This is a genomic window from Candidatus Curculioniphilus buchneri endosymbiont of Curculio glandium (assembly GCF_964275155.1).
Lineage (GTDB): Bacteria > Pseudomonadota > Gammaproteobacteria > Enterobacterales > Enterobacteriaceae > Curculioniphilus > Curculioniphilus buchneri.
This window is the reverse complement of record NZ_OZ193413.1, coordinates 749,729-865,071: the sequence shown is the minus strand read 5'-3', so window position 1 is coordinate 865,071 and position 115,343 is coordinate 749,729. Positions and strand designations below refer to the sequence as shown.

The window sequence follows — 115,343 nt, the reverse complement described above, 5'->3', positions numbered from 1 at the left end:
AGAAGAAAAATTCTACATTAACAGCTCCTAATCTGTTATATTTCGCATTTAGCTAGCGGTCGAAATAGTTTCGTACGTAAAAAACTAATTGCATCATTATACTGCAGGATAACAGTAATGCATCATTATTATGATCATCATCGTTGGATGATTTGGATGTCTTTTTTTATTGCAGCAATACTGCACATTATGCCTTGGTGGCCCCAAAAACTTATGTTATTCTGTCCATCTTGGCTTAATTTGTTGCTTATTTATTGGATAATGACATTACCACATCACACTAATATAGGAACGGGTTTTTTTATCGGCTTGGTCATGGACCTTATTCTCGGCTCAACATTGGGCATACATGCATTAGCATTTAGTATATTGGCTTATTTAGTGGTATTTAAATTTCAATTATTGCGGAGTATATGCCTTTGGCAACAAACACTAATTGTAATCCTATTATCGTTAATTACTGAAAGCGTGGTTTTTTTAGCAGAATGTTTAGTTACTAATGTTGATTTTCAACCAGAAATATTTTGGACTTGTATAGCAAACGGTATATTATGGCCATGCATATTATTTTTAATGCGTAAAATACGTTGTCGATTTTATACTCAATTTTTATAAAATAAAATTAAATATACAATTTTAGGCAATCTATTAGTATCTAAAATTTTCATATCGGATAATAATTGTTTTATTAGATTATACGCATATGATTCATGATTTTAATAACCATATTATGGTATAATAACTAATGCTAATTATTGAGATAATAGCGCAATTTTAAAAAACAGTGATAAATTATATGTAGCGTAGTAGACATTGATAATGGAAAAACATTTTTATCAAGCCAATTTCTATTGATAACTGTTTAGTCATAGCAATATGAATATTGTTACTAATTGTAGAAAACAGGATATGAGTATTAATTTGACTACTACGATGCTCATAAATTAATAATACTTAAATTATAAAATAAAAATTTGAATATGTGTATGTCTAAAATATGGAGATTTTAGTACGTATGAAATTAATATGAATAGTCCCAACTGTATTCAAAACAAAATTATTTTATAGATAGAATAAATATTCTGATAAATTTTTTATTTTGGATAACAATACAAAAAGGTAGTAACTTACTAATAAATAATATATTAAATATAAACTTTAATCTAATATAATACATATCATGTGTAATTTCATGTTTAACAATTAATTTAATATAATATTTTAGTGAATTTGTATAAGTAAACTTTCAGTTTGAGAGTGTATGAATAATTTTTATTAAAAAAGTTATTTTGATATTAATATTAATAATCATTTTTAATCTGATAATAATTATATCGTTGTATAGACGAATAATAAATAAATATTCATCAATCCTGAAATTTTCTCGATTAGTATTTCTAATACTATAGTATACTTGAGACAAGTAGGAGAATTTTCTTAACTAAACTATGAGTTTGTATATTAAGTACCATGTATGTCATATGTTGTTTGTTCGTTATTTTAAACACAAAAGATAAAATCTCTACTTTATGTCAATATATGTTTCATCTAAATTAAAAATAAGATAGAATCTAATATTGAGTATAAGATAATAGAAATATCTAATATAAAATATTTACACTGTCAAAGTTATTTTTAATATGGCTGTAACGCACGATTACGGAACATTTTTTTCAAAATATTGAGTGATATAATCCAATATAATAGGTTAATAAAATATTAAAATTATGTGTTATATGATGATTGGAACAAGTTAGTCAATTCATGGCGTTCTTTTATCAATTCAGAGCTAATCTAGAAATTACAGTAAAAAAATCTAATAAGACTAATAGTCTGCAATAAATGATATTAATACTTCAACACTAAAATTAAAGTTCATAGTGCAATAATATTATTACTGGACTGATAGTTAGACTTAATCTAATGCACTCATTATCTTTAAATAGTAATATGATCTATTGAATGTTATCTATTAAGTATAAGTAAGTGTATGTAAAATCGCATGGAGTAAACATTACACCTATGGTATCTTATTAATTTTAGTTGATTAATGCATGGTATTGTCTTGATTATATTAAAAATATAATTTTATTTTATTATATAAAAAAACATTTTGCATGTTTTTGTTTCATAGTATACATAAAAACCTGAATATTAAACTATCATTTTAAAAAAAACACATTGAAAACATATATACCAATTAGTAATATATTAATTACACTATTCTTCATTAGCATTATTAGTTGTTAATATGATGAATACGTCATGCCGTAGTTTAAAATATTAGCAAAAAAATACATTAGAACCTAAAGAATATGTAAATAAACTAGTTTTAAATTTTAAAATTAGAAGAAAATGTTCTTTAACTAAAGAAGATAACTAAAAAATTATTTTTATATGTAATGCGTTCTCAAGATTGATTGCAAGGATTTTAATAATCTTTACTTGCTTAGTAAAAAGTAAAAAATAATTATTGATCATATCAATAATATAACTAATTATGTTACTATAAATTAATAAAAAAATGATATTTAAAAATTTATCTGAACGATTATCACGTGTATTATATAATATACGTGGTAAAGGTCGACTGACGGAAAATAATATTAATAATACTCTGCGGGAAATTCGAATAGCACTTTTAGAAGCAGATGTGGCATTATCAGTCGTGCACGATTTTATCAACCGAGTGAGACAAAATGCTTTAGGGCAAGAAATTAATAAGAATTTAACACCGGGCCAAACATTTATTAAGATCATACATATTGAATTAGTACATGCTATGGGCAATAAGGATAATACCTTAAATTTGGCAGTACAACCGCCTGCAGTTATATTGATGGTAGGTTTGCATGGGAGTGGAAAAACAACTAGTATTGGTAAACTTAGTAAACATTTATGTACAAAATATAATAAAAAAGTTTTAGTAGTATCAGCAGATACTTGTAGGCCGGCGGCCATAAAACAACTAGAAATATTGGCACAGACTGCGGGTGTAGATTTTTTTCCATCTGATATTACACAAAAACCGATTGATATCATCAATAATGCATTAATACAGGCAAAGCTAAAATTTTACGATGTACTATTAGTAGATACAGCTGGCCGTTTGCATTCAGATAAGATGATGATGTCCGAAATCGTTGCAGTGCATAATACTATTAGTCCAGTAGAAACTATATTTGTGGTTGATGTTATGATCGGACAAGATATTAGTAACATTGCTAATGCATTTTCTCAAGCGTTACCATTGACTGGTATTATATTGACTAAATTAGATAGCGATACACGAGGCGGCGCAGCATTATCTATTTGCCATCTTACTGGTAAACCTATTAAATTCATAGGAATTGGAGAAACAATTGACGCACTTGAGCCATTTTATCCCGACCGGCTAGCTAGCCGAATATTGGGTATGGGGGATGTGTTATCTTTTATTGAAGAGATGGAAAATAAAATTGATAGTGTTCAAGTAGAAAAACTAACCAGAAAGCTTAATCAAGGTATTGAATTTAATTTGAACGACTTTTTTCAACAATTACAACAGATGCGTAACATGGGTGGTATTGTCAATATCATGAGTAAGTTGCCAGTCAGTATCGGCGGTCAATTACCAGAAGATGTTAAATCTCGTGTAGATGACGGCATCTTGATGCATATGGAAGCTATGATTAATTCGATGACAACTAAAGAACTTTTAAATCCAAATATTATTAAAGGATCACGTATACGCCGTATTGCAGTCGGATCTGGCATGAAAATACAAGATGTGAACAAGTTTTTAAAACAATTCGATTACATGCAGAAAATGATGAAAAAAATAAAAAAAAATGGAATCATAAATTTTATGCGATGCATGAAGAATAGGATTCTTCCTGGTCTTTTTCTAACTGTTAGCTGTCTTATTGATATATAACAATAAAAAATTCTAGTAAATTTAAAAAAAGAATTTTTAAAACTGAGTTTAAAATTAAAGGGGTATTATGGTAAAAATTCGTTTGGCACGCGGAGGTGCTAAAAAACGTCCATTTTATCACATAGTGGTGACTGATAGCCGTAGTGCACGTAATGGCCGCTTTATTGAGCGTATTGGTTTTTTTAACCCGATCCGATCTTACCAAGAAAAAAGTTTTTTTCTAAATTCAGATCGTATTCGACATTGGATTGATCAAGGTGCAATAGTATCTAATCGCGTGGCTGTGTTGATAAAAAATGCTACAAAAAATAATAATGTTTTTAACGATGGCAACAATTAAGTGCAATAATAAAAAATCTATTAACGCTATTATTTTAGGCACAATAGGTGCAGCGTATGGAGTACGTGGTTGGTTAAAAATTCGTTCATCTACTGCAAAAGCTGAAAATATTTTTTCTTATCAACCTTGGTTTGTTAAACAATTTGATCAATGGAATTCAATTTGGTTAGAAAATTGGAAACAGATGAATCAAAATTGGATCGTGAAAATTAGAGAGATAAAAGATCGAGAAACAGCATTATTATTTAACAATCTCGAAATTTTTGTTAATATCTCGTCATTACCAAAGCTTAACGAAGACGAATATTACTGGAAAGATCTCATCGGATGCCAGGTTGTAACTGTTGATGGTTATCAACTAGGTGAAGTGGTTAATCTAATTGAGACAGGTTCTCATGATGTATTGGTAGTAAAAGCTCACTTACAGGATGTTTTTAGTACGAAAGAGCGATTAATTCCATTTCTAGATAATCAGGTAATTAAAAATGTTGATCTTGCTACCCGTTTTATTAAAATTGAATGGGATCCTAGTTTTTAATCTTTAATTTTCAACTAGTAATAACGTCTAGAGATAGAATGCATGTGGATTGGTATAATTAGCATATTTCCTGAGATGTTTCGTGCCATCACTGATTATGGAATCACTGGACGAGCCGTAAAAAATGGTTTGTTGAATATACAGTTCTGGAATCCACGTGATTTTGCCTATGATCGTCGACGTACTATCGACGATCGTCCATACGGTGGTGGACCCGGAATGGTGATGATGCTGAAACCCTTACAAAATGCTATTCATGATGCTAAAAATAGAGCAGGAAAAAATGTAAAAGTAATATATTTATCTCCTCAAGGACGACAACTTAATCAGCAAGGCGTCAGAGAACTTGCCAATAATATGAAAATGATTTTGGTCTGTGGCCGTTATGAAGGTATTGATGAACGTTTAGTCACTACTGAAATTAATGGCGAATGGTCAATAGGTGACTATGTTCTTAGCGGCGGTGAATTAGCAGCCATGGTGTTAATTGATTCAATATCTCGATTACTTCCAGGTATACTAGGACATAGAGCGTCAGCAATGGAGGATTCTTTTTTTAATGGATTATTAGATTATCCACATTATACTCGCCCTGTACTGAGCAACGATATGCAGGTACCGTCTATTTTATTATCAGGTAACCATGCTGGAATTCATAGTTGGCGTTTAAAACAGTCTTTAGGACGTACCTGGCTCAGAAGACCTGAACTTCTTGATAAAATTTTACTAACTAATGAGTATTTACGATTATTGAATGAATTTCAACAAGAAATTCAGAAAAATTAATTGAAATTATATGTCTTATGGTTAATGTTATTACATTTAAATATAAGAGATTTATATATTATGAGATGGATTATTGATAAAATAGAACAGGAACAAATAAAAAAAACTATACCACTTTTCCGACCAGGTGATTCAGTAGAAGTTAAAGTTTGGGTCGTTGAAGGAAGTAAAAAACGTCTCCAAGCCTTTGAAGGTGTGGTGATCGCTATTCGTAATCGTGGTTTACATTCTGCGTTTAGTGTTCGTAAAATTTCTAATGGTGAAGGTGTTGAACGCGTTTTTCAAACATATTCTCCAATAATAGATAGTATATTTGTAAAACGCCGTGGATCTGTGCGTAAAGCTAAATTGTACTATTTACGTGAACGTACTGGCAAAGCTGCACGTATCAGAGAACGACTTAATTAAACCAAAGTATAATAAAAAGTATAATAAAATGTTATATATATAAAAGAGAATAGTTCTAACACATTATTAAATGTTGTACGAAGGATTTGTCTGCGAATATCAATCTTTTAAAGTAATATATTATATATATCAAATAAAATTTTTATATATAATTTTTAAATTCAAATAAACAATAAACAGTTATATGTCTGTCATACATAGGTATTATGATTGATGAAGTGAGTTATTTTTTATGGTTATTATATGAATTTATGAATGCTTATTATAACTAATATAATTAATATAATTAATAAATAGACTTAATAATAATGTGGATTAGCATTATTTCTAAATAAATTTTACATTTAAATTGTATTGAAATAACGTTTAGTATGTTAAACACATGACAATACAATTAGTTATCTAGTATTATATCTTAATTTAGTTCTAAACTAGAAATTATACAATTTATAAACTTTAATTTATTATTAAATAAATATAAAAACTTCTATTTAATTAGATAAATTATTTAAGAATAATTTTATTAGAGTTTATTGTAATCATTTGTAATCATATATTTGAGATGACGTTTTGTATTTAATATATATCCATGTTTATGCCACTTATTGGATTTTAAGTGAATTAATAATGAAATGAATTAAAAATAACCTATTCTTACGAAGAATTTTCATAGGTTCCTATAAAACAATGTGCGTGTTTTCAATATATATTATAATATATATATTGCTCGACATTGAATCAAAAACGACACATAATAGAATAAAATGTATCCTTTCTTGTTTATCATACTTTAATTCACTACTAAACAAGCACAGTTTTCAAACTATTAATTGGGTTTAAAGCCGATCATATCTTATGAACGATATGTAGAAAAGTAGCATCTATTAGATATAAACGTGCAAAAATTTATTTTTTTATAATAGTAATCTACTTTACTACTGGTATACGTTAGGTACACATTTATTAATATGAATTAATAATAAAAAGTTAAGTAGCTTAACAAGATTTATAAAGTTTATAAAAATTAGAAACTTAATCAAATAATTTTCTTGAATGCTTTAAATAACCATATGAAATACTAGCTGTTTTTATTTTTGTTTTCAATCTACTATTGATGCAATGAATAGACGATAATATCTTTATAATAAAAAATAAATCAGAAAAATAATATTTGAAATTAATCTGATATATCACTCATCATTAGTAATGATGCATTACTATTCCTATGTATTAATATTCTTCTTGATAAAGAAAACTAATAAATGATTGTATTTTGTTCAAGTAGCTTTTAAGTATCGAGGTAAGCATGATTAAAAAAATTGCCGTATTAACAAGCGGAGGTGATTCCCCAGGAATGAATGCAGCTATTAGGAGTGTTGTTCGAACTGGACTATCAGAAGGTTTAGAAATTTATGGTATTTATGATGGTTACCTTGGACTATTTCAGGATCGGATGATAAAATTAGATCGCTATAGTGTCTCTGATGTAATTAATCGAGGTGGTACTTTTCTCGGTTCGGCACGGTTTCCTGAGTTTTATAAAAAAAGAATACGTTCTATTGCCATTGAAAACTTGAGTAAACGTAGTCTCGATGCATTAGTAGTAATTGGAGGTGACGGCTCTTATATGGGAGCTAAAAAATTAACTGAAATGGGATTTCCCTGCATTGGTTTACCAGGCACCATTGATAATGACGTAGCAGGTACTGACTATACTATTGGTTACTTTACTGCCTTAGAAACAGTGGTTGAAGCAATCGATCGACTACGTGATACCTCTACTTCTCATCAACGTATTTCAATTGTAGAAGTAATGGGACGCTACTGCGGCGATTTAACTATGGCAGCAGCTGTTGCTGGTGGATGCGAATTTATCGTTTTACCTGAAGTGGAGTTTAACAAAAAAGATTTACTTAATGAAATCAAAGCAGGCATTACTAAAGGTAAGAAACATGCGATTGTTGCCATTACCGAATATATTTGCAATATCACTGAATTGGCACAATATATCGAAAAAAATACAGGTCGTGAGACTCGCGCTACGGTACTGGGACATATTCAGAGAGGAGGTAATCCGGTAGCTTGTGATCGTATTATAGCTTCACGTATGGGTGCTTATTCTATTGAATTACTGTTACAAGGATGTGGTGGTCACTGTGTTGGTATTCAAAACGAATGTCTTGTGCATCATAATATTTCCGATGCCATTGAACATATGAAACGTCCTTTCCGTAGCGATACTTTGGAGATAGCAAAAAAATTATTTTGAATTTCTGATATGGTATTGTGTCATTTAATATGTTTTTAATTAATCTAATGTATTTAGGTTTAACTCTGTTAACCAGTAAATTTCATTCAATGTATCTTAAAATATTGGAATTTTAAAATCGTTACTTATACAATTCGTTATACCTGATTGCATTGTACTAATCAACATTCTTACTATCTTACTATTATAAAATAACATAAAAATATAATTATGCAGTAATATAACGTTATTAATATTATTTATATAAGAAAAATATAATTTTTTATAAAAGTATATAATATGCGAATAAATATATATTAGCTCAATAATAAATATCAAGTTTTATAGTAACAATCAATGAATAAAATTATTAAATAATTTTTAATTTTACTGCTGCATGACATAAAAAGATTAAAAAATGGTGTATATGTGATATATTTTTTATTAATATGATATATTGTTCTGTAAGGTAAAAGATATAGCCATCTTAAAAAATGATGTATTTTATAATTTTTTTAAAATATTATTTTTAATCAAAAAAGTTTAAGATGTTTTTATATGCATAGATTGTGCATGCAATATACAAACAATTATTTCCGTTTTCAGATAAACTAATGTTATGTAAAAATTATTTTAAGAAAAATTTCTTTTTTCTTAGAAAGTTATATTGTTATAATCGTTAGTGATCAAATTAAAAAGATGAATATCTTTTTGTAAGTTATGTAGATAAAAGAAGATTTCATTAAATTAATCAGAATTTTTTTACATAGAGTTGATGTGAAATTCTATTGTTAATCATTATTAACAGAATAGTAAAGTATATGATGCATCAAAATATGCTATGCCGACATATTGATCTTATAGATCTCGTATTTAATTATTGCCATTACATAAAAAATTAATAAATATTTTTTAAACAAATCTACGATAAAGCTTGTTACATTTATATATAATCAAGTAATTCTTACTTACTTAAATCTCGATCAGTAATTGTTATCACATTGATTGATGAATGTATTTTTATAGAATCTGATAAGTATAGCTAAATTAACCATGTCGTCTTCTATTCGTCTTCTATTATTTTCGCTCTACTCGGAGTAGTAGGTATGAAATGTCTAATTGTTGGCATTAGCGGCGCTAGTGGCATAATTTATGGAATCCGACTATTACAGGTACTTAACATTCTATCGGATATTGAAGTACATTTAGTAATGAGTTTAGCGGCTAAAAAAACATTAACGATAGAAACAAATTTTTCCTTACGTGAAGTTCAGGCTTTAGCAGATATAGTATATGATGTACGAGATATTGCTGCCAGTATTAGTTCCGGTTCATTTCATACTATAGGTATGGTAATTTTACCTTGTTCCATGAAAACTCTTTCTGGAATAGTTAATAGTTACAATGATACTTTACTGATACGTGCGGCTGATGTAGTTCTGAAAGAACGGCGGAAATTGGTACTAGGGGTACGAGAAACGCCATTACATCTAGGTCATTTACGTCTGATGACCGTTGCAGTAGAATTAGGTGCAATTATTATGCCACCCGTACCAGCCTTTTATCATAGACCAATAAAAATTGGCGATATTATAGACCAAACTGTTAATCGTATATTAGATCAATTCCAACTTCAACTACCTCAAGATCTATTTCAGCGTTGGCCAAGTAGTTAAATAAATAATGATCCATACAACACAACTTTTAACTTCATTTGTAAAATACTGTACACACTAAATAAGTAGTTAAAATAGATGAAATATTGATCTATATACACAGCCATCTTTTAACAATAAAATATTTTTATATTATCAAAAGTGTTTTCATTTTTAAAATGTTATCTAAATTCATCTACTTCAGTAGTTAATCTTAAAGATTTAACTAGTTTTTTGTTCTCACCATTTTGTCTTTAAGTACACCATCAAAGATGGCTTCTAGATTATATTGTATCGAATGATCATTAATAAATAATTTTAATTATACAAATGATATAATTCTATATAATAGTAAATTTATCCATTTTATGGACTCATACTGCTCTACTATATAAGTCAGTAAACATTAATATTGTTCTGAGAACGTACTGGTTAATAAAGAATTTAACAATATTATCTTGAGTCTGTACATTACTATATTGTATAATAATTTACTTTGATTATCATCATTCATATCTTTTCTCTTGGATTATCAGAATTTTAAAAAATTATATGAAGAGCAGAGTCCTCCTGTATGCCTGTGGCTGATCAAGCAACATATTACACCAATATCGTATAATATATGAGTTTAGTAAAAATTCTTTTTTGATGAAATTTTATCATATAATTATATTATTATAAGTACAATAATATATACATCATCAATAATAAGTATAAAAATTTTAATAAATAAATTGTTTATATATACAATTTAAAGCTTTCAAGCTTCTTATTATTATCGTCTTTATCATTTAAATAATCACAGTGCAACATTTATTTAAAAATTAAAATTTAATACATTAAAATACAAAAACTTCCACAAGTTGAGAAGTGTATTTCACTAAAATGTAGATATTACAACCACAAACATTTATTTTAAATAAATAGATATCAAAAAAAATTGTGTCAATTTAATTAAACTGCAAATTGGGTAATATTCTCTTAACTGTTTCAAGATATTTTATACGATCTATTCCAGTTAATTCATCTTTAAGTGATAATTGAACAGTCAGTGGATTCACTGCTTTTTGATTTATCCATACCTCAAAATGCAAGTGCGGGCCAGTAGAGCGACCGGTGTTGCCAGATAAAGCAATACGTTCACCACGTTTTACTTTTTGTCCTGGCTGGACTAATAATTTTTTTAAATGCATATATCGAGTTACATATTGACGATTATGACGAATTGTAACATAATTTCCTGCTACATTATCTGTTTTCCTAACTACCACTTCTCCATCACCTACCGCTAATACTGGTGTTCCTATTGGCACAGCAAGATCAATACCACGATGCGGAATAATTCGCTTAGTAATCGGATGAAGTCGATTGAGATTAAATTTAGAAGAAATGCGATATTTTTGCATAATAGGAAATCGCATAAAACTATGAGCCAAACTAAAAGCATCTTGATTATAAAATTTTCCATTATCTGCACGAAAAGCATAATAATTTTTAGAACCAGTATACAATCGAATTCCTAACAGCTGACTTTTCATTTTACTATCATTCCGAATATCACGTAACGCTAAGACAGAAAATTGATCTCCCTTACGTAATTTTCTAAAGTCTATTTGCCGTTGTAATACTGTAATTACTGCATTAATATCACTCATTGTTAATCCAGCAGCACGAGCACTATTAACAAAACTACCGTTTAGTTGACCGTGAAGAATTACTGTATTCTGCCATCTATTAATATTGGAAATGTTTTCTTTAAAACCACGATTAATTCGGTCATAAGTACGAATATCTTGATGGGATAATTTCCAAGTTAAATGTTTAAGGTTACCCGTTGAGGTTAATGTCCAGGAAAGAGATTGTCCAACTTGTAAATGCCGTAATGCTGGATATTGCCAAGATAGTGTCATAATATCCATTATGCTGATACCGTACTGGATTAAAATACTACTTAGGGTATCGCCTATAGAAATGATATGTTCATTCAAGTAAACCTTTCTATTTACATGTTCATTTAATTTATTTTTATTGAAAAGATCATTATTAGGTATTCGGAAAATATGATCCACAGGTATATCATTATTGTTAGGCATGAAGGCTAACAATTTTATATATTCTAACATGCTTGTGCAACTAGCTAATTGAACTACAATCGGAAAATAACTATAAGGTCTCCAGCTAACAATAATTAAAGTAAGCATTGTCAATGACCCTAATATCATTCGATATGACCGTGGCAGATAGCTTAAAGTCAAGAAGAAAGATTGGATGATCTTCTGCACTAATGATTATTTCTCTTCATGTGTTTTTTCTAGGCAACTTACATACTGTTTCGATAATGTTAATAAAAAGCGTATATAACTATCTTTATCTAAAACAATACCCATTCCAAGTGGATCTAATATGCCAACGTGTACAGACGTTCCACGAGCAACAGCATTTATAAAAGCTGGTCTAAATTGTGACTCAGCAAAAATACAAGTTATTTTTTTCTTAATCAATTGTGTTCTTATGTTATGTAATGCTTGAGCACCAGGCTGTATTTCAGGATTAATAGTAAAATAACCTAATGGGGTTAAACCATAATATTTTTCAAAATAACCATATGCATCATGAAATACGTAATATTCTTTACCGCGAATTGGTAGTAGAATTTTATTAAGATCTCGATCATTTTTTAATAAAATATTTTTAAACATTTGCAGATTATTATCTAGCATCTTTTTTTTTCCTGGTAGCAATTTTATTAATCGATTATAGATAATTTCTGCTGTTCGATATGCAATTGTTGGAGATAGCCATATATGCATATTGTACTCACTGTTATGGTAACTGCTATTCATAGAAATATAATTATTAGAATTATAATTATTTTGACAATAATTTTTATATTGTCCATCATTGTATTTTTTGTTTGTCATTAAGAGTGGAACAACAGATGGTACACATGCTAGAGTAATACATTTTTCAGTAGGCAGCGACATAACAAGATGGTCAAGAAATGCTTCTAACTCTGGTCCTACCCAAACTAAAAGATCTGCTTTTTTTATATGCATCATATCTGTTGGTCTCAAAGCATAATTATGTGGTGAAGCACCATCAGGTAAAATGACTTTTACCGGCATAATGCCATCAGCAATAGCAGCCGCAATAAAGCCTAATGGACGTACAGAAGTCACTATTTCAGCTTGTGTGTTAATAGATCCAAATAACCCTCCAAATATACTTATTAAAAAAGCAGAATGACTGCTTCGTAAAATAACATGAAAAATTAATGGAATATTTAATGTAGACATATCAATTTTTATCAGTAATAGTAAAATTTGTTATGTTATAATAACATAGAAATTTGACAATCAAAATCATCATGACTAATCTGCTAACACTCAAACATATCTCTGTTACCTTTGGACAAAAAGCTATCTTGCATGATATCTCGTTTGGGCTAAGATCAGAGCAGACATTAACATTGTTAGGACCGAACGGTGCTGGTAAATCTACATTGATACAGGTTATTCTTGGACTCATTATCCCTGATACCGGTACACTAATTCGACAGCCATCACTACGTATAGGCTATGTACCACAAAAAATTTATTTAGATCCCATGTTGCCATTAACGGTAGAACGTTTTATGCGACTTCGACCGGGTGTGACTAAAAAAGATATTTTTTCTTCACTTAGAGATGTCAAAGCAGAACATTTACAAGATCAACTCATTCAAAAGCTTTCAGGCGGGGAAATGCAACGGGTTATGTTAGCACGAGCTCTTCTCCATAACCCACTACTATTAGTGCTGGACGAACCAACTCAAGGCATCGATATCATCGGGCAAATGGCATTGTATGATTTAATTTACCAACTTCGACGAACATTAGGTTGCAGTATATTTATGGTTTCGCACGATTTGAATTTGGTTATGGCTAAAACTGATAAAGTTATGTGCTTAAATCACCATATTTGTTGTTTAGGTACACCAGAAATAGTTTCAACGCATCCAGATTTCATCGCCATGTTTGGTCAACAGTATCATGATTCAGAACAGTTTTTATGCAATGTATCATCATTATAGTGATTAATTTTTTCTATTTATAGAAAGATATCATGTTACTCCTACATAAAATTAGACAAATCAAATATGATTGAATTATTATTGCCTGGATGGTTTGCTGGTATTTTACTAACATTAGTGACCGGACCTCTTGGCGCTTTTGTAATTTGGCGTAAAATGTCTTATTTCGGCGATACCTTAGCTCATGCTTCACTTTTAGGTGTTGCCTTTGGTTTATTACTAAATATTCATCCATTATACGCAGTAATTGCTGTAATGTTAGTATTATCAATTGGGCTAGTATGGTTAGAACGGTCTCGGAAATTTGCTATTGATACCTTACTTGGCATTATGGCACATAGTTCGTTATCTCTTGGACTAGTGTTAGTTAGTTTAGTAAAAACAGTTCGTGTGGACTTAATGTCCTACCTATTTGGTGATTTATTAGCAATTACTCCTCAAGACGTTATATTAGTAGGCATAGGCGTGATGATAGTACTAGCATTTATAATTTGGAAATGGCACGCTTTATTGTCAGTAACCATTAGTCCCGAATTAGCCCATGTCGACGGTATTCATTTATCCCATATTAAACTACTACTGATGTTACTTATTGCCTTGACTATTGGGCTTGCAATAAAGTTTGTCGGTACATTAATTATCACATCTCTATTGATTATGCCAGCAGCAGCAGCTCGACATGTTACACGTAGCCCTGAACAGATGGCAGTCTGTTCTACTATAGCCGGCGTATTGGTAGTCACAGGAGGATTAGCGTTTTCTGCCACTTATGACACGCCAGCCGGTCCTTCAGTAGTACTATGTGCTTCGGTATTATTTTTTTTTAGTTTGGCATTAAAACTGCGGGAATAAATTAATTTATAAAATGAATTTATTTACAGTGAGCCATTTAGATTTTTTTAATCATTAAAAAATATTATTCAATATTTTCTGGATAATCTCGGCTAAAATACTGATAAGCATAAGCAGTTGCTATACGGCCACGTGGAGTACGTTGTATAAATCCTTGCTGGATTAGAAATGGTTCTAGTACATCTTCAATTGTTTCCTTTGATTCACCGATCGCTGTTGCTAAATTATCTAATCCCACTGGTCCACCGATAAATTTATCAATGATTGTTAGAAGAAGCTTACGATCCATGTGATCCAATCCTTCAGTGTCTATATCTAACATGTTTAATGTTTTTAAAACTATTACATCATTGATGTGATAGGTTCCTTGTACTTCGGCAAAGTCACGAACACGACGTAGAAGGCGATTAGCAATCCGTGGTGTTCCACGAGAGCATCGAGCAATTTGAAGAGCACCTTTCTTAGTAATATTCAAAGATAAAAATATAGCGCTACGATGGATGATATGTTGAAGATCTTTAATATGGTAAAATTCAAGTCGTTGTTTAATACCGAAACGATCACGCAGTGGAGCAGTTAACGATCCTACTCGAGTGGTTGCGCCGACTAGAGTAAAGGGAGGTAGTTTAATTTTAATAGAACGGGCACCTGGTCCTTCTCCTATCATAATATCTAATTGATAATCTTCCATTGCTGGATAAAGCACTTCTTCTACTACTGAGGATAACCGATGAATTTCATCTATAAATAGGATATCATGCGATTCAAGATTAGTTAATATTGCTGCAAGATCACCAGCTTTTTCTAAAACAGGACCTGAAGTATAGCGTAGATTTACTTTCATCTCATTAGCAATGATATATGCTAAAGTTGTTTTTCCTAATCCAGGAGGTCCTGAAATTAATAAATGATCAAGTGCGTCACCACGCATCTTTGCTGCTTGTATGCAAATCTTCATCTGTGCATGCACATGAGGCTGCCCTACGTAATCTTCTAAACTTGTTGGTCGAATAGCGTGATTAACAATTTCTTCTTTATTTATAACTACTCTAGAGACGAGTTTATCGACTTCTATCATATTTTATATCAGAGTGTGGCGCGTAACGCATTTCGAATTAGTAATTCGAAATTAGTACTAACGCTAGTACTTATCACTTTACCTATTAGCCGTTTAGCATCTTGTGGTTTATAACCTAATGATACTAATGCGCTTATTGCTAATGCTTCATTTTCTGAATCAGTTTTTAGATTTCTTTTTAATCCTGCAGATAAGCGAGAGTCTTCTAAGTGTTGTAAGGGATGTGAATCATCAAATGAATCATTGAACTTATCTTTCATTTCTATCATTAGCCTTTTTGCAATTTTTTTTCCAATGCCCGGTAATATTACCAAAGAATCAATTTCTTGATGCTTCACAGCAGTAATAAATTTTTTCACTGACATTTCAGATAAAATTGCTAATGCTAATTTTGGTCCTACGCCATGAACTTTAATAAGTTCGCGAAATAGCATCTGCTCTTGTTTGTGTATAAAGCCAAAGAGTAAATGGACACCTTCACGCGAAATGTAATGCGTTAGAATGACGGCTTCCTGGCCAATTTCTGGAAGAGAACCAAAACATGTTATTGGCATATATACTTCATATCCTACTCCATGGATTTCAAGTAGGACTTTCGGTGGCTGTTTTTCTATAATAGTGCCTCGAAGTCGTATAATCACTTTATTTGCCTTATTTTTGATTATTGTGTTACAGTTATATATATTGATAATAGTTTTTATTCATTTCAGTGAAAATGGATAAATATCAAAAGTAAAAATAATATTTTATTTCCAAAAATAAAAATTAATTGATTGCACCCATATGCACCATATTATGGTGCATGTGACAGTGTGTAATGGTAATAGCTAATGCATCTGCTGCATCTTCTTGCAAATTGATCGGTAATTTCAGCAAGGTACGAACCATGTATTGTACTTGGCATTTTTTAGCAGAACCTGTTCCCGTCACCATCTGTTTAATTTGACAAGCTGCATATTCAAATACTGATAAATCCATATTCATTGCTGCTACAATAGCAGCACCACGTGCTTGACCTAATTTTAATGCGGAATCAGAATTTTTTGCTACAAAAATTTTTTCAATAGCTAAGCAATCTGGATGAAACTGTGTAATTATTTGACTGATGCCAGAATAGATTAATTTTAAACGATTGGGTAGACCATTTACTTTAGTGCATATTATACAACCACTGTCAATATAATTTAGTTTATTTTCTGATTGACGTAGGATACCATAACCGGTAATACGTGAACCAGGATCTATGCCAAGAATAATTGTCATATCAAATATTTTTGATCAAAATGGCGATGAACAAGTTTAATTATCATAAAATTATCGCTATTCAAATTAAAATTTGACCGTTATATCGGTTGGATTACATGTGATTAAAGTTTTCTTATATACCAAGAAAAAACACTAATTTACATATATTGCCATATTTAGTATCAGTAAAAATTACTACTAATGAGCCTTCTTTGCAGTAAGAGTTCCTGATTTTTGGAAGTTATTTTTTTGATTTTTTCTATTATCATTGATTTAAAATATAATATATCTTCAATATGACTAAAGGCTTTCTTAAAAAAGAATAACTACGATGTTATACAGACCGTAATTCTGATATACATCATTAATAATGAGAAATAAAACACGTCTTTTAATTATATAAGAACAATAGTAATATTAGTTGTTAATATATATTTTTAATATATATTAAGGTTCATTGCAATATACAATATTGATCGAAACGATCCATGTTTTTATTTAATTTAGAAGAAAGCAATAAATTTGTGATTAATTTCGCATGACTTATTCAACTACCATGACTTGTTCATTATTTTTCTAAATAATTTTTAAACTCAGATAACACATTCATTGTAATTAATTTTTAATGATTTTAATTCCCTATTAGATTATCAATGATGTTTTCACTGCACTCTTAGCAATATAATATTGACGCTAGACAGAAAAAGTATTAAATAATATTGTTAATTTATGTCATCAATATTTTAATATATATTTTTTATTAAAAAATTGATATCTTTATATTCAATATAGTTGCTTTTAATTACTGTACATATTATGTGATCTAGATATTACCCCATTGTAAAAACGATCTAATGAATTAGATATTAATGTATTTTAATACTATGAAATCAATACTGATTAAGTATCAATGAGTATCATCAATATTCTATGTTAGAAAGATTGTTTACACAAATCGAGATTTAACATTTTTTATTATACTATCTATGATTTTACTTAATCAGCGAAATAAATAATTCAGATATTGTTTTCGGCATTGATAATACTTGGCGCTTGAATCATTAGATCTGTTGCTGCTGTTGTTTTTGGAAACGCAATAATATTGCGAATATTGTTCGTACCAGTTAAAAGCATTACCAAACGATCAAGACCAAATGCTAGCCCTGCATGTGGTGGAGTACCGTATTGCAATGCATCGAGTAAAAAACTGAACTTTTCATGCTGTTCATGCTCATCAATTCCTAATATGTTAAATATAGTTTTTTGCATGCTACTATGGTGAATACGGACTGAGCCACTACCGACTTCATAGCCATTAATTACCATATCATAGGAATTTGCAATTACTGATTCTGGATGACTTGAGAGGATTTGAATATCTTCGATATCTTTTGGTGCAGTAAAAGGATTATGCATTGCAATTAGTTTTCCATGTTCATTTTTTTTGAACATTGGAAAGTCTATTATCCATATTGGTGCCCAATAATCTGTTTTAGTTAAGTGTAGATCAAGCCCTATTTTGAGACGTAAAGCTCCTAGTGCATTATTTACTATAATAGCACAATCTGCACTAAAAAACAAAATATCACCATCATTAGCACCAGTGCGTAATAAAATATTCTCAATTACTTTAGGTTCTAAAACATTAGATATTGGACTCTTTATTCCTTCTATGCCCTTGATACGTTGATTTACTTTTAACCATATTAATTCTTTAATACCATATTGTTTAGTGTAGTCATTATATTCGTCGATTTTTTTACGACTAAGATCAGCCCCGTTGGGTACACGTAACACTGCCACACGTCCTTTACTATCGTTGGCTGGATCAGAAAATTTTTTAAACTCAACATTATGCACCAAATCGGCTACGTCAATTAGTTCCATTGGATTGCGTAAATCTGGTTTGTCAGAGCCGAAACGACGTATTGCTTCAGAATATGTTATTGTTGGAAAAACCCCAAGATTAATATTAAGCATTTCTTTCCAAAGATCATGCACTAGATGCTCCATAATTTTACGTATTTTCGGAGCAGTCATAAATGAAGTTTCTATATCAATTTGAGTAAATTCTGGTTGACGATCGGCACGTAGATCCTCGTCTCGAAAACATTTTACAATTTGGTAATAGCGATCATAGCCTGACATCATAAGCAATTGCTTAAATAATTGAGGGGACTGTGGAAGAGCATAGAATGCGCCTTTATGTATACGGCTAGGCACTAGATAATCGCGCGCACCTTCCGGCATAGCTTTAGTCAACATAGGCGTTTCGATATCAAGAAAACCTTTTTGTTCCATAAATTGACGAACAAAACTAGTGATACGCGCCCGTGTTTTTAGGCGCTGCATCATCACTGGACGACGTAAGTCAAGATATCGGAACTTTAAACGAAGTTCTTCAGAATTATGCTGATTAGAATCAAGCGGTAATGGTTTAGAACGGTTAATAATAGTAAGATCAGTAGCTAATACTTCAATGGAACCAGTAATTATGTTAATATTTATTTGTTTTTTTGGACGGATTTGCACGATACCTGTTAATTGCAAGCAAAATTCATTACGCAGTTCTGTAGCTTTCTTAAAAGAATATGAACTCTTGGGATCAAATAATACCTGTACCAGACCTTCTCGATCGCGCATATCGATAAAAATTAATCCCCCAAAATCACGACGACAGTTAACCCAACCGCATAGTGTAACTTTTTGGCCAACATATGACAAATTTAGGTGTCCGCAATATACAGTTCGCATTAGGATATCCTTAAAATATGTGGCCTATATTGAATATGTCTTTTTTGAATTAATAGGCTTGTATTAAGCTAAAAGTACTTATCGGTGCAGATAAAAATTTAATTTAACATTTGCCATTATAACGTTTGAATAAAACTAGCACTGAATTATTATTGAAAATAAAGATATTTTAAAAATATTTTTTTTGAAAATTTCAAAACTTTATGGAGCTATTTTTTCTATATCATTTAGTTTATTAAAACTGCTTAATAGTGTTCACTATAAGTGGTATATTTGTGATTGTTTAGTTGAAAACTATATTACCAACGAGCTATTATGAAATAGCTTTTATATTACATAGTATGTAGTTGGTTTTGCATTATAAGAGATACTTATCAATTGAATAATATTTTCTCTGAAACGTAAAAACTAGCCCATATTCTTTAATATCAACATGTTAAATAGCACTTACTATTTTAATATAAGAAAGACTATCTATAAATATTAAAGTGATGTAATTCTATTTTTATAGAAATATTGTGTGATATATTACATCATAAGGTAATCATATAAGATATGTTTAATTTTATTAAAACCTTTTTCAGATAATACTAAATATTATATCCTAGTGAATTAGTATAATTTAATTAGTCGATAGTATTCTTCGATTATCTTGACGAAAAGTATTACAGACCTCTAGAAAACCTTATTATACATTAAATAGAAATAGATGACATGATTTTATCAATGTATAAATTATTATCTAAATTTTAGATTTCCACTGTTTATAATGAATATTAAATAAATCTATTATCGCAATGATATACGATATCGACTGATCAAAAAATTAATTTTTATGTTGATAAAACTTTGCTTATTTATATTTTTTACACTTCAAACTTAAGAAATGTCGATTCTGATAATATGTTAAATTCAGTGCTAAACAAAATAAAATTTTGTGCCGAATAGAGCGCGATTTAAAATCGTACTCAGAAGATTATTCTGACGTTATTATTTATTTATAATTATAAAAAACATAGAGTTTTATATGGAGGATATTTATTTTTTTATTAATAAATATGTTTTGTTATATTGAAAGAATTATTTCAATATTGATCAGACAGATCAGCATAATAATGTATTAATAAAATAATAACTTCTATTTTAATTACCTTACTGCCTGTATGAGTTAATTATGTTAGATGATGCCTCTATGATAATATTATGGTAATATTATTAAACGATAATACATAGAGAAAAATAAGTAACGTATGATTAGTAATGAACATACATATAAAAGTTCTTTGTTGAAAATGTTATAAATGTTCGTTTTATCAAATTTATAATTTATATGACAGGCTTTTTATGTCTGTCTATTATATCTTATTTTAAAATCCATCAATATTTATTGAACTACGATACAAATCATGAACGTAGAATAACTGCTAATGTGTGATCTTGTTTCAGTACGATATAACCTTACTGGGTGCTGATAATGTCACGGAGTTCTTAATAACACACAAATAATAAAAACTATATGAGATATAGTTATTATTCTCATGATACTAAAAGTTATTTGAGAAATTTGGCTCCTCTGACTGGATTTGAACCAGTGACATACGGATTAACAGTCCGCCGTTCTACCAACTGAACTACAGAGGAAATCATTAACGGAAACGAACAATACTCTAATAAAGTATTGAGACAATGTCAATAGAATTTTTACGTGCAATACTATCAAAATAAAATATAATAATCTATTGATTAGACTGGGTAATAAAAATTAAAAAGAAAGCAATAATATTCAATTAAACAATAGATAAAGATAATAAAAACCTAATTAATTGCCTAGTATGACATAACTATATTATTTCTGCAATATGACTTACGTTATAATAGAATTTGGATGTAAGTGCAGAAGAGAGTAATACATTTGTCATACACAATGATCATATCTACAGTTTTATAACTGTGTATCAGTGCGTCACTAACGCAACTTTTATAGCTACCAAGCTATAAGCTTTTCATTTATTATTTGTTTGAAGTGAAGTTAAATTATCAACACATTGAACATATTCATAATATATAGTTTTCAAATGAACCAGTCATAATGAAATGATCCATGGATTCAATCACTGATAATTTTTATTATTATCTAAACATTTACACAATCGCAATTGTATTAATTTTCATATTATGACGTTCATTATTATTTCATTTAAAAAACATAGATTCAAATAATTATAAAAGTTTTTAGCATATTTCTTAATTGTATAAATATTTAATGAAATCAATTAAAATTTTGTTCTTCAGAATTTTAAACATGTTAAGACTAAAGTAATTATTTTCTTGGAAAACGCATTTAAAATTCTTAAAATTATATTTTTTCCTATATATAAAATATATAATATAGTTATAAGAATCATTACATTAATATTTTCTATTATGTCTGAACTAATGGCGTAATATTTAACATATTACTTAAATAATGTGTGCAAAGCCATTTGATTAACGTAGTTTTAATGCAATAGCAAGATTTTTTTGATTTTTTCATAAAAATAGAATTACATCATGACATAATGTATCATAGTTTTATTGACAACATAACTTAGTTTCGTCGAAATTAGAACGCACTGTCCTTAAACGGTCAATTCAACTTCTTCTCATGAAACAATCTAATATATTAAAAGTTAAGTTTTTATTACTCATTAATTTTATATTTATATATAACATAATCATGAGAGTAAAGGATTGAAAAATGACTAATTGTCACAATACACTTTTTACTTCAAATTTGCCGCATTGTATTTATAGTGCAGAGTGGCTTCGAACGTGGGAATTACAAGGAGCTAAATTAGCTGGCATATCTTTATATGAATTAATGCAACGCGCCGGTACAGCAGCTTTTAATTGCATTAATTGTGTATATCCATACGCCAATTATTGGCTAATCTTAGTAGGACACGGTAACAATGGTGCAGATGGTTATGTAGTAGCAAAATTAGCCGCAACTGCTGGAAAACAAGTTACTGTATTATCGTGCGGCGTACGAAACTTACTATCTGACGAAGCAATACAAGCACAAACAGCATGGCTAGCTATAGGAGGAAAAATACAATCGAAAGATACATTTTGGCCAAAAAAAATAGATATCATTGTTGATGCTTTATTAGGTACGGGACTCAAGTCAGCACCTCGAAATCCTTATGCTTCTTTGATTATTCAAGCTAATAAACATCTTGCGCCAATTTGTGCCTTAGATATTCCATCAGGTCTGCTTGCTGATACAGGTGCAACACCAGGAGAAGTAATTCATGCTGTACATACCATCACTTTTATAGCACTAAAACCAGGATTATTCACCGGACAAGCTCGCAGTGTCACAGGTCAAATCCATTATGATGATTTGGGATTAAATAAATGGCTTAATGATGAAACACCATTTATGACTAGACTTTCTACGGAGTTACTCCCATGGTGGCTACCACCATGTAATCCCTGTATTCATAAAGGCAACAACGGTCGGTTATTAATTATTGGAGGAGACCATGGTCTTTCTGGTGCAATTCGTATGACAGGCGAAGCTGCATTGCGAAGCGGTGTGGGGCTAGTACGTATTTTAACTCGTAAAGAAAATATTTCATCTTTGTTAACAGCTAGGCCAGAGATAATGGTATCTCCGTTAAATCATGAATCTTTGCAACATGCATTGCAATGGGCAGATGTCGTTGTAATCGGACCGGGACTAGGAAAGAAGACTTGGGGAACCAATGCATTAAATATAGTCAAAACATTTGATAAACCCATGTTATGGGATGCAGATGCGCTTAATTTATTAGCACTAAATCCAAATCAACGTCATAATCGAATTATGACTCCTCATTCTGCTGAAGCTGCCCGTTTATTACATATTGATGTCAGTGATATTGAAAGTAATCGTATTCTTGCTGTAAAAAAATTAGCAAATATTTATGGTGGTGTAGTAGTACTCAAGGGCGCTGGAACGTTGATTTCATCCTATGGTAGTGACGGTGTTACCAGTGTTGTAGATGTAGGCAATGCCGGTATGGCATCAGGAGGAATGGGAGATGTATTATCTGGAATAATAGGCAGTTTTCTTGCACAAAAGTTATCGATGTATAATGCAGCATGTGCTGGTTGTGTGGTACATGGTGCGGCTGCTGACTATTTAGCAATAAAAAAAGGAAAACGAGGCATGTTAGCAACAGATTTATTTCCAATATTGTCTCAATTTGTTAATCCTGAATTACATAGAAAGTAAAATGGAAAAACATATTATATCTTTATCAAATAAACAAGCAACGAGTACATTAGGTTCAGTATTAGCTACTACTTGTCAACAGTCTTGTGTTATTTATTTATACGGTGATCTTGGCGTTGGAAAAACCACTTTTTGCCGTGGATTTTTATATACTTTGGGATATATAGGTCATGTAAAAAGCCCGACTTACACCTTAATTGAATCCTATATATTATTAAATTGGACTGTTTATCATTTTGATTTATACCGTTTAGTCGATGCAATTGAACTAGAGCTGATAGGTATTCGTGATTATTTTAATAAAACGTCTCTATGTTTAATTGAATGGCCACAACACGGAATAGGCCTCTTGCCTACAGCGGATATTTCCTTAACTTTTCATTATCAAACTAATGGTCGAATAGCTGAAATAGAAGCATTTACTACTACTGGTGTAAATCTCTTAGCCCGATTATCATTATAGAAGGTAATCAATTTATAATGATAAACTTTAAAATGATGTTGATACCAGTTATATGCTTGTTTGCAAGTCAAGCAATATCAGAGATAATTAGCGATATTAATATTATTAACAATAGTCATCGATCTAAAATAGTTATTGGATTTAATAATAAGCCTGTATATGCTTTTTTATTATTACATAATCCAGAACGTATAGTAATCGATATTGCCCAAAAAGGCTTAGTGGTACCAAGATTACCGATCGTTTTTAGTGGAAATAATTTAATTAAACGTATTCGAGTTGGTATGCCAGAAGATAAACGGAGTTTACGACTAATATTTGAATTAAATAGTCGATCTTATGTACAGGCTATAACACGTTACTTTAACGGACGTTACAACATTATATTAACGGTGCATAATAGTCAATTATCTAATCTTTCTAAGAATAGAATCGTATTAGCACCGATTACATTTCCATCATCGAAACTAGTTAATACCAATAAATCAAGACAAGTAAAAAATAGACCAGTAAAAAACCTGGTTTCAACATCCGTACCAATACCATGTAAGAAGAAGTTACCAATTCTTACCAAACCAATTGTAGTCGCTATTGATGCAGGTCATGGCGGTCAAGATCTAGGAGCCATTGGTCCTAATGGCTTATATGAAAAAAATGTGACTATTGCTATAGCCAATAAACTAAAAATATTATTGGATTCTGATCCTATGTTCAAACCTGTATTGACTCGAGATGGTGATTATTTCATTTCTGTCATAGGTCGTTCTAACGTGGCAAGAAAAAAAGGTGCTAACGTATTGCTTTCAATTCATGCTGATGCCTCATCAAATCGACATAATGCTAGCGGTGCATCACTATGGATATTATCTAACCAACGTGCTAATAGTGAAATGCTGACTTGGTTAGAGCAACATGATAAGCAATCTGAATTGTTAGGTGGTATCGGTGATTTGCTTGCTAAAAACCAAACCGATCCCTATTTTAGTCGAGCTGTCTTAGACTTACAATTTAGATACTCTCAACGAGTCAGTTATGATATTGCAGTAAAAATACTGAATCAACTTCGTCAAGTTAGTACGTTACATAAGATTCATCCAGAACATGCAAGTTTTGGTGTTTTACGTTCTCCAGATATTCCATCATTATTAGTAGAAACAGGTTTTATTAGTAATATTTATGAAGAGCGATTACTGGGTAGTAGTGCATATCAGCAAAAAATTGCTAATGCTTTACATTTAGGCTTACGTTCTTATTTCGTATTGTGTCCAATACAGGTCATTAAGGCCAAAGTTTAATAAACAATCTATGAAATGAAATTTCATTCATGAATAAAATTCAGTAGAAGACATTAAGATAAATGATACATAGGACATTAGTCGTTTTAGATTAAATGTTTGTAAGTTAAGTTATTTATTATCTATCTCATGTCATAATACAACATGATGAAATTTCTTATTAACAGACATTATAGTCTCAGCATGAACAAATGCATTATCTGAATATATTAAGATATATAATGTCATATAATAGATGAGTTTACAATTGCCATTTAATAAATTGAAAAATATGGAGTTTTTATTTTTACATTTATATTTTGTATTGCATAATTATTAAAGTAATAATATAGGTTAACATGCTAGTTCCTGTGAAATGTACATTTCATATTTATATTAGTCAGTATATTGAAAATACTGCTGTAATAGAATATTAATAGGTTTTTATAAACAGCATCTATTTCATATCAAAGGATTTAAAATGCATGACCATTCAGGTACTACCATTACATGTCATTAACCAAATCGCTGCTGGCGAAGTGGTTGCCAGTCCAGCGTCGGTGATAAAAGAACTAATCGAAAACAGCCTGGATGCTAAATCAACCCATATTGATATCAACGTCGAGAACAGCGGTTCTAAACTTATTCGTATTCGAGATAATGGTCAAGGAATTGCAAAAAATGAGTTAGTGCTAGCGTTATCGAATCATGCTACCAGTAAGATTTCTAATCTAGATGATCTTGATTATATCACTAGTATGGGGTTTAGAGGTGAAGCATTAGCTAGTATTAATTCAGTTTCACGTTTAACTTTAACTTCACGTACTGTTACACAAAACATAGGATGGCAAATATATATTACAGGCCATGATTTAATGATAACATTAAAACCAGTTTCGCATCCAGTAGGAACCACAGTAGAAGTGCAAGATTTATTTTATAATACTCCTGCACGACGTAAATTTATGCGTACTGAAAAAACAGAATTTATTTATATTGATGAAATAATCCGTTGTATTGCATTAGCTCATTTCCATGTAACTTTTATTGTGCGTCATAATCGAAAAATTGTGAGACAATACAAGGCAATAACTCAACATAGCCAATATCTAAGTAGGCTAACTAAATTGTGTAGCACAGCGTTTATCAAACAAGCCGTTAGCATTTCCTGGCAGCAGGATGATCTTAATATCAGAGGTTGGATAGCATATCCTACGAATAATTACTTATCTAAGATACAATATATTTATGTAAATCATCGTATAGTATTAAAAAATAAATTAGTTTATCATGCTATTCGGCAGGCCTGCCAAGAAAAAATACAAGGTATACAAAACAAGCCAGCCTTTATCTTATTTCTCCATATAAATCCTAAACAACTAGACATAAATATACATCCTGCTAAAAACGAAGTACGATTCCATCAGGAACGTATAGTACATGATTTTATTTATCAAGCAGTGCAAACTGTTCTTAGTAAAGTTAACATTCAAAATTTACTGGATAGTGAAGAAGATCATGTGATAAAAAATAGGACGATATCTAGATCTAGATGTAACTATCGTCCTCTTGAATATATTAACTCTGGCTCAACATCTCGGAGAGATGTTGGTATCTCCTTATGTCATACTAGTTTATTTAAATCTCAAAAAAATCCAATGGAACAGAATAAAATAGAACATAAGAATATTGATTCTTATCGATATATTATATTAAGAACAATTCAAGGTATATTGCATCCATTTTCTGATAAAAAAAAACAATATCATTGTTCTTGCACGAACTTTCAGGTTATATACAAGGATATTTTTTTGCCTTTAATGAAAGTTCAAAAATTATCAAAGGAGGTAAAATTAGTACAAAATAATGTTTTTACACAGTATAAATTAGTCAAATATTATAATCAATTGCCTGCTATTAATCAATTAATTAAGCTCTCTCATAAAAATTTTAATAGGAATACTCTGAGACAAATAAAATTTGTCAAGCCATTATCTGCCATTACTCTACGCAATTTTGTCCATGTGCTAATGTTAGTAAAACCTTGCTATGCATTATTAGAAGCAGATAATGCCTTAAATTTACTTTCGCTACCGGCTGCAGAACGTTATTTATTTGAACGTCAATGGACCACTAAGAACAATGTTCCTTACACACATTCGTTGAACATTCCGTTATGTATGACTTTATGTGAAAAGAAAATCCAAGTATTGAATCAATATCAGACATTTTTTCAGAAAATGGGTATTATTTTGTGTAGGTCTGTCCATCAGGTAACATTGAATGCAGTACCTTTTTTAATTCCTCAAGAAAATTTAAAAAATTTTATTCAAGAATTATTCAATTATTTGCATAATAAAAAATTGATGACAGAGTATCAAATAGCATCTTGGATTGCTTATTGGCGTCAGAATAAACCAATTTCATGGAACTATTCTATTATGATGCAATTAGTTTCTAAATTAGATCAACTTTATCCACAATGGAAAAACAATCCTCCCGATGGACTTGTAGTAACATTAAATTTAAAAGCTGCTATTAAAGCATTGAGCTATGACTAATATGATATTACAGCGTCAACCCAAAGTTATCTTTTTAATGGGACCTACAGCTACTGGAAAAACTTCTTTTGCAATAGCGCTACATCAACTTCTACCGGTAGAAATTATAAGCGTTGATTCTGCTTTGATCTATCGTGGTATGGATATTGGTACAGCTAAGCCTAGTATTAATGAGTTACTTCAAGCACCTCATCATCTTATAGATATCTGCGATCCAATAGAGCCGTATTCAGCAATGAATTTTCGATATGATGCACTTAAAGCAATAAAAATGATCATTCAAGCTAACCGTATACCACTACTAGTCGGTGGGACTATGTTCTATTTTAAAATATTACTCAATGGATTAGCTGTATTACCTCCAGCAAATTCTAAGATACGCGAAGATATTAGAAATGAAGCAAAAATCATAGGTTGGGCAGCATTGTACCAGAGATTACAACAAATTGATCTAATTTCAGCAAATCGTATTCATCCTAATGATGTACAGAGATTAATTCGAGCATTAGAAGTATTTTTGATTACAGGTAAAACTGTAACAGAATTAACGCGAATCTCTAATGCGCCTTTAGAGTATGAAATATACCAATTTGCTATTATGCCATTGAATTATTTATTGTTGCATGAACGAATAAAACAACGTTTTTATCAGATGTTAGCAATAGGTTTCGAAAATGAAGTTTATAGATTATTTACTAGAGGTGATTTGAGTAGTGACATGCCCTCTATGCGATGTATCGGATATCGACAAATGTGGTCATATCTTTCTGGTGAAATTAATTATGAAGACATGATTTCTCGTGGAATTTATGCAACAAAACAACTTGCTAAAAATCAGATGACATGGTTGCATACGTGGCGCAATCTTCATTGGCTTGATAATGAAAAATTTTCTGTAGCTATTAATAAAGTATTACAGGTTGTTAGTACATAAGTTAAATGATCGTGTACAATTGATAGCACTGAACATATTTGTATGATGATCATTTCATTTAAAACACACAGTGTGTATTGCACACAACAACATAATGAAAATAAGGAAGAGATAGAATGGCCAAAGGACAATCTTTACAAGATCCGTTTTTAAATACTCTACGTCGAGAACACATTCCTGTGTCTATTTATTTAGTGAATGGTATCAAACTGCAGGGCCAAATTGAATCTTTCGATCAATTTGTTATTTTGTTAAAAAATACAATCAACCAGATGGTGTATAAGCACGCTATTTCTACTGTCGTTCCATCTCGTCCTATATCACACTATAATAATCATACGAGTGGTATTTCAAGCAATTATCATCACGGGACTATACCTGTATCGCAGCAGGTTAAACGAGAAAACGATGAAGAAAAGTAACCACATATCTTGTTGATATCTATTTTAAAATGTTAAAATATTCAAAATACATTAATATAAGAGTGCCTTAAGAAATATAAGTGAGTCTCATTAATTGTAAGAGGATTTACATTTGTTTGATCGTCATCATATCGGAAACCGTGCTATATTGGTTCATATATTTTTTTCAAAAAATAAAGAGATGGAAGATTTGCAGGAATTTCAATCTCTAGTGTCTGCTGCTGGTGTAATTTCTTTACATATTATTATAGGAAACCGACAAACACCTAATCCTAAATATTTTATTGGCAATGGAAAAGCACAAGAGATTGCAGAAGCAGTGAAAAGTTATCAAGCGTCTCTAATCTTATTTAATCATAACTTATCGCCTGCACAAGAACGCAATCTTGAACGACTGTGCCAATCTCGTGTAATTGACCGTATTGGCTTGATTCTTGACATTTTTTCTCAACGTGCTCGTACTCATGAAGGTCAATTACAAGTTGAGTTAGCCCAATTACGTCATTCTTCTACTCGATTAGTCAAAGGTTGGACACATCTTGAACGACAGAGAGGTGGTATTGGATTACGAGGAGTCGGAGAAACACAGCTTGAAAGTGACCGTCGCTTATTGCGCAATAGAATGAATAACGTACTTTCTCGTTTAAAAAAAATCGTAACACGCAGAGAGCAGAGTCGACGTAGTCGAAAAGATATACCTACTATTGCACTAGTAGGATATACCAATACAGGTAAGTCAACTTTATTTAATCATCTGACACAGGCTAGTGTCTATACAGCTGACAAGATGTTTGCTACATTGGACCCGATGTTCCGACGTATTAATCTTAGAGATGTAGGAAATACGATTATGGTAGATACAGTAGGTTTCATTCGCCATTTACCTTATAATCTTATAGCAGCATTCAAAGCAACACTACAAGAAACCACACAAGCTAACTTACTATTACACATAGTTGATGCTACTGATCAGTATTTTGAAAATAATATTAATGCAGTGAATCAGATATTAACTGAAATACAAGCTGATAATATCCCAAGATTATTAATCATGAACAAAATTGATAAACATAATCAGTTATCTCCACGTATTGATCGTGATGAACAGAATCGTCCAGTTAAAATTTGGATTTCTGCCATAAAAGGAGAAGGGATATCACTTTTAATACAGGCTGTTACCGAATGTTTATCAAAAAATATTGTACGTTATGAACTTCATCTACCGCCTCAATCTGGTCGGCTGCGCAGTTATTTTTATCAGATTAAAGCAATAGAAAATGAATGGGTTGAACAAGATGGCAGTATTAGAATATTCGTTAAATTACCTGTTTCTTATTGGAATAGTCTGTGTAAAAAAGAAAAAAATTTAAGAACTTACCTCATTTAAGGATTGTAAGAAAGTTAAAATTTGTTGAAATAAAATACTTTTAAATACTCATGGAGCTAAAACATGGCGTGGAATCAACCCGGTAATAATGGAAATAAACTTGATCCGTGGAAAAGCAGCGATAATAATCGCAGTAATTCCAATGGAAATCATAATGGAAAAGATACAAAAAGCTTGTTTGATCTTAATAAGATTGTATACAGTATAAATAATAAATTAGGTAAGTTTAATAACAAATTTAATTATAGTGCATCGGGAAAAAATAATAGTTATATTAGTGTAATAATTGCAATAGTAGCAACAGCAGTAGTTACTTGGGCAAGTAATGGTTTTTATACCATTAAAGAAGCGGAGCGTGGTGTTGTTCTTCGTTTTGGTAAATTTGATCATCTTGTACATCCTGGTTTAAATTGGAGACCAGTATTTATCGATACAGTTACGGCAGTGAATGTAGAATCTGTACGGGAATTAGCGGCATCTGGTATAATGTTGACTGCTGATGAAAATGTAGTACGTGTTGAAATGAACGTACAATACCGTGTTACTAATCCTGAACGCTACTTATTTAGTGTCATTAATGCTGACGATAGTTTACGTCAAGCTACAGACAGTGCATTACGCGGTGTGATTGGTAAATATAGCATGGACCGAATATTAACTGAAGGTCGCACTGTAGTACGCAGCGATACTCAACATGTTCTGGAAGATACTATCCATCCATACAACATGGGAATTACTTTGCTGGACGTTAACTTTCAAGCGGCACGACCTCCGGAAGAAGTGAAAGCTGCATTCGATGATGCTATTGCTGCACGGGAAAATGAACAGCAGTACATTCGCGAAGCTGAAGCTTATGCTAATGAAGTACAACCTCGTGCTAACGGTCAAGCACAACGTATTTTAGAAGAAGGGCGCGCGTATAAAGCACGTACTGTTTTAAAAGCACAAGGAGAAGTGCAGCGTTTTGCTAAAGTTCTGCCAGAATATAAAGCTGCACCAGAAATAACTCGAGAACGTCTATATATCGATGCTATGGAGCATGTATTTAAAAATACACGTAAAATTCTAGTTAATGAAAAAGGTAATCACAATTTAATGATTTTACCATTGCATCAAATGTGGCATAATTCACAAACTAATCAAACTAAACACGATCAAAATAACGATACAATTAATTTAATTCGTCCACCTGCTGTGCAAAAAAACACTGTCACTAATACCATTCATCCGCCTACATCTGCTAATAATGATCATGCCATAGGAACAATAACAGATCCTAGATATATCACACGGCGTAATGACATTGCTCGTCAAAGGAGAGAATAACTAATGCGAAAATCTTTAATGCTTATCATAGTAACAGTACTAATGATTCTTTATGTATCTTTATTTGTAGTACAAGAAGGTCATCGTGGTATTGTCTTACGATTTGGAAAAGTTTTACGCGATAATAATAATAATCCATTGATCTATAATCCAGGATTACATATAAAAATACCGTTTATAGAAACAGTTAAAAATCTTGATGCGCGTATTCAAACGATGGAAAATCAAGCGGATCGGTTTGTAACTATGGAAAAAAAAGATCTTATCGTTGACTCATATATTAAATGGATTATTAGTGACTTTAGTCGTTACTATTTAGCGACAGGTGGTGGCGATGTTTCTCAAGCAGAAGTTTTACTAAAACGAAAATTTTCTGATCGGTTGCGTTCTGAACTTGGTCGATTAGATGTCAAAGGTATTGTCACTGATTCTCGTAATCAGCTTATGACTGATGTACGTCATGCTTTAAATTACGGTACTTCTGGTGATAATGAAGAATATCAAGTAATACAAACCAACAATACTATTTCTCCAGCTATTACACACATTGAACATGATACAAATACTATACAGCCAGTAGTAAATCCTAATAGTATGGCAACGTTAGGAATAAAAGTGGTAGATGTACGCATCAAGCAAATTAATCTTCCAACAGAAGTATCAGATGCCATTTATCAACGTATGCGCGCAGAGCGCGAAGCTGTTGCTCGTCGTCATCGTTCTCAAGGTCAAGAAGAGGCAGAAAAACTGCGTGCTTCGTCAGACTATAAAGCTACTCGTACATTAGCAGAAGCTGAACGTCAAGCATTAATTATGCGTGGTGAAGCAGATTCTGAAACTGCCAAGTTATATGCTAATGCATTTAATAAAGATCCAGCATTTTATGCTTTTATTCGAAGTCTTCGTGCTTACGAAAATAGTTTTAATAATAACAATGATATGATGATATTAGATCCAGAAAGTAATTTCTTTCGTTTTATGAAACTTCCAGAAAATACTGTGGGTAATCGTTAACCATAATAATTATATTATTCGTTGATTCAATAATTAAGCATATTATTTATACTCTTGATTTATTAAATAGAACGTCCGATAATTCATATTGTAATAGTGATACCATAACTTTGCTTGTATCTTGAAGAAGATCAATACTAAAATGGATAGCATGATGTAAAAAATGGTTGCATTTTATTAATTTAATTATCAGTCAGATTAGTGGCTATCAATAATGTCAATAGATATCATGTGATATAATGAAATGAAATTTGTTTAAATACGAAAACTATGCAACCGAGACAACACTCTCTAACTAAACATTAAACATTTAAAATTTAAATGTAATAAAACTTTTTTTAATAAACTAATTAAGTTTACAAGATGAGAAAAAACATCGTCATACTCGGTACCCAATGGGGTGATGAAGGAAAAGGTAAAGTTGTTGATTTATTAACTGAAGGTGCTAAGTATGCTATTCGCTATCAAGGTGGACATAATGCGGGTCATACGCTAGTCATCGATGGTGAAAAAACCGTTTTACATTTAATACCCTCTTCTATTTTACGTCAAGATGTTATTAGCATCATTGCTAATGGCGTAGTGCTATCACCAAAAGCGCTAATGGAAGATATCAGTAAACTGGAAGCACGTGGTATTTCAGTACGTGAGCGTATGTTTATTTCTGAATCATGCCCACTCATACTTGATTATCATGTGACCATGGATTTAGCACGCGAACAAGAACGTTTTAATAGAGCCATTGGTACAACTGGTTGTGGGATTGGACCAGCATATGAAGATAAAGTAGCCAGACGTGCACTACGTGTTAAAGATCTTTTAAATAAAAATCTTTTTATCGCTAAATTAAAAGAGGTTATAAATTATTATAACTTTCAATTTATACATTATTATAAGGTAAAAGCGATAGATTATCAAAAATTATTAGATAATATTTTACCAATTGCTGATATACTTAAAAATATGGCTGTTAATGTGTCTGATTTGTTAAATAATGCTCATGAACGTGGCGATCGAATGATCTTTGAAGGTGCACAAGGCACATTGCTTGACATTGATCACGGCACTTATCCCTACGTAACTTCGTCCAACACTACGATTGGTGCTGTTTCTACTGGTTCTGGTTTTAGTATACGTTATGTAGATTATATATTAGGTATTGTTAAAGCTTATTCTAGTCGTGTCGGTGCCGGTCCTTTTCTAACCGAATTACATAATGATATAGGTACTTTTTTATGCAAAAAAGGAAACGAATTTGGTTCAACTACTGGCCGTCGTCGTCGTATTGGTTGGCTTGACTTGGTAGCAATACGTTATGCTGTACAAATTAATTCTATTTCCGGATTATGCTTAACTAAAATTGACGTATTTGATGGTTTACAGGAAATAAAACTGTGTACTTCCTATCTTCTTCCTGGAAATTATACCATTAAAACTTTTTCGAATATAATGGATCACTGGAAAGATATTGAACCTATTTATGAAATATTACCAGGTTGGAAAGAAAGTACTCGTGGCATAAAGGAATTTAATCAACTTCCTAAATCGGCACGTTTCTTCATCAAACGTATCGAAGAAGTAGTGGGCATTTCAATTGATATTATCTCCACCGGTCCTGATCGCAATGAAACCATAATTGTACGAAATCCATTTGATACTTAGTAATGTTTCAAGGAACGAAAAAACAACATGAGCAGATGTTAATTTTTTTAATTTTATTTCATAAAGTAATCTAAATCAATACCTCAAATAATTTTATTAACTAACTTCATTTATCAATAGGTTATTATAGGCCCGTTAGAATGTCGAAAAATTATCTTTAAGTTTTTATTCACGTAAATGGGTAATTTAATGATTATGATTATAAAAATTTAGTTAGATATTGCAAAAAATTGCAGATTGTAAGAAGAGATTCAAATTTTTATAATTATCTAAATTAGCTGTTGTCTACCATAGGTACTAATAATTATTGAAGATGGCATCCATCTATGTTTATAAAACTAATATCATTTATCATTTTCAGTTACCATTTTACAAATTACGATAGGTGTACCTATATTGGAACAGCAGTCTGCTTTGACATTAGGAGGTAACCAATGTCAAAAGATCCTTTTTTAGAAAGAGAGACAAAAAAATATGCGTTCCCAGTTCCTAGTCGTGAATGTATTTTAGCACTTTTGTCCAAAACAGAAAAACCTATAAGCCGAAAAGAATTGGCTAAAGCACTAGACATTAGTGACAATAATAAATTAGAAGGTTTTCACCGCCGTCTTCGTGCCATGGAACGTGATGGACAGTTAGTATTTACCCGGCGACAACGCTACATGTTACCAGAACGCCTCGATTTAGGTCGAGGGATAGTAATCGGTCATCGTGATGGATATGGATTTCTACGTGTTGAAGACAAAAAAGATGACTATTATCTATCCATTGAGCAAATGAAGATGGTAATTCATGGCGATGTAGTTATGGCACATCTACAAAGTGCTGATCGTAAAGGTCGTCGTGAAGCACGTATTATACGAATCTTAGTACCTAAAATTAGTTCAATTGTCGGACGTTTCTTTACTGATTCTGGCAATTTCTTTATTGTACCCGAAGATAATCGGCTTAATTTTAAAATTCTAATTCCACCGGAAGAAACACGTGGAGCAAAAAAAGGATATATAGTAGTTGTAGAGTTAATTAAACGACAAACTCGCGATACTAAGGCCATTGGTAAAGTGATTGAAGTGCTTGGCAATGAAATGAATATTAAAATGGCAGTAGATATCGCATTGCGCACTCATAATGTGCCCTACGTTTGGTCTCAAGAAATTGAACGTGAACTTAATGCATTCAAAGACGAAATACCGGAATCAGCTAAATTAGGACGTGTTGATTTGCGTTCTTTACCGCTAATAACTATCGATGATGAAGATGCTTGCGATTTTGATGATGCTGTATATTGCGAAAAAAAACATGGCGGTGGTTGGAGATTATGGGTAGCAATTGCTGATGTAAGTTATTATGTACGCCCATCTACATTTTTAGATCAAGAAGCCAGTCGGCGTTCTACTTCTGTATATTTTCCTTCTCAAGTCATTCCTATGCTACCTGAAATTCTATCTAATGTTTTATGTTCATTGAATGCTCAGACAGATAGGCTTTGTATGATTTGTGAAATGAATGTATCAAAACAAGGTCGGCTTTTATCCTATAAATTCTATGAAGCAATGATGCACTCTCACGCTAGATTAACTTATAAAAAAGTATGGCAGATTTTGAAAGGCGATCAAAAACTTCGTGATCAATATGTATTATTAATTAATCCAATTATGCAATTACATAAAATGTATCAATCTCTTGAGCAGGCTAGACTACAACGTGGTGGTCTTTTATTTGAAACTGAAGAGGCAAAGTTTATCTTAAATGAAGATAGTAGTCGTATTGAACGAATCGACTCCACAAAGCGTAATGATGCTCATAAACTGATTGAAGAATGTATGATTTTAGCTAATATTGCTGCTGCGCGTTTTGTTGAAAAAAATAGAGAACCGATATTGTATAGGGTACATGACAGGCCTAGTATTGATTATGTCACATCCCTACGTGCTGTTCTAGGGAAATTAGGACTATCACTGGGTGGGGGACAACAACCAACGCCAAGAGATTATGCTGATATAATTGACGTAATTTCTGATCGTCCAGATTATGAAATGTTACAAACAATGTTACTTCGTTCAATGAAACAAGCAAGTTACGACTCTGAAAACCGTGGACATTTTGGTTTAGCATTACAATCATATGTCCATTTTACTTCGCCTATACGCCGCTATCCAGATCTCGTATTACATCGTACAATTAAATATCTTCTTAATCGTCAAAGCTGTACAATTAAAGGTTATTCTGATTTGACCAGTGGTTGGTACCACTATGAACTCGAAGACATACTAAGGCTTGCTCAGCAATGTTCGACAAATGAACGCCGTGCAGATGAAGTGACACGAAATGTATCGGATTGGTTAAAATGCGATTTTATTCAAGACCATATTGGTACAATATTTAATGGGGTAATTACTAATGTAACTGGATTTGGTTTCTTTGTGCGTCTTAATAAATTATTTATTGATGGTTTAGTGCACATTTCTTCTTTAGATAATGATTACTATAGATATGACAATGCATGTCATCAGTTAGTTGGAGAATATAGTGGTAGATTATACCAGCTTGGAGACATAGTTACAATCCGAGTTGAAGCAGTACATATGGATCAACGTAAAATTGATTTTTCATTAGTGTCTGTTAACTGAATCCACTCTACTTATAGTGGAATTAGAAAGTTTTTCAAGAAAAATTTTTGTAAAAGTAGTTAAGGAATAAATCAATTACATTGTAACAAAAATAATAATTAAATTATTAGTATTAATTTTTCTAAATCTGACTCTATCAAAAGATAGTCAAGTCTTCTAATGGAAGAAAGGAATAATTAGCCATCACAATAAAAGATCTGAATTTTTTCAATGTAGTAAATAAAATGGTAGTGATCTACATTGGATAATTTTTTATTTTGAATAAAAATTAAGATTGAGATTTATCAATATTAAAATAGAATGATATGATGAGTGAAATTGTTTATGGTTTTCATGCGGTAAAAACCCTATTAGAACGTTATCCTCAACGGATACTTGTTTTGTATTTACTTAAAAGTCGTTATGATTATCGTTTAAAAAATCTGATACAACAAGTAAACAACACTAAAATTACTATCCATTTTGCTAGTCGAAAATGGTTAGATAATAAGGTTAGTGGGGCTGTTCACCAAGGCGTTATCGCTAAAATCCAGATGAGTGTGCAATATCAGGAAAAAGATTTGTCAGTATTATTAACTAAACAAGATAAACCATTATTATTGGTACTAGATGGTGTGACTGATCCACATAATCTTGGAGCATGTTTACGCTGTGCTGATGCGGCTGGTGTGAATGCAGTAATTGTGCCTCGAAACCATTCGGCACCTTTGAATGCTACTGCTAAAAAAGTAGCCAGTGGCGCAGCAGAAACTGTACCATTAATTCAAGTTACTAACTTAGTTCGTACATTAAAAGTTCTTAAAGAACATAATATTTGGATTATTGGTACTGTTAGCAAGGCAGATCATTGTCTTTATCAAAGTAAATTAACTGGGCCATTAGCGTTAGTCATGGGTTCAGAAAATAAGGGAATACGTCATTTAACTCGTGTACATTGCCATGATTTTGTTAGTATTCCCATGGCTAATTCAATTCCTTTTCTTAATATTTCAGTTGCAGCTGGAATATGTTTATTCGAAGCGGTTCGGCAAAGGAATTTTTAATAAAAATTAAATTTTTCGTTCTAATATTTACTAGATATCAGAATAAGTAAATACTATTGACTGTCATCAATAATAGCTGGTTTATATCAATTTTTTAAATGTTATCATTTTTTGATTTTTTAAATAAGCTGTAGTATTTTCCAAAACATATAACAATTAAGATATTGTAGTCAATTAGTATTAAGTTAAGTAATGATGAATATTAAATATCATATTGATAATAGTAAATATGATTTATAACAAAATATCAATAAAAGAAAAGTATTCTTTCTTATATTTTAAAAGATATTATCTTAATTATTTCATTAAAATATATAAAATAAAAAGTCATTAAAAAATTCTATATTAACAATATTTTCCTGTCAGGATTCTTGAATTATTATAATCAAATTATTGTATTAATTTAATAGTATTTATTACACTTCATTTTAAAATGGTCTATAATAAACATTATACCAATATAATAGTTAATAACTTTAGAAATAATTTATCGAATCCTTGTATTTTGCTTGTTAGATTAGTAGAATCTGCCCATTGGTTTGCAATTTGTTATTTCATCACGTTCCTTGCTTCAAAACGGGTTTATAATAATATCCTGATGAAGCTAAGTCGTCAGGAGCAATTCTATGCGTCACTACGAAATTGTTTTTATGGTTCATCCCGATCAAAGCGAACAAGTTACTGGTATGATTGAACGTTATACTACACTAATCACTGGTTCAGGGGGCCAAACTCATCGTCTTGAAAATTTGGGACGTCGTCAACTTGCTTATCCTATAAATAAATTACATAAAGCTCACTATGTTTTAATGAATGTTGAAGCAGAACAGAGAATCATGGATGAGTTAGAAATGACTCTGCGTTTCAATGATGTCGTTATACGCAGTATGATTATACGTGTTAAACATGCAGTGATTGAAGCATCTCCAATGGTGAAGATCAAAGATGATCATCGAGAACATCGTGAAAATTATTCATCTGAAGAAAATGGAGCTTTTATTATTAAGAAGGAACTTAAAGAAGTAATAAATAATAACAGTTAACCGTCTGGTGTTGTCTGGCATGTATATAAAACGCCTATCTTTTATAAGGTTAGCCCTCATAGATTCCGCATTATCAGTTTTGACTGAACATCGTTCTGTACAGTATGACACTAATTTCTTACACTAGATATGGTACTATTACTAATAGTCATTATTGGTAAAAAATTAGTTGATCTTATTCATAGTATCATGGTTGTTACACATTATGATGCAGGATTTTTTAGCTATGATAAAAGCTTGAATGACTTTTATAAAGTAATATTATATGCAAAATCAAATTGATTTAACAGATTTTGGAGATTAATCAAATGACACGTTATTTTCGTCGTCGTAAGTTTTGTCGTTTCACTGTAGAAGGAATTGTTGAGATTGATTATAAAGATATTATTACACTTAAAAACTATATTACTGAAAGTGGTAAAATTGTTCCAAGTCGTATCACCGGTACCTGTGCAAAGTACCAACGCCAACTAGCCCGTGCAATAAAACGAGCTCGTTATCTTTCTTTATTACCATATACTGATCGCCATCAGTAATTAATTAGTAAATTTTTATTTTTTCAAAGGAGAAGGTGATGCAAATTATTTTACTTGATAAAATAACTAATCTAGGAGGATTGGGGGAAAAAGTTAATGTAAAACCAGGTTATGCGCGTAATTTTTTAATACCGAAAGGAAAAGCTGTTTTAGCCACTAAAAAAAATATAGAATATTTTGACATACGCCGTACTTCACTAGAGTTAAAACTTAATAAGATTAAAACCGAAGCTGAAGATCGAGCAGAAAAAATCAATGCATTACATAGCATTATAATTTCATCAAAAGCAGGTGATGAAGGTAAATTATTTGGTTCTATTGGTACTCGCGACATCGCTAAAGCTATCATAGCTGCTGGTATTAACGTGGATAGAAGAGAAGTGTATTTGCCCAATGGTGTTCTTCGTACTATTGGTAGTCATGATGTTCATATCAAAGTGCACAGTGAAATTAGAATTAATTTAAATGTAATTATAGTAGAAAAAGTATAACTTAATATATTTAAAATACTTTTTTCTTATGATAAAAAATCATTGGTGAATTGAAAATAATGAGATGTGTAAATCTCATGTTATGATTTCTATAATATTCAGAAATATGAAAAAGTGTTTATAACTAAACGTTATAACATTATATTTTTATTGTTTGTAACGTCATAGTATTTTACTAGATCACTGACAATTATTGTCTATGTATTATAAATATATATACAATATAATTTTTACATTTAGATTTGTCTTCAATATTATGAATATACAGTAGATTCAACCATGGTACATGTTGATGTTATTTGTTTTATTTTTAAAATATTTTAAATATTAAAATATATTTGAATTATCTTTATACATAAAATTACATGTATTTATGTTAAATGAAATTCTTGTTACGGATATTTGAACATCAAAATGTAACTAATGAAAGATCATATCATTACATGATTAGCTTTTTTATTAAAATATTAATTTACTATTTTTTAAAAAATATACTGTTTTAATGGAAATTAAAAAAATATTTGAACATTATAAAAGTTATACCGAACAACATATTCTTTTACTCACTATTTAAAAATAATATATACCTAAGTTTTAGACGCTAAATTAATTTAGCTCGAAAAATTTCATTTTATAAAGTTTTTAAGGAATCATTTAATGTATATTTATGACTTATTTTTGTATATGAAAACAGTTTTCTTTAATATGAGAAGAATTTTCAAAGTATTAGTATTTTAGTTCAATTCGTTATTATGTCAGTTACTTGTGACATGGATATTAACACAGTGATTAGAAAAAACTTTTTTATAAATTTCTTGTTGTCATGCTATTTTAAACTATCCATTTTAAATCATCTTGTAATTATAAGATATTTATCTTTTATTTGAATTTGTGATTCATGAACAATATTGGTCAATCATTCAATCAACATAATATTAAGTTACGGCCACTAGAACGTGAAGATCTACATTTTATCCATCAGCTTAATAACAACGAAATAATGATGCGTTATTGGTTTGAAGAACCCTATGAGGCCTACGTTGAGCTAAAAGATCTTTATCAAAAAAATATTCATAATATGAATGAGCGGCGTTTTATTATTGACAAGAATGGTATTAATATTGGATTAGTCGAATTAATAGATATAGATCATATACATCGTCGCGCTGAATTCACTATTTTAATAGTTCCTGAGCATCAAGGTAAAGGCTATGCTACTATAGCTACTCATTTAGCTCTCAATTTTGGCTTCATGGTATTAAATCTCCATAAGTTATATCTAATTGTTGATGAAGAAAATACTAAAGCTATTCACATTTACACTAAATTAGGCTTCAAGCAAGAAGGTATATTGCTACAGGAATTTTTTGTAAATGGACAATATAGAAATACATTAAGAATGTATTTATTTCAAAATGAGTATCAAAAGAATCGTACAACATCTTTAGATGAACTTTTTTAAAGATAAAGTGCTCAATATAAGTATAAATACATTGAGATTCTTATCATTGTCAGATAACAATTTATGTTATGCTTATAAAATAGTGTATTAAAATATATATCCTTTTTTGATCTTGTAATTACAGCAAGCCTATAGAATGTCAAATACTGAATAATTTTTATTCGATATATGAATAAATAACAAACCAGGTAGTAAAAGGCTTGCTTTATCTAATTTTTTCGTTTTTAATCAACAAAATAAAATCATATGATGCTCATGGAGCATAACTTATTTAAGTTGATTAAAACGCTTAGTTTTGAATAAAGTCTGTAATTAATATAATTACATCTAATGCTATTATGCATTAGGTATTAATTTAATAATATTAATATAACTAATCTTAAACATTATAACTAAAAAATCAAATTTAAATTTAATTCAAAATGGAATATCGTCATCAAAATCTGTTGGCGATGAATGAGAAGAAGCAATTGTAGTATTATTCTGACTTGATTGCGCTTCTGTTACATTATGTTCGTCGCTGCTGAATTTTACATTATTTCCTTGTGAAGCTTGTTGTTGGCTCCAATTATTACCTATACTTTGACGATTACCTAACATTTGCATGCTACCATTTAAAGTGACTATGACTTCAGTAATGTAGCGATCTTGACCGTTTTGATCTTGCCATTTTCGAGTTTGTAAGGTTCCTTCAATGTAAACTTGAGATCCTTTTTTTAAATATTCCTTTGTAACTTCAGCTAATCTTCCAAAAAGCACTACGCGATGCCATTCCGTTTTTTCTTTCGTTTCACCTGTTTGTTTATCTCGCCAACTTTCTGACGTAGCTAATGTAATATTGGCTACTGCATTACCATTTGGCATATATCGAATTTCAGGATCTTGACCTAAATTTCCAATTAAAATAACTTTGTTAATACCTCTATAACTCATGAAAAATACTCCTGATTAAATAAATGTTTAGATTCTAAAATTATGTGACTTTTATTTAAAAATAACCTAATAATAATACATATAATAACTTATTACTTCACTGAAGCAGTGTGTGTAATATATCGATTACATGATATAAGTGAAGGTAGCAGATTATATCAGTGATATATGCCATTCTTTCTTGAATAAGAGATGTAAGTTATAGTTAAACTCAAAAATAAGTTTTTATGCATTATTTTAAAAATAAAAAAGTAAAATTTCTTAAAATTAATGTAAATAAGATCATTATAGATAATGCGAGTAAGATATTTAATCTTTTTAAAATATTTATAAATTAAATTTGATAAAGAACACCTAATCGAAAAATGATGTTTAATCATTCACTATTAAAAATAATTACGATTTTAAATTTATATGAAACTTTTAAACAACTATTTTAGTTATGATACATTTTACTAAAAACATAGAGGCTGACATGATTTTTAAATCTTGCATTACTCTGTGTATCAGGCGACATAGTGCAATATATATCTACATTAAATAAGATGAAATTTATCTTTTTCCAATTTGGATGTATAAACATAAGCTTTTTGATTAAAATTAATGTTATAATTTATCATGAAATACAATAGAGATGTTCTAACTATGTCGTATTATTGATATTTAATGGTTTCTTTAAAAATTATTGTACTTAGATGATACGTAACAACATTATTGAATGTAATATAACTTATTTGCTATTTTAAATACACTAATTGTATCTTTTAAAAAGTTTCTTAATTATATAATATTACTTTGTGGTATGCATTCCAAACTTAATGCAACTAATTTTGTATTCTAATGATTAGAAGAAAAATTCTAGACTGCATTAGTTGACATTTTAATTACTATGACTAGTAATAATAAAATTATATATTGAATATATCTATTAAAAATACTTAATAAATATTGCAAGCATAAAGTGATAATTAAGTTAATAATGTGGTTTTTTATCATTTAATACGACTATCTAACAATAGATCTATTGTATTATTTATAACCTATTCATTTCATTAACTATAATGTATTATTTAATAATCTATACATATTCATTATCGTAACCGTGTAATTCATGTTGAATGATAGATTTTAATATTGTAAAAGGACTCATTATGTATGCATTTTTACATGGTGTATTAAGATATACATTTTTGCTATAGTTGATATCATTTTTCATATTAATTTATTATTATATACTACACATTGTATGTAATGATATGTCTTAAGTATTAAGAATGATTAAAAATTTAAAAAATAAATAAAATATTAAATTATTATTTAATAATATTTTAATAATATTAAATATTATATTGATTGCTATATCACAGTAGTATCAAATCAACAAATATAATTAATTTAAATTTTATTTTTTAAAAATTTACATTATTTATTTATTTTATTAAATATAATTTTTTAAAAATATTTATTCAAATAAATAATAGTTTTTTAATAAATAATTAGTATCTAACTATCTACTATATCTGTCATGATAGAATCATGAGTATTCAAAAATGAATACTTAAATAATTAATATGATTTCCTTTAAGTCTAAAATAATATAATAATATATTTTGATTTAAACTAAAATATTTAACCTTATCGAATAATTATATATATAGACAGAATTAATTTTATATTAATGTTCATTAGTAAAAAATAATCAAGTAATATTATTACTTTAATACCTAAAATATAATGCTATTTCTAAAATATTTCTAATGTCTGATATGTTTAAATAAATGATAATTTAAGAAAAACTAATATATACTGAAACAATAGAAGTTTAAATACTTTAATTTTGAAAAAATTTTTATTTCAAAAATAATTTATGAAAAGAATTATGTATTCCTTATTTTTTTATTAGACGTTAAATAAGATTATATCTTATAATAAATATTTTCTTATTTAAAATCAATAAGATTTACAATATGTATAAAATATACTTTACTTTTAAAATTAAAAAATATTATGTAAAGATATTTTTTTAGAATCATGAATAATATAACGAATATAATAAAATTATATGTTTACTTAAAAATATTATATATCAATTTCATTGAAATTGAATGAAGTTCATTCTTCGAATTGCAATAAAAATTGCAATAATTTCAATAAAGAAATATTACTAAAATTAGTAATAAATAATGTAATTCTCATACAAATCTATATAGAATGTTTATTCTATATAGTTTATTACTATATAATAGTATTATTCAAAGTAATAATTACTTTTTATATAATAAATTTATTTTTTTAAAATAGTATTATTAGTTACTAGGTATAGTAACTGGAATAACATTTAGTATTACTTGTCTTAGTTATCAACTTGTAAAAATAATATTGAAACTAATAAGATATCAATAGATGTAAAAAAATCATATTAATAGATCATCATAGTATGATATTGAATGTAATAAATTAATACTATACTAATTATCATTTTATAATACTAGAAAATATCATCTTTTAATTATACTACTTGATAAAGTTATTTAACTTTATTATCTACAACAATAATTGATACATTACATTATTAAAATTAAATAAAAATTAGAAGCATAAAAATAATTATAGAATGAAGTTATAGGAATTTTTTCCAAAAAATAAGCAGCAATCATTAAAAAATGAAATACTAGAGCAATATAATTAATAGTATCAAAAAACACTATGTTAATACCATGTATTAAATTACACAATTTTATTGTGTAATTTAATAGCCTGTGGTAACTATTTTACACAGTACAAATAAAATAGAAAATGGAGTCACCTTAATTTAAGAAACTTGAATTATAAATTCATATATAAATTATAAAAGCTATTCCCATCACTAAACGTCTCGATTGAGAGATCTCAATTCGACCTTTTTTCATATTAATTCAATATAGTTAAAAACCACACTATTCATATCATAATAGTTATTATCTCATCTTATTACGCTGATACAGCACATCAAATCATACAGATTTTATCTGTAATCCATTATAAAATAATGTGGAATATAAACATGTTATTTGTTTTTGTAAGCAGAAATGCGTGTAAAGCCCGCAGCTAAATCCTTTACTAAATCATCAACATTCTCCAATCCAATATGTAATCTGACCAATGTACCAGTTAAATTAACGCTGCCAGCAGGACGAATTTTTGCCAGTTCCTCTGGTTGAGAGGTTAAAATAAGTGATTCATAACCGCCCCAAGAATAAGCAAGACTAAAATATGTAAAATGGTCTAAATATCTTGCTAACTGGATGTCATTTAATCGCCGCTTTAAAATAAATGAAAATAGACCGCTAGCACCAATAAAATCACGGACAAATAAATTATGGCCTTTAAAATTAGGCAGAGCAGGATGATTAACACTTTCCACTTCAGGACGTTTCTCCAACCATTTTGCAATTTGTAGTCCGTTTTTTCCATGTTGTTTGAGACGAACACTCAGTGTACGTAAACCTCTAATGGCCATATAAGCAGTATCAGCATCTACTACCTGTCCCATCAAATAGGATTGCTCACGTAGTTGATTCCAACAGCGTAAATTGGCTACTGCAATGCCAATCATTGCATCGGAATGGCCGATAAGGTATTTTGTACCTGATTGTAATGAAATATCGACTCCAAAATCGAACGCTTTCAACAAAATTCCGGCAGACCAAGTATTATCCAATATGATAACAATATTTTTATTTTTAATCCGTACGGCTTGTACAATTGCTGGAATATCTTGAATGTCCATGGTCATAGACCCTGGTGATTCCAGCATAATAATACGAGTATTATCCCTAATTAGATTACCGATATCTGCACCAATAAGTGGGTGAAACCAAGTGGTGGTAACATTCATTTTTTGAAGAATATAACGGCAAAATTTTTGAGTCGATTCATAGGCAGAATCGGTCATTAAAATATGGTCTCCAGCTGATAAGAAAGCGAGCATAGCAATGCTAATCGCCGCCATTCCACAAGGATAAAGAGCACAACCAACTCCACCTTCTAATTCTACCATTGCTTGTTGCAATGCAAAATGAGTAAGTGTGCCGCGACGGCCATAAAACAATTCTTGTTTAGCATGGTCGGAATCCAATTCTTTCTTTTTTTGTACGGAATCAAATACCAAAGAAGATGCTCGTTGGATCACTGGGTTGATCGATCCGTGGGTAAATGATTTTTTTCTTCCAGTGCTTACCAACAATGTTTCTATTTTTTTGGATCTCATGGTTTTGTTTTACCTTGTCTGAGATATAAAATATTACATTCAATAATGCAATCTTATGTATCTATCGTTATTAATATTACATTAATGGATGATAATTTTCGGCATATAGTGCTTGAAAAAATTATTATTAATACTAATCACCATGTGATAGTAACAAATATTTGTGTGTTGAATTTTAGGATTTAATTAATTATTGAATAAAATATAAATAATGTTTTGATATAAGTAGTAGATATCTACAATCATTAATCGTATTTATGTAATACAATAAATATTTTTAAGTAAATTGAGAATAAGCCATAGCAAACTTTTTATGTATTAAAGATGTCTATAGCGTATGAATTATATCATGTATACTATAATGAATAGACTAACTTAAAATAAATGAATGATTTTAACTAAATAAAATATGATTTATTACCCTTCTGTTCAAAAAGAAAATAATGAAATTTTAGATAATGTAATAGTCTTCTTGTTAATATATACAAGATATCTTGAGGCATATGATTTTGGTTGTTATATTGAATATCATAGCAGAGCTTGTATTTAAAATGTCTTTCAAAACTATTTCTTTTTAAATATTACATACTGTAATAGATTTTAATTTTTTACATTAAGCATATATGGCTTACATGCATTTATTAAATAAGTAATGACTATGACAAAGTCATATATCTCATTATATAGTATATAAGTGTATATGTTTTAATTTTTAATAGGATTTCTTTGAAGGTTAATAGACATACTAATAAAAAGGTATTGTATACAAAAATTGTATAATAATTTCATTATTCTCAAAGTCTTTAATATAATTTTTTATTTAAATAATTTAAACAAGGAACTATGATTCATAAAGAACTTCTTTTTTTAATTGATTTATTTAAATGATATAGATAATTCTATAACCGTGATTTTATGTTATGGTATCAAACCTATCATCTTTTAATTCTAGCTCAGTGAGCTGAACTATTAGGTTCATCAAGATAATATTTTATATCTTTAATTTTAAAAAACCGGATATTATCAATTATCACTTAATATGAATAATAAAACGAATAAGATGTTCTAAATATTAGATACATAATACCATATTATCTATATAATATTTTTATAATAAAGAAGGTATTATATTGATGTTTATATTTTATGTAATTTTACACTGAAATATTACCAGTAGTAATGGTAACTATTAGTTAAATCAATAAACTAAATTCAGATTAATCTTCTATGTAAGATTGTGGCGGTGAGGAAGGGATTCGAACCCTCGATACACTTTCGTATATACATGCTTTCCAGGCGTGCTCCTTTAGCCACTCGGACACCTCACCTTTATTGTGAAATTGATTGATATATTATGACTAAATATTATTAAAGATCACAATAAAATAAAAATAATGATTTATACTATCCTATTTTCAGATGCATTGACTTCAAATAGATTCTAATACTATTAATGTTCTTCGTGTTGAAGAAAGGAAAAAATTAGAAAAAGTGAATACTATCTGTTATTATACATCATAATGTAAACAATAATCAAGTTATTTGAAATAGTGATAATCAATACATCAAAATATATACTTAAGTTTTATATTTATAGCTAATTATCTACGATAAGATAATCGCATCTTTAGCAAAAAGATTCACGTCTAATAAAACTAACTTATGATCGTAATATAAAGAACTGTACTAAAAATTTATTTGTAATAAAAAATGAATAATTATATATCGTTGAGATTTTTATGAAAAATGTTTCTACAAATGCATTAGATAATGATAGCTAATTTTACAATTTACATAAATAAAAAAGTATTGATATTAGATTATGGATGAATAACAATGGTTTAATTTAAACTTTTTTCATCTGAAAAAAGTTTGTTAAAGTTTAACGTTAAATTATAATATTATGTAATAAAAACAAAGTTGAAATATTATGCTTTGAATGTAATTATCATATTAATAATAATCACCTATAAAATATAATTTTAGACATATATTTTATTAATATATATAGAAATATTATATAGATGATTTAGTCTAATATAAGTTATAAATAATTATTTCATATAACTACATTGATTAATTTTTTTAAAAGACTGCTATGAAATACTTTGAATGAATATGTCATAATATATTATATATGTGTATATAAAGAGAATAAATTTAAAAATTGATAAAAAAACATTAGTAAAAATAAAATAATAGTAAGCCAGATTCTATCTAAAGATATAAATCTAAAATAAATAATACATATTATATATTATAATAACATAATGATTCATTACATATAAATAATAAACCTTTAATTAATTTAATTATAATAGATAAAAAAGTGTTTTAACGTGTAATTATACACATACTTAAAATATTTTTTAAATATATAGTATTACCAATACTAATTGATATGAATCCGATTAATAGATAATTAGTGTTAAACTATATGATCATGTATATAATATAGATTATACTAAGATAGTGAAACGATAGATATAATATTTACAAAATTATTAAAAATAAAATAAATAACAGATTTTACAATCTCAATTTTCGAAAAGGCTAAAACTATATATTTTAAATAACATGATATCATATATAGTGTTACACAAATTAATAATCTCTTAAGAAGAGAATAATGCAGTGTAAGATATGTAATACAAATTTACTTTTAAAGTAGATAAAATAGATTAATGAAAAATGAAACTAAGGTGTTAGTTTATATGTGATACTACACGTTAGATCTTCTATTACTATTACCATAGTTTTTTCTAATTTCATTGTTTTTTAAACAATTATTGTTTTAGGTACGTATTTTTCTAGGTATTTAAGTATACTTTTATGCCATCTAATAGCATTTGAATGGAAAGCATAATCAGTAACAGTCCTATTAGCCGTTCTAATGCGCTCAATCCTTTATTACCTAATAAACGTAATACAACGTTAGACAACATTAAAACGATTACCGATAAGCTCCAAGCAATTATAAGAGCCCATGCCAGCTGATTAATTTGTTGAGGATATTGATGTGCTAATAGCATTAGCGTTCCTAAAATAGACGGTCCAGCGACTAATGGAATAGCTAAAGGCACTAAAAAAGGTTCTTCACTTGAAGATAAGATCTTTTCATAACTATTTGCTTCTTTAGGAGGAAAAAGCATTTTAATTGCGATTAAAAATAAAATAATACCACCTGAAATTGATACAGTTTCCATACGTATATTTAAGAATGATAAAATATGATCACCAATCAACAAAAAAATTAACATAATAAACAATGCGATTAACATTTCTCGTATTATAATGATTTTCCGATATTTTTGTTCTAGATGTTTCAATATTGATATAAAAATGGGTAAATTTCCAATGGAATCCATCAATAAAAAGAATAATATGGTAGTTGATGTTATTTTATTCATTATAACCTCAAAAATTTTTCGCCATCGGTGTATCAATGTGTAAAAATATAAATACTTTTTCTGAAAAGCAATACTCATTTAAAATGATTATATTTGATACTATATACCCCAAGTTTATACAATATAGATTTTATTTCTTGTTGGTGTTGTGAAGAAAGATTATATATCATTTTTTTGATTCTAAATCAGGATGTTAAAAATGAACAATGTAGGTTTTATCGGTTGGCGGGGAATGGTTGGTTCGGTATTGATGCAGCGCATGACCGAAGAACAAGATTTTAATACTATCCACCCCGTATTTTATTCTACTTCTCAGTATGGTAAGAATACATTAATAATTAATACTAACAAACATGTCCAACTACAGAACGCCTTTGATTTAGAATCTTTAAGAGACATGAACATTATTGTTACTTGCCAGGGTAATCATTATACCAATAATATATATCCAAAATTAAGAAACATAGGTTGGAAAGGTTACTGGATTGATTCATCATCATCTTTGCGTATGCTTGATGATGCTATTATCATCCTCGATCCTGTCAATCAAAAAATAATACAGAAAGGACTTGATCAAGGTATCAAAACTTTTATAGGAGGTAACTGTACTGTTAGTTTAATGCTAATGTCATTAGGTGGATTATTTTCCAAAGAATGGGTTGAATGGATTTCATTTTCTACATATCAGGCAGCATCGGGTGGTGGTGCACGTCATATGCGTGAATTATTGATTCAAATGGGTCAATTATACGGTATGGTTTCAGAGGAACTACAGGATTTAACATCTTCAATTTTGGATATTGAACATCGAATTACTCATCTAATGCGTAATGGCGTTTTGATGACGGACACTCTTGGAGTACCACTGGCTGGTAGTATTATTCCTTGGATAGATAAGGAATTAGACAATGGACAGAGTTATGAAGAATGGAAATTTCAAGCAGAAATTAACAAAATTCTTAATACTCATTCCATAATACCAATAGATGGAACATGTGTGCGTATTGGATCTCTACGTTGTCATAGCCAAGCACTTACACTGAAATTAAAAAAAGACATTCCATTATTAGAAATCGAACATGCAATTACGTCGCATAATGATTGGGTTACTATAGTACCTAATCACAGAGAAATATCGACATACGAATTGACACCAGTCGCAGTGACAAATACATTGAACATACCTATCGGCCGATTACGTAAACTTAATATGGGACCTAAGTATCTTTCGGCTTTTACTGTGGGTGATCAACTTCTTTGGGGTGCTGCTGAGCCCTTACGTTGCATGTTACGCTATCTAGTAAATCATTAATTTAATTTTTCAAGACACGTGTCAAATGTTTTTGATTGTCATCACACGATTGTGTCTCATGTTATCCATGTCATATTTTAAATAATCAGAAGAGTAATATTATTATAATATTCATTAATCAACCATTGATAATGAACCAATTAGTTTTCGAGAGTTATAATCTATACATTAATATAGTTTTTTATATTCAAACTTTTAATAGAACATAATTACTACATGGAGTAATTATTTAAAAATTAAATAGAATAAATTGAACTTCTTCAAATTGTTTTTCTATACTAGAATTGCACAATTTTTCTAATTTTTCATAATTTAGTATTGAAATTATATTTTTATTAAATTTAACAAGTTTATCGATTATATAATAAAATTAATTATAACAACAGAAAGTAAGGCTATTGTATATTTTAAAAACTCTAATAGTTAATCAATTTATGCTAAGAATAATCGTGATGATTCAAATAAATATAACCAAATAATTATTTGAATAAATAATACTTTACTATAATTCTTCATAAAGAAGAACATAATATTAAAGAAATGAAAAATTGAAATAATAATATTGAATTTAATTCATTTTCGAGAAATGAATTGGTTATTTCTCTAAAAAGTGGAAAAATAATCTTGTTAGATATGATAGAAATCATGTAATATTTTTCTATGACAATCGAATCCACGATCAAAATCAAAATTTAATAAATTACTAGTTGTGACATTTATATTTCATGTATTTTTGAATAATTGGTTCATTGAATATTAGTTGCTATGACATTATTTCGTACCAAATATTTTATCTCCTGCATCACCTAAACCTGGGATGATATAGCCTTTTTCGTTCAAACCGTTGTCGATAGCAGCAATATAAAGTTCCACATCAGGATGTGCTTTTTCTAAAGCTACTATTCCTTCAGGTGCTGCTACTAATACCAGTACTTTAATAGACGAACAACCAGATTTTTTTAATAAATCAATGGTAACGATCATTGAACCTCCAGTTGCCAACATAGGATCTACTACCAATGCCATACGTTTTTCAATGTGAGAAACTAATTTTTGGAAATAGGATACTGGTGTTAGAGTAATATTATCACGATATACCCCTACAATGCTTATACGAGCACTAGGTAAATTTTCTAATACCCCATCCATCATGCCTAATCCAGCACGTAAGATCGGTATCACCGTAATTTTTTTTCCTTTAATCTGATTAATTTTAACCGGACCACACCAACTTTCTATCGTGACTATTTCTGTTTCTAGATCAGATGTTGCTACATAGGTCAATAGACTACCCACTTCCGAAGATAATTCACGAAAACGCTTCGTACTGATATTATCAGCTCGCATCAATCCTAATTTATGTTGTACTAGTGGATGTTTTACCTCAACGATTTTCATATTGTATTTCTCATAGAGCACCAGACGATCAAAAATCGAGAAACTATTATAACGTTTTTAAATATGATATGCTAATTCTCTGACTAAGAATTACCAAGATTTTATTACTGTATTATAGTACATGGTATACCTAATATTAAATACTATTATTAATATAGCTTTATAATACAATAATGAAGATAAATTCTATTTTTTTTGATTCTGATCATATAAGAAATTATCAGTAGTTAGTAGCAATGAACATTGTAATTTATATCAGTTATATTTATATAATCTGTATTTGAAAATGGAATATCTTTTTTAAAATTATTTTTAGTTAAAAATATAAAATAAATTACACAGTTTAGTTTGCAAACTATATTGTCTATTGTCTGCATTTAGTTTACTAAGGATTTGTTAAGAGTTTATAATTTATTTCGATGTCAAAAAAATATTTAAAGCTATATGATATTGAATACCATTATAAAATAACTGACCATTCTACTAAATGAATCAAAACGAACATTAAATGACACTGATCATATCATTCATTATGTTACAAACTAAGAAATAAGGTTATATATTTTTGGTTTTTATATTTTTATACTGAATGGATAATACTGATATTTAGAAAGGTACTGTTCTATATTAACGATGTTATTTATTATACTCAAAATAGTTTATTAGATAGTAATTAATGTGTAGTATGTATTACGCTAAACCAATCTACAACATCACTGATGTTTATTAAATACAATATATTCTGATCCAGAAGATATCTTTGGATATGTACATCACATTGGAGAATACTCTTAATCCGTTATAAATGAACTATCAAAATATTACAAGTACGCTATGAAAATAGCATACATATCAAGTTTAAGAAAAAATTTCTCCATAAACAAAGCGTGAAAATTAATGTTTAAATTACATTGAGAAATAATATTATTATTTAATCAACATGCAATAAAAGTATTCTTATTAAAACTATTTTATGCTAAACATTACTTCGTAATGAAAGTGTGACTTCATATTTTAATGTTAAATAATGGTAATTCAATGAATAAAGAATTGTCACAATTTTCTAAATTAATATTAGATTGGTATCAATATTACGGTCGAAAAACTTTGCCTTGGCAGCTTGAAAAGACGCCATATACAGTATGGTTATCAGAAATTATGTTACAACAAACACAAGTTATAACTGTCATTCCTTATTTTCAGCGGTTCATAGCTACATTTCCTACTGTGATTCAATTAGCAACAGCTCCATTAAACAAAGTATTATATCTGTGGACAGGACTAGGTTATTACGCCAGAGCACGCAATCTGCATAATGCCGCTAAGATTATTATAAATAAATATCATGGGCAATTTCCTCAAGATTTTTCTTCAGTTTCTGCTTTACCAGGAATTGGACGTTCTACTGCAGGTGCTATATTATCTCTAGCGTTCAATCAACACTATCCTATTCTTGACGGTAATGTAAAACGAGTGTTAGCTCGTTATTATACTATTTCTGGTTGGCCAGGTAAAAAGGAAGTTGAACACATTCTATGGAAGTTAAGCGAACAAAGCATACCAATGCACAATGTTTCGGAATTTAATCAAGCAATGATGGATCTTGGTGCAATGATATGTACAAGATTACATCCAAAATGTGAAAGATGTCCGCTTAGATATAGTTGTAAATCTTATAGTACAAATAGTTGGAATGAATATCCAGGTAAAAGGCTAAAACGTATTTTACAAGAAAAAACCGCTTTGTTTCTTATTTTGCAAAGTAATAATGAGGTATGGTTAGAACAACGCCCAACATTAGGTATATGGGGTGGATTATTTTGTTTTCCACAATTTCCTGATTTGATAACGCTGAAAGCATGGTTACATAAGCATAGTCTTCAAGGTAAAAAAGTTAAAAAACTGTCAATATTTCGCCATAGTTTGAGTCATATTAATTTGAAAATTATGCCCATATTGTTATACATCAGAGAAAAAAAGTACATTCATGAAGAACAAGGATGTTGGTATGATTTAATTCAACCGATAGAAATCGGGCTTGCATTTCCAGCCAAACAATTGTTATTACAGTTGATCAAGTTATAGTAAATAATCTATATTCTACCAAAAAGTAATAATATTAAGAGATATAATGATGAATAGAATTATTTATTGTAAATTTCTAAAACGCAAAGCAAAAGGACAAAGTTTCCAAATTTATCCAGGTAAATTAGGAAAATTAATATATGATACTATATCTCAAGAAGCTTGGATACAATGGCAAAAGAAGCAAACTATTATCATTAATGAAAATAAACTGAGCATGTTAAATTTATCTGATCGTAAAAAACTCAATCAGGAAATGGTTAACTTTTTATTTAAAAATCAGGATATACATATCGATGATATATGCTGATCAAATAACGTCTGTCAAAAAGCTATCTTATCTAAACTATTTTTTTTGATATGGTCCTTTTACATGAAAAAGACGTTATTTTTATTGATCACTGTACTTTTACTGGTTTCTTGTTGTTTAAACAATCAAAAAAATATTAGTAATCAGTTACAAACAAAGGATACTAATAGTTTTAATATATTAGTAGCCCAGCTTGCCCATAATGTTGAAGATTTATGGGGATTAGGTAATGTTCTAATTGTTGGACCAAAAGATTATGTAAAGTATACTGATCGCTATACAATTAGAACTCATATTAATTTTGATGAAGGTATGATTACTATTGAAACTATATCTGATAAAAATCTAACTATTCGTTTACGTCAAGCAATCATTAATACATTATTAATGAATTGTAATCCAGCTACTATCGATTTTTATTCTGATTCAAACGACATTCCTATCAGTAAAAATCCATTTCTTTATGGACAAGTATTAGATGATATGGGTAAACCTATCCGTTGGATATGGAGAGCTTCTCGTTTTGCTGATCATTTACTAAGGACAAAGTTACAAACTTACATTAGTGATTATAAAAAAATTTGGTCAATTACTATTCCGCTAGTTCCTAACCATGTAGATAAGCGTGCCCATCAATACTTAGATCTTGTTCGGAAATATGCGCGACAATATGGTATAGATCAATCGCTAATCTTAACAATTATATATACTGAATCTCGTTTTAATCCTTACGCGATAAGCCGTGCAAACGCATTAGGATTAATGCAAATAGTTCAGCATAGTGCAGGACGAGATGTATTTAAAATGAAGGGTAAATGGGGACATCCAAGCAGAACTTATTTATTTAATCCCGAAAATAATATTGATACAGGCACCGCTTATTTAGCAATTTTACAAAATAAATATTTAGGGGGTATTATTAATTCAATATCACGTCGTTATGCAGTGATAACTGCTTACCATGGAGGTATCGGTAGCGTATTACGAGTGTTTTCGAATGATCGAAATCAAGCAATTCAAATTATTAATAAAATGACACCTGATGACGTCTATAAAGCACTGTATACTAAACATCCTTCATCAGAATCTCGTCGATATTTATACAAAGTAAATAAGTTGCATAAAAAATATTGGCGTTGACTTTGATTAAAGAGAGATCTTCTTCTATTTGATCTTTACTTTTATTAAATTACTTACATTTGAAATATTCAATGAAAGTAAATTATATTGATAAATTTATTGTTTTAAATGTTACTAGATTGAATCTAAGTTTCACAAATAATTTAGAGATAAAAACTTAGATCGATCATAGTGGTTAGTAAATTATGATGAATGATATATTAATATTATAATTTTCCTATATTTTTTTAAAAATTTTAATTTTAAAATATACTAAAAAAGCTATCTGTATTTTCGCTATGAAATAGTTCAGTTCAGACAATGATTTTTATATTTCATGCTGATAATATATTTCTTAAAATATAAAACTATGTCACTAATTTTTATCAAAAAGTGAAGTAGACAAAAATATAATTTTTTATATTAATAATGTATAAAGATTAATAATAGTTAATTTTTATATATTAAATAACGAAATTTATTTTGATTATGTAGGCATGTTTTAATTGAAAATAACCTAGTTCATTAAACTGATACTTAATCAAAATTTTAAATTAAACATCTACTATTAAAAATAGTAATATTGCATTTTCTATTGCATAATCTATTAAACGATGCATAGAAATACGATATGGAGACGATCTGGTAAATTATCATTGAGTGATATCATAATTGAAAATAAGAAAATAATTATTTTAAATAAACAGTGTAATAACGTGCATATTTGTTGTATTTTATATCTATAATTATTATTAATAATCATAAAGATATTCAATTATAAAAAATATATCTAATTTTATTAGATTATATTATATAGTCTATTGCATTTTAATTTTTTTAAACAAGCGATCAAATCGCTATGTAATTTAATTCTTATTAAGGAGCAACAGATATTATATCTGGTGATATATCAATTTTTAGATAAAAAAATACACTATTTTGATAGTAAAGTACAGGTATAAACTTAGATACACTATTATTCAATACTTTAAATTGCACTAATTAAAATGGAATTTTGCTCATATGTAGAATAAATATTAGTGATGATTCATGGTTAATTTGATTAATGATTAATATGTATTAAGTTTTTATTTTTTATATATTTAAAACATAATTTTTAGTAATATTTTGAATTAGATATAATGTATTTTTACATTTAATAATATTTTAATCATTTAAAATTTTTAAATGTTCATCAACGATGAACACTATTTTTACTATTATACACATATTAATAATATTATTGATTATATCCAGACAAAATCAATCAAGTACTAAGTTTCGGGATGAGTTAATATTTATGGTAGAAAATTATATTACAGACCATACTGTACTTCCAAAATTTATATGCGATATATAAATGGAAATAATCAGAGTAATATATTGATTTAATACAATAATCTACTAAAGTAAATTATTGTATTAAAATTATGTTTTATGAGTACTATCTAAAGTTTTTGACCACTCAACAATTACTGTAACGTAAATATATAATATTAGCCATAATCCTAGAATAGAAATAAACATTTTAAAAAAAGAATTATTTAATAAATATAACAATTTTATCTGTAGGTAGATCTAAATTTAAATAATGTAAATTATAAGTATAGTATATCTATTGAAAAATATAGAACTTATATATTACTCATATTAAATAACAGTTAATAATATATATCAAATTCATTGATAACACATATCAAACACGTTTTATTTAAAAGTAAATCTATAACAAATACTATTTGATAAAAATCAAAGAAATATTAAAAATAAAAATGCTATGCTTAATAGCTATTGTATTGAGTAGATTAATTTATAGATTTTATCTAAATTTTAGTATTTTATTAAAGCAATATAGTTTAATATTATTAAAAATAATATTGGTGTATTATTGTTCTGTTTTAATTATTTTGCATGCTTACCATATAAAATTCAGCTAAGTTAATACTTTTTAGTTTTAATCAAAAAAAGTAAAATCAAACAATGTCACGTTTTTTTCATTCACTTCAATGACTGAACCTTGCTGATTCCACGCACCTAAGACTACTCGGAGTCTGTTACCAGGCAAATAATGAATTGCTGGTTGATGTGTGTGTCCATGGATCATGACTGATGTATTGGTATGCATCATTAGAGACATAACTGTCTGTAGATTAACATCAAAATTTTTAGTGGTTTTAATGGAATGTCCATTGATGCTCTTTGCACGTATCATTCCTGTAATCTTTTTACGTATACAAAAAGGTAAGTCCAAAAATAATTTTTGTAGCCACCTTTGGTGTATCTTCCGACGAAAATTTTGATAACTAATATCATTAGTACATAAAGTATCTCCATGTAGAATTATAATTCTATGCCCATTAAATTGTAATATTCGTTGTGATGGTAATAAGATCATACCATAAGCTGCAGCATGATGTTTATCAATTAAAAAATCATGGTTACCGTGAATAAAATAACATGGAATACCGTATTGTCTTAATTCTTTGAGAGCTGAAGAAATAATATTATTCAATGGATTAGGATCATCATCTCCAATCCAAATATCAAATAAATCACCAAGAATATATAATGCGCTAGCATGAATAGCACGAGTGCGTAAAAAATAAAGAAAACCAGCAGTTATACTGTGTTTCTGATGACAGAGATGAACGTCTGAAATAAATAATATTGACATATTCGTAACAATAATGCATAATCTCGGTGAGCTCCTGCACATAATTTACCATGTAGTACACTTTATGTATATACCGTAAATATAAACTGCATTTTGTACTATTACCACTAAGTATGCTCTCAATCATATTATTACATATTCAATATCTATATATTTTTTTTTAAAAATATTTCAAAATTAATACAAGGTTACTTAATGCTTTTATTTCAGTATCATTAATTAAAAAAAATTATTAGTATTTTATAAATTTTTAATTTATTTTTATGTAGGTAAATTTGTTCCCATGATTCTATGCAATAAATTTGACCAATCAAGAAATAATTAAAATATTTTTAGAATATTATTTCTAATAAAATATCTGGTTATATTGTATATATATTTTAGCTCTGCTGACATTAAAAATGTCAATCTGTACCAGAAAAGGAAATTTAGAACTTTTTAAATAGATTCATAATTGATCTAATATTAGATTATTATAATGATATATATATGATATGAAGTGTAAGTTCAATCATGTCGTTATTATTTATTTTTTGTCATAAATTATATAGATAAAGTGAATAAAAGTAGTTTTTTAATTCATATATTTTCATAAAGCACTAGATATCTCTAGTGCGTACTAATATGAGGTTTTACAAACGTAACCAAAAAATTATAGATTTAAGATTATGAAACAATAGTACTTACTTGTCATATTTGCTATGGTATGTCACCAAAAAACGTGCGGAATGACTTAATGTTAAAGATTTTTAATACCCTGACGCGCCAGAAAGAGACATTTAAACCAATCTACGATAATAAAGTCGGGATATATGTATGTGGTGTTACCGTATATGATCTTTGCCATATTGGTCATGGACGTACTTTTGTTGTTTTTGACGTTGTTACACGTTATCTACGATATCTTGGCTATCAAGTCAATTATGTGCGTAATATTACCGATATTGAAGATAAAATAATTTGTCGAGCTGCTGAAATTGGTAAAGTTTTTCATCAATTAACTGAGTGCATGATTGATGAAATGCACTGTGATTTTAATCAACTTAATATTCTAAATCCTGATCACGAACCACGTGTAACAAAATTTATAGGCAGAATTATTGAATTAATTGATCATCTGATCCAGCGTCAGCATGCTTATATAGCTTCAAACGGAGATGTAATGTTTTCTATAAACAGTGACGATAATTATGGCGTATTATCACATCAAAATCTTAAACGACTTCAATTTAGTACTAGTACTAAATTAACTAATGCCAAAATAAATCCAATGGATTTTGTGCTATGGAAATTAGCTAAAAATAAGGAGCCAAGCTGGCCTTCACCATGGGGTAAAGGCCGTCCTGGCTGGCATATAGAATGTTCTTCTATAAATACTCATTATCTTGGCCATCATTTTGACATTCATGGTGGTGGATCAGATTTAATTTTTCCTCATCACGAAAATGAGATAGCACAATCTACTTGTGCATATGACAGTCCGTATGTTAACATCTGGATGCACTCTGGTATGGTAACGGTTGATCATGTAAAGATGTCTAAGTCATTAAATAACTTCTTTACTATACGCGATGTATTATCACATTATGATTCTGAATCAGTAAGATATTTTCTTATATCTAGTCATTACCGAAAGCTATTGCATTATAACGAAAAAAATCTTAGACAATCACGCGCCTCGCTTGAGCGTTTATACATTGCTTTACGCGATACTGATATTTTAGCTGAACCAAGTGATAAAAAAAACTTTTCTATACGATTTATAGCTGCAATGAACGATGACTTTAATACACCGGAAGCTTGTTCTATATTATTTGATATAGCTCATGAAATTAATCGATTAAAGACCGCAAATTCAGTGGAAGTGCATGGTGTTGCATCTACTTTACGACATTTAGCTCATGTTTTAGGATTACTTGAACAAGAACCAAATGCTTTTTTACACAAAGGTATTATAGTCAATAAGGATGATAATCCAAGAATTAGAAAATTAATTAAATTGCGAGATGATGCACGTAAATCTCGTCAGTGGAAAATAGCTGACGAGGCTAGAGATGAGCTGCATTCAATGGGAATCTTATTAGAAGATAGTCTTCACGGCACGAACTGGCGCCGTAATTAATTACGTAACAGTAAATTTATGAATATTATTAATATAATATTATAATATATTAAATATACATGTTAAGAGTTAACTTGTAATGAATGATAAAACATCGATTGTTATGTTAGTATGGACGGTGGTGACACAACAGTGTCATGGTAATTTTCACATGCTTGCAGAGTATTCTGAATGAGCATGGCAATTGTCATAGGACCTATCCCACCAGGTACTGGTGTAATATACGAAGCCCGCTGAATAGCTCCATCATAATCTACATCACCAACAATTTTTCCATTTTCTAAACGATTGATTCCCACGTCAATTACTACTGCACCAGGTTTAATCCACGCACCAGGAATGAATCTTGGTGTTCCGACTGCCACTATTAATAAATCAGCATTTTCTATATGTTGTTTTAAATTCCTAGTCAACCTATTGGTAATAATGACTGTACATCCGACCAAGAGTAATTCAAGACTCATTGGTCGTCCAACAATATTTGATGTTCCAACTACCACAGCATTCAAACTAACGGTATTAATATTATAATATTTCAGCAGCGTCATGATACCGTGCGGAGTGCACGGTCGCAGAAGAGGTGCACGTTGGCACAAACGACCGATGTTATAGGGATGAAAACCATCTATGTCTTTATCTGGTAAAATATGTTCCAGAATAGTAAGATTATCAATGTCCACTGGAAGTGGTAATTGTATTAGTATACCATCAATGTCACTATTGGCATTTAATACACTAATCAGTGTCACTAATTCTGTTGTTGTTACTGTACTAGGAAAAGTATAATACATGGAAATAAAACCAATGTCTTTACAGACTTTTTGTTTATTGGCAACATATATCTTTGAAGAAGAATCATTACCTACAAGTATTACCGCTAGTCCTGGAGCTCGTTTCCCTTTTCTCAAACGTTGTTGAACTTTAAAAGCAATTTTATTCTTAATTTTTTGGGCAACGGCCTTACCGTCCATTATTTTGGCTATCATATAATTCAAAAACCTACCAACATAATACTAAATAAATTAAAAGTGTCACATATCACTAATGGTGCAGCTTATGATTTTATAAAAGGTAATATAATATTATATCATTGTCTATAATTTTAAAAAATCATTTGACTCAAATATGTATACTTTTATACAATGATGTTGGTGTTTGATAACATAAATCTTATGCGCCCTTAGCTCAGATGGAGAGAGCAACGGCCTTCTAAGCCGTAGGGTACTGGTTCGAATCCAGTAGGGCGTGTTATTTTATAAGATGTATATTTATTATTGATAACTCTAATTATATGCTATCTTATGTTCTTTAAAAAAATTTCAGGTGATATCAATCAATTCATTTTCTTTTGCCTTTTATTTTAAAAAGAAAAGGGATTATATATATAATAATATTATATAGCATTTTTAAAATTAAGACATTATCGTAAACAACAATCAAATAACATAATCTTAGTTGAAAGAAAGTAGTAATTTCGCTGTACGTAAGATTACGTTTAATCAAGTCGTTAGTTTTATTTATTTAATGTAATATATTCCCATCATTATGGCACGTTCATTCTGCTTCATCTCTACATTTTGTAAATTATTTCTTATTATTAGAAAAGTAAAAAATAATTTACTTTTATCCGTTGTTGTCTAATGATTGCTACTATTCTATAGTAGAACCGTTAGTTAATAAAATATTTAAAGTTTTACATATTGATGTAAATACGATTTTATTTACTGATTGATATTTCATAAAACCAATGTACCTTCAACGAAGATAAAATAATTAGTTACCATGGAAATTTTTTCGTTTTTGATAACATTAACCCATTGGGAATATCATCAAGTAATATTTACTCGTAAACTATAAGTCGATGCTGGAGAAGAATATCTCTTTCAATAAATAAAGTGTTTTATGATCTATTTTTTAATAAAAAGAAAGCTAGATTCAATATCTTCTAATAAATATTCAATATATTTTATATATGGAACTTTATTATTATCAGGTAGATGTACACATAAAATTGAAATAAGGATATTTTTATATGACAAAGATATAGATATCTAGAATATAGACTGATTGGTAGTAAATTTTTCATTTTAAAAATAAAAATGTTTAAATATGATTAAATAATCGGCTATTGTTAAACCAATATACACTTAATGATTAAAAATCATAATCAGCTATCTGATTATTAATCTTTAATAAAATAGTTTATTCTTAAACGTGACACATGCAATACAATTAATCATGATATCAGTTATCTATTCTGTGTATTTCAAATTTCAACTTATCATGTTTTTGATATGTGGTTAAATTAACAGATTATTGAATTTTTTAAATGTATTTAAAACTAAATCTCTATCTAATATTCTATAATAATGTACAATGATTGATGAGAATATTTTAAAAATAAATAAGAATAGAATATTGAAAAACGTTTCTTTAATGTATTTAATATATTGAGAATATATCGTAGATAATATAAAATAAGTTTATATTTTCTAGTAAAATCTTTCTTGTTTTTAGATATCAAGTAATTATTTGAATATTTCAAATTTGAAATATTCAAATTCATACTTTTCCTTTTGTTAAAAGAGGCTTTGAGCTGAAATTAATTTTTTATTTATAACAAGAAACATTCTTTCTTATTGTAAATTTTAATTATAAACGATTCCAAATAGTTGGAAAAAGATTCATACCGAAGTAATTCAATGCATAGATAATTAAAATTATGAGCATTACCGAAAAGTCAATACCACCTACAGTGGGTAATATGCAACGAATTTTTTGAATTAATGGTTCGCTTAATTGATAAAATATTACATCCATTGGACTTCGTCCTGGACTGGTCCAACTGAGTAAAGAACGGACAATCAATACCCAAAACACTAATTTTCCCGCTGCTTTTAATAAAGCTAATAAACCTATTAAAAAATACATAGGCTCAAAGAGTAGAGATTTCATTTCAATTAACGTTAATAATGGAAATTTAATCATTGCTAGCGTAAGTACTAAAAGTAAAGAAACACTATCTAATGATTCACAATTAGGAATAATGCGTCGAAGAAAAGGTTCGATCATTGTTTGTGTAACTTTAACAATTAATCGAGCAAAAGGATTATAAAAATCGCAACGTGACCACTTCATCCAAATTCGTAACAGCAATATGCTGATATAAAAATCAATTAGCATTTTAACTAAAAACGCCAGTGTTAGCATAAGAGATTAATGTCCTTTACAACGTAAATCGATATTGTATGAGCCGTAATTATTAGGATAACTTTCTATTTTTTAATACTTTGAGTTGATATTATCATGATACATAAAATAAAATATTTAAATATGGATTAGTTAAATTTTATTTAAAAGGTACATGGTAATATACCATGGTATATGAAGTAAAAGTATCAATAAAATTATAAAAAATATAAGGTTAAGTTTTTTAAAGCGATATACACCCAAAAATATAATCCCTAGAAATTTTCTAGTTTAAAACTCTTCAATACTCTATAAATATAAAAGTCAATAATAAAAAATTTTTTATTATTGTTTCATTTATCTCAAATCGAAATAGTATAACCTTTTTTGACTTCCTACCAATTTATCACATGCATTATAATACATGGTTTTATTAATTACTATGTATACATTATTCCAACAACGTATATATTTTATATAAATTTTTTAAAAAACATAAAAACTATGGATAAAAACTGATTATCAGACATATTCCTATATAATATATAGTGGACACTTATACTTCAATGTTGTATATTATAATAATATTAAGTACTGTACTGCATTTTAGTTTTAAAAAATCTGATCTTATCATTGATAAGATCCTGTAAATTTAAAATTTATAATTTATAGTACGTTAATATTATATAGATATATGTTCTTATTTTATTAAATAAAATTTATGCGAATTAATTATAATTGATTTTTAAAGTTCATTCAAAAATAATTTAATGCTATATAGTTAGTACATCTTAATTTTGTTAGATAATGTTTTATCTTAGATGATTGAATGTGTCTTAATAAATTATTTAATTAAGATTCGATATAATATTCAGAGTTTATATTTTTTAAAAAAATAAAAATTTTATATCATTAAGTTATAATTGATCCAGATTACATTTTAATGCAAAACGCACCTTGCTATAACATTATATAGTAATTATCAGATCTGATCTCCTGATAATCAGAAAATTTACTTTTATTAAAAACTGCGGTGATATAAGTATCATTATCATTAGTATAAACATGATTGTTTTAATTAAAATATGTTAATTTTAATACATTTTTTTATTATGTATAACATACGTTCGATGTCAAAAAAATTATATATTTCTATGTGATTTTTCGTTACTTAATATTAAAAATTAAGAGATAATATTCAAGCATGTAACCCTTACAATGCTAAAATTTATTTTTTTAGCCACGTTCGATTTTAACAATAACCATATTACATCATATTTTCTAATATAATATAGTTGAAAATAATGGTGTTTTAGATTGGTGTGACTTTAGCACACAATGTGTACATTAATACATGAATTCTTGACATATTAGATTACTTTTCATTATCCATAGACGTATGTTAATGAATGATGTATAACTTTTTTATATACAGAAAATATCTATAAAATTAGACATACTTTATATATATTTATACTAATTACTAATTATGATAAGTATATACTATCTCCTACAATAGGACGCTAATATATTAAATATATTTTGTAACAGTGATTGCATCATAATGATTATGAAAGGAAAAGAGGACTCAGCATACATAAAAAATTATGTTTTTTTATATTCATAACTATATGAACATTTCGATATAATATACATTATATTTAATATTTTTTAATATAAGTTCATTTTGAATAATTAGTATTATATGCTTATTATTTATTTCAAAAATAAACTACTACTTAATTTATTAGTTAAAAATCAAAAAAAATATTTATATTCTCTATTATTAAATTATTTGAATTTATTATCCTAAAATTGTAATATGTTCACATATAAGATCAAATTACATCACATTTGTTAATGAAAGATATTCAAATTAACTATGTCAAAAAATGGCTTTCTAAAAAGAAAATAACACTCTTTTTAATTATTTCTAATGTTATGCTATAAAAACAGTAATAAAATTTAACTTAATATAAATCGTAGAACACATATTGAAATATGATACTCTAAAAGTCTGTTTTTACACTGTTATAAAGAATGTAAAAATAATTTAATAAGATATTATTGTGTTACAAATTTTGAGTACCTGTATGACGTTCAATTATTATGCAATATTTTCATCTATTCTTATGTTTCTTTGATTCAAATATTTTAATTTAATATATAAAAATAAAATTTAAGATACGTGTCACCAATGGAATTGTGATTTGTTTGATTCCTTAAAGTTAAAAATATACTATAATTTATATATCAGTAAAGTACTCATCCTATCATATTATCAATATAGATAAATATTGATGCTGATTTCGAATATAATAGCTACTAGAATAATATTCTATATAATAATAGAAGTATTTCATTTTAATAAAACTTAGTTTTTAAATACTAACCAATATGATCAATAAATCATAATAATGAATTGTCTTAAATTATATAAATTAATAGAATTAGCAACTATCTTAATTTTATATTTTCATTATAACTAATCTGACTTCAATTTTTATTTTTACAACCAGAAAAAATTTTTGTTTCATAGAAATTTTAGAATAGAAAAAAATCTATTGATAATATTATGATATAACAAGCTAAATTAAAATAATACTAAATGTATTCAATAATACTTTATACTACTTTTACTTTAGTTTGTTAAAAAGTATCAATCTACTCACTTTTTCTGATTATTTATATCTTTTTTTGACCATTATGACTGCAATAAAGTAATTTATCTTAAAATATTAAAAGTAATTTAATATATAAGTTTAGTTAAACGTGAAAATAAAATATTTATATATGTAATAATATTTTAATGTCTATATCGTTCACTGAACTAGTGGATGTTTTCTAAGATATATCATTTTATTTAAAACAACCTCTTAATAAATTATTAATCTTTTTTTGAAGAGAAAAAAATATGCAGTATCATATCATACCAGTCACCGTATTTAAGCAAAATTGTTCATTAATTTGGTGTGATCAAACCAAAGAAGCAGCTCTAATAGACCCCGGTGGAGACGTTTCTCGACTTCGTCAAGAAATTAAAATGTGTGGTGTGATGGTAAATAAAATTTTATTAACTCATGGTCATCTAGATCATGTCGGTGCTGCTAGAGAATTAGCATCCTTCTATAAGATTCCAATTATTGGTCCACACTGCAACGATAAGTTATTTCTAGATAATTTGTCAGATCAATGTCGCTTTTTTGGAATAGGGAGTATTCCTCCTTTAATTCCCGATCAATGGCTCTTAGAAGGTGATACAATAAATGTTGGCAACATTACTTTTAGTGTGTTGCATTGCCCTGGTCATTCACCGGGTCACGTAGTCTTTTGGGATAAGGCCGAAAAATTCATATTAATGGGAGATGTATTGTTTAAAGATAATATCGGTCGCACTGATTTACCAGGTGGTGATATAAAAACATTGATGCAATCAATACATCAATTAATGATGTTAGACAATGACATTGTATTTTTGCCGGGTCATGGTCCAATGTCGACGTTGGGACGTGAACGTTTCTTCAATCCGAAGATTGAACATTATTATATACAAAATACATAATTTTATTTCGGTTTACTAAGAAGTAGGGATTATCTTTAGTTTTTAAATCACTATCAAAACCCAAAGATCAATTTAAGATATAATATTATGTATTATGCCTAAATATTTAGTAACATACTATAGCTATGCTTTTTTATGAAAAATTAGTATTGCATTTAAAATAGAATTTAGTCATTGCATCAAATTAATTAAAACTGCAAATCAATATGATTAATTATTTAATTATTTTTAGTAACTAAGGAACGTCAAGAGTCATTTTAGTGGTATTGAAATATTGTTTCACAGTATATATTAAATAAAATTTATATAAAACAAAAAATATTTTTTGATAAAAAATACAATTTTTACTTAAACAAAAATGATTTATATAACATTAGCATATTATGCTATTCTTATAGAATTCATGGTTCATTAAACTATCTAGTTTGTTATTAATATATTTAACAAAATATATTTTTTATTATGTAATTGAATATTTTAAATTAATAATAATTCATTTTGTTTAGCTATTGTACAAAAAAACGAAAATGGTAATTATCATATCAGAAATACATACTTGGTATTTAAAGTATTTAACAGACGTTATCTTGGATAAAAAAATAATTAATTTTAAATTTTTTAAAGCAGACAGAATATTTTAACAAACAATCTAACAATCAAATCATTTTAAATATTAATTTTTGATACATGTTTAGTATATATGCATTCAATAACTAGACATAATTTATTTTTTACCAAAAGTAATATAGCAAGAGGATATGATATAAATATATCTAAAACATATATTGATATTTATCTACATTTAAATACTAGTTTTTTATTGCATTACAAATTAACTTCAAATGAAGCTAATTTAATTGTTGGTAGGTACGTGGTATACTTTAATTAACTGTATTTTAACATGAAAAATAACCAACATTTTAACATGAAAAATAACCAACCTATGCACATTAAATGATCAATGTTACATTATATAGGGTTAATTTTGATGTGAGACATATTAAAAAATACTTTTACTTGTCATAGACCAAATAATTTCACCAGTGTTTACTAGAAGTATTTGTAAATTAACATAAGGATATTGTACATTACCGCTAGCAATACTATAAAGTACATACTGTATATCAAGATATCGTGCTAAACTTACTACGTTATTGAGCAACTCTAATCCATTATCGGCTGATATTCCTAATATTTGACACGCCATATTCAATCGATCAGAATCACAAAGTTGAAACTTATTACTAACACTGTTTTTTAGAAGTTGAATAAGTATCGATGTCGCCTCATTAGTTTGTAAATTACCATTGGTATTATTTTTCATAGTTGTTACTAATAGAACACTGCCGTTTTGAATTTCATTTATTGAAACCATCGCATGCACCATAGGTGAAAAGCTAGATTTCCAATCTACAGTTTTAATTTTTGGTAACGTCTTGTAGAGTGGTTCACTAGTTTCTAGACGATGTAACTTCGGTATTGTAATTGATAACTGATCTGATTCAGTCATGTTTTTTGGCATTTTATAAAAAAAGTGAGAAGTACAACAGCTAGCTATTAATGGAGATGTGAAAATGACTAAGAAGATTTTATGTATTTCTAATTTTATAGAAACTAATACATTCAAGATTTTATGTAAATGTAGCACAAATATATTGTTCCTTTAGATTACTGCTGCACATTTTTATTCATCTTTATCCATAATTTAAAAAACTACTATGTAAGCGATACTTAATAACCATTATCATTTATCAAAGTTTCAAGAAATATTACACCTACAATAGGCTGAACTTAAAATCATTATTATCTAAAATATTATACTTGATAATAATCAATGATTATTAAGATCGCAATGATACGATTAATCTTTAATAATGATACGATTAATCTTTAATTATGTAATTTATTATGTTGTATGACAACAAACCATATTTCCAAGTAATTTACCACCTAAAAGGTGCATGTGAAGATGATAAATCTCTTGTCTGCCGTGTTTATTACAATTAACTATCAATCGATAACCATCGTTATCAATGCGCTCTTGTTTAGCAATTTTTGCTGCAACAGTAAATAACCGACCTAAGGCTACTTCATGTTCTACGGTGACATCATTAATCGTAGGAATCAAACGATTAGTAACAATTAAAATATGAATTGGAGCTTTGGGTTGAATATCACGAAAAGCTGTTACTAGATCATCTTGATAAAGAATGTCAGCTGAAATAGTTCGGCAGATAATTTTACTAAAAATACTTTCTTTATTCATTCACTACCTTCTTATTGTTACTAATGTATGCACCGATAGAAACATGCATAAGAGAATTGTAATTGTTACTAATTTTTTGATGTATAAATCTCACGGCTATTATTAAATTAATTTAACTGATGGATCAATTAGTTATTGCTAAAATTTTTAGTAAAAACATTATCTATATAATATAATTTAGTACAAGCTACTGTTTAGCTGTAAATCATTTAAATTTTTTCAATACATTGTAATAATAATAAACATTAGAATGTTCTGAATCTCTTACGTATCTTTAGATAAGTATCGGCTCTACACGTTTTTTATTATTTTTAATAACGACGAAAATTTTTATTTGAAAGCTAAATGAAAATTTAGAGGACCGTTTTACTAGAAAATATCAATGAATAATACTAAAATATCAACTTAATTAATATCAATGATATTAATAAAATATGGCTATTTAATGTATAGTGATAGTATGATTGTCTAAATTAGAAACTCTTAACTATCAGGTTAAAGTATGGCTAACATTAGTTCAATAACAAATTAAGAAATTTTAAAAACCTTACTTGATTCTTATGGTCAACAAAATTAATGTTCTATTTGTATTAAAATAGATAAATAACTTTCTAGAATTTGAAAAAACCATTGCATTGCTAAGAATTAGCATATAGGCTCGCTATATGTAATATAATTATTTTTTATAATACTATTAATAATATATTAGCTATTATAGTCTACTCGGTATGTGAAGAAATCTATTGAAAATAATATTTGAGTTTATCATTTTTAAAATACTACTATTTAAAATAGTTTACAAATTATTTTCTATGATATTGGTATACGTACCTTTAAGCAATCCTTATTAGTTCTTAACTTATCTATAATATTAAGTTGTAACATAATTCTATATGATTATATATATAACTTATAATGAGTATTTAACTGAATGCATTAAAATACTCATTATATAGCTATTAAGTATCTTAACTCAATTTTTAAAATAAATTTTTGCATTAATATTACATACTAGTGCAACAGCACTATTATATTACTATATATATACTATAATGATATATACTATAATGAAAATTTCATAACGAAAATAGCAGTAAATAGTATTTGGATCTATATGAATTCATTGTAGTCAATTGGTAATTTTATTATTAATTCGGAATCAATTTTTTCTACGAAAAATGATTACTAAGGAGCTGACTAATCCAATACTAAGTAGAACTAATGGTAATAGCATTAAGCATAAAATCATTACTTCTTCATATCTTTGGAAAACAGAGGTTTTTCCAAAAAAAAATCCTATTAGGATAAGAATAAACACCCATAAAAAAGCACTAGTCCAATTGAAAAAATGAAAACGTGATTTTTTTAATCCAGATAATCCAATGATAATTGGTAAAAGAGTACGTACAAATGCGATAAAACGACCTATCAAAAGAGCTGATAGTCCATGTCGATAAAACATACGATAGGCTCGTTCATGATAATGAACAGAGAAATGATTAAGCCAGTTTGTTACAATCCGATTATTACCTAACCATTTTCCTTGTAGATAACTAATCCAACTTCCGAGACTTGCAGAAATAGTTAATAACAACAGTGTCATCGGAAAATTAAGTGTACCTTTAGCAATTAAGACACCTAAAAATATTAACAAACTATCTCCAGGTAAAAAAGAAGATGGAAGGAATCCATTTTCTAAAAAAAGGATTATACACACTAATAAATACATAATACAAACTAAGATCGGATCGGACAATATTTCAAAATTTTGTTGCCATAGAGCATTTAATAACTCCTTCAAGATATTCATCTTATTCATTTTCTCAAAAAATGTAGGATAACAATGTTACTGTTTTCTGTTATGTTTCAATATAAACAGAAATGAGTAAAAAAATCAGAAGTGACGATGCCTTATTCAAGAAAGCTATTCATTGTAAAATGAAAAACATTATAATTAATGTAATTCAATTGAAAAAAATCAGTTTATTATAATAAAATTTAGAATATAAAGATAGTGAATGTAATTCACTACATATTAATAACATACGTCACTGGAAATAACTAATATTATTAAAAATAACTTTTGTTAATCATTCTTATGTAATTGTATTTTTTAAGAACATATTATTCTTATTGACTTTATATAACTAATTAAATCGCATGATTTATGGTATATACGATGAACATGAGTCAATATAAATCTCATTTAGATTAAAATCTAATGATAAATCCTTTATAACTTCATTATATTTTTTTGATAATTTCATTGATGTAGTCAATTATTAAATTAATATCGTGTTCTGGTCTCATGACGTAGATTTCATCTTTTTTAGATATCCATATTTATATGGAATCATGTGAAATTTTATTCAAAAATGAATACACTAAAAAATAAAATATTAACTGAATGTAATAGGAATAAATTAAGGTAATGGAGCAAGATCACATTTTATATTTATTTGTTTAATATTATTACAAATAAAAACTTGCTATCAATTAATAATAATTAATAAAAATTAATGCATTTTACTTAATCTGATAGAATATAAAATAGAATAGAAAATCTAAAAAAATCGGAAAATTTTCTTAATTTTACATAAAATGATTATTTAATTGCAATTAAGGATTTTTATGGATAAACATATTATATTCCATATCTAGCATGTTAGACGATATATTATACTTTTGACATATTATAAAATAAAATATTACACAGTCTTCACTGTCCAATTGATTTTAAAAATGATTATGAATCGTAGTTAGATGATATATTTATCCAATTATTTTTAATTATGAACTTAAATGGAAAATACGTTTTTTATAAAATATTAAAATTAGAAATAAGTTGATCAATGTGATTATTAATTATACATAGAGTAATTATTAGCTAAATATCAAAAAGATTTATAAACTACTATTTATGTATTTTTTGATATTTGTATATCAATTATCTTAAATTATAAAGAAATTATTATCAATTAAACTAAGGTTAAAATAATTAAGATATAGTATAATTTCACTATATGTGAAATAATATATATAACATGATTTATATGTTTAATTTGAGACAATAGTTACTAAAATTAGTATGAATTTAATAATATATTGATAGCGAGAATGCTCTATTTAAAAAATGATACTCAAAAGTTTTAAAATAGTTAATGTTCACACATACGTTAAGTAATTAATATTTTTACATACATAGTAAACTATTAATATGTTTTTGAAACATTAAAAAAAATTGAAAAGTATTGTGGTAATAATTTTTTTAATTGAGATATATATAAAAAATGTATATACATAAAATATGTATATGATGATGTGTGTAATGAAATTGGCTAAATCAATGAAATTACATATGTCAATACAGTGTTTATTTTAAATACATTAATGGTTATTAATAATGAAATTACAATATTTTATACCTTATTATAGTAAGGTAAACCTTCATCACAAGGTGTGTAAATATTCAAATAATGCATTGATAAGCTTAATTTTTGTACCATTATCTTTGTGAATTTGATAGAGTATTTTCAATTTGTTTACATAACTCTCTATTCGAGATTGAATAAAGCAAGATTTTCGATATTCTAGCCAAAGTATTCTTTCGTCATGATTTAATGTGTGAGGAAAATTACGCGCTCGATAGCGAAAAAGTAAAGGTTTTAGTCTGGGATCAATAAACTTAATATTGAGTGCCGGCAAATTTTCAGGTGAAGTTGCTAGGATAGCATTCATCGCAGCACGATCAGATGCTCTGAAAAAACCGTCATAAAGTCGTATATCTACATTATCCGATGTAGTATAAGAAGTAGATATTTCCATAAATGATGTTATGATTTTTTTTTGTATTTGTAAATGGTTATCACGTAGCCAGATTAAATTATCTAGACAACGTTGAAGATACATGCCAAACCGAATAGCATCATTTGATCTAAGTGTGTCAGTAGGTACTAGTACTGGACATTTATTTAAATGTATTAGTTTTAATGGTATTGCAGTGTGTTGTTCTCTTTCTTTAGGTGGAGTACGTAATAAGATATGTAACTTTTCGCTGTTTAGATCTGTAAGTAATTGCATTTCACCACTTAGATTACAGGCAATTAATATATTTGGATTAGTAGGATGCCATGCAAGAGGAGCAATCCAAGCAATGTTACCATGAGTAACGTTAAATGTGTTTGATACATGAATTAGTGGTTTTATTGTTTTCACATCAATTAGTTTTTTTAGCTGATGTTTATTACGATAGCGATAAAGATAGTTAAATAATTTTGGTTGTACTTTACGAACTAGTTTAGCCATAGCTAATGTAGCATAGACATCAGCCATAGCATCATGAGGATGGATGTGATTTACGCCATTGGCATAAGTTAAATGCTCTAGCCGAAAGCTAGGCAATCCTTTTTCATTAATCGGCCATTTAATTCCTTCAGGGCGGAGAGCGTAACAAGAACGCATTACATCGATTAAATCCCAACGTGAATTGCCTTGATTCCAACTCCAGCTATAAGGATCGTAAAAATTACGATAAAATAAATGGCGACTTACTTCATCATCAAATTGAATATTGTTATATCCTAAAACACAAGTTTTTGGTGATATAAATAATTGATGTACTCGAAATGCAAATTCTGGCTCTATGACACCATGACGCAACGCTTGTTGCGGTGTAATTCCAGTCATCAACACTGCATCGGGATCTGGAAGATAATCGTCAGGAGGACGACAAAGAAAAATTTTCGGTTCATCGATAGGATTAAATTGACTATCAGTGCGAAGTCCTGCAAATTGAGCTGGTCGATCAATAGCAGGATTTTTACCAAATGTTTCATAATCGTGAATCAAAAAGGTAGAGTGTTCAATTTCGTTAATCATAATACTACATTACTATACTAATTAACTCTTTTATCTTTAAATTCTTATTTAAAAAATCTCTTGAAAAAGATGTATTTTCAAATAAACGAGTTATACATTCAAATAAATTATATAGTAGTATATATGAATTGATAATAATATCCTAATCTTTTAATCCTTTTCAAGGAACAAGATTTCATAAAATGTAAGATAGTGCTTGGTTATAAAGTTATTATAGTATGTTTGACAAACAGCCAAAATTATTCATAATAATACAAATGTAATAAAACGACTTGTTTAGTATTATATCAGAAAATGCACTAATTTTAATATCTTATCATTAAGACGATCTTTATATGAATATAAATTTCATACTTATATATTTAAGTTATTTTTCCTAATATATTTTTTAAAAGAGTATATGAAGAGATCAAAATCTCAATTAACAAATTTTATTAACACAGCTAAACTTCATAAAATAAAAACCCATTCTAAAATTTCTAGTAATATATTGAAGAGCTAATACAATATTTTTGTATTTCTTAAAGTTAAAATATTGCATCAGGAAAATAAAATATTTTATAAATATATAAATCATTCCGTAGATGATCGTGTATAAATATCACACTGTATTAATTACAGTTAATACTTGTTTATACTTAGTAAGTAATGCACAAATTTACAGGAGATATACATCATGTATATATATGATTTCATTGTTACTAACTGTATTAAATAGTAAATTGAAAACATAGTAAAATTAGTTATATTTCATAATATATACACATTTTTATATTATGCAGGTAATCTATTTTTTTAAAAAGATTTTTTAATATTTTATCACGTCAACTAATCATATTTTTTTTACAAAAAAACTAACTAACATTCAGCTTACGAAATTATGTATCTATTACTATGCGACATGTGATATATTTTATGTATGAATTTTATTCAGATAGATAAAGTTTGTTATCTATTTTCAATTAAAAGTGAATATTTTTTATTTTAGTTACATACATTATATTTATATACTAACATGAATATGTTATCATTTTATGAATACTCAAATAACCTACTCATCTAATTCAAATATTCTGAATACTAGTTATAGTAATAAATTTATGTTAATAAATAATGCATAACATTAACTTATTATTTGTGATGAAGACCAGAAAAATTCTAAAAAAGTTAGACTATTTCATATATAAAAACTAAGCTTCTTATTTTTATCCTTATAAAAATTTTGTTCGAAAAATTGGAACCTCTGACCAATAATACATTCCAAACGTATTGCTTCACCAATCTGCACGACTCACCGTAATTAGAAACTGTGTCATATCATCATGATATAGGCATCAATTTCTTTGAATTATTTCTTTATAAAATAACTAAATTATCCATCGATTAAATATGGTAAATTAAAATTATTTTTGATATTACATTAAAAAAAGTTTATGATTACTTTAATTGTATTATTGTATGAGAAGTAAAATCAGATACTTTTAATCGGAGTATTAAATTCGATATATTATAAAATATTACTGACATGTAAATAGAGAACTCTGTTGTAGAAATATAATAAAAATTAAATATCACGAATAATTGTTGTCTTATTTGCAATTTTCGTAATGCTAATAGATTGTTCTACAATCTATTTTATACAAGCAAGGTATCTATTGTTAGATAGATTGTAGGCAATTTTATTGCGCCTGTAATTTACAGGAGATGAAGATATTTTTAAATTTAAATATCCTAATCCTAACATTTATTTTCACTAACATTAGAAATTGATATGTCAATTTAATGATAATAACTGAATGTTAATTTAAGAATTTTATTCTCTTGATTCTTATGATACCATAGATATACATAAAAATGTCTATATGATGAGTGATATCAATCACAGGTTATAAGCCTGTAACATAGAAAATGTTTGTTATCATTTATTAATTAAAAAAATAAATCTAATGAATCAAATTATTATTACATTATATAGTACTGTTAAATATCCTCTAGTACGGATTTTGATTCAAAATCAATTTATTGATCTAATAAATACATAAATTTAAAAAATTAATAGTAATATAAGACTTTGTCTTACGACACTAGGTTTTAGTTTCTATATTTAAAAAATAAAACAACAAAAATATTTAAAATTTATTGATATCAAAGATATAATCGGCACTATATACTAACGTAGTAGTATATGTGAAAACTTTTAAAGATTTTTACATAAAAATAAAATATTATTTTTATAGAAGAGAATACTAACTCTATCAAACTAAAAATATTTTTAGATCAATATAATTGTTTTAATTAGTTTGTATTATTTCTTTTTAATGTGATAACACTCATTGTAATGAAAATTACACATTTTCTATGAAGAAAAACTATTAATTCTGTTTTGTTATTTTATTTAACTTGAAAGGTGATAGCTAGCAATTTTTAATAGTAGGAATGTTCTCCATGCTTATGTTCGGTCAAATCACATATACCTTTGAGTTCACTGAATGTTTCTAAAAGTTTTGTTTCAACGACTTCCTTCAGCGTATAGTCTACCATAGCACAACCATTACATCCTCCACCAAATTGAAGGACAGCAAGCATATCATCCGTAAGTTCTATTAATTTAACTTGCCCTCCGTGACTTTCTAATTGAGGATTTATGTTTGATTGTAAAAAATATTCGATGCGGTCTATAAGAGGAGCATCATCATTTACTATGTTTAACTTCTTCGCATTAGGTGCTTTCAGCGTTAATTGTGAACCTAATTTATCGGTAATGAAATCAATTTCAGCATCTTGTAAGTAAGGTAAACTTAATTTATCAACATAAACCAAAAATTTTTCATATTTTAGTTCAGTATCGGTAACCTCTATTGCATTTGATGGACAATATGAGATACCACATTCTGCATTAGATGTACCGGGATTAATAGCAAATACGCGTATTTGAGTACCAGGTTCTTGATGAACTAATAAGTTAGAAAAATGTTGTTGAGCACTAGTAGTGATATGAATCATAATCATTACTCAATCATATATCGTTATTTGCTATTATACACATATATCTTCATGTATCACAAGTTACAAACAACGTATTGGCATAATTTATATTATAAAAAAAGAAATTTTACTTCAAATAGTGAAAATATTGACGTTATTTATTACTTCATCTTTCCAACAGACCTATCATCCTTATTTAGTAAATAAGATATTAAAAGATATGTATTAAAAAAGATATGTAGTATAATTGATATTATATCTAATTTGATTGACAGTATATTACTATTATAATTTTTCATTAAAAGAGTAAATTTGTAGAATCTATATAATCTTTGTATAGTCTCATGTCATTCTTAATATTTTAGTTTTAGTAAAAACTATGTAAACTTTCATTTTCTATTTTTAATAAACTCTATATGAAAATAAATCATTAAATTTAGTCAAATTTTTATATTTAACATTTTTATTGAGAAGTGAATCGTTGAATTTAAAAATAGAATATAATGATGGTTAAAATCTAAAAATAAGTTCGTACCACTACGCTAGATCAGCATAAATAACGAGTATTCATACATGTTAACATTTAAAAAGACATACATTTATTCAGTCATTTTATAAAAAAGTACAATAATATTGTTATAACATATTATATATAAATGACAATTAATATGTAATTGTATTATTGCATATGTATATACAGATACCTGAATAAAATGATTAATATTTTAAAGTATCTAGACAATAGATAAGTGTATTTATTAAATATTTTATTTTAAGATTAGCTGATAATATATTTATATCTTTTGTCAAGATAATCAAAGATTACTTTATTATATTGTTTATATAATGAGGAGAACAGTAATGTTCAACAACAGAACATTTCAAATATATTTTTTAATGTACCCAAATATTATGTTAATAATAACTAACGTGGTTATACATATAAAAAGTATAAAAGTCTAATCTTTAAACATATTTAATACATTAAATTAATCAGTTCCTATTTAACATAGAATACAATAAAACAATTTAAATATTTATATTTAATTACATATATTTTATAAAGTTATATTTTATATAATGAATAAACAAAGTTTTTTTATTAATTTTTAATTAAAAATCTTAACTAATATTTAAATTTCTATTGTTTATTTAAAACATTACGATTTATTTTTTTCTAATGTACGGTGTCTAGAATGTACGTTTTTATCACGGGAACGAAAATAATCTGCTAATTTTTCGACAATATAAACTGAACGGTGTGTTCCACCGGTACAACCTATAGCAACTGTGAGATAACTTCGATTATTAGTTTCAAGCATTGGAAGCCACAACTCCAAATAACTACGAGTTTGATAAATAAAATTATGGACTTCAGTATGAAGATCTAAAAAATCCGCTACCGGCTGCTCAAGACCAGTCATTAGTCGAAGTTTAGGATCCCAATATGGATTAGGTAGAAATCGCACATCAAATACATAATCTGCATCAATAGGAATGCCGTGTTTATAACCAAATGATTCAAACATCATAGTTAATTCTTTTTCTCGCTTACCTAATAGCCTGGTACGGAGTATCTCCGCTAATTCATGTACTGACATCTCTGATGTATCAATCACTAAATCAGCATATGATCGAAGCGGCTCAAGAAGTATTTTCTCTTCATCTATTGCTGTTTCCAATGATAAACTGCGGATAGAAAGTGGATGCAGCCGTCGAGTATCACTATATCGGTGGATAAGTGTATCACGATCAGCATCTAAAAATAGTAACTGCAGGGAAAAAATACGGGGAAGATTATGTACAATAGCCTGTTCAAAAATTTCCGGAAATTCAGGCATATTACGTACATCAATACTCACTGCAGCAGAAATATTACGACTTTTTAACGTCTCAGCTAATGCTGGTAATAATACAATTGGAAGATTATCCACACAATAAAAACCTATGTCCTCTAATGCGCGTAAAGCAACGGTTTTACCTGAACCAGATCGACCGCTGATAATAATCAGTACCATGATGATATAGCCTCCTGGCTTCTTGTAGATTACTACTAATATAAGTTATTATTTTCTTCGATCCTCCTTATTTTAATTATTGAGGTAACTAGCAAGTAGTATCAATCACTATTTTCCGTTTTCAGTAAAAATATGATATAATTCTCTGTCGCTTTGTGCAGCACGTAAGCGACGGCAAAGAGTTTTATCCGTTAATTTTTTGGTCACCAACGATAATATATGCAAGTGATTTTTGCATTGTTCAGATGATACTAATAGTGCAAACAGAAGATCTACTGGTCGATTATCAATCGCATCAAAGATAATAGGTTGTTCAAGCCGGATAAAAACTCCCAGTGTATGCAACTTATTTTGTTCTAACTTACCATGTGGTATTGCAATACCATGACCTATACCTGTACTACCCATCCGTTCGCGTGTCAATATAGCCTCACACACTACTTTTGGTGATAAATTGAGCTGTATTGCTGCTAATTCACTTATTAGCTCTATTGCTCTTTTTTTACTTTGGCAATGGATATCACTGCGTGTACGTTCAATATTTAATAATGAATTAATCTGCATTTCTATGTTATTAGTCATTTCGAGTCGCTTAGTATGCTGTTAACTTTTAAGACTCATCATTTTATTCTTGAATATAGGAAAATAAATTAATGTAAAAATTGATACTTTTCATTTATTCTGCTATGAATTAGCAGAATAAATACTCTCTTTATGCTTATTGATACTTATTTTATCATTGAATATATTTTTAAATATTTAATGATACGATAGTCGTATACATATCAATCTAGTCTCGTTATATTGTGAATATAACGGCACTAAATTATAACTAATTTAATAAATTTATGCATTTTATTTATCCTCAATGTAATATCATATTAATTAATATAATATAGAGATTAATTTTTAGAAAAATTTTTTTCTATTGATTATATAGAAAATAACTAAATCGGACGTTGTGTAAAGCATTATTGTCAACTAGAATATTATCGGTTAGTTAAAAATTTTTTCATTTTATTGTAAATTATGGATATCTTTGTGCCATTTTCAATTTAAGAAACAACATTTGAATATATAAACACTGTGATTTTAGAACATGAATTATTTAATTTATTTATATTGAACCGTTCAATAAAAGATACTATTAAGGTAATATTTCTGCAAAAACATATTATAATAATATTTATTAATCGATTTTGTCATTTTATTTATATCATTTCTTTTTTGGCTATTTGAATTATTTATTTTACTAAAAATTTTTGTGTTAATTTTTTGAAATAAATTTAATTTCATAGTGTATTATATGTTATATATAAAAATTTACATACTATTAATTATATTACTGACTAACATACATTATATCAATAATATTATTAATATAATATCATTACTCAAAATTCTTGCATTATACACTAGTATCTAGTGTTAGATATCTTTATTTTATATTATTATATATAGCATAATCATTATCCTAATAATAAATTTATTATCTGTTCTTACCTTATTTAAAAGTATATTTTATTTTAAAAGTCCTAAATTCTGATTTAATATCATCTTTTTCTTGATTACATTGAAAATGATCAGAAATATTTTCAGTATATACTAATTATTTTGCATATATCCGTATAATCATAGAAAGTCATTTTTTTTGCGATTTATATTCATAATATTGAAAATTAATAGCTATTTACAACAGATAAATAAATCCTATTTTTTTGAAAAAAATTCATTATTAATTATTTAATTGTGAAAATTGTAACATAATATGTAATATGTTAGTTTTCTATATAATTAACAATAACATTGTTTGAATTAAAAACTAGAATTGAAATTTTTCACCTAAATACACTTTTTTAACCTGTTTGTTGAGCAAAATTTGAGAAGGAGAACCATAGGCAATTAACTTGCCTTGACTAACAATATAGGCTCTTTCGCATACATCCAGTGTTTCACGTACATTATGATCAGTGATCAATATACCAAGGCCACGATGACATAAATATTGAATTATCTTTTTTATATCACTCACCGAAATAGGATCAATTCCAGAAAAAGGTTCATCAAGTAAGATAAATTTAGGATTCATAGCCAATGCACGCGCAATTTCAACACGGCGCCGTTCGCCTCCAGATAAAAATTGACCTAATCTATTTTTAAATTGATTCAAATGAAACTCTTCCATTAACTCTATTGCACGACAGATACGCTGTTTTTTAGAAAGATCTCGGCGAATTTGTAATACTGCCATTAAATTATCAAATACATTTAATCGACGAAAAATTGAAGGTTCTTGTGGAAGATAACTAATACCTCGTCTAGCGCGAATATGCATTGGTAAAATACTAATATCGATATCATCTATCATAATTCTGCCAATATCACGTTTAATAATACCTACTAACATATAAAAAGTAGTAGTTTTACCCGCGCCATTGGGCCCTAACAATCCAACAATTTCGCCAGATTTAACATTCAAACTAACATCTTTTACTACATGGTGTTTTTTATAAGTTTTAGATAAATTTTCTGCAATTAATGTTGCCATGGATTATAGATATTATTATTTAATTGGATTTATCGAAGTTTTTTTAATGAATTCATCTTGAAACTGTACAGGTGCTAATATAGCGGTAACTTGCTTATTTGTATCGCTCAATACCTCTATTTTATTCTTTTTTACGTGATAGATAATTCGATCTCCTTTTACTTTGCTATCTAATTGTTCTATGCAGGCTTTTCCTGTTAACATTAATAAGTCATTTAAAAATTCGTATCGTACTTTTGAAGCATGTCCCTGAAGTAATTTGCCATTTTCTTGGAATTGAAAAAATTTAACCGGATCGCCATATCCTTCTACAACCTTATAACTATCTTTTTCATTAAAGTAAGCTATTGCCTTATTTGCTCGAATATCGATAGAGCCGTATTTCACTACTACTGTACCAATAAGAGTCATAGTTTTAGTAGTTAAATCTACCGATTGCTGTGTAGCACTAATATATATATATTGTCGGTTATCATTAGTGAATGCCTTTACCTGCATATTCACTAATATTAGGTTGCTAATTAATAAAAGAATAGGATAAATATCATGAATTCTGCATTTCATAAAAAGTATGAACGTTTTCAATTAAATCAGCAGTTTTATTACGTAAATTACCGCGCATTTTCATGCCGGTAGCACTGAATCTAATACCATGTAAAGTAACTATGTTATCTGAATAGATATCTTGAGTCAGTAGATTAATAACTGCATTATCCATTATAATATGTTGAATTTGAAAAGCATTAGTTAAATTATGTACTTGAACGTGACCATATAAACGCAAAATCTTATTTCTAGTTAATTTAGCTAAATCTGCCTTAATCATCCACGTAGGGAGTTTTTTTTCATCAAAAATAGTAGCACTCGGTTTAGTAAACCAAGTAATATGCTCTTTGGCGAAATAATCTATGTGATTAGCTATCAACTTATAATTAATTCCACCTTCTGTATTATAAGCTAGAATACTAGTTTTTTCACTTTGAGATGTTGGTTGTATGCTATTTACCGTTGTTTGTAAAGGTATTTTTTCAGTATTTAACAAATTTAAACAGATAAAAACTAGTATGAATAATAAAGGAATCGTTGTGATCCAACGTAATATTTTAATCATATTTACTGCCCATTGGCATACTATAATTCTTTAATATATAAGATAAAGAAAGTAAAAATATTTAAAAAATGTATTTTCAATTAGTTCATCATGTTTATGATTTAAACATAACCTTTTAACCATAAAGAAAATATGTTCTGTTATTATTATATTTTCTTTTAATATGATCTTGGTTGATCTCTAATCCTAAAGAGTTAGATTGCTCACTTTGTCATATCTTTAATCAGAATTATTATATCCTGGTGATAAATTATTACTTGAGAAAATCAACAGGTTCTTTAAACTTACATTGATGATATCAACAATAATATTGTTGCAATACAGTAGAATATACTGTAAATTATCGATAGAAATTCGAATAATGCAATGTATTGGCATTATATTCTGAAAAACAATTAGATAATCGAACATATGACACTAATCTATATTGTCAATAGATTACACACATTTTATCAATATATGTCACTACTGATTTAATATGAGCCATTAGCTTCATGATGGAAATAAAAAAGAGTCACTTCTAATTATATTATACCAGCACGTAACATATCATGCATATGTATAACGCCAAGTAGTCGGTCATTTTTTTCCACTAAAAGTGAAGTAATATTGCATAATTGCATTAAATTAAGTGCCTCTACTGCTAAAGTCTCAGGTGAGACACGCACTCCGCCTGGAGTCATAACTTCAGCAATATAAGCTTGATTTAGATCAATATTCATATCAAAAACTCGGCGTAGATCGCCATCCGTAAAAATTCCATCAATAACATTATTCGAGCTACAAATTACTGTCATTCCAAGATTTTTACGAGTAATTTCTATTAATGCTTCGCGCAGCGAAGCTGTTCTGGAGGTTAAAGGTATTTCGTCGCCACTATGCATAATATCACTAACACGTAATAATAATTTACGTCCTAACATACCACCTGGATGAGCAAGTGCAAAATCAGTAGCAGTAATTCCCCTCGCTTGTAAAAGCGCCACTGCAAGTGCATCACCCATAACTAGCGCAGCAGTAGTGCTAGCAGTAGGTGCTAAACCTAATGGACAGGCTTCTTCAGGGACATACACGCAAAGATGGATTTCTGCGATTTTACCCATGCTGCTATCTGCATTTCTGGTTAAACAAATAAGAGGAATACGTAGACGCTTTAGTCCCGGAACTAAAGCTAAAATTTCATTTGATTCACCGGAATTGGACAAAGCGATCACAACATCTTGTGATGATACCATGCCTAAATCTCCATGACTCGCCTCTCCAGGATGGACAAAAAAAGCCGGAGTACCAGTACTAGCAAAAGTAGCAGCTAACTTTCGACCAATATGACCAGACTTACCCATACCCATTACTACTACTTTTCCAGTACAATGGAACAATACTTCGCAGGCATGTTGAAAATCAGCATTAATATATTGATCTAACTGTGCTAAACCTTCCCTCTCAATAGAGAGAACTTGTTTTCCGGCTGTGATGAAATTAAAAGTAGGAGATAGTGTATTCTTCGACATAAAGATTATTCTGATAGTTTTTGAGGATATCCTCATACCAAATAGAAGATGAAATGATAAACAAAATATTTTTCTCCGATGAGTAGTTTATCTGATATGTTTTGTGCACTTTATTTTAGTAAAGATAAAACTAATAATTAGCATAATCTAAATTTTTTTAACAAAACGCATTGGCTTAAAAAATATATTACTCAAATAAATGGAACAATGATATCATTGAATATAATGCAATCAACTAAGGTTAGTCAATATAATGTTATTTATTGCTTAAACACATTTCCGATAATGGTCAGTAATATTGAAGTTACTCACTAAAATTTATCAAATTACTGGTATTATTTAGCATAATTTATGTTAGATTAGAAATAAATAATGATTTTTGTTTATTAACTAACATCTAACAATATAATTTAGTATATTTTTTTAAAATTTTTCACTGTTAAACACATTCATTGAAATCTAATAAAATAATTTGACTACTTTGTCAAAAGATTGCTTTCTGTATGAAATTTTAAGGATTATTACAACAGTAGGATATTTTTTAAATAACATTACAAGTAGTAAGGTTGTACTGATCTATATTTAATCAATATTATATTAACAGTATTTTAAATATATAATATTATTAATTAACAAATTTAATTAAATTAAATAAGAAATATGATAATTTTACTGTTTCTATTTTATGAAAATATAGGATATTTTTTCATTTTATTATAAATTAAAAATAACAGATATAGTTATATATAACATAATAAGAGATTATCTTAATAAATTATTTCCATTTAAAAAATAATAATGTTAATATATTATATAAATATGTCTGATCTATTAATTAATAGACATTTATCTAACGCTTCTGACAAAGAAGATAAAATAATATAAATTTAATTGGATTTATAGTAGCATTATTTTAATAATATAATTCTATTTACAAAACTAGTGACTTCATCTATATCAAAGATTAACATGTTAATGTTAGTTCATACAAAGATAAACAATAACACATTCAAAATGATGATATCGTTAACATCTAGATAGTAATCGTTCTCAAGTTCAGTGAAAGTATTATATTTGATATGCATAAGCATGAAGTTTAAAAATGGTAAAATTACTGCAGTAATGGCAAAATCAGGTATTAATAAAATAATTTTACTACGTCTTATCAGTAGATAAGTTAGTATGAAATACTGGTAATATTATGGATATATGGCCAATAATATTTTATTATATTGCATCAGAAATCATATAAAGTCCAATAACAAATTGGCGTATTGTTTCAGTCCGGTAAATTATTTATAGACTGTGCTGTATTTGAAAATTTCGATTTTTTCTCTTAATGTCATACCCGTTGAGCAAACGAACTGATACAATACATGGTTAACACGTGAATCGGTTGATTTACGCAGTGCTGCATCTCATAATTATTTGTTGATATACCATACCATATAACGTCGTTTGGAACGAACGACTTTGCTAGATCCTAAAGCAATTAAGTTCAATAAATTGCTTGTTGGTCAAGGTCCACTCACCATAAATATGTTAATTAAATTCATTTAAAAGCTAAATTATTCGCTTGATATAATTAATATTATTATATTATGCGATATTCCAAAAATATTCAGGGTTACCGATTATGTTTCATATCATTACTGAATACTACGTAGTAGTAGAAAGTATTTTACATAGTTTATACGATGATCAAGATTGTCAAATCAAATAATTTTTAGATGGTATTTATATGCCTATGTCTTATTACTATCCTACTATTGATTACAGAACACAATTATTGAACAATGTAGATTAATTTCAATCATGTTATTGAAAGTAACAATGTCTTTTAGACGAAAAGTATCAGAATTTTTAGATATTTTGATGAAAAAAAAACAGTTTTTTTTAATTCATTAGTAGAAAAATATCTAAAACTTTAAGAGAAATCGCCATTGTACTTAAACAATTATAAAAAACTAATATATTGTCCTTAGTACTTCATTATGTATGGTCTTGTTTTTTTGGTCTCAAGCTCTTTTATAAGTATGTTCTTAAGACTTCATGGTGGTTATCTAATTAGTATTAATTACTTACAGGATAGAATTTAACCTAAGGGCACTAGTCTACTGTATTTTTACAGCGTCAACTAGTCCCGATAATAACAACGCTATTATTCGCTAGACAAGTTCATTCAGCATTGACTGCTATTACTGATCAGTTTAATGAAATTTATTAAATAGCTGTCTAGCTTACATTCAATAGCTGTAGATCCATTACCTTAGATAATAACTTTCACTATTAAGTTGATGTCATCATTTCTATACCACTATTAACAATAGTTTATATCTCAGTAAAGATCATAGTTGGTTCTGTGATCGAGATAAAATGGCAAGGTATTTGGAACGACTTTTGTAGTGTGCCATATCAAGTATTATAGAATAGCAGAGAAACATATCACACTATGTAATAATAGCGTTATTTTTGCTGTCACTGTAACTTGGATTACCTCATTTAATGGTTAAAATTTCATTTTAATTCTAGAAGGTATCAATCTAGAAATTACTTAAACGGTGTTTTATTCCTCTTTAGAGTTGTTAGATTAGATTTTTACTGACAATACTAATTGTTGGAAACTAAATAGAGAGATGTAAAGTAAAAAGTGAAATTTATTTTTCGATACATTTATGATTGGTACTTTATACGCTACCATATTCAATTACAATACTTCTTATTCTAAGAGTTGTAATAGAAATTGAACAAATTTATGATGGTACTCTAGATATAAGTTCTCTTTAAATTAAAATTTCTAGACTATTAAAAAAATAATATTTGTCGTTTTAATGTAAGGTTTAAAGATACAGAGACAAATATTTATCTTTATTCTTAAAATGGCAGCATAGTTAACAATACGAAGTTAGTAATAAGTTTGGAAGATTTGATTGGTTAACTATTATGTCATTCAGCAATGATTAAAATCATATTATTGACTCATGAACAGAATTCTATTTCTGATCGGAATATTTTATTTATGTCATATAATATAGGTTTATCCTCAATACCTTTATTTTGAAATTACATTATTCTTTGTATATTATAAAATATAAGTACAATTCTTAAAGGCAATATTCATGTTTCAACGTTTATTAATAGTGATATTACTAACGGTCACGCCAATAATACAGGCTTCTATTTAAAGAAATTCCTATGATTTAGTACTTAATGTGATAAGTAACATTTTTACTAAATTAAACGATGAACAGAATACAAAGTGTAACATGAATTAAATTATATATGTACTATTGTACGTGAAACACTACTTCCACATATACATATAAAATATGCTGGTATATTAGTTTTAGGCCACTCTTATTAAAAGTCTACTCCTGAGTAGCGTATAGCTTATCTCACAGCATTTTTGAACTTACCTAGAATTAATTTATAGTCGAATTGTAACGTTTTATATCAAACAAACTTACCAAGAAAAACATTATGATCCAATGTCATAGTGGTATCTATATGCATGATACTTTTTAATCATAAAGATCGTCGGTTCTATTATGTATTGATTTTCAATGTTGTAAAAATTACTAATCTGAAAATTAGAAAATTTACGATATTATTATTGAAGAAATTAGTTTAATTGAAAATTCAAAACATAAATGGAGTGCTATTGTACAAAATCAAGGTATTGCTGAGTTAACTCAGCACTTACAATCTATTATTCATCAGTAAAAGATTTTTAGATAAAAAATGGATGAAAAAACTAATGTATTAATTAAAGGAGATATAGTTATTTTAAAGGGAAATCTTAATTATAATATCTTGCTATTGTTATGGAATAGAAAGAAGTAATTTACTGGTAATATATGGTTTTTCAACATGTCTAATTGACAACATATTGATTCTGCTAGATCACTGTTAATACTATATCTTTAATATCAATAATGTCAATGGGGCAACTCGTTGACATTGATTAGGCTTCGTAACACACTGAACATTCTACTTACTCTATATAATCTGTATCAAAGTTTTTTACCTTTTGAGAACTAACAGTGTTTAATGTGTTATCCTGGTAATGTTTAACATATAATAATTATTATATCATAGTCTAATATTAAATAATATTAATTTAAAATAATGTAAGAACGTAGAAATTAACTGCATTACTAGTTTCTGTATTTATCAAAATCTTCTAATATAGCCATCTCATTTTCAATTCTTAGATAGAAATCAACATGAAGCCTAATGAAATAAAAAAGATTTTGATCAATGCATTAACATTGGATGAAATCCATGTAAGTGGTGATGGAAAACATTTTCAAATTATTGCAGTCAGCGATCAGTTTGCAGGTATGAGCCGAGTAAAGAAACAGCAAATGATTTATATTCCATTAATGGAATACATTTCAGATGATCGAATTCATGCCTTATCGATTAAAGTCTATACCCAAGAAGAGTGGAAACAAGATCGAAAGCTGAACGAATTTTAATGACGTTAAACAACATAAAGAGAACAGTTTTAATGGATAAATTTCGTGTCCAGGGTCCCACTCAATTAAGTGGCGATGTTACTATTTCAGGTGCAAAAAATGCTGCGTTACCTATTTTATTTTCTGCACTTTTAGCAGAAGAACCCGTCGAAATTCACAATGTTCCTAAGTTGAGAGATATCGATACTACGATAAAATTACTGAGCCAACTTGGTGCCAGAATAGAATACAATGGATCGATGCATGTGGATGCGAGAGATATTAATGTTTATTGTGCGCCTTATGAACTAGTGAAAACTATGCGTGCATCAATATGGGCTTTAGGTCCGCTAGTAGCGCGATTTGGACAAGGACAAGTATCTTTACCTGGTGGTTGTGCTATTGGCGCACGTCCGGTAGATTTGCATCTTAGTGGCTTGGAACAACTGGGCGCTGTTATTAAGATAGAAGAAGGCTATGTCAAGGCATCTGTAGATGGACGTCTTCGTGGTGCACACATTGTAATGGATAAAGTCAGTGTTGGTGCTACTGTCACGATTATGAGTGCCGCTACTCTTGCAACTTATAGTACCATTATTGAAAATGCTGCTCGTGAACCTGAAATTGTCGATACTGCTAATTTTCTTATTACTCTTGGTGCAAAAATAAGAGGTGCTGGCACCCATGTGATTATTGTAGAAGGTGTTAAACGTCTCGGGGGTGGTGTATATCGTATTTTACCTGATCGTATTGAAACTGGTACATTCCTGGTAGCAGCAGCAATTTCCCGAGGCCATGTAGTGTGTCGTTCCACTCGTCCAAATATGCTAGATTCTGTGCTCACTAAGCTTCGGGAAGCAGGTGCAGACATCAATACTGGCGAAGATTGGATTAGCTTAAATATGCATGGGCAACGTCCAAAAGCAGTAACAGTACGTACCGATCTTCATCCTGGTTTTCCAACTGATATGCAAGCACAGTTTAGTTTATTGAATCTGGTAGCTGAAGGGACCGGTGTGATTACAGAAACCATTTTTGAAAATCGTTTTATGCATGTCCCAGAATTGATTCGAATGGGTGCACATGCAGAAATTAAAAGTAATACTGTAATTTGTCACGGTGTAGAAATGCTATCAGGCGCTCAAGTAATGGCAACAGACTTACGAGCTTCTGCTAGTTTAGTATTAGCTGGATGTATCGCTGAGGGTATGACGATAGTGGAACGCATTAATCATATTGATCGTGGCTATGATTGTATAGAAGAGAAGCTAAGGCAAATTGGTGCAAATATTAAACGTATTAAAAGTGGTGAGTAAATACTGAATAAACCATCAGCCATTTGATTAACTAAAATACTGTTTTTAAAATAAAGACATGCTAACCATTTTAGTGTTTCTGGATACAGAAAAAGAAACGATTTTCAACAATCAAAACACTATTACAATGCCACTAATTTCAATGTTTTATTTAAAATATTAATTTTTATAGAAGATCTAATAAGAATAATATCTGAAGAGTTAGTTTTTTATGCTAGGTTATATGTACTGATTTCGATACTTTTGACTAAAAAATGCTAATTTTTATATTTTAACCATCACATTTGTATTATCTGATAAGATCAATTTACATAGTGACATTTTTTCTCATCTGTTCTCCTTCCTGGTCATGAAAGTAGTAACACACTAAGTATGTTATGTATTTTTATACATGCATTCACTTGAGATTATTTAAAAATTGACAATGTCAGTATAAATTTAAATGATCTCACTATTAAAAAATTTTTATGATTGTAATTTTTCGAGTATGTAAGTGAAACGATTTTCAAATAGTATCTTTTAGATTGTTAATGATGTCTTGTTCTCAAATAAACTCATGTAATTAAAAATTGAGGTTATAATTCAAAATTCATCGAAATTTCTAAGTTTGATGAAGCATGCACAATACTGATATCGTTATTATTATTTAATATATATTCATTTTTGACATAAGGCAAAAGTCTTAAAATTTTATAATACTTAGCATCATACTATATCACAGACAGTATGTTAGCTATGTTATTGACATCAGATAATAATTATTATTGAAACCCGATATAAAACTATATTATTAAATAATATAATTTTACTAACTAGTATGAGTAATGTATTGAATATCAGTGTTATTTCTTATGTAGAAAAAAAACGGTTAACTTGTTTACTTTATTTTTAGTCTATGCGCAATCTAGATTAGATATACGTTAAAATCTAGCGTTTATAAAAGTAAAAATTTTCTATTAGATAAGATTAATTTATATATTCTTAGTTTGGTAAATCGCCAATTTATATAAATACTGTTTATATAATTTATAATTACGGGCATCGATAGTTTAATTATATAGTGTGTTACACTTTCTTTGGAATGAGACATATGATTGGAATTCGAGATCTACATTAATGATGAAAATGCTAAGTAACTGCAAAGATTACTAGATTAAAAATTTAAAGCACGTAAGTACAGTACTGTGCTTTTTTTTGAAGCAACATTAGTTTAGTTTTAGTACCTATTTTAAATGAATCAACGTAACAACAGAAAAATACTTGCATCTCCACGTATAATATTTAATGCCATAACTGCTGGTCTAGCATCTAGAACTTTACGCAACTGAGTTAGATTTTGAACTCGTTCACGATTTAGTGCAATGATTACATCACCTTTTTGTAGTCCAATTGCTGAAGCAGGCGAATCTTTTACTACGTTTTCCACTTGTATCCCTTTTGTCCCATCTTTTAGTTGACCATTTCTAAGTGAAGCACCTTGTAATGCTGGAATGATTATTTCTTCACTGGAAATAGTAGAAGCTTTATCTTCTAGAGTGACTTGAAGTATTTTTAATTTTCCATTACGCAATAAGCCAAGTTTAATGGTTTTACCGGGAACAGTAGTACCAATTTTGACACGTAATTCGGCAAAACTTTGAATTGTTTTATCTTCCATTGAAATGATTATATCACCGGTTTTAATACCAGCTTTGTCGGCAGCGGAATTAGGGAGCACTTCGCTTACAAAAGCACCACGTTGAACATCTACATTAAATGCATTAGCTATGTCGGCAGTTAATTCAGTAGCTTTAATGCCTAGTTGACCTCTTTTTACTTTTCCATATTCAATCAGCTGTTGACTTAAATTTTTCACAATATTACTAGGAATAGCAAAGCCAATCCCAATATTTCCACCTCCTGGTGCTAAAATGGCGGTGTTAATACCGATTAGTTTGCCATTAAGATTAACCAATGCTCCACCGGAATTACCTCTATTAATAGAAGCGTCAGTCTGAATAAAATTCTCTAAACCTTCTAGATTTAGACCACTTCGACCCAATGCCGAAACGATTCCAGAGGTTGCTGTTTGTCCAAGTCCAAAAGGATTACCTACTGCAATAGCAAAATCACCTACTTTCAAAGAATCTGAATCTGCCATTGTAACTTCGGTAAGATTTTTTGTAACAGGTAATTTTAGTAAAGCTAGATCAGTTTGTTCATCGTGTCCTACTAATTTAGCATCAAATTCACGTCCATCATTCAGCTGTACTTTAATCCTATCTGCTCCGTTGACCACATGATTATTTGTAATTACATATCCTTTATATGCATTAATTATTACTCCAGAACCTAATCCTTCAAATTGATGCATACTACCACCATTACCTCCTGGAATATCAGGACCAAAAAAGTATTTAAATTCTTTAGGTAATCTAGGTCGACGCACTGGCTGAGTACCTTCAACATACACGCTGACAACGGCTGGAAGAACTCTGTCTAGCATAGGTGCAAGACTTGGAATAATCTCTGTTTTATCTTCAATAGGAATTGTTGCTTGGAGAGTAGAAATAGGCAGTAAACTCAGTTCAATACTTAGTATCAATACGCTGAATAGCACTATTATTTTCATTGTAATATTGACTCGCAAATTTTCATGTTCTTTTTTTTATTAAAACTAAAATATTTAGTGATAGAAACAGTGAGTGAGCTTCAACAAGCATTAAAATTCAATAGAACAGTTCAGCAGAAGCAATTACTGAATATACGGAAAACTAGTTGCCGGGAAGTGTGCATTTTTAAACTCAGGCTCTAAGCGATCCTTTCAAAGTCATGGATTGTCTCTCAAACGAATTTCAGTTGGAATTTGATCATTATCTGATTCTGATTCGGTTAGACGATGTAAAAAGAAGTTTTCTTTAACATGCTTATCCAGCAATAAATTATTGGCATTATTGTCTATATCTTTATAAAGTTTGCGATAATCTGCAATTATACTTTCTAAAATCTCTATACTACGAGAAACAAGATTAGTTAATTCTTTTCGATATTCATCTAACTCAACCATATTTTTTTCTAACTTTTTCTGAAATCTTTGTTGTCGTCGTAGTTTATAGTTACTGAAAGATACAGAAATAACACTAGTTATTATGCCTAATATTAATCCAATTAATACATATTTCCAAAACATAATAAAACTCCTATTCAAATAAGTTACGCTATTCCATGTGATTTATGATATACTTATACTTTGACGTACTATATCAGTAAAAGCACGAGTAGATTTTGATGACAATGATTTAGATAAAAACAATAATAGTGACTAACCGCGTATTTTATTTATAAATAGTTCTCATCCTATTTATTTCATAGGACCAACAACTAGCATGTTACTGTCTAACTATTAAATTATGTAATTTTTCTAAAAGAAATTTTTGAATATAATTTTATCTATAACTTTCGATTCGTATCAATGCTCATTAAAAATTAATAGTAATTTAACTTATGTCCTTTATTTTCTATTTTTTTCGACCACACACAACTGTGTTAAAAATTTTTCGTAGAACATGAGAATAGGACGAAAAAATAAAACAATTGCATAAAGACAGATAGTGTATTATATCCAATAACAATTACACAAAGAACTGATTAATGAAGTATTCTATGCCTAGAATTCTTCTAGGCTAATAAAAACTGTAACTATATTCTAAATTTTTGTTTTCTAATAATTATATTTAGAAAGCATTATCTGATAGAGTAATGAATATGTCTCATTCTAATTCTAACACAGTCTTGTTGTCCAAATATTATTTTAACTACCATATTTATTAATATAAGAGGTTTTTATATACTAATATATAGAATAAAATAACTGTTAACATAATTTTTTGGCGATTTAATCACAATTTGAACTCATTAAAAATTTAGTAAAATATTATACCGCAACGATGATGTAATGTTACAAGGGAGGAGTACTATTCTGTATTATTTATATATCTTGCTAAACAAGATAATTTTGTTTAACATAGATTATGCGGACTGATAGAAAAGATATCCTCAGTTATTATTTAAATTATATAAAATAAATCGATCATTAATCATAATTCAACTATAATGATAATAAGGCTTTTTTTAAATTATTACTGACAGCTGCAATCGCAAAACTAATAGTTTCCTAAAAGATGAATTGTTGTAGTACTAGCAAGTAGTACAAGTATTTCATTACTATTCATCAAGGCGTTTGAATATATTAACATATAATTTGATTAGGTTCATTTTTAATGAAAACTTTCATAGCAAAATTAGAAACAGTTAAACATGATTGGTATATCGTAGATGCAAAGAATAAAAATCTTGGTCGTCTTGCAACTAAGCTAGCTTTGTGCTTACGAGGTAAGCATAAGGTAGAATATACACCGCACGTAGATGTCGGTGATTATATGATTGTACTCAATGCTAATAAAGTGACCATTAGCGGGAAAAAGTATGATAAAAAAATATATTATCACTACACCGGATATGTCGGCGGTATGAAAAAAATGACTTTTAAAGAAATGATTGCACGTCGCCCTGAACATATAATTGAAATTGCAGTTAAAGGCATGCTACCAACAGGCCCAATGGGCCGTGCTATCTTTCGTAAATTAAAGGTTTATGCTGGAACTGAACATAAACATGTTGCACAGAAACCGAAATTTCTTGACATTTAATTTGAGATTATAGTCAATGTTTGAACAACAATTCTATGGTACGGGACGACGTAAAAGTTCTTCCGCTCGTGTTTTTATGAAAATTGGAAGTGGTAATATCATGATTAATCAATGTACTTTAGAGGAATATTTCAGTCGTGATACATCTAGGATGATTGTACGTCAACCTTTATATTTAGTCCAGATGGTAGATAAATTAGATTTATATATTACTGTTAAAGGTGGCGGTATCTCTGGCCAAGCAGGAGCTATTCGTCACGGCATCGCCCGTGCCTTGATAAAATATGATGCAACAATGCGTACTTTTCTACGAAAAGCTGGATTTATTACTCGTGATTCTCGTCAAGTTGAACGTAAAAAGGTAGGTTTACGTAAAGCACGCCGTTGTCCACAATTTTCTAAACGTTAAGTTTAACGTACGTATACTATAATTAAAAATTCAAGATAATCCAAATTTTTATTTTTTGATCTGCCTAAATATGTCAATGAATACTATTATGATGTATTTTAACTGTTATATTATTTCTATTTGAATTATAGATTTATACTGTGACAGTATAAATATACTACCAATCAAATTTAGGGAGAATCATTTTTGGTTGAAGGAATGGTAATACAAAATATTTTTAATATGCTATAAGTTAATAGTTATTCTATGAATAATACTGATTTATAAAAAGCTAATATTTTAGTTTTAATCTAATAGTTTATTTTATGGTTAATAAAGGATGATAATGAAAATGAAAACAGCTCCATTGTCGCCATGTCAACCTTATTTATTAAGGGCATTTTATGAATGGTTGATTGATAATCAATTAACACCTTATCTGGTAGTAGACGTGACTGTAAGCGGTGTAGTAGTTCCGATGGAATATGCTCGACAAGGACGTATTATTCTAAATATTGCACAAAGTGCAGTAGCTAATTTAGTTTTAAGTAATGAAAAAGTGCAATTCAATGCGCGATTTAATGGTATATTACAACATATTATATTGCCAATAGCGGCAGTATTGGCCATTTATTCGCATGAAAATGGTGTTTGTAAAACATTTGAATCAGAAGTAGCGTACAATAATGCACAACAAATTATACATGGTAATAGTAATAAGGACGACAAGAAAATAGTAGATCCTTTAATGCCAAGTGATAACTTACACAATATACATTATCAATGTGAACTACCTATTGCGCCGATACGGAATAAACCTATTTTAAAAATAGTGAAATAAATTAATGAAATTTAATTTTATTTTATAACGTAGCTTCCTTGCCATTTATTATAGTATATCTCATTTATTTTTATTTATGTCTATCATATGGTTATGTAACCTGGAATTTTTATTCCACTTGAAGGATATGCGCGGTACTTGTAGTACCTACCATATCTGTAATATCTCCATGTGTAATAATTACCAGATCACCTGAGATTAAAAAACCTTTATTGCGTAATAAGTTTGTAGCGTGAATGGCATTAGATGCCATGCCTGTATTATCAAAATACACCGGAGTTACACCGCGATATAATGCAGTTAAATTAAGTGTACGTTCATGGCGAGAAAGGGCAAAAATAGGCAATCCGGAACTAATACGAGACATTATTAATGCAGTACGACCTGACTCAGTCATTGCAACAATGGCGCTGACGCCTTTTAAATGGTTAGCGGCATACATAGCTGACATGGCTATAGTTTCTTCTATACTATCAAATAGTATATCTAATCGATGTTTAGATACATTAATGCTTGGAATTTTTTCTGCACCTAAACAAACACTTGACATGGCTGCTACAGTTTCAGCAGGATATTGCCCCGTAGCGGTTTCAGCCGACAACATTACTGCATCGCTTCCGTCTAACACCGCATTAGCGACGTCCATGACCTCAGCTCGTGTCGGTATTGGATTAACAATCATAGATTCCATCATCTGAGTGGCTGTTATCACCGCACGATTTAATGTCCGAGCTCTGCGAATGAGTGTCTTTTGAATAGCCACTAATTCAGGAACACCAATTTCTATTCCTAGATCACCTCGGGCAACCATAACAGCATCTGAGGCAAGGATGATTTCATCCATTACTGCTTCGTTTATTACCGCTTCTGCTCGCTCTATTTTAGAAATAATTTTGGCATAACTACCTGCATTTCGAGCTAAACGACTAGCATCAGCAAGATCATTACTACTTCTAGGAAATGATACTGCTAGATAATCTACTCCTATTTTAGCTGCAGTAATTATATCTATTTTATCTTTTTCAGTTAAGGCATTGGCAGCTAGTCCGCCTCCTAGCTTATTAATACCTTTATTATTCGATAATAAACCACCAATAATTACCTCTGTTTGAACTTGCATACCTTGAACATTAATTACTTTCAATTGTATTCGTCCATCATCTAATAATAAGGTATTGCCGGATTCAACATAATTAGGTAGACATTTGTAGTCTATACCTACTTTTTTAGTATTACCCTCATTATTTTTCAATGATGCATCGAGTATAAATTTATCGCCTGCTTTTAGAAAAACGCTATTTTCTTGAAACGAAGCAATGCGAATTTTAGGCCCCTGCAAATCTCCAAGAATTGCTACATGGCACCCTAAACGAGCAGCAATTTCGCGTACTTTCTGTGCACGTATGATATGATCTTTAGCATTACCGTGTGAAAAATTGAGACGCACCACGTTTGCACCAGCAGCAATTACTTTTTCAAGATTATCATTGCGATCAGTGGCAGGACCAAGGGTAACGACAATTTTGGTTCTCCTTAGTCGTTTAAACATAAATGACTCCATCAACTTAGATAATTGTTATCTTATATACTTATCAAAAAACTTACCAAAACAGGAAGTAAATATCTTTTTTTTACATATACTTTAATAAAAGTATTTTGTGTATGTTGCAGTTATTAAAAGCAATATATAACAATATATTCATTCTTTTTCAGAATACTGTCTATTTACTAAAAAATATATTATTTAAATAATCAGTATGATTTTATATATCTCATTTATTATCAAAAAGACTGTGTGATATTTCAAAAATATAATTTTTACTAACAAAAAGTATGATTTTTTATGAAAATGAGAATAAGATTACTATTTCTCTTATTATACATCATACTATAATTAGTGATATAGTAATATGTGTGATGTAAAATATATTCAGAAATTTACACTGAATTAATTTGAAAATCTTCATTTCAGCAGAATATTTTCATCTGAATATCTTAGATAAAATAGCACATTGAATTTTATTGAATGCTCAAGAGAAGAAGTGGAAATTTTAAATTATAGATCAAATTAATCTTAAATAAGATTAAGATTACTTCTGATTTGTTTAAGATTGAATATAACAAGTTATATTTTTTGATATAAAATAGAGATTTATATGAACAGTTGCATTTTATATCGAAATGTTCATATAGTTTTTAATTAATAAAATATTAGTCCAATATTGAATATTAGAATAACATTTTATAATTATTGTACAATAAAAGATATTCGTGGGTAGCTTTCGTTCTTAGATATTATACTTTGACTGTATATTTAAGTTTATTTAATACATGCTACAGTATACCCGATAATCACAATAATCATAAGATGGTACAATATTACAAATAATTGAGCACTTTTCCAACATATAATATACGTTTAATGTTGTAGTATAAAATATATGCATGGAATAATTATCCCGAATGGCACCGTAATCATAGGATGTATTATTATTTATACATAAGCAAAATATATAAATTCAACATTTTACCGATTTAGTGTAACGTAAACTAAATAATAAAATCTAATAGTCATTAATTCTATTTAGGAGACAAGAAAATTATGGTGGTAACACCTATAATTCAAGCCTGTGATTTAGTAATTTTTGGAGCAAAAGGTGATCTAGCACGACGTAAACTATTACCTTCGTTGTACCAATTAGAAAAAACAGGTTCGCTACATCCGGAAACTCGAATCATAGGTGTAGGTCGTGCTGACTGGAATGTCAAAACGTATGCCACAATTATTTATGAATCTCTGGAAATTTTCATGAAAGAATCTATCAACAATATGTTGTGGAACACGTTAAGGGCTCGCTTAGATTTCTGTAACTTAGATGTTAACGATACTAAAGCTTTTTTTGGTCTTCTAAAAAAAATCAACCAACATACTCGAATCACTGTGCATTATTTTGCAATGCCTCCTGATCTCTTCGGTGCAATCTGCAAAGGATTAAGCACAGTAGGATTAAATAGACAACCTAATCGCATTGTCATGGAAAAACCATTAGGCACCGATTTGATATCTTCGCAGATAATTAATGATCAAGTTTCGAAGTATTTTCACGAAACACAGATCTATCGTATAGATCATTATTTAGGTAAGGAAACCGTACTAAATTTATTAGCACTTCGGTTTGCAAATTCTCTTTTTGTTTCCAATTGGGATAATCGCACTATTGATCATGTTCAAATAACGGTCGCTGAAGAAGTAGGTATTGAGGGAAGATGGGGTTATTTCGATCAAGTTGGCCAAATGCGTGACATGATTCAAAGTCACTTACTTCAAATATTAACTATGATTGCTATGTCGCCACCTTCAGAACTTACAACTGATTGTATACGAGATGAAAAAGTTAGAGTATTACGATCATTATGTCCTATCGATCATCACAACGTTCGAGATACTACAGTACGAGGTCAGTATACTAGAGGATTTATACAAAGAAACAAAGTGCCGGGTTACTTAGAAGAAGAAGGTGCAAATAAAAATAGCCGTACTGAAACTTTTGTTTCTATTCGTGTTGACATTAATAATTGGAGATGGTCAGGTGTGCCTTTTTATCTCCGAACTGGAAAACGATTACCTACTAAGTACTCTGAAGTAGTAGTTTATTTCAAAAATCCCACAATTAACTTATTTAAAGATTCTTATCAACGTTTACCGAAAAATAAATTAACTATTCGTCTACAGCCGGATGCAGGAATAGATATTCAGATTTTAAATAAAGTACCTGGTCTAGGCCATAAACATCGCCTTCAGACTACTAAATTAAATCTCAGTTTTACTAAAACATTCAATCAAGAGCATCTAGCAGATGCATATGAACGATTATTATTAGAAACCATGCGTGGTATTCAAGCATTATTTGTCCGACGCGATGAAGTAGAAGAAGCTTGGAAATGGGTGGATTCAATTATGGAATCTTGGAAAATTGAAAATAGTATACCACAACCTTATCAAGCTGGAACATGGGGGCCGATAGATTCTATAGCGATGATTGCTCGTGATGGGCATGCATGGAATAAATTTGAGTAACACTATCATAATACAGAACAAAGTAAGGATTTTAAAAAAAGGATATTTGTTGCATTTAATGATGAATAAAATTAATAGTTATACCTTTTATTGTTGAAACATTTTGTGATTCGGTTTTTTAAACCGTATTCAGAATAAATAAAAATTTATTCAAAATATTTAAATATTAAAAAACAAATTAATATCATTTTCATTACTTTATTCTGTATGCTCACTTCCGAAAAGGTGTTAATACAACATATTCAACTTACATCTCATCATTTGAATAAAAATAACAGAATAATACTCTAACATTGTATTTTTACATCCATTTTCTGTAAACAACATGGTTATTACAATAAAATCTATATACTATGAAGTATGGTATTTCTATAATAAAATATTAACAAAAGTAACTAATTAATAAAAATCGTATAAAACTATTAAGGTATTCTATTATTTATTTTATGCATAATATAATTATTATAGAATGAAATATAAATTAACAGTTATTTTTTTCAAAATTTTTAAAGTATAATCAAGATTTTTAAAAGAGAATAGTTTGTTTTTTAGTTTAAAAAATACATATAGAAATATATTAAGCACCTTATTATAAATTTAATTTATTAGCTTCGAGCCGTATAACACAAAATTATCTAAATTTTAGAGTAAAATTTAGTGCAAGTGCAAATATACTAACCAATATATTGAATAATTTTTAGATTATCTATAAATATAATTAGTCTTTTTTATTTTATATCTTTATAAAAGAAATTGTTTGATAGGTATAGTTTTATCTTAGTTTATTGACATAGTATCAATTTATTTTTTTTGACGAGTTATAATATTAATTATAATAAAGTTATAGATAATAATCATATTTGTCTTGACAAAATATCTTTGATTTAATGTTGAACAAAATGAAGTATATTGATTAATATATTTTAAATTATTTTTTATTATAATTAATAAGATTTAAAATCTTGTACGTACCTGATAATAATAAGTTGTTAAATCTTATCTTTTATTTTCATACCTCTAGAGTTAGATGATATATCTATTAATGATCATTTATAAAAAATAATCATTAAGTACTTAAATAATTTTAATCATTAATGTCATAATTTAAACTTTAAATATTTTAATTTAGTAAATGCATATTTATGCAATATTATTCAATATTGAATATTCAAGGAATTTATTCTAAAAGACAAAAAGATTTTTTAAAAAATAAAATTAAGTTGATAAAAAGATGGATTACTTTACATTTTAAAAATTAAATGGTGCTTTAATCTATAAAAACTATGCTTTTTTTTTAAAAAAGAGAATATCAACCTTTTTAATCATAGTATTTCTTTATCTTCATGGTACTATAGAGTAAACACTTCTGACTGAAGGGTATTATGAAAGAAGCTATGATTGAAAATCAACTTCGTCAGGCTGAAGAATTATGTAAAAAACGTAATGCTCGCTTGACGCCACAACGACTAGAAGTATTGCGATTGATTGCACAACAGAAAAGCGCAATAAGCGCCTATAATTTACTTGATTTATTACGTCAAACTGAGCCACAAGCCAAACCTCCTACTATATATCGGGCTCTAGATTTTTTATTGGAACAGGGATTTATTCATCGAATAGAATCCACTAATAGTTTCGTGCTATGCCATCATTTTTCTACACCTTCACATAATTCAGTATTTTTTATATGTAATCGTTGCGGTCGAGTACAAGAATATACCACAGAAAGTATCAAACACATTTTGCATCGTATGGCCATTGCGTCTGGTTTTTCTATCACTCACAATATCGTAGAACCGCATGGTTTGTGTCTTACATGTATAAAAGTACAAGCTTACTAACGTCCTGATGAATGTACATATGAAATCATAGTGTTTTCATCAGAAAATTTTTTAATGTCCTTATTTTAAAATTGAAGCATTAAAGATCATATATTGATATGAATAGGAGAATCAGTTAGCTAACTATATCCAATAATAGTCAAATATTACTTGGTCTATTTTATATAAATCACTATTTAAATAAACAAACATAATGTTACTAAAAATAAAATATATGAAATGAAAAATAAAGAATATATATTCATTCAATGAATACATAATAGATAAAGTATTTGGTATGGAATACCATTCCGTTTCTGGATAGAAACAATAAGATACATATTTTACTATATATTATTTTATTCATTTTATAGATATATATTTTCTAAATTTATGTATTTTATTTTTCTATAAATTTTTAATGAATTTTGAAAAAAGTATCTATTTGTGGTAGTTTATAGACTCAATGAGTCTTTCATATTAGAAATAGTAAAATATGAATTTATATTTTATATACGACTATTAATCGATAATTTTTTATAAAATATATTCGTATTAAATAATTTAATATTAAAACGTAATATAACAAACATGTGTATTATACATACTCTAATATGATAGAATGTCTGTTGGAAGATTGTATTAAGCGACTTAGTCAAAGTACTCCCTAAGTCATAAATGAATCCTTATTAATATTTCTTGTTTATTGTTTTTTAATAAAATTTGAAAAACTTTTTTAAAAAATGACATTATTATTTAATATTAATTGCACTTTTTTCATAAAAATTTTTTAAATATTTTAAATATTAGATATAGAAAAACAAATTTTTGTTTTACTTTTATAAAATTTTACTAGTTTTTTTCAAATGGATGTCCCCGTAGTTAAATGGATATAACAAACTTCTCCTAAAGGTTAATTACAGGTTCAATTCCTGTCGGGGATATTATTTACAGCCAACTGATTGATTAAGATAAATTTCAATAATACAAATATAATATTTATTATATTGGATATATTCCAATGAATAAAATATAAATTTTTTCAAGAAAATAATTTATATTATGAAACCTTTACTTATAATAATATCGTTAATAATAAAATTCAATTAGAATGATTCAGTTAAATGATTTTTCCGCTAACCAATCTGGAAGGTCATTTAATCCCATTGCTTGTCTAATCAAGCAAGATTTAATACCTGGTAGTGTATTTACTATTTGTAATCCTTGATTTCTGATCCATTTTTTTATTGGATTATGGCCAGAAAATAATTCTTGTAATCCTTGCATGCTCATTAACATGAGTGCATTGCCATGTTGGCGGATACACTCATAATGGCGTAAGTAAGAATAACAACCAATGTCTTTATCTAATGCTTTCAGGCGTTGTAATTCTCCTAAGAAAACCATAACATCCATCAGTCCCAAATTAATTCCCTGTCCACCTAAAGGATGGATAGTATGAGCGGCATCACCTAAAAGCACTAAACGATGGGTAGCAAAATGACGTGCATATCGCCCTACAAGTGAAAAAGTTTTTCGTTCACCTTGTAGCTCGCATAATCCAAGTGTTAGGCTAAAACACATTGCCAAAGCCATATTGAATTTTTCAACAGATTGGATCAAGTATTGCTGTGCTATTTCTGGTGGTAATGACCAAACAATAGAACTCAAATGTGGATTGCTTAACGGTAAAAAAGCTAGAATACTATCATCGCAAAAAGCTTGACGGGCAATATTCCTATGAGGTAATTCGGTGCGTACTGTAGCAACGAGAGAATGATGTTGATAATCCCAAAATATAAGAGGAATACCAACATATTGTCGAATCCAAGAGTGAGCTCCATCTGCTGCAACAACTAATCGCGCAGTTAGCATCTTTCCATCCTTTAAAATAAGCAGAACATCAGTCTTTCTCCAAACTATTTGGAACAATTCAGCAGGAGAAAATAGTATAATATTATTTAACTGCTTAGCACGACACCATAATGTTTGTTGAATAATTGAATTTTCGACGATATATCCTAGTTGAGGATAGCTCAATTCTAAGCTATCAAACATTATTTTTCCAAAGTTATCTTTTTCCCAAACTTCTATTTTATGATAAGCGTTAGCACCATGAGCAATAATCTCCTTCCAAACCTGCACATATTGCAGTAATCGACAACTGGCAAAATTAATGGCAGATACTCGTAGTATAGGTCGATTAGGTTGTACGAGTGTTGGAATATGAGATTCAATTATCGCCACACGTAATCCGCTTTCTTGTAAACCACAGGCAAGCGATAAACCTATCATGCCACCACCATTAATTACTATATCGAATTCTTGTATCACTTTCAAATCCTTATATTTTCCTTATTAACGGAACGTAGTTAACGAGAAATCCAACCTAGCATTTTATGCACTAGAATATCACGTAATGGTGGAATATGAGCCATAGCTAATAATCCAAGATTACGGCTTACAATGAATGGAAAATGAATACTGGAGAATAGACGAATAAGTCCATCGGTCACCGCTACAGTACTAGACTGATCTAATCGTCGACGCTGTTGGTAATTTAATAAAATATCATAATTACCAATATCCTTGCCTTGTATTGCAGTATTCGATAAAATTTCCGCTAGCGTCATAACATCTCTTATGCCTAAATTAAAACCTTGAGCGGCAATTGGATGCAATGTTTGCGCAGCATTGCCAACTAATGCTAACCGATGTGTAATATGCCGTTTAGCGATCTTAAGACATAGTGGATAATACTTACGCTGGCTAGTAGAGATAATATGTCCAAGGCGCCAACCGAAAGCTAGCTGTAATGCTTGACAAAATTCTATTTCATTCCAAAGAGAGATTTCAGCTCGATATTTAGTTGGTATACACCAAATTAGCGCACTATATCCACCAGATATGGGTAACATTGCTATAGGGCCATAAGTAGTAAAACATTCAAAAGAATTACCTTTATGCGGTAATTCGGTATTAATATTAGCGATAACAGCAGTTTGTTGATAATCTTTTTCCTGCCAATGAATGCCACATAATGTTGCAACAGATGATTGTGATCCGTCTGCTGCGGCTACTAATTGCGCATTGAAAAGTTTTCCGTTGTTTAACTTAATGATTGTTCTGGTTTGCTCTCTAGAAATATTAGTTAACTGTGCTGGACAATGTAAAAAAATACCTGAAGCTTGTTGCAACAGTTTAAATAGTAATTTTTTAAAATCGTGCATTTTAATCACGTAACCTAATGCTGGCAAGTGATAATCACTGGCTGAAATATGAACTTTATTAATATTGCTCTTTTCACTGACCTCGACTCTATGAATAGGAGTGGTGTAAGAAGAAAGGGTATCCCAGATACCGATTGTGTTTAACTCACTACACGTACCATAAGCCAGTGCAATAGATCCAACTTCAAAACTAGGATGGTCATTATTTTCTAATGCTTGCATTTCAACTAAATTAATTTTCATAGTCCCTTGACTGAAACGTGAAAGTGCGAGAGCAAGAGTTGCTCCAATTATGCCACCACCGATGATTGTAATAGTCATTTTTAAATGAATTCCATTGTCATTAATGCTTCAATTTCATTGGCCTGTTTTACCGCCGATGCTGTGAGATTTTCATTGCCAGAATGGGTAATGACAATAGTTTCTTCAATTCGAATACCAATACCATGATATGCTGAAACAATTTTTTCATCCGAAGGAATGTAGATTCCTGGTTCGGTAGTTAATACCATACCGGGTACGAGAATACGATCTTTTTGAGAAGTCCCATAATCACCAACGTCGTGTACATCTAATCCTATCCAATGGCTTAATTCATGCATGAAAAATTTTTTATATGCTTGTTCAGCAAGTAATGCTTCTATGTTACCTTTTATGATACCAAGCTGTATCAAGCCTGCGACCATGATAGTTATAATTTCTTCTCTAACTGCGTAAATACTACATCCGGGTTTATAGAGTTCTAATGAACGATTTAGCATTTTCAGTACAATATTATAAACGGCGCGTTGTTCCGTTGAAAATCGACCATTAATTGGAAAAGTTCGGGTAACGTCACTGGCATAACCTTTATATTCACAGCCAGCATCAATTAACACCAAATCGCCGTTTTTCATTTTTTTATTGTTTTTAACATAATGTAAAATGCAACTGTTTTTACCACTACCTACCATTATGTTATAAGATGGAAAACGAGCACCGTGACGAATAAATTCGTATTGAACCTCACCTTCTAACTGATATTCGAACATGCCTGGTCGGCAGCGTCGCATAGCACAAGTGTGTGCTATGGCAGTGATTTCACAGGCACGGCGCATGATAGTTAATTCTTCATCTGATTTAATTAAACGCATTTCATTTACCAATGATCTCCAGTCCACTATGATAGATGGAGCTTGTAATTCTTTATGAACACCTTGTCGTAGTTTATTGAGTGCTTTAAATAATTGGTAATCAGCAAAAATATATTTTCCTTGTGCATGATAAATTGTGCTCAGTCCATTGAATAATAAATATAGTTGCTTAGGAATTTCATCCCACGGTAGGACATAATCAATATTCAAGCAGGTCAATGCGGCTTTATATTCTATATCAAGATTTGTATAAGCTTCATTAGTTTTATTATTATGCATTTGGTTAAATAATATGCTTCTACAATGGTTCTTATTATGTTTGATTAATATAAATAGCGAGTTTGGTTCATTCAATCCAGTAAAGTACCAGAAATCGCTATTTTGTCGATAAGGATATTCAATATTAGCATTACGCATAATTTTAGGAGCAGCATATATTAGCGCAGCGCTGCTTGGTACCATCTTCGATAGAAATCTTTTACGACGAAGAATATATGCTTGTTGCATCATAGCTTTCTCCAACTTAGTTAACCAGAATTTATTAATTCTAATTACGATTCTTATGACAGACTAACTTGTTTATCTCCATAATATATAACAGAGGCAATTTAATATTTGTATATTATTTTAGAAGTATAGCACTGTAGAATTCGAAAAAGTGCATGTTATTTGACATAACAATCATTACTGTATAGTAATGTTAAATGTTATATTTTATATCTAAGGTTACCAATTTCATTTAGATAAATTGATCATTTCATCTATATTTTATAATTTATACTTAGTTATTTAATATGTTCATATTAAATAGACAATCTTTTCTCACTAGGTTACTAATTTTTATTAGTAATATAAGTATTCATTAAAGTAATGAGTTATCCAAAAATAACATCAGCTATTTCATTTAAATTTTAATATTAGTTTACTGATCATAAACTATGAGATTTATTATTTTTTAATCGAATCATAATTTATGATTTTATTTTTTCTTTGTTACATATTAAATTAAATTGATATAAGATTTTTTACCAGTTTATTTTTTATGAAAAAATTAAATTTTATTAATGTAGACAATAAATACTTTTATTTTAAATATAAAATTTAGGTACATATTAAGTAGATATAAAAAAATTGAGTTTACATGTTTTTATATAAAAAAATATTATTAGAAATAAAAGTAAAATATTGCGCAACAATTATATTAAATATTAATTAAAATTATAGATTTTGTAACGCATATTTCTATAATCTAGAATTACTCCATTACGAATGAGTAGGTAATAATATATAAATAAATTGCAATATGGATTTTATGTAACTAGTATAAATATTTTTGTATGGTAATTTTTACATACTGCTGTTAAAATTTTTAAGTAGGAATGTTCTTGACATATAAAGAAAAAGTTATTAATTTAAATTTCATTCTAATTTTTATAGAATAAATTTAGTGCGGTATGATGGATACAAGAATTAAATAATCTGAATAATTTACTGCAAAGATTTAGTAACTTAATATTTGTGAATTTCAAATATATTATAATACATAGTTGAACGGATCTACTTTTGTTCAAGTGAAATTAACGTTCAAATGTTATTAAAATTTATTTTGACATATGTTAATCAATGTATATGTTTGTAGTGGTGATTGCGGAGTGCTGTAATCGATAATATTTTTTCTCTATGAGTCTCTCAATGGATGATAAAATGCTTATACGGAAATCATTACGGGATTCTATCCGTCTTCGGCGTTGTGCTCTGACTAATCAAGAACAGACAATAGCTTCATTACGTATAGTAAATCAAGTTATGAACAATCCGCGTGTGCAAGCTGCTCGTACTGTAGCTATATTTTTATCTTTTGATGGAGAAATCAATACACAGCCGATTATTAAGGCATTGTGGCTTTCTGGAAAACAAATCTACTTGCCGGTTTTACATCCTTTTTCCATAGGTTACTTACTATTTCTACATTATACAGCTAATACACATCTGGTGATAAACCAATTTAAGATTCGTGAACCTTGTTTGGATATCACTACCTTAATTTCTTTAATTGATTTAGATATTGTATTTACACCGCTTGTAGCTTTTAATGAGCAAGGATATCGTCTGGGAATGGGAAGGGGATTTTATGATCGTATGTTGAAGCATTGGTATTTAAAATCAAGGTTTTATCCTATTGGATTAGCGCACGATTGTCAGCGAATAGAAGATATATTTCCAGTAGAAAAATGGGACATAGTTTTGCCAGAAATTATTACACCTTCTCATACTTGGTTAATTTCTACTGGTATAAAAAATTAAGATTTTGTTTTTTATATTTACATATTATGTAATTTAACAATAAATAGTAAAAAAATTTTCAGCATGAAAATTTATTCAAAATACATATTTTCTATGTCAGAGCATAGCGTTAAAAACGCATTTTACTAAATTGAGATCTTTGTGAGATATACATAAACACTGAAATTATCCATTATATTATAATATTTTTTGTACAGAATTATTATGAGCAATGCTGGTAGATGAGTCACGGACTCTACTACCTGTTTTAAATCCTAATATCAGAATAAATTCTGGTTTCTATAATGAAAATTATAGCTTGCTACACTACATATTATGTATGAAATTAATTTCACAATGATTATACAAATATTTTATAATTAAAATATTTACATATACTAACATACAATATGTATTATATGTACTATATATTATATGTACTAAATGTTTTAATAGTGGTATAAAGTAATAATAATAAAATTATTAGATATGGATATCTAAATATCAGATATTTTTAACTTTTTTAATCTGAATTTATATATTTAATAAAAATTTCATTGAACCAAGACACAGGTTATTTTAGCATATAAAAAATAAATCATATGTAATTAGTGTATTTTATTAACAAAATTTCTTAGAGTAGCTATTTATTTTCTAATTTTAAAAAATCAAAAAAATTTTTAATAATTTTAATTTTTAAACTTACATTGTAAGATTTAAAGGAATTTGATCATATATTAATTTTAACAGAATTTGATATTGATACATAATATCATCATAGAGTAGATACCAATAACATTGGTATTTTATAATAATATATTATTGATACAATCTGCATTGATGTTCAGCTATATTTAATAAAAAAATCTTTACTTTCTTAACATTTGCATTCAGAATATTTTTATTGAAAACGTTATTAATCACATTACAGTTATAATATACAATATGTTATAAAAATTTTTGATAAATTTAATTGATTGATCTAATCCATTAGATGAATATATATTTATTATAACGAAACTATTTCCTACGTACATATACCATTATAGTATAATTCACCGTAATTTATAATTCTAAAAAATTATAATAGATTAATAAAATAAGAAAAAAATTAATCAAAGTTACATTAAAAAACTAATGATCTTAATAATTATACGTAAATAAAATACTTTTTTTCAAAAAAATAGAAAATAACTAACAGCATTAATGTATCAATGTATTATACATGATGCACAGATAGAACGATCATCAATAATAAATTGAATATACATTTAGTATCGTATATCAATTCAGATTAGTAAATAATGTTTTATTTAAAAAAATTTTTAAAAGAAAATGTCATTAATACTATTCATTAATAATGATAATGTTCTATATAAGCATTGTAAAGACAATTCATCTTTAATTTTTCTTTTTATTATTAGAATTAATAAAAATTAAATAAGTTTTAACAATTAAATATTTTTATTTTTTATGGGTCGTGTAGGAATCGAACCTACGACTAGTTGATTAAGAGTCAACTGCTCTACCAGCTGAGCTAACGACCCCACCATCCAATTATGGTATTTACATCCATTAATGTCAAACATATTCATACTGATCCCAGTATGAAACCATATACATTTATTCAAATCTACCAACTCTTGAATATAATTTAGTTACTTAATTAATATTATTGTTTATACTAATTCTAAGTATAACAAATGCTTAATGAGCATCGATTCTTCAACAGATAAAGTCAAGAGACATTATTTTTAAATTTATCGAATATATACTATCCGATAATCGAGATTGCTCTGATAAAATGAACAGTGTCAAGGATGATGGTATAAATTTATGTTATATTAATATTTAATATATAAATCATAAGAATTGTTCTCTAATAGATGAAATAAAATATTAAAAATAAAAGTACAGTTTTAAATTGAATTAAAAGAAATAAATTCTAATTTATTAATTAGATATTAAAAATAGTAGTTCATAAAGTCTTTAAATAACTAATAATGCAAATGATTCTAACATCACGATGTTTCAATATTATCTATAAAATAAAAAGTCAAAATTAACATTGATATTATGCAACTCAATTAAAATTTACTTAACTACAATACAGTGTGAATTATGTAACGTTTTACCATTTCACATTTTTTTAAAATATATGAGACAATTTTCACTTAACTAAAAACTATACGATGAATATTATTCATCGTATAGCATAATTTATTGTTATATACTACTACGCAGGCAATGTAATATGTCATATAATAATTAATTATAATACTTGTAGATTTAATAAATCTAATTTTTAGATCAATTAATCATTATACTTCAAAAGTAAATATATTCAAAAATACGTAACATTAGAACCTTTTAAATCTAAATTTCAGATGAGCTTTTTTTCTAAAGCTGTCAAACCAATTATATAATTCAATGAAAGAGGTGATTGGCGTGAAACAGCAATATGGCTATTATGTTGTAATTTTATGCGTTTTATTGCTGTTACATAATCCTTGTAGAGCCAATTCTAAACTACAAATAGAAGGAATTAACAATCATACATTACAACGAAACTTACGAACGTGCCTATCTAATATCAGTAGTGAAAATGAAATTATTACGAGCACACGTTTCCACAATAAGGTGAATAAAATAGTACGAAAATGTTTACGTGCGTTCGGTTACTATGAACCTACGATAACTTTTAAATTTAAAAAATCATCGAACAATAATCAAGATATATTAATTATTCACATTAATTCAGGTAAGCCAGTAAAAATCGCTGATATTAACGTGACGCTTCATGGTGAAGCAAAACAAGATAACGATTACTTAGAGTGGGTCAAAAAAGGAAAATTAACTTTAGGTAAAGTATTAAATCATTATGATTATGATAAATTCAAAGATGGATTTTCAATCTTAGCATTACAAAAAGGCTACTTTGATGCAATTTTTCGAAAAAGTCAACTTAGTGTTGTTCCATCTATCTATCAATCCTATTGGAATATCGATTTCGATAGTGGACAACGCTACCATTTCGGAGAATTCCGTATTCATGGTTCACAAATCAGAAATGATTATCTCTATAATCTCGCTAACATAAAAATAGGTGATCCTTACCACGCCGAATCATTAGCAATATTAAATAATCGCTTAGCAGCAACTAATTGGTTTAACTCGATAGTAATTTCAACTAACCTTTCTTCAGATCAAGAAAGTTGTGCTTTAATTTTGGATACTGTGGTAACTCCACGAACTCGAAATGGTATCGAAGTCGGTATAGGGTACACTACTGATATCGGACCAAGAGCAACAACCACCTGGAATAAACCTTGGCTAAATTCACGTGGGCATAGTTTTCAAACTAGTTTGAGTTTATCCGAATTGGAGCAAACAGCCGATCTTCACTATAAAATTCATCTTGTTAAAGATCCTTTTGAGCAATATTATCTACTACAAGTAGGATTGAAACGCGAAAATCTAAATCACTCTCAATCATATTCTAATATATTAAATATAGCACGTTATTGGAACTTTTCGCATAATTGGCAAAAAATTTTAAATTTTCGTTGGAGCTTAAATCATTTTATCCAAAATGAATTTACTGATACAACTATGCTCATTTATCCTAGCATTAGCCTAAATCGTACCCGACAAAAAGATGGATTAATGCCGATGTGGGGTGATAGCCAACTTTATTCAATAGATATATCACACACTGTGTTAGGGTCAAACATTAATTTTATTATTTTTAAAGTACAAACTGTGTGGATTCGTCCACTGACAGAAAAACATCGATTTATAGCACGGGGTAATTTCGGTTGGATAGAAACAAATAATTTTGAACGCATACCTCCACTATTACGTTTTTTTGCTGGAGGAGATCGTAGTATTCGCGGTTATAAATATAAATCACTGTCGTCGTGGAGAAATAGTGAAAAACCAACTGGTGCTTCTAAATTAGGTATTGGCTCACTAGAATATCAGTATAATATTTTAGGAAAATGGTGGAGTGCAATGTTTATTGATAGCGGAGAAGCAGCGGATCATATCAAATGGAATAATTTTAAAACCGGAGCTGGCATTGGTATACGTTGGCAATCTATTATTGGTCCTATTAAATTAGATATGGCTGCCCCAATGACAGAACAATATAAATTTGGAATACATTTTTATATTGGATTAGGATCTGAATTATGAACTTGTTTAGTAAAATTTTCCTAAGCATGCTGCTGTTTGTAGTAGGATTATTGGTATTTCTTATTAGCACATCCACAGGATTACGTTTTGTAGTAAATAGTTTAATTTTTTGGACACCAGGACTAGAAATTGCTTCTATTAGCGGTAGTTGGCGCAACTTAACTGTTACACAACTCCAATACCAAATACCTGGCCTTACAGTTAAAGCTAAAGAATTTCATCTAACACTAGACTTTATTAAATGTTTTCATCACCGTATGTTATATATTAACAATGCTATTGTGCGAAATATTAAAATTCAAGTTAACAAAACTGGATTGAAAATCCTATCAAAAAATATAGAGTCTAACAAGATAAATCAGAATATCAATGTTTTTACTACATCACATCCAGTGATCTTTCGTCAGTTAATGTTGAATAATATTCAAATAACCATAGATCAAAGTACAATTTCGCTTGAAAAATTGAGCACTGGGTTTAAAGTACAGAACAATATGTTAGTAATAACACCAACGTATATTACTGGATTGCTAATAACCACCTTACCGAAGGTATCGCAAGTAGTAACAGATAGCACCACTATAGTAGCTCAAACCATTAATGATAACTATCATATGCCAATAAAAGGAAAAATATACGCAGAACTAAAGCCGATTAGCAGGCATCCTGCATGGATATTTTTTTCTGAAACTCTAAGTAGTCTATGTTTAAAACCAATTTTACCACCACTGCCGTCTATTAGATTACCGTTAAATCTGATCGTACAGGAAGTCAAGGCTAATAATGTACGTTTAATTGGCAATATCAATGTAATGATTACTCACTTAC

Annotated in this window: 72 protein-coding genes, 5 tRNA genes and 2 pseudogenes (2 of these 79 running past the window's edge); 46 read left to right on the top strand and 33 right to left on the bottom strand. The window is 28.5% G+C overall.

The window, feature by feature from the left end; translation table 11 throughout:
- The 9 genes from mreC to ACICP0_RS02585 form a co-directional block, all read left to right on the top strand.
- On the top strand, positions 1 to 2 hold a 2-nt sliver of the coding sequence (gene mreC, locus ACICP0_RS02625; RefSeq protein WP_395479759.1) for a rod shape-determining protein MreC. It extends 1,006 nt beyond the left edge of the window; a 2-nt sliver of its 1,008-nt coding sequence is all that appears in the window; its start codon lies beyond the left edge, outside the window; the stop codon is cut by the window's left edge — 2 of its three bases fall inside, at positions 1 to 2.
- A gap of 115 nt (positions 3 to 117) precedes the next feature.
- Positions 118 to 615: a rod shape-determining protein MreD gene (gene mreD, locus ACICP0_RS02620; RefSeq protein ID WP_395479758.1), complete on the top strand. Its 498-nt coding sequence runs from the start codon at positions 118 to 120 to the stop codon at positions 613 to 615.
- A gap of 1,912 nt (positions 616 to 2,527) precedes the next feature.
- A complete protein-coding gene (gene ffh / locus ACICP0_RS02615) occupies positions 2,528 to 3,916 on the top strand; it encodes a signal recognition particle protein (RefSeq protein ID WP_395480255.1) in 1,389 nt (462 codons plus the stop codon).
- A gap of 67 nt (positions 3,917 to 3,983) precedes the next feature.
- Complete coding sequence (gene rpsP / locus ACICP0_RS02610; protein WP_395479757.1) at positions 3,984 to 4,256, top strand: 30S ribosomal protein S16; 273 nt, start codon at positions 3,984 to 3,986, stop codon at positions 4,254 to 4,256.
- A complete protein-coding gene (gene rimM, locus ACICP0_RS02605) occupies positions 4,243 to 4,794 on the top strand; it encodes a ribosome maturation factor RimM (RefSeq protein ID WP_395479756.1) in 552 nt (183 codons plus the stop codon). Before rpsP ends, rimM begins: the two co-directional genes overlap by 14 nt.
- Positions 4,795 to 4,836: 42 nt before the next feature.
- Positions 4,837 to 5,580, top strand: coding sequence for a tRNA (guanosine(37)-N1)-methyltransferase TrmD (trmD, locus tag ACICP0_RS02600; RefSeq protein ID WP_395479754.1), 744 nt, complete (start codon positions 4,837 to 4,839; stop codon positions 5,578 to 5,580).
- Between the two features lie 60 nt (positions 5,581 to 5,640).
- A complete protein-coding gene (gene rplS, locus ACICP0_RS02595) occupies positions 5,641 to 5,988 on the top strand; it encodes a 50S ribosomal protein L19 (RefSeq protein WP_395479753.1) in 348 nt (115 codons plus the stop codon).
- A gap of 1,306 nt (positions 5,989 to 7,294) precedes the next feature.
- Positions 7,295 to 8,257, top strand: a complete 963-nt coding sequence (gene pfkA, locus ACICP0_RS02590) for a 6-phosphofructokinase (protein ID WP_395479752.1) — start codon at positions 7,295 to 7,297, stop codon at positions 8,255 to 8,257.
- 1,085 nt (positions 8,258 to 9,342) lie between these two features.
- Positions 9,343 to 9,912 carry a UbiX family flavin prenyltransferase gene (locus tag ACICP0_RS02585; protein ID WP_395479751.1) on the top strand — a complete coding sequence of 190 codons (570 nt, stop codon included), beginning with the start codon at positions 9,343 to 9,345 and terminating at the stop codon, positions 9,910 to 9,912.
- Between the two features lie 929 nt (positions 9,913 to 10,841).
- On the opposite strand, the gene mepM is transcribed toward ACICP0_RS02585, so the two are convergent.
- Positions 10,842 to 12,173, bottom strand: a complete 1,332-nt coding sequence (gene mepM / locus ACICP0_RS02580; RefSeq protein ID WP_395479750.1) for a murein DD-endopeptidase MepM — start codon at positions 12,171 to 12,173, stop codon at positions 10,842 to 10,844.
- A 6-nt stretch (positions 12,174 to 12,179) separates the two neighbouring features.
- Positions 12,180 to 13,187: a zinc ABC transporter substrate-binding protein ZnuA gene (gene znuA / locus ACICP0_RS02575; protein WP_395479749.1), complete on the bottom strand. Its 1,008-nt coding sequence runs from the start codon at positions 13,185 to 13,187 to the stop codon at positions 12,180 to 12,182.
- A 71-nt stretch (positions 13,188 to 13,258) separates the two neighbouring features.
- Here znuA and znuC point away from each other — a divergent pair.
- Both znuC and znuB read left to right on the top strand, forming a co-directional pair.
- Positions 13,259 to 13,918 (top strand): annotated as a pseudogene (gene znuC / locus ACICP0_RS02570) (zinc ABC transporter ATP-binding protein ZnuC); the annotation flags it as partial.
- Between the two features lie 111 nt (positions 13,919 to 14,029).
- On the top strand, positions 14,030 to 14,815 hold the full coding sequence (gene znuB / locus ACICP0_RS02565) for a zinc ABC transporter permease subunit ZnuB (protein WP_395479748.1): 786 nt from the start codon (positions 14,030 to 14,032) through the stop codon (positions 14,813 to 14,815).
- Positions 14,816 to 14,879: 64 nt separating this feature from the next.
- Here the strand turns inward: znuB and ruvB are convergent, their stop codons facing one another.
- The 5 genes and pseudogenes from ruvB to ACICP0_RS02540 all read right to left on the bottom strand — a co-directional run bounded on the left by ruvB (position 14,880) and on the right by ACICP0_RS02540 (position 21,533).
- Complete coding sequence (gene ruvB / locus ACICP0_RS02560) at positions 14,880 to 15,893, bottom strand: Holliday junction branch migration DNA helicase RuvB (protein ID WP_395479746.1); 1,014 nt, start codon at positions 15,891 to 15,893, stop codon at positions 14,880 to 14,882.
- 8 nt (positions 15,894 to 15,901) lie between these two features.
- Complete coding sequence (ruvA, locus tag ACICP0_RS02555; RefSeq protein WP_395479744.1) at positions 15,902 to 16,534, bottom strand: Holliday junction branch migration protein RuvA; 633 nt, start codon at positions 16,532 to 16,534, stop codon at positions 15,902 to 15,904.
- A 124-nt stretch (positions 16,535 to 16,658) separates the two neighbouring features.
- Positions 16,659 to 17,156 (bottom strand): crossover junction endodeoxyribonuclease RuvC, encoded by a 498-nt coding sequence (ruvC, locus tag ACICP0_RS02550; RefSeq protein WP_395479743.1) that lies wholly within the window; start codon positions 17,154 to 17,156, stop codon positions 16,659 to 16,661.
- A gap of 974 nt (positions 17,157 to 18,130) precedes the next feature.
- A pseudogene (gene aspS / locus ACICP0_RS02545) lies at positions 18,131 to 19,892 on the bottom strand (aspartate--tRNA ligase).
- A 1,565-nt stretch (positions 19,893 to 21,457) separates the two neighbouring features.
- Positions 21,458 to 21,533: transfer RNA gene (locus ACICP0_RS02540), tRNA-Asn, on the bottom strand.
- 1,096 nt (positions 21,534 to 22,629) lie between these two features.
- On the opposite strand from ACICP0_RS02540, the gene nnr reads away from it, so the two are divergent.
- The 16 genes from nnr to speG all read left to right on the top strand — a co-directional run bounded on the left by nnr (position 22,630) and on the right by speG (position 42,401).
- Complete coding sequence (nnr, locus tag ACICP0_RS02535; protein ID WP_395479742.1) at positions 22,630 to 24,153, top strand: bifunctional ADP-dependent NAD(P)H-hydrate dehydratase/NAD(P)H-hydrate epimerase; 1,524 nt, start codon at positions 22,630 to 22,632, stop codon at positions 24,151 to 24,153.
- A 1-nt stretch (position 24,154) separates the two neighbouring features.
- Complete coding sequence (tsaE, locus tag ACICP0_RS02530; protein ID WP_395479741.1) at positions 24,155 to 24,616, top strand: tRNA (adenosine(37)-N6)-threonylcarbamoyltransferase complex ATPase subunit type 1 TsaE; 462 nt, start codon at positions 24,155 to 24,157, stop codon at positions 24,614 to 24,616.
- Between the two features lie 17 nt (positions 24,617 to 24,633).
- Positions 24,634 to 25,911: an N-acetylmuramoyl-L-alanine amidase AmiB gene (amiB, locus tag ACICP0_RS02525; RefSeq protein ID WP_395479739.1), complete on the top strand. Its 1,278-nt coding sequence runs from the start codon at positions 24,634 to 24,636 to the stop codon at positions 25,909 to 25,911.
- Between the two features lie 464 nt (positions 25,912 to 26,375).
- Complete coding sequence (mutL, locus tag ACICP0_RS02520) at positions 26,376 to 28,451, top strand: DNA mismatch repair endonuclease MutL (protein ID WP_395479738.1); 2,076 nt, start codon at positions 26,376 to 26,378, stop codon at positions 28,449 to 28,451.
- Positions 28,444 to 29,385, top strand: coding sequence for a tRNA (adenosine(37)-N6)-dimethylallyltransferase MiaA (gene miaA, locus ACICP0_RS02515; RefSeq protein WP_395479737.1), 942 nt, complete (start codon positions 28,444 to 28,446; stop codon positions 29,383 to 29,385). Before mutL ends, miaA begins: the two co-directional genes overlap by 8 nt.
- A 116-nt stretch (positions 29,386 to 29,501) precedes the next feature.
- Positions 29,502 to 29,807: an RNA chaperone Hfq gene (gene hfq, locus ACICP0_RS02510; protein WP_395479736.1), complete on the top strand. Its 306-nt coding sequence runs from the start codon at positions 29,502 to 29,504 to the stop codon at positions 29,805 to 29,807.
- 112 nt (positions 29,808 to 29,919) lie between these two features.
- A complete protein-coding gene (hflX, locus tag ACICP0_RS02505; RefSeq protein WP_395479734.1) occupies positions 29,920 to 31,194 on the top strand; it encodes a ribosome rescue GTPase HflX in 1,275 nt (424 codons plus the stop codon).
- A 63-nt stretch (positions 31,195 to 31,257) separates the two neighbouring features.
- Complete coding sequence (gene hflK, locus ACICP0_RS02500) at positions 31,258 to 32,520, top strand: FtsH protease activity modulator HflK (RefSeq protein WP_395479733.1); 1,263 nt, start codon at positions 31,258 to 31,260, stop codon at positions 32,518 to 32,520.
- Positions 32,521 to 32,523: 3 nt separating this feature from the next.
- Positions 32,524 to 33,534: a protease modulator HflC gene (hflC, locus tag ACICP0_RS02495; protein WP_395479732.1), complete on the top strand. Its 1,011-nt coding sequence runs from the start codon at positions 32,524 to 32,526 to the stop codon at positions 33,532 to 33,534.
- A gap of 363 nt (positions 33,535 to 33,897) precedes the next feature.
- Entirely contained in the window at positions 33,898 to 35,196 is a 1,299-nt protein-coding gene (locus ACICP0_RS02490; RefSeq protein ID WP_395479731.1) for an adenylosuccinate synthase, read from the top strand.
- A gap of 434 nt (positions 35,197 to 35,630) precedes the next feature.
- Positions 35,631 to 37,826, top strand: a complete 2,196-nt coding sequence (gene rnr, locus ACICP0_RS02485; RefSeq protein WP_395479729.1) for a ribonuclease R — start codon at positions 35,631 to 35,633, stop codon at positions 37,824 to 37,826.
- 308 nt (positions 37,827 to 38,134) lie between these two features.
- A complete protein-coding gene (gene rlmB / locus ACICP0_RS02480) occupies positions 38,135 to 38,869 on the top strand; it encodes a 23S rRNA (guanosine(2251)-2'-O)-methyltransferase RlmB (RefSeq protein WP_395479728.1) in 735 nt (244 codons plus the stop codon).
- A gap of 626 nt (positions 38,870 to 39,495) precedes the next feature.
- Positions 39,496 to 39,912 carry a 30S ribosomal protein S6 gene (rpsF, locus tag ACICP0_RS02475; RefSeq protein ID WP_395479727.1) on the top strand — a complete coding sequence of 139 codons (417 nt, stop codon included), beginning with the start codon at positions 39,496 to 39,498 and terminating at the stop codon, positions 39,910 to 39,912.
- A 308-nt stretch (positions 39,913 to 40,220) separates the two neighbouring features.
- Positions 40,221 to 40,448 (top strand): 30S ribosomal protein S18, encoded by a 228-nt coding sequence (rpsR, locus tag ACICP0_RS02470; RefSeq protein WP_395479726.1) that lies wholly within the window; start codon positions 40,221 to 40,223, stop codon positions 40,446 to 40,448.
- A 38-nt stretch (positions 40,449 to 40,486) separates the two neighbouring features.
- Positions 40,487 to 40,939, top strand: coding sequence for a 50S ribosomal protein L9 (gene rplI, locus ACICP0_RS02465; protein WP_395479725.1), 453 nt, complete (start codon positions 40,487 to 40,489; stop codon positions 40,937 to 40,939).
- Positions 40,940 to 41,837: 898 nt separating this feature from the next.
- Positions 41,838 to 42,401 carry a spermidine N1-acetyltransferase gene (gene speG, locus ACICP0_RS02460; protein WP_395479724.1) on the top strand — a complete coding sequence of 188 codons (564 nt, stop codon included), beginning with the start codon at positions 41,838 to 41,840 and terminating at the stop codon, positions 42,399 to 42,401.
- Positions 42,402 to 42,818: 417 nt separating this feature from the next.
- Here speG and ACICP0_RS02455 read toward each other — a convergent pair whose 3' ends face one another.
- The 4 genes from ACICP0_RS02455 to ACICP0_RS02440 form a co-directional block, all read right to left on the bottom strand.
- Complete coding sequence (locus ACICP0_RS02455; RefSeq protein ID WP_395479723.1) at positions 42,819 to 43,334, bottom strand: single-stranded DNA-binding protein; 516 nt, start codon at positions 43,332 to 43,334, stop codon at positions 42,819 to 42,821.
- Between the two features lie 3,046 nt (positions 43,335 to 46,380).
- Positions 46,381 to 47,583, bottom strand: a complete 1,203-nt coding sequence (gene metC, locus ACICP0_RS02450) for a cystathionine beta-lyase (protein ID WP_395479722.1) — start codon at positions 47,581 to 47,583, stop codon at positions 46,381 to 46,383.
- Between the two features lie 1,238 nt (positions 47,584 to 48,821).
- A tRNA-Ser gene (locus ACICP0_RS02445) sits at positions 48,822 to 48,911 on the bottom strand.
- A gap of 1,482 nt (positions 48,912 to 50,393) precedes the next feature.
- The gene (locus ACICP0_RS02440; protein ID WP_395479720.1) at positions 50,394 to 50,993 is read right to left on the bottom strand and encodes a YhgN family NAAT transporter; all 600 of its coding nucleotides are present in this window, start codon (positions 50,991 to 50,993) and stop codon (positions 50,394 to 50,396) included.
- 199 nt (positions 50,994 to 51,192) lie between these two features.
- On the opposite strand from ACICP0_RS02440, the gene asd reads away from it, so the two are divergent.
- The gene (gene asd, locus ACICP0_RS02435) at positions 51,193 to 52,305 is read left to right on the top strand and encodes an aspartate-semialdehyde dehydrogenase (protein ID WP_395479719.1); all 1,113 of its coding nucleotides are present in this window, start codon (positions 51,193 to 51,195) and stop codon (positions 52,303 to 52,305) included.
- Positions 52,306 to 53,076: 771 nt separating this feature from the next.
- Here asd and upp read toward each other — a convergent pair.
- The gene (upp, locus tag ACICP0_RS02430; RefSeq protein ID WP_395479718.1) at positions 53,077 to 53,703 is read right to left on the bottom strand and encodes a uracil phosphoribosyltransferase; all 627 of its coding nucleotides are present in this window, start codon (positions 53,701 to 53,703) and stop codon (positions 53,077 to 53,079) included.
- 1,038 nt (positions 53,704 to 54,741) lie between these two features.
- Between upp and mutY the strand changes: the two genes are divergently transcribed.
- The 3 genes from mutY to mltC all read left to right on the top strand — a co-directional run bounded on the left by mutY (position 54,742) and on the right by mltC (position 57,238).
- Entirely contained in the window at positions 54,742 to 55,788 is a 1,047-nt protein-coding gene (mutY, locus tag ACICP0_RS02425) for an A/G-specific adenine glycosylase (RefSeq protein ID WP_395479717.1), read from the top strand.
- A 49-nt stretch (positions 55,789 to 55,837) separates the two neighbouring features.
- Complete coding sequence (locus ACICP0_RS02420; RefSeq protein WP_395479715.1) at positions 55,838 to 56,098, top strand: oxidative damage protection protein; 261 nt, start codon at positions 55,838 to 55,840, stop codon at positions 56,096 to 56,098.
- A gap of 63 nt (positions 56,099 to 56,161) precedes the next feature.
- Entirely contained in the window at positions 56,162 to 57,238 is a 1,077-nt protein-coding gene (mltC, locus tag ACICP0_RS02415) for a membrane-bound lytic murein transglycosylase MltC (RefSeq protein ID WP_395479714.1), read from the top strand.
- 1,933 nt (positions 57,239 to 59,171) lie between these two features.
- On the opposite strand, the gene ACICP0_RS02410 is transcribed toward mltC, so the two are convergent.
- Positions 59,172 to 59,891, bottom strand: a complete 720-nt coding sequence (locus ACICP0_RS02410; RefSeq protein WP_395480254.1) for a UDP-2,3-diacylglucosamine diphosphatase — start codon at positions 59,889 to 59,891, stop codon at positions 59,172 to 59,174.
- 736 nt (positions 59,892 to 60,627) lie between these two features.
- Between ACICP0_RS02410 and cysS the strand changes: the two genes are divergently transcribed.
- Positions 60,628 to 62,013 (top strand): cysteine--tRNA ligase, encoded by a 1,386-nt coding sequence (gene cysS, locus ACICP0_RS02405; protein ID WP_395479713.1) that lies wholly within the window; start codon positions 60,628 to 60,630, stop codon positions 62,011 to 62,013.
- A 101-nt stretch (positions 62,014 to 62,114) separates the two neighbouring features.
- On the opposite strand, the gene folD is transcribed toward cysS, so the two are convergent.
- Positions 62,115 to 62,999, bottom strand: coding sequence for a bifunctional methylenetetrahydrofolate dehydrogenase/methenyltetrahydrofolate cyclohydrolase FolD (gene folD / locus ACICP0_RS02400; RefSeq protein WP_395479711.1), 885 nt, complete (start codon positions 62,997 to 62,999; stop codon positions 62,115 to 62,117).
- Positions 63,000 to 63,187: 188 nt separating this feature from the next.
- Between folD and ACICP0_RS02395 the strand changes: the two genes are divergently transcribed.
- A tRNA-Arg gene (locus tag ACICP0_RS02395) sits at positions 63,188 to 63,261 on the top strand.
- 1,404 nt (positions 63,262 to 64,665) lie between these two features.
- Here the strand turns inward: ACICP0_RS02395 and ACICP0_RS02390 are convergent.
- The gene (locus ACICP0_RS02390) at positions 64,666 to 65,223 is read right to left on the bottom strand and encodes a YggT family protein (protein ID WP_395479710.1); all 558 of its coding nucleotides are present in this window, start codon (positions 65,221 to 65,223) and stop codon (positions 64,666 to 64,668) included.
- 2,893 nt (positions 65,224 to 68,116) lie between these two features.
- Here ACICP0_RS02390 and ACICP0_RS02385 point away from each other — a divergent pair.
- A complete protein-coding gene (locus tag ACICP0_RS02385; RefSeq protein ID WP_395479709.1) occupies positions 68,117 to 68,764 on the top strand; it encodes an MBL fold metallo-hydrolase in 648 nt (215 codons plus the stop codon).
- A gap of 1,000 nt (positions 68,765 to 69,764) precedes the next feature.
- On the opposite strand, the gene ACICP0_RS02380 is transcribed toward ACICP0_RS02385, so the two are convergent.
- The 11 genes from ACICP0_RS02380 to kdsD all read right to left on the bottom strand — a co-directional run bounded on the left by ACICP0_RS02380 (position 69,765) and on the right by kdsD (position 86,081).
- A complete protein-coding gene (locus ACICP0_RS02380; protein WP_395479708.1) occupies positions 69,765 to 70,274 on the bottom strand; it encodes a penicillin-binding protein activator LpoB in 510 nt (169 codons plus the stop codon).
- 396 nt (positions 70,275 to 70,670) lie between these two features.
- Positions 70,671 to 71,030, bottom strand: a complete 360-nt coding sequence (locus ACICP0_RS02375; RefSeq protein WP_395479707.1) for an HIT domain-containing protein — start codon at positions 71,028 to 71,030, stop codon at positions 70,671 to 70,673.
- A gap of 1,159 nt (positions 71,031 to 72,189) precedes the next feature.
- Complete coding sequence (locus ACICP0_RS02370) at positions 72,190 to 72,840, bottom strand: DedA family protein (protein WP_395479706.1); 651 nt, start codon at positions 72,838 to 72,840, stop codon at positions 72,190 to 72,192.
- A 1,640-nt stretch (positions 72,841 to 74,480) separates the two neighbouring features.
- Positions 74,481 to 75,908, bottom strand: coding sequence for an exodeoxyribonuclease I (sbcB, locus tag ACICP0_RS02365; protein WP_395479705.1), 1,428 nt, complete (start codon positions 75,906 to 75,908; stop codon positions 74,481 to 74,483).
- Between the two features lie 2,424 nt (positions 75,909 to 78,332).
- Entirely contained in the window at positions 78,333 to 78,911 is a 579-nt protein-coding gene (nfuA, locus tag ACICP0_RS02360) for a Fe-S biogenesis protein NfuA (RefSeq protein ID WP_395479704.1), read from the bottom strand.
- A gap of 1,142 nt (positions 78,912 to 80,053) precedes the next feature.
- Positions 80,054 to 80,911, bottom strand: coding sequence for an RNase adapter RapZ (rapZ, locus tag ACICP0_RS02355; protein WP_395479703.1), 858 nt, complete (start codon positions 80,909 to 80,911; stop codon positions 80,054 to 80,056).
- A gap of 108 nt (positions 80,912 to 81,019) precedes the next feature.
- Positions 81,020 to 81,493: a PTS IIA-like nitrogen regulatory protein PtsN gene (gene ptsN / locus ACICP0_RS02350; RefSeq protein ID WP_395479701.1), complete on the bottom strand. Its 474-nt coding sequence runs from the start codon at positions 81,491 to 81,493 to the stop codon at positions 81,020 to 81,022.
- A 1,240-nt stretch (positions 81,494 to 82,733) separates the two neighbouring features.
- Positions 82,734 to 83,459 (bottom strand): LPS export ABC transporter ATP-binding protein, encoded by a 726-nt coding sequence (gene lptB / locus ACICP0_RS02345; protein WP_395479700.1) that lies wholly within the window; start codon positions 83,457 to 83,459, stop codon positions 82,734 to 82,736.
- A 15-nt stretch (positions 83,460 to 83,474) separates the two neighbouring features.
- The gene (gene lptA, locus ACICP0_RS02340; RefSeq protein WP_395480253.1) at positions 83,475 to 83,957 is read right to left on the bottom strand and encodes a lipopolysaccharide transport periplasmic protein LptA; all 483 of its coding nucleotides are present in this window, start codon (positions 83,955 to 83,957) and stop codon (positions 83,475 to 83,477) included.
- A 46-nt stretch (positions 83,958 to 84,003) separates the two neighbouring features.
- The gene (gene lptC / locus ACICP0_RS02335) at positions 84,004 to 84,570 is read right to left on the bottom strand and encodes an LPS export ABC transporter periplasmic protein LptC (protein WP_395479699.1); all 567 of its coding nucleotides are present in this window, start codon (positions 84,568 to 84,570) and stop codon (positions 84,004 to 84,006) included.
- A gap of 524 nt (positions 84,571 to 85,094) precedes the next feature.
- Entirely contained in the window at positions 85,095 to 86,081 is a 987-nt protein-coding gene (gene kdsD, locus ACICP0_RS02330) for an arabinose-5-phosphate isomerase KdsD (protein WP_395479698.1), read from the bottom strand.
- 3,597 nt (positions 86,082 to 89,678) lie between these two features.
- On the opposite strand from kdsD, the gene ACICP0_RS02325 reads away from it, so the two are divergent.
- The 3 genes from ACICP0_RS02325 (at position 89,679) to murA (ending at position 91,857) form a co-directional block, all read left to right on the top strand.
- Positions 89,679 to 89,804 carry an ABC transporter substrate-binding protein gene (locus tag ACICP0_RS02325; RefSeq protein WP_395480252.1) on the top strand — a complete coding sequence of 42 codons (126 nt, stop codon included), beginning with the start codon at positions 89,679 to 89,681 and terminating at the stop codon, positions 89,802 to 89,804.
- A 503-nt stretch (positions 89,805 to 90,307) separates the two neighbouring features.
- Complete coding sequence (gene ibaG, locus ACICP0_RS02320; RefSeq protein ID WP_395479696.1) at positions 90,308 to 90,562, top strand: BolA family iron metabolism protein IbaG; 255 nt, start codon at positions 90,308 to 90,310, stop codon at positions 90,560 to 90,562.
- A 32-nt stretch (positions 90,563 to 90,594) separates the two neighbouring features.
- Positions 90,595 to 91,857, top strand: coding sequence for a UDP-N-acetylglucosamine 1-carboxyvinyltransferase (murA, locus tag ACICP0_RS02315; protein ID WP_395479695.1), 1,263 nt, complete (start codon positions 90,595 to 90,597; stop codon positions 91,855 to 91,857).
- A gap of 1,237 nt (positions 91,858 to 93,094) precedes the next feature.
- Here murA and ACICP0_RS02310 read toward each other — a convergent pair.
- Positions 93,095 to 94,468 carry a Do family serine endopeptidase gene (locus tag ACICP0_RS02310; RefSeq protein WP_395479694.1) on the bottom strand — a complete coding sequence of 458 codons (1,374 nt, stop codon included), beginning with the start codon at positions 94,466 to 94,468 and terminating at the stop codon, positions 93,095 to 93,097.
- 198 nt (positions 94,469 to 94,666) lie between these two features.
- A complete protein-coding gene (locus ACICP0_RS02305; protein WP_395479693.1) occupies positions 94,667 to 95,026 on the bottom strand; it encodes a ZapG family protein in 360 nt (119 codons plus the stop codon).
- A 1,090-nt stretch (positions 95,027 to 96,116) separates the two neighbouring features.
- Here ACICP0_RS02305 and rplM point away from each other — a divergent pair.
- The 3 genes from rplM to ACICP0_RS02290 all read left to right on the top strand — a co-directional run bounded on the left by rplM (position 96,117) and on the right by ACICP0_RS02290 (position 97,774).
- Entirely contained in the window at positions 96,117 to 96,545 is a 429-nt protein-coding gene (gene rplM / locus ACICP0_RS02300; protein ID WP_395479692.1) for a 50S ribosomal protein L13, read from the top strand.
- 16 nt (positions 96,546 to 96,561) lie between these two features.
- A complete protein-coding gene (gene rpsI / locus ACICP0_RS02295) occupies positions 96,562 to 96,954 on the top strand; it encodes a 30S ribosomal protein S9 (protein WP_395479691.1) in 393 nt (130 codons plus the stop codon).
- A 331-nt stretch (positions 96,955 to 97,285) separates the two neighbouring features.
- The gene (locus tag ACICP0_RS02290) at positions 97,286 to 97,774 is read left to right on the top strand and encodes a ClpXP protease specificity-enhancing factor (RefSeq protein WP_395480251.1); all 489 of its coding nucleotides are present in this window, start codon (positions 97,286 to 97,288) and stop codon (positions 97,772 to 97,774) included.
- 109 nt (positions 97,775 to 97,883) lie between these two features.
- On the opposite strand, the gene pyk is transcribed toward ACICP0_RS02290, so the two are convergent.
- Entirely contained in the window at positions 97,884 to 99,323 is a 1,440-nt protein-coding gene (pyk, locus tag ACICP0_RS02285; RefSeq protein ID WP_395479690.1) for a pyruvate kinase, read from the bottom strand.
- Between the two features lie 1,053 nt (positions 99,324 to 100,376).
- On the opposite strand from pyk, the gene zwf reads away from it, so the two are divergent.
- The 3 genes from zwf (at position 100,377) to ACICP0_RS02270 (ending at position 104,616) form a co-directional block, all read left to right on the top strand.
- Positions 100,377 to 101,852, top strand: coding sequence for a glucose-6-phosphate dehydrogenase (gene zwf / locus ACICP0_RS02280; protein WP_395479688.1), 1,476 nt, complete (start codon positions 100,377 to 100,379; stop codon positions 101,850 to 101,852).
- A 1,382-nt stretch (positions 101,853 to 103,234) separates the two neighbouring features.
- Positions 103,235 to 103,693, top strand: a complete 459-nt coding sequence (gene zur / locus ACICP0_RS02275) for a zinc uptake transcriptional repressor Zur (RefSeq protein WP_395479686.1) — start codon at positions 103,235 to 103,237, stop codon at positions 103,691 to 103,693.
- Between the two features lie 851 nt (positions 103,694 to 104,544).
- Positions 104,545 to 104,616 (top strand) — tRNA-Arg (locus tag ACICP0_RS02270).
- Positions 104,617 to 104,788: 172 nt separating this feature from the next.
- Here ACICP0_RS02270 and ACICP0_RS02265 read toward each other — a convergent pair.
- Genes ACICP0_RS02265 through pepP form a run of 3 tightly spaced genes read right to left on the bottom strand, consistent with a single transcriptional unit; the run spans position 104,789 to position 108,545 of the window.
- Positions 104,789 to 106,003, bottom strand: coding sequence for an FAD-dependent monooxygenase (locus ACICP0_RS02265; RefSeq protein ID WP_395480250.1), 1,215 nt, complete (start codon positions 106,001 to 106,003; stop codon positions 104,789 to 104,791).
- A 41-nt stretch (positions 106,004 to 106,044) separates the two neighbouring features.
- Positions 106,045 to 107,223: a 2-octaprenyl-6-methoxyphenyl hydroxylase gene (ubiH, locus tag ACICP0_RS02260; protein ID WP_395479685.1), complete on the bottom strand. Its 1,179-nt coding sequence runs from the start codon at positions 107,221 to 107,223 to the stop codon at positions 106,045 to 106,047.
- Positions 107,224 to 107,225: 2 nt separating this feature from the next.
- Positions 107,226 to 108,545, bottom strand: a complete 1,320-nt coding sequence (gene pepP / locus ACICP0_RS02255) for a Xaa-Pro aminopeptidase (protein ID WP_395479684.1) — start codon at positions 108,543 to 108,545, stop codon at positions 107,226 to 107,228.
- A gap of 1,182 nt (positions 108,546 to 109,727) precedes the next feature.
- Between pepP and ACICP0_RS02250 the strand changes: the two genes are divergently transcribed.
- The gene (locus tag ACICP0_RS02250) at positions 109,728 to 110,339 is read left to right on the top strand and encodes a 5-formyltetrahydrofolate cyclo-ligase (protein WP_395479682.1); all 612 of its coding nucleotides are present in this window, start codon (positions 109,728 to 109,730) and stop codon (positions 110,337 to 110,339) included.
- Between the two features lie 1,453 nt (positions 110,340 to 111,792).
- On the opposite strand, the gene ACICP0_RS02245 is transcribed toward ACICP0_RS02250, so the two are convergent.
- Positions 111,793 to 111,865 (bottom strand) — tRNA-Lys (locus tag ACICP0_RS02245).
- Positions 111,866 to 112,766: 901 nt separating this feature from the next.
- Between ACICP0_RS02245 and ACICP0_RS02240 the strand changes: the two genes are divergently transcribed.
- Both ACICP0_RS02240 and ACICP0_RS02235 read left to right on the top strand, forming a co-directional pair.
- Positions 112,767 to 114,515, top strand: a complete 1,749-nt coding sequence (locus ACICP0_RS02240) for an autotransporter assembly complex family protein (protein WP_395479681.1) — start codon at positions 112,767 to 112,769, stop codon at positions 114,513 to 114,515.
- Positions 114,512 to 115,343 carry the 5' end (the start) of a translocation/assembly module TamB domain-containing protein gene (locus ACICP0_RS02235; RefSeq protein WP_395479680.1) on the top strand. The gene runs 3,008 nt beyond the window's last position, so 832 of the gene's 3,840 nt are visible here — the first part of the coding sequence; the start codon lies at positions 114,512 to 114,514; its stop codon lies off the right edge, out of view. Before ACICP0_RS02240 ends, ACICP0_RS02235 begins: the two co-directional genes overlap by 4 nt.

Coding starts and splice junctions, on each gene's coding strand:
- mreD (WP_395479758.1), top strand. CDS start 118: ATGCATCATTATTATGATCATCATCGTTGGATGATTTGGATGTCTTTT.
- rpsP (WP_395479757.1), top strand. CDS start 3,984: ATGGTAAAAATTCGTTTGGCACGCGGAGGTGCTAAAAAACGTCCATTT.
- rimM (WP_395479756.1), top strand. CDS start 4,243: ATGGCAACAATTAAGTGCAATAATAAAAAATCTATTAACGCTATTATT.
- trmD (WP_395479754.1), top strand. CDS start 4,837: ATGTGGATTGGTATAATTAGCATATTTCCTGAGATGTTTCGTGCCATC.
- rplS (WP_395479753.1), top strand. CDS start 5,641: ATGAGATGGATTATTGATAAAATAGAACAGGAACAAATAAAAAAAACT.
- pfkA (WP_395479752.1), top strand. CDS start 7,295: ATGATTAAAAAAATTGCCGTATTAACAAGCGGAGGTGATTCCCCAGGA.
- ACICP0_RS02585 (WP_395479751.1), top strand. CDS start 9,343: ATGAAATGTCTAATTGTTGGCATTAGCGGCGCTAGTGGCATAATTTAT.
- znuA (WP_395479749.1), bottom strand. CDS start 13,187: ATGTCTACATTAAATATTCCATTAATTTTTCATGTTATTTTACGAAGC.
- znuB (WP_395479748.1), top strand. CDS start 14,030: ATGATTGAATTATTATTGCCTGGATGGTTTGCTGGTATTTTACTAACA.
- ruvB (WP_395479746.1), bottom strand. CDS start 15,893: ATGATAGAAGTCGATAAACTCGTCTCTAGAGTAGTTATAAATAAAGAA.
- ruvC (WP_395479743.1), bottom strand. CDS start 17,156: ATGACAATTATTCTTGGCATAGATCCTGGTTCACGTATTACCGGTTAT.
- nnr (WP_395479742.1), top strand. CDS start 22,630: ATGACTAATTGTCACAATACACTTTTTACTTCAAATTTGCCGCATTGT.
- tsaE (WP_395479741.1), top strand. CDS start 24,155: ATGGAAAAACATATTATATCTTTATCAAATAAACAAGCAACGAGTACA.
- amiB (WP_395479739.1), top strand. CDS start 24,634: ATGATAAACTTTAAAATGATGTTGATACCAGTTATATGCTTGTTTGCA.
- mutL (WP_395479738.1), top strand. CDS start 26,376: ATGACCATTCAGGTACTACCATTACATGTCATTAACCAAATCGCTGCT.
- miaA (WP_395479737.1), top strand. CDS start 28,444: ATGACTAATATGATATTACAGCGTCAACCCAAAGTTATCTTTTTAATG.
- hfq (WP_395479736.1), top strand. CDS start 29,502: ATGGCCAAAGGACAATCTTTACAAGATCCGTTTTTAAATACTCTACGT.
- hflK (WP_395479733.1), top strand. CDS start 31,258: ATGGCGTGGAATCAACCCGGTAATAATGGAAATAAACTTGATCCGTGG.
- hflC (WP_395479732.1), top strand. CDS start 32,524: ATGCGAAAATCTTTAATGCTTATCATAGTAACAGTACTAATGATTCTT.
- ACICP0_RS02490 (WP_395479731.1), top strand. CDS start 33,898: ATGAGAAAAAACATCGTCATACTCGGTACCCAATGGGGTGATGAAGGA.
- rnr (WP_395479729.1), top strand. CDS start 35,631: ATGTCAAAAGATCCTTTTTTAGAAAGAGAGACAAAAAAATATGCGTTC.
- rlmB (WP_395479728.1), top strand. CDS start 38,135: ATGAGTGAAATTGTTTATGGTTTTCATGCGGTAAAAACCCTATTAGAA.
- rpsF (WP_395479727.1), top strand. CDS start 39,496: ATGCGTCACTACGAAATTGTTTTTATGGTTCATCCCGATCAAAGCGAA.
- rpsR (WP_395479726.1), top strand. CDS start 40,221: ATGACACGTTATTTTCGTCGTCGTAAGTTTTGTCGTTTCACTGTAGAA.
- rplI (WP_395479725.1), top strand. CDS start 40,487: ATGCAAATTATTTTACTTGATAAAATAACTAATCTAGGAGGATTGGGG.
- speG (WP_395479724.1), top strand. CDS start 41,838: ATGAACAATATTGGTCAATCATTCAATCAACATAATATTAAGTTACGG.
- ACICP0_RS02455 (WP_395479723.1), bottom strand. CDS start 43,334: ATGAGTTATAGAGGTATTAACAAAGTTATTTTAATTGGAAATTTAGGT.
- metC (WP_395479722.1), bottom strand. CDS start 47,583: ATGAGATCCAAAAAAATAGAAACATTGTTGGTAAGCACTGGAAGAAAA.
- ACICP0_RS02440 (WP_395479720.1), bottom strand. CDS start 50,993: ATGAATAAAATAACATCAACTACCATATTATTCTTTTTATTGATGGAT.
- asd (WP_395479719.1), top strand. CDS start 51,193: ATGAACAATGTAGGTTTTATCGGTTGGCGGGGAATGGTTGGTTCGGTA.
- upp (WP_395479718.1), bottom strand. CDS start 53,703: ATGAAAATCGTTGAGGTAAAACATCCACTAGTACAACATAAATTAGGA.
- mutY (WP_395479717.1), top strand. CDS start 54,742: ATGAATAAAGAATTGTCACAATTTTCTAAATTAATATTAGATTGGTAT.
- ACICP0_RS02420 (WP_395479715.1), top strand. CDS start 55,838: ATGAATAGAATTATTTATTGTAAATTTCTAAAACGCAAAGCAAAAGGA.
- mltC (WP_395479714.1), top strand. CDS start 56,162: ATGAAAAAGACGTTATTTTTATTGATCACTGTACTTTTACTGGTTTCT.
- ACICP0_RS02410 (WP_395480254.1), bottom strand. CDS start 59,891: ATGTCAATATTATTTATTTCAGACGTTCATCTCTGTCATCAGAAACAC.
- cysS (WP_395479713.1), top strand. CDS start 60,628: ATGTTAAAGATTTTTAATACCCTGACGCGCCAGAAAGAGACATTTAAA.
- folD (WP_395479711.1), bottom strand. CDS start 62,999: ATGATAGCCAAAATAATGGACGGTAAGGCCGTTGCCCAAAAAATTAAG.
- ACICP0_RS02390 (WP_395479710.1), bottom strand. CDS start 65,223: ATGCTAACACTGGCGTTTTTAGTTAAAATGCTAATTGATTTTTATATC.
- ACICP0_RS02385 (WP_395479709.1), top strand. CDS start 68,117: ATGCAGTATCATATCATACCAGTCACCGTATTTAAGCAAAATTGTTCA.
- ACICP0_RS02380 (WP_395479708.1), bottom strand. CDS start 70,274: ATGACTGAATCAGATCAGTTATCAATTACAATACCGAAGTTACATCGT.
- ACICP0_RS02375 (WP_395479707.1), bottom strand. CDS start 71,030: ATGAATAAAGAAAGTATTTTTAGTAAAATTATCTGCCGAACTATTTCA.
- ACICP0_RS02370 (WP_395479706.1), bottom strand. CDS start 72,840: ATGAATATCTTGAAGGAGTTATTAAATGCTCTATGGCAACAAAATTTT.
- sbcB (WP_395479705.1), bottom strand. CDS start 75,908: ATGATTAACGAAATTGAACACTCTACCTTTTTGATTCACGATTATGAA.
- nfuA (WP_395479704.1), bottom strand. CDS start 78,911: ATGATTCATATCACTACTAGTGCTCAACAACATTTTTCTAACTTATTA.
- rapZ (WP_395479703.1), bottom strand. CDS start 80,911: ATGGTACTGATTATTATCAGCGGTCGATCTGGTTCAGGTAAAACCGTT.
- ptsN (WP_395479701.1), bottom strand. CDS start 81,493: ATGACTAATAACATAGAAATGCAGATTAATTCATTATTAAATATTGAA.
- lptB (WP_395479700.1), bottom strand. CDS start 83,459: ATGGCAACATTAATTGCAGAAAATTTATCTAAAACTTATAAAAAACAC.
- lptA (WP_395480253.1), bottom strand. CDS start 83,957: ATGCAGGTAAAGGCATTCACTAATGATAACCGACAATATATATATATT.
- lptC (WP_395479699.1), bottom strand. CDS start 84,570: ATGATTAAAATATTACGTTGGATCACAACGATTCCTTTATTATTCATA.
- kdsD (WP_395479698.1), bottom strand. CDS start 86,081: ATGTCGAAGAATACACTATCTCCTACTTTTAATTTCATCACAGCCGGA.
- ibaG (WP_395479696.1), top strand. CDS start 90,308: ATGAAGCCTAATGAAATAAAAAAGATTTTGATCAATGCATTAACATTG.
- murA (WP_395479695.1), top strand. CDS start 90,595: ATGGATAAATTTCGTGTCCAGGGTCCCACTCAATTAAGTGGCGATGTT.
- ACICP0_RS02310 (WP_395479694.1), bottom strand. CDS start 94,468: ATGAAAATAATAGTGCTATTCAGCGTATTGATACTAAGTATTGAACTG.
- ACICP0_RS02305 (WP_395479693.1), bottom strand. CDS start 95,026: ATGTTTTGGAAATATGTATTAATTGGATTAATATTAGGCATAATAACT.
- rplM (WP_395479692.1), top strand. CDS start 96,117: ATGAAAACTTTCATAGCAAAATTAGAAACAGTTAAACATGATTGGTAT.
- rpsI (WP_395479691.1), top strand. CDS start 96,562: ATGTTTGAACAACAATTCTATGGTACGGGACGACGTAAAAGTTCTTCC.
- ACICP0_RS02290 (WP_395480251.1), top strand. CDS start 97,286: ATGAAAACAGCTCCATTGTCGCCATGTCAACCTTATTTATTAAGGGCA.
- pyk (WP_395479690.1), bottom strand. CDS start 99,323: ATGTTTAAACGACTAAGGAGAACCAAAATTGTCGTTACCCTTGGTCCT.
- zwf (WP_395479688.1), top strand. CDS start 100,377: ATGGTGGTAACACCTATAATTCAAGCCTGTGATTTAGTAATTTTTGGA.
- zur (WP_395479686.1), top strand. CDS start 103,235: ATGAAAGAAGCTATGATTGAAAATCAACTTCGTCAGGCTGAAGAATTA.
- ubiH (WP_395479685.1), bottom strand. CDS start 107,223: ATGACTATTACAATCATCGGTGGTGGCATAATTGGAGCAACTCTTGCT.
- pepP (WP_395479684.1), bottom strand. CDS start 108,545: ATGATGCAACAAGCATATATTCTTCGTCGTAAAAGATTTCTATCGAAG.
- ACICP0_RS02250 (WP_395479682.1), top strand. CDS start 109,728: ATGGATGATAAAATGCTTATACGGAAATCATTACGGGATTCTATCCGT.